The sequence below is a fragment of the Ochrobactrum sp. A-1 genome (assembly GCF_022488005.1).
Taxonomy (GTDB): domain Bacteria; phylum Pseudomonadota; class Alphaproteobacteria; order Rhizobiales; family Rhizobiaceae; genus Brucella.
Window position 1 is genome coordinate 115344 of sequence record NZ_JAKVQC010000009.1, and the last position, 115343, is coordinate 230686.

Sequence of the window (115343 nt, forward strand, 5' to 3'; positions counted from 1 at the left end):
CCGAGCCAAGCAGCAAAGTTCCGGCCGCTCTTGAATGCACGAAGATCGGGAGCAAACGCGAGGATCGCGCCGGCGGTTACGGGGCCGATGCCGGGAACGGTGCAAAGTCGACGCATATCTTCATTCGCCTTGGTAGCTTCTCGAAGCTTCAGCATCAGCCCATCGATCTTCTCGGTCAGCAGCCCGATCTGGTCCAGGTAGAGCTGACCAATCTCTCTGACTCCATCAGGGAGATCATTTGTCTGATCGGCCAGAATACCTACCACCGTAGTGAGATTGGCTGGTCCTTGAGCAACGACGATTCCAAATTCGCCGAGGTGCCCGCGCAACGCATTGATGAGCTGGGTGCGCTGGCGCACGAAGCACTGGTGCGTTCGAAACGCCACCGCACGCGCCTGATGTTCAGCGCTCTTGACCTCGACATAATGCATGTTCGGTCGCCGTGCAGCCTCCGCGATCGCCGCTGCATCGGCTGCGTCATTCTTCTGCCGTTTGACAAACGGCTTCACGTAGATCGGTGGAATTAGCCGTACATTATGGCCACAGCCTTGAGCAAAGCGGCCCCAGAAATGGCTGGTGGCACAGGCCTCCATCGCGACGATACACGGCGACTGCTCGTTCAAAAGTTGCTGTAATCGGGCTCGCGAGAGAAGCCGGTTGAATAGAACCGCCCCGCCGCGATCCGTTCCACAGACTTGGAAGCTCCGCTTCGCGAGGTCGATCGCAAGGATATGCACCTGTGTCATCTGCCTTTCCTCCATGAGCGCCACCATGGCGCTGGGCAGGCATCATACTCCGATGCCGACCGGAGGGGGCATCCACCCCATCAGTTCAGCACGTCAAAAAGCTGTAGTCACTGGAGCAAGCTCTGGCATCGGAAAAAGTGTCGCAATAGCTTTGGGCCAGGCGGGTGCCGATGTGATTGTGAACTACGTTGTTAGTGACGACGACGCGAGTGCAGTGGTCGATCAAATTCGTCAAGCAGGCAGCAAAGCCCTGGCACTAAAAGCAGACGTTTCGCTAGAAGCTGAAGTCGATGTCATGTTCGAACGCGCCATAAGTGAATTTGGCACTGTCGACATCCTCGTGGCCAATGCGGGCCTGCAATGCGACTCTAGTTTTACTCAAATGTCACTTGAGAAGTGGAATAAGGTCCTCGATGTCAATCTAACTGGACAATTTCTTTGCACCCGTGCTGCGACACGCGAGTTTTTTCGGCGTGGCATAATACCCTCCGTTTCCTGTGCAGCGGGTAAAATTATCTGCATGAGCTCAGTACATCAGGCAATACCGTGGGCGGGCCATGCGAATTACGCTACCTCGAAAGGTGGCGTCAAATTAATGATGGAAAGCATAGCGCAGGAACTGGCGCCGAAACATATCCGCGTTAACGCCATCGCGCCTGGCGCTATAAGGACGCAAATTAATTCATCAGCCTGGGAAACGGAAGAAGCTCTGAGAAGATTGCTCACACTGATCCCTTACGGGCGGATCGGCGAACCGGAGGACGTTGCGCGAGCTGCTGTTTGGCTCGCGTCGGACGAATCTGACTATGTCGTTGGGACCACGCTTTTCATCGACGGTGGAATGACGCTTTTTCCTGGATTTTCTACGAATGGTTGATAAAGATGGATACTAGAGACCGCTGCGCTGTTCGTTCTTGTGAAGGTTTTCGGAAATGACAAGCCGGACGCCGTATCTCCGTCCGCCCTTGCTTCCTCACAGACCGCGATCCAACCATTCGCTCAGGCCGGTCCGCCTTTAGGCTTTGTGAAGGCAACATCTCCCCCGACAGCACCCCTCCCCCGACATCGGCTGACAGGCATCCTTTTATTGGGAAATGGCTCTATTTGATCGCTAAGGTAAACATGAGTGTCCTTCGAGGGGGCGATCACGGATTTCGCCCTACCGGTAGAAACTGATAGCACGTTTCAGCGCGTTGTTGTGGACCAGATCGTCGTTCTATTCTGGTCGGATATTCTAGAGGTTTGCTTCCGACATTTGCATCCCTCTGATATGAGCGCTGGCAAATGTCGGAAGCAAAAAGACCGCTAGTTCTGGTCCAGCACTCGCGACAGGCTGAGAGCTGCCAGCGTGCAGATTGCTCCGGATATAAGATATCCGCCGATGAAAATTATTCCGAGGCTGCTGGCGAGGCCGAGTGCCACGAGCGGGGCGAAAGCTGCACCCACAAGCCAGGCGAGGTCTGACGTCAGAGCCGCGCCGGTATAGCGATAATATTGTGTGAAACGGGAAGACACCGCGCCGGACGATTGACCGAATGTCAGCCCCAAAACACCAAAGCCTATCAGAATATAGGCGTCCTGCCCCGCGCTGCCCGCATCGAGAAGGAAAGGCGCGGAAAAGCTGAAGAGAGCGATAATTATTGCGCCGATCATCAATTCGTTACGTCGCCCGATGCGATCAGCAACAAATCCGGACAGGATGATACCGATCAGACCGACCGCAGCACCCGCCACCTGAACCCAGAGGAAGCGTTCAGCGGGCTGGGCGCCCGAGAGAACAACCCAGCTAAGCGGAAAGATCGTTACGAGGTGGAACATCGCAAAGCTTGCCAGCGGCACAAAGGCTCCCAGAACCACATCGATACTATGTTTACTCAGCATTTCAAAAACGGGTCGCGGCTGAAGTTCCTGCGCATCCATTGCTGCGCCGAACTCGCTGCTCGCAACGATGCGGAGGCGCGCAAACAGCGCGACGACGTTAATCGCGAAGGCCACAAAGAATGGATAGCGCCAACCCCATGCAAGAAAATCCGCTTCGCTGAGATTATGTACGAAATAGGCAAAAAGAATGCTTGCCAGTGCGAAGCCGATGGGCGCTCCCAATTGCGGGATCATCGCATACCAGCCACGCTTGCCCACGGGCGCACTCAAGCTCAGGAGAGAAGCCAGACCGTCCCATGCGCCGCCGAGCGCGAAGCCCTGGCCCAGTCTGAACAGGGCGAGCAAAAACACAGCCCAATATCCGATCGTCTCGAACCCCGGCAGAAAGGCGATAGAGGCTGTTGAGCCGCCCAGAATAACCAGAGCGAGCGTGAGTTTTGTTCCTCGCCCGTAATGGCGATCAATCCACATGAAGACGAACGAACCCACAGGTCGCGCAATGAATGCCAGCGAAAAAACCGCGAACGACATCAAGGTTGCCGTTACCGGATCAGGGGCGAACGGGAAAATCAGCTTGGGAAAAACCAGAATGGAACCAAGTCCGTAGACGAAAAAATCGAAAAACTCGGAGGTTCGCCCGATGACAACGCCGATGGCGACATTTCCCGGCGACAAAGGCTTTCCGTCGCTATGGATGCGTCGAGCGTCCTGTTCGAGACCTGATGATGTCGGTGTTGCGGACGAACTCATGAAACTCTCCGAGGGAAATGTATCATGTGCTTTATGATGTCGCACAACGACAAGTTATCAAGGAACAGGTCAAAAAAAAAGCAGATATAGTTGTCTCGTAGTCTGTTGGACTGAACAATTTTCATAAACTGAAAAATGGGTCTTCCCGAAATGCGATTGTGCCTTATCATGATGAAGGAACAGAATGTAGGTCGGGTTAGACATGAACGCATTCTTCAGTTTCACGCGAAAAGCGATCCCAGCCGTGGTTCTTCTGCCGGGGCTGGCTGGCTGCAATATGGTCGTGATGTCGCCATCTGGTGACATTGCAGCGCAGCAGAGAGACCTCATCGTCGTATCGACGATCCTGATGCTGATCATTATCGTGCCGGTTATCTTCCTGACGCTTTTCTTCGCTTGGCGGTACAGGCAGTCGAACAACGCCGCCAGATATGATCCCGAATGGCATCATTCGACAGCGCTGGAAGTGGTTATATGGACCGCTCCTCTGATGATTATCATCGCATTGGGCGCGATCACCTGGGTGAACACACATAAACTCGACCCTTACCGGGCATTGGATCGCATTGATGGCACGCGGCCGGTCGAGGCCGGAACCAAACCCCTGACGGTCGAAGTTGTAGCGCTCGACTGGAAATGGCTGTTCTTTTATCCGGATTACGGTATCGCCACTGTCAACGAGATGGCGGCACCGGTAGATACGCCCATCGACTTCAAGATCACGGCCTCGTCGGTTATGAATTCCTTCTATATTCCGGCACTTGCAGGCATGATTTATGCCATGCCGGGAATGCAGACGCGGCTTCATGCGGTCATCAACAAGGCCGGTGAATATGAAGGATTTTCATCCAACTATAGCGGCGAAGGCTTTTCGCATATGCGCTTCCAGTTTCACGGGCTTGACGCCTCGGGTTTCGACAACTGGATAAGCCAGGTGAAGCAGAATGGAACCGCCCTGAACAGGGATACTTATCTGAAGCTCGAAAAGCCGAGCATCAGGGAGCCGGTTCGTTACTTCGGTGCCGTTGAAAGCGGACTTTTCGAAGCCGTGCTCAATATGTGCGTTCGCCCCGGCCAGATGTGCATGAGTGAAATGATGCACATCGACAGGATGGGCGGCGCGGGCCTTGATAGTCGCGAAAACAAGGCCCGGCTACAGCATGATAATCGTCATAGCGCCGATGCCGCGCAGTCCAGCGCAACTGATATTCAAGCTGTACCCGACGCGCAAAGGGAGCAGGGTCATGACATGCACAATATGCCCTGAAGCACCTTTGTGCCGATGGCGTGGAGCAGGGTTAGCGGCAGTTCTGCGGCCAGGATAAGCCGTAGGGCAAGACCAAAAGATTGAAGAATCTGCAATCGGATAACAGTAACTTCGGGAATGTTCTATCATGATTGGCGGTGACAGTTCCACGAGTATGATCTTCGGGCGCCTCTCCCTGGAAGCGATACCCTATCACGAACCAATCCTCCTGGTGACCTTCATAGTGGTCGCAATTGGGGGTATCGCGGTTGTGGGGTCGATTACCTATTTCAGGCTTTGGGGGTATCTGTGGAACGAATGGTTCACCAGTGTGGACCACAAGAAGATCGGCATCATGTATGTCATTCTCGCATTGATCATGCTTCTGCGTGGTTTTGCCGACGCCATCATGATGCGCATCCAGCAGGCAATAGCGTTCAACGGGTATGAAGGCTATCTGCCGCCGCACCATTACGACCAGATATTCACCGCGCATGGCGTTATCATGATTTTTTTCATGGCCATGCCCTTCGTGACGGGCTTGATGAACTATGTTGTCCCGCTGCAGATAGGTGCGCGGGACGTTTCGTTCCCGTTTCTCAATAATTTCTCGTTCTGGATGACAACCGGCGGCGCCATCATCATCATGATGTCGCTTTTTGTAGGAGAGTTCGCCCGCACTGGCTGGTTAGCCTATCCCCCCTTGTCTGGCATTGACTACAGTCCCGACGTTGGGGTCGATTATTATATATGGGGCCTGCAGGTCGCGGGCGTGGGCACGACGCTTTCTGGTATCAATTTGATAGCCACCATCGTCAAGATGCGAGCTCCGGGCATGTCCTTCATGAAAATGCCGGTCTTCACCTGGACCTCGCTTTGCACCAACGTGCTCATTGTGGCGACATTCCCCATCCTAACTGCAACGCTCGCCCTTCTGTCGCTGGATCGTTATGTGGGGACGAATTTCTTCACCAACGATCTTGGTGGCAATCCGATGATGTATATCAACCTCATCTGGATATGGGGTCACCCGGAAGTCTACATTCTTGTATTGCCGGCTTTCGGCATTTTTTCCGAAGTGGTCGCAACCTTCTGCGGCAAGCGCCTGTTTGGCTATGCGTCGATGGTCTACGCAACCTGCGTCATCATGATCCTGTCCTATATTGTGTGGCTCCACCACTTCTTCACAATGGGGTCTGGCGCTTCGGTCAATGCGTTCTTCGGTATCACGACGATGATCATCTCCATCCCCACCGGGGCGAAGATGTTCAACTGGCTCTTCACAATGTATCGCGGACGTATCCGCTATGAAGTGCCCATGTTATGGACGATCGGCTTCATGGTGACATTCGTGATCGGCGGTATGACGGGTGTGATGCTTGCAATTCCACCGGCCGATTTCGTACTGCACAATTCGCTCTTTCTCATCGCCCATTTTCATAACGTGATTATCGGTGGTGTTGTCTTCGGCCTGATGGCAGGGCTCGTTTACTGGTGGCCGAAGGCATTCGGCTATAAGCTTGATCCTTTCTGGGGAAAGATGAGCTTCTGGTTCTGGCAGATCGGCTTCTTCTTCGCCTTCATGCCGCTGTATGTTCTTGGGCTGAAAGGGGTTACCCGGCGGCTGAGCCAGTTTGAAGATCCTTCCTTGCAGATATGGTTTGTCATTGCGGCCTTCGGCGCTGTCTTGATCGCGCTCGGAATCGCGTCCTTTCTCGTCCAGCTCGTCGTGAGTTATTTGAAGCGGGAGCAATTGCGTGACCTTACCGGTGATCCATGGGGCGGCCGTACGCTTGAATGGTCGACGTCCTCGCCTCCGCCGGAATACAACTTCGCCTTTACGCCCGTGGTTCACGATCTCGACAGCTGGTATGATATGAAAAACCGCGGCCATGAACGACCGCTGACCGGCTTCCGCCCCATTCATATGCCGCGCAATACAGGCGCCGGTGTCATACTGGCCGCACTGAGCGTCGTCCTTGCCTTTGCCCTCATATGGTACATCTGGTGGCTGGCAATCCTGTCCTTTGCCGCTTTGCTGATCGCCGCAATAGGGCACACATTCAACTATCAACGTGACTTCTATATCCCCGCTGAAACAGTTGCGGCGACAGAAGACGCCCGTTCAAAACTTCTCGCTGGATAGGCCCGATGACAGAGATACATCTAGATCAAGCCGAGAAGCCGCAGTTTTATCTGGCGGAAGACCATCATCCGGAAAACAGCACGACGCTGGGCTTCTGGCTCTATCTGATGAGTGACTGCCTGATATTTGCTGTCCTGTTTGCCACCTATGGCGTGCTCGGTCGCAACTATGCGGCAGGACCTTCACCGGCAGATTTATTTGATCTCAATCTGGTTGCAATCAATACGGCAATGCTGCTTCTGTCGTCGATTACATATGGGTTCGCCATGCTGCAGATGCAGCGAGATGAGAAAACTGCAACATTGTTCTGGCTGGCCATTACCGGCATTTTCGGCGCAGCGTTTCTGGCAATCGAGATTTACGAATTCAGTCATCTCATTCATGAAGGCGCAGGACCTGGCCGTTCGGCATTCCTGTCCTCCTTCTTCACCCTCGTCGGCACGCACGGGCTGCACGTTACTTTTGGTATCGTCTGGTTGATTACGCTTATGTTGCAGGTCATGCGCCATGGGCTGATTGTCGAAAATCGCCGACGCCTGATGTGCCTTTCGATGTTTTGGCATTTTCTGGATGTTATCTGGATTGGCGTGTTCTCCTTCGTATATTTATTGGGAGTCCTCGGATGAGCGTAAATAGCCCACACCACGGAACCCAGCCCAGCCACCATCAAGACCCGCATGGATCAGGGGCAGGCGAAGTCCACGCGACTTTCAGCGGCTACATGACAGGCTTTGTCCTGTCGGTCATTCTCACAGCCATTCCGTTTTGGCTTGTCATGGGAGATGTGCTTGCCAGCAGGCAGCTAACCGCAATGCTTGTCATGGGCATAGGGGCTGTCCAGATCGTGGTGCATATGATCTATTTTCTACATATGAGCCCGACGTCGGAGGGGGGCTGGACGCTGATGGCGCTGATATTTACGCTCATCATTGTCGGCATCGCTCTGGCAGGCTCACTTTGGGTCATGCATCATCTCAACGAGAATATGATGCCCGTTACCCATGAAATGATGAAGAACATGCCCTAAACGGCGCTGTCTCGCTAAGTTGCCGCGTCTAGAATGGCCCGCAGCTTTCCATGGGTCGAAATGCCCCGCTCGTATATACGAGGCGAGCGCCTTCTTCAGGTCAGGCCAGAACGCCTCGAAATCGACAATCCGCCCAGTACGCCTTGAGCTGATCGCCAAGGGCGCTCAGACGCTTCAACTGATCATCATGTAAAAGCGACCGCATCAATGTTTGCGGGACGGCAACGGTTGGGGGCGCTAAAGTTTATGTAGAACAAGCTGCCGGCACCTATATGCCGGGCAAATGCTACACTATGACAAAGCTAGCAGTGGGTGTCGGCCGCGAAGGGTTTGGCTGGTATGGCACCGAACGGATCACCGCCAAGCGCGAATGGCCCGACTGGCGTCCACCTGCATCAATGCGGGAACACAGGCCCGACCTGCCCGCTCATATGGCTGGCGGTCCCGATAATCCGCTTGGTGCAAGAGCGCTTTATCGCATCCATGGCTCCAATAAGCCGGAAACCATAGGGACTGCCGCGTCGTCCGGTTGCTTTCGCATAACCAATAGTGATGTGATTGATCTTTACAAGCGCGCCCGGGTTGGCGGTAAAGTGAGAGTTTTCTGACAGAAGCCGACAGATTTCATGAAACTGTCCTCGGGAAGCTAAGGTATTTTCCTAGACACCGGACCCAACAATTGATCTTCCTATTCAACTTGATCGTGATTCACCTCCTTGTAGAGGAGGCGTTGATATGCATGATTTCTTTTGGTTCTCCGATGGGTACCGGATTCGCATCGAGCCTTTGCTACCAACGACGTGCACGGCAAGCCGCGTGTAGATTTACGCTTGGGCTAGTGTACGGATTAACTGTCTACGAAAACAAGATGGCCGGTGAGAAATGAATGTCTCACCGGCCACAACTTTGCTCAATAGGGCTTAGAACTTTACGCTAAGCTTGGCCTTACCCGAGTTCTGATTAAAGCTCGAACCATATTGGCCGGAATATTCAAGACCCAGCGTCGTCTGATTGCCCAGATCAATATCAAGGCCAGCCTTGATAATCGCGGTGTCCTTCGCAATTGGTGCACCGGCCAATTCAAATACCGTTCCGGCATCGAACGAGGCTGCTGTCGTCGGAATGGTATCGCCATAGGCGTGCTGCCAGCCAGCCGTACCGTTAAGCCTTGCATTCATACTGCCGAATACGACTGGAGCAGAAGCCCGAAGACCAATTGTGGTAAACGTGGTTGTCGCCGTTTCTTTTCCAATCCGGAGCGCGGCATTCCCGCCATGTTCATCGAACCGCCCAGTTTGCAGGCGCACCACCGCAACATTTGCAAATGGCTCAATCGCCGTTCCGTTCACATCAAAACGATGCGAGAGTTCGCCGAATGCCTGAAAGGTGTCTGCGCTGTAATCGGCATCAAGACTTTCTGAAAAGCCCGGGAAAGCGACAAGGCGATCAGTTTCGATCTTGTGCCAGCTATAGGCAAGACCTGCCTTGAGCGCAGTCGCGCTCCACTGGGTGCCCCCATAGATACCCAGATGATAGTTGTCACTGTGGCCAGACGAGTTGCGATCATTCACATCGAAACTGGTGCGGCTATAGCCCGCGAGAGCGCCCAGCCTCCAATTCTCGACGACTTCCGCGTCATAGCCTGCAACAAAGCCGCCCGTTGATTGCTTCAGCTTGCCAGCATTTCCATCCGCGCCGGTTTCACTCCACTGGCCAAGTGCCTGTCCCCAGATCGCGGCGCGCGGTGCCGAAACCTGCGATGAAGCCATGTCTGTTGCGACGGATGATGAGGCAGCACTCTGCCCACTACCGCCAAACGCCGCGTCAACGCGTTCCATGACGGCATTGCGAATGATCGAGCTGTCATTGATGATCGCAGTTCGCATCGATGCATGAACTTCACCTGAGAGTGCATTGAATGCGCGACGCGCATTGTCTTCGTTGTCCTGCATGACGACCGTGTCGTAAACAGCATTGCCAGCACCAAGCGCTTCGACAGCGACAGCTACCGACTTCTGATTGCCTGTCTTTGCCGTAGCAGCGAAGTCGATGTCGTTGCGTGCGATGTTGAGGTAGACTGCGTTGGGATCATAGGCCAGGCCAAGATCGACGAAAGGCATGTTCTGGCTCAAATCGCCAAACGTACCCACGATGCCGCCTTCAGCACTTAAAATGGTGTAGCTCTTGCCGGGCATATAGGTGCCGGCGGCTTTTTCTATATAGACCTTCGCGCCACCAAGCGTCGCCGTTCCACTCACATCGATGCGATCGCTTTTACCGGAAGCATCAATTTCCGCAACGTAAGTGGCTCCCGCATCAAAGGCCAGATTGCCATCGACCTTCAGCGTGCCGATAGAATTGCCCGGTGCGATGATACTGCCAGCGCCGGCATAAAGGCCTCCGACTGAACCTGCGCCAGCCAGATATGCGCCGTTTTCAACGCTGGCTGTGCCGACAAGGAATGCACCTGAATGGGATGCATCGCCAATGACCAGCCCACCTTCTTTCACAGTCGTGCCGCCTGTATAGGTGTTGGCACCATTCAGGACCAGAACACCAGTGCCGGACTTCGTGAGACTGCCAGTACCATCAATATTGCCGTCGAAACGGGTATTGGCGGACTGGTCCACGGTCAGAGCTGCCGAGCCGAGGCTCAATGTCCCGCCCTCGCCCATCAGCGACGACATGCTCACATTGAAATTGTTGAGATCGAGCTTGCCACCATTCACCGAGAAGGCCGTATTGTCGACGAATGCCCCGTCCACGCCAGCCTGAAGCACTCCGCCTTCCACCAAGGTTCCGCCCGTGTAGCTGTTTGCCTGGCCCAGAACGAGCGTACCGGCTCCGCGCTTGAGCAGCGCCCCCTCTCCTGTGGCTTGCTGCAGCAGCGTCACGCGGTTGTCTGCATCCGCGATGTCGATCCATCCAAGTCCCTCAAGGGACACGGTGCGATCCAGCGTTTTCATGTCGCTGCCCGTTATACGCAGACCGCCATCAATGAGACGCAGCCGAGCATCGGCATTGCCAAGAGCCGCATCTTCGCTGACGAGGATCGTCCCGCCGTCGGTGACAGCCGTTTCACCGATAAAGGAATGATCGTCGATACAATAGTCCTTGATGGCCTGCTGGAAGCGCGCATCCGTGCTGTCGCAGTTCAGCAATGTCTTCTTTTCGTCAAGCGTCAGATCGGTCAGAATCGGTTTGCCATTGGCATCCGAAATCTGGCCCAGATAGAGATCCCTGCGTTGATTGTTTCGGGTTAGAACAAATTCCTTGTTCTTTTCCGCGAAGCCGTAAGCATTGGCGCCCCAAACGAGACGCGTTTTGCTCGTTTCATTTTCCGAGTAAGTCTGGAGCTGCGGGCCAACCCATCGAAAATCATGCGCAACGGGTTCATGGTCGGAGATCGCTTCCGGCTGACGGCCCGGCCGAGTGACTTTTACGTCCTTGATCACTCCGGTGTAGGGATCATTGGGATCATCCACAATCTCATACCATTTTCCGAATGGCCGCGAGACGAGGAAATGATCGATCTTGGCACGGTCCCAGCTCGCCCAGGTATTGGTTGCGTCCTCGCCTGCCGACGGCCATGTGGTGCTGCCATCGTTGAGATCATGCGGCCTGAAGTCTTCGCGGACCGCATCCGTCTGGAGCAGCATGTACTGCTTCTTGAGCACATTCATCGTAACCGGCGTGTTGTTGGCAACCGCATAGGTTTCGTCTTGCAGCCCGACATTCTTCCCGGCCTTGTAGGCGGCGGAAAGAGCGTCGCCCCATTGCTTCCACGACAGGGTGTCGATGTCCTGTCCGACATATGCTTCCTGAATGACCGAACGCATCGTCTGCTGATCGGCGTTGAGAACATATTGCCGCGTCAGATCGCGATAAAAGGTGTTGCCGTCAGATTGCTGCATCAGTCTGATCTGCGCATCGATGTGATGAAGGCCGCGCTCGGAAACATCCCCCGCATTGAAGTCGCCCATGACCATGATCGGCTGGGTGGCTCCTTTTGCCCATGTGTTGAGGGCTTGGGCTTCATTCACGCGACCGGTCGATCCATCTGCATAATCGAGATGAACCGTGCCGATGAGTGTCTGCGGACGGGAGCCCTGGGCGTCCAGCTGAGTATAGCTGACATAGCGACCTTGCGTATTTCCGCCCAGATTGATCGTGCCGAATTTGCCCGGCAAACGGGAAATGATACCCACATCGCCGACCTGCACATTACCGTAAGTGCCGCGACCCGCAGTTTGAAGGAAATCCGGTATGCGCGTAACATAGGTACTACCGTTGACTTCCTGCATCCCGAGCACGTCGAAATTGGCTGCTGCCATAAAGTCCGCTGTCAATTCCGGGTTCTGTTTGAACTTGTTCCAGATGTTGATCGTCATGACGCGAATGTCATAGCTATCGGCTGCGCGCGCCGGAGCGGCAGCAATTCCTGCGACTGCGACACCGCATAAAAGCTGCGCAGTCAGAGCCAAAAGTTTTCCGTTGCGTTTGGTCGTCCCCGTTACCATCCCTCGGTCCTTTTCCTGGAAGATGCTTCCATTTCATCAATGTGACAGCCGGATTGATCATCCAACTTCAATCGATGCTGAAATGACAGAGTTCAATGTCACTTTTATTACATTTTACTCCCGACCGGGATGCGAGGACTCCAAAACCTGCGGTCCTTAATAGTAAATGTCATTAATATTACATTTTTATTCGCTAATCGATTCACCCAGATATTGCTATTTTAACCCCACGATTTCCTCGCCTCATTCAACCTGGAAATGAGAGATGGATCTGAGTGATCAGGCGCATAAGGACATAACGACAACCATGAGCGAACTTTCCGGTCCCGGTGGCAACAAGAAGGAAATCCGGCAGCAGGCGTTGTTGCAATGGATTGAAAACAGCCATTATGTTTCTCTTGAAGAGATCGCAGAACGGTTCCATGTCACCACTCAGACGGCGCGGCGCGACATTGCGGACCTGGAACATAGGGGCAAAGTCCGGAAACTGCATGGCGGCGTGTCGCAACTGACGCCACTCGATCCCGTGACCTACCGTCAGCGCAGACATGATCGGGCCGACGAGAAGGTGCGAATTGCCGAAGCTGTCGTCGCGCTCATTCCCGATGGCGCCACTGTTTTCCTCGATACCGGCACAACATGCGAAGCGATTGCCAATACCCTTATCAGCAGAGAGCGCCTGCATGTTGTCACATATAGCCTGCGATCAGCAGCCATTATCAGTGAGAAAACAGATTTCACGCTCGCTGTTCCTGGTGGCTTTGTTCGACCCATCGATGGCGGGATGTTTCAGGAAGATACACCGGAATTCATCCGACGCTTCAAGTTCGACTATGCAATCATTTCCGTCAGCGGCGTTGATGATGACGGTGATCTTTGTGACGACGACCATACGGAAGTGGCTGTCGTTTCAGCCGCATTGCGACAAGCGGCACACAAGCTGCTCGCAGTTGACAGCTCAAAATTTGGCAAACGAGCGATGGTCAGACTTGGATCGGTTCACGACATTACGACCGTGATCACCAATGAAATGCCTGCCCCTGCTCTATCAGCCGTTCTGAAAAAAGCCGCCGTTCATATCCATCTTGCTCCCGAACCTGACTGAAAATCAACCATATTCACAACCCGTAACTTTGGTTTGCCCGTCACGGTTTTATAATTGCGACATCCCGGATCAACGCGCTTGAGACAAAAGGAGTTTAAGTCGAGCAGATAGACACCGCAAACCAGCAAGAAAGCGCTATAGTTGGCATATTCTCGGGAAAACGCGGAGGCTCGCCTGCATCTGAACCAAGCCCGCCAATGATCAGAGCAGGAACCGCGACCGAAGGATAATCCTCGAGTGCTTCGCGCAACATGTCGATGCAGCCGACCACCAGGCTGACCCTGCTGCCTGCTGCTAGTCACAGCGCACTCGGAATCGATGAACGCACGTTCACCCACCGACAATGCCTAAAACGGAGTGGCTGCTTTCGACACTTCGGATGGTAGGTCCAACGCTGAAACGAACATGCAAAACTTCGACCGACTACCTCGCAACAATCTTATAATCTATCGCTTTCTTTCAGAAGCCAGGCCGATGTGATCTGTGCGGGCGTTGCGCCTTTCTCATCGGTGAATTTGACGAAAGACGCGGAGATGGTGCAGACGGGACACCGCTTGTCCCGTATTACGCTTGTCGGATGATGTGTTAGCTATCGCTGCCTTCTTCTGAGGCCAATACAACCGTCAATCCATTCCACTTTCTCAACAGACTTCGAGCTTTGTAGATCCGCCAATACGATATCTCGTAGCTCTTGCGGCATGTCTGCAGCCCGTGGATATTGTCCCTGTCGACTTATGTGCATCAGGAGCTGTTCACAGAGCGCCAATATTTCTCCATTCGCATTGAGCAATCTCATGAACACATGCAAACGCTTACAATCAGCATCGATCAGGGTCAGCTCTACCTGCAATGTTTCATCTGCATGGCACTCTTTCAGATAGCCGATACGGCTGTCGAGCGTGTAGAGCGTGGCCTTATTTGCCTCGCGATAGGTAGCATCGATGCCAATTCGATCCATATAAGCGGTCGCCGCATCAGAAAAAACAATGGCATAGGCATAGTCCCCCATATGCCCATTATAGTCGATCCAATTCGATGAGACTGTCGTGCTATAGGTGAATAAAGCGCCGTTCATTCTCACTTCCTCCGTTCAAACCAGGCATAGAACTCTCCGACGATACCTTTACGGAAGAGGATGACGCATGCCATGAAGATGAGGCCAGTGACGATTGTGACTGGGAAGTCGGATGTTGCGAGATAGTTCTGGAGGGCGACGACGAAGGCTGCGCCGACGATGGGTCCGATCAGCGTGCCGATGCCGCCAAGCAGCGTCATCAGGATGACCTCGCCCGACATCTGCCAGCCGACATCGGTCAGCGTTGCAAACTGGAAGACGAGCGCCTTCATGCCGCCTGCAAGGCCCGCAAGGCCAGCCGACATGACGAATGCGGCCAGCTTGTACTGATTGACGGAATAGCCGAGCGATATGGCGCGGCTTTCGTTTTCGCGCACCGATTTCAGGATCATGCCGAAGGGCGAGTTGGTGATGCGCCAGATGGCGAAGACCCCAAGCACGAACACGGCCAGCACGAAGTAATACATGTTCATCTGGTTGTTGAGATCAATGAAGCCGAACAGATATCCGCGCGGCACGCCCTGCAAGCCGTCCTCGCCATGGGTGAAGGCCGCCTGCAGGCAGAAGAAGAAGAACATCTGCGACAGCGCAAGCGTGATCATGGTCGAATAGATGCCCTGACGGCGAATGGCCAGATAGCCGATGACAAGGCCAAGCGCTGCGGCGGCAAGAACGCCGAGGATCAGCCCCACTTCCGGCGTCACGCCCCATTCCTTCACCGTATGCGCGGTGATATAGGCAGCGCCCCCGAAGAAGGCCGCATGGCCGAACGAGAGAATGCCGGTATAGCCAAGCAGAAGATTGAAGGCAGAGGCAAACAGCGCAAAACACAGCATCTTCATCAGGAAGATCGGATAGACCACGAAGGGTGCGGCGGCCAGTGCGATGATGGCGATGACGAGAATGACCGCCGACAGGCTGTTGATCGCAGGCTTGCGGGATGAAGCGGTGCCTTGGCTTGCAGCCGTTGCTTTAAGAGCGGTATCAGCCATATCAGGCCTCCTTCCCGAACAGTCCGGCGGGTCGCACCAGAAGGACGATAGCCATGATAACGAAGATGACGATGCTGGAGGCTTCCGGATAAAAGACCTTGGTGAGCCCTTCTGCCAGCCCCAGCACATAGCCGGTAATGATGGCGCCGAGGATCGATCCCATGCCGCCGACAACCACCACGGCAAAGACCACGATGATGATGTTGGAGCCCATCAGCGGGCTGACCTGATAGATCGGGGCCGCCATGATGCCGGCCACGCCTGCAAGACCCGCACCCAGCGCATAGGTGAAGGTGAGAAGCAGCGGCACATTGATGCCGAAGGCTTTGACCAGTGTCGGGTTTTCGGTGGCGGCGCGCAAATAAGCGCCAAGCTTGGTCTTTTCGATCAGAAGCCAGGTGCCAAGGCAGATGATCAGCGAGGCAACGACCACCCAGGCGCGATAGTTCGGCAGGAACATGAAGCCGAGATTATGCCCGCCCGCAAGCGAGGGCGGCACGGCATAAGGCTGACCGGCAGCGCCATAATAATAGCGGAACGTGCCTTCGATCACGAGGGCAAGGCCGAAGGTGAAGAGCAGGCCATAGAGCGGATCGAGATTGTAGAGCCGCGACAGGGCCACGCGCTCGATGATCGCGCCACCGAGGCCGACGATAAGCGGGGCGAGGATCAGCGCTGGCCAGTAGCCGATGCCAAGCCAGTTCAACAGCAGATAGCCGACAAAGGCACCCAGCATATATTGCGCGCCATGGGCGAAATTAATGATGCGCAGAAGCCCGAAGATGATGGCAAGGCCGAGACTTAGCATGGCATAGAAGGAGCCGTTGATGAGGCCGACCAGCAGCTGCCCGAGAAGTGCCTGCAAAGGTATTCCAAAAATCATTGTCATCGTGTCATACCCCCAGCGCTTCGTTGAGCGCCGCCATGCGGGCGGGCAGTTCGGCGGTGGGGAAGTTTTCCGTCACCACGCCATGATCCATGAGATAAAAGCGGTCGGCGACCTTGGCGGCGAAGCGGAAATTCTGCTCGACCAGCAACACCGTCATGCCACGTTTTTTCAACTCCACCAGCACATCGCCGATGCGCTGCACGATGACGGGCGCAAGACCTTCGGTCGGCTCGTCGAGCAGCAGCACCTTGACCCCGGTGCGCAGGATGCGCGCAATTGCCAGCATCTGCTGTTCGCCACCCGAAAGCTTGGTGCCGGGGCTGTTACGGCGCTCATGCAGATTGGGAAAGAGTTCGTAGATTTCGTCAAGCGACATCGTGCCCTGACTGCCTTTGGCGACGACAGGCGGCAAAAGCAGGTTTTCATGCACGCTGAGCGAGGCGAAGATGCCGCGTTCTTCCGGCACGAAGCCCAGACCCGCATGGGCGATGCGGTGCAAGGGCACGCGCATGATATCCCGACCGTCCAGCGTGATCGTGCCGGTACGCTTGCGGATGATGCCCATGATGGCGCGCAGCGTCGTCGTCTTGCCGACGCCGTTGCGGCCCAGAAGCGTGATGGTTTCGCCCGGCCAGATGTCGAGATCGACGCCATGCAGGGCATGGCTTTCGCCATACCAGGCATTCAGTCCGCGCACGGACAGGAGCGGTTGGCCTTTATTCATGTTCGGTTCCCATATAGGCGGTGCGCACGCGCTCGTCCTTCGAGACGTCGGCATAGCTGCCGGAGGCGAGGATCTCGCCGCGTTGCAGCACCGTGACATGGTGGGCGATATCGGCCACCACCTTGAGATTGTGTTCCACCATCAGCACGGCGCGATCCTTCGCGACATCGGCAATGAGGGCGGCGATGGTGTGGACGTCTTCATGGCCCATGCCGGCCATCGGCTCATCGAGCAGCAGCACTTTCGGATCGAGCGCCAGTGTGGTGGCGATTTCCAGCGCGCGCTTGCGGCCATAGGAGAGATCGGCAGCCAGTGCATGACGGGCATCGGCAAGGCCGACGCGTTCCAGAAGCTCGATGGCTCTCGCGTCCAGCCGGTCCAGCGCCGAGAGCGCACGCCAGAATTGCGTGGCAAGGCCATTCGGGCGCTGCAACGCCACCTTGACGTTTTCCAATACGGTCAGATGCGGGAAGGTGGCCGAAATCTGGAACGAGCGCACCAATCCCATCCGCGCTACTTTGGCCGGATCGGTTTTGGTGATCGTTTCGCCCAGAAGCGTGATCTCGCCGCTTGTCGGCTGCAAAAACTTGGTCAGGAGATTGAACACCGTCGTCTTGCCAGCCCCGTTCGGGCCGATCAGCGCATGAACACGGGCATGTTCCACATCAAGATCGACATTCTTCACCGCGTAAAAGCCGCCAAACGACTTGCCAAGTCCCCGCGCCGACAAAACATGACGCCCAGAACCCTGCCGCGAATTATCCGAACCAGACGGCCCTGCCTCACGCAGAGCCGCATCTATCACAGTCGAAGCTTCCATCCAATCAGCCTCTTACTGCTTTACCAATGGACAGCTGCCCTTATCGAGCGGACGGAACGCTTCGTCGCCCGGAATGGTGCGCAGAACTTTGTAATAGTCCCATGGTCCTTTGGATTCCTCAGGAGATTTGACCTGAACAAGATACATGTCGTGTACCATACGACCGTCTGCACGCAGCTTCGCATTGCGGGCGAAGAAGTCGTTGATATCCATCGTGCGCATCTTGTCGAGCACTACCTTGCCACTGGTGGACTTTGCCGCCTCCGACGCCTTGAGATAATTCATGACAGCCGAATAAACGCCAGCATGAACCATCGTTGGCATTTTGCCGTTCATTCGTTCGCCGAACCGCTTCGACCAGGCGCGGGTTTGATCATCATAATCCCAGTAAAAGCCGGTAGTGAGTGTCAGGCCTTTTGCCGTTTCAAGGCCGACACTATGGACGTCGGAGAGAAACAGCAGCATGCCCGCGATCTTCTGGCCGCCCTGAGTAATGCCATATTCATTGGCTTGCTTGAGAGCCGTCATCGTATCGCCCGACGAGTTGGCAAGAGCGATCACGTCAGCGCCCGATGCTTGCGCCTGAAGCAGGAAAGATGAGAAGTCAGTGGTTTCACGTGGGTGACGAACAGAGCCCACAACTTCACCGCCGCTTGCCTTGACAGCTTCTGTCGTATCCCGTTCCAGGGCATGACCGAAGGTATAGTCAACGGTAATGAAGTACCACTTCTTGCCACCTTCCTGCGTCATCGCGCGACCGGTGCCATTGGCAAGCGAATACGTATCCCAAGTCCACTGCGCCGTCGTTGGCGAGCAGGCTTTGCCCGTCAGGTCCGAGGAACCTGCGGTGGATGCCAGAAAAGCTACGTCCTTGTCGCGCGTGATTTCTTGAACTGCCATGGCGACCGACGATGTCGGCACATCGATAATGGCTTTGACATTCTTCTCGTCAATCCAGCTGCGCGCCAGCGTGGAACCGATATCCGGCTTGTTCTGATGATCGCCGACGATGACTTCGATGGACTCCCCATTCAACTTGCCCCCGAAATCCTCGACGGCCATCTTGGCCGCAACGACTGAGCCTTCGCCAGCAAGATCGAAATTCATGCCGGACATGTCCGTCAGCACACCCAGTCGAACTGGCTCCGCCAAAGCCGGGCTCGCAAGCATCATTGCGGCAAATGCACCCGAAAGCATCATTGATTTCATTGTCATGGTTTTCCTCCTCCCAAATAATAACGGTGTCAGCCCGACTGGCTGTTACTTTCTGCAATCAGCCTCGCCAGATAGAACTGGTCTGCTTCATAGGGCGCAGCCCAATTGGCGCGGTGTTCTTGATCAATGGCCCTCTTGGTCATCCGCAGGGCTAAAGGCGGGCATTCCGCAATTGTCTGCGCGAAGAGTTTTGCAGCTTCGACCGCGCCACCCGCAGGCGCAATCTTGTCGCAAAGCCCCATATTGAGCGCGTCCTGCTCGCCGATCCGCTCATTGGCGAAAAGCGCGCGCTTGGCACGTGTCGGACCGATAAGCGACGACAGGAGGGGCAAACCGCCCCAACCCAGCGTCATGCCCAGACGGACTTCGGGAAACTGAAAGAATGCGCCGTCAGCCATAACGCGAAAATCAGCAGCCAACGCGAGAATGCCGCCGCCACCAACAGCTGGGCCTTCGACCGCTGCGATGGTGATCTGCGGCAACAACCGCCATCGATCACACATGACACCGCCGAGCGACATAGCCGCGTGACGAGAAACGGCGTCCGCATTGTTGCGCCACAGATTATCGTCCTTCAGATCGACACCACCCGAAAAGCGACTTTCGGTGCCAGTAATAATAACGACCTGAACCGTGTCATCCGCCGATAACTCATCCGCCGCTTCTATGAGCGCCTTGATCGCTTCTTCATTGAGAGCATTGGCCTTGCCGCCACGGTCATAGCGCGCCACCGCAATCGGTCCTTCGCGCTGGATATCGACTATGGCCATTTCCATCCTCCCAATTGTTTTCGCTTTGACATACTACCGAGTATGTTGCATATTCCAAATAGGTTTGCAACTGCCCTCTTTTGAGGTTTAGGTGCGGCCCGGGTAGGAGGAATTCAGAATATGACGCCAGACCAGCGTGCGCTCGACCGCAACCATTCCGTGTTGCGATATCTTCTCGATCAATATGCAGCGGAGCGCCCCACAGCACCATTCGTGCATTTTTGGCCATCGACCGAATGGGATTACAAAACGACCCGGGACCGCGTTCGCCAGCGTGCGGCGACATTGAAATCCCACGGCGTGAAACGCGGCGATCACGTCCTTTGTTTTATGGGCAACGGGCCGGACCTACTCACCACCTGGTTCGCCATCAATTACATCGGCGCGGTCTATGTGCCGATCAACACCGCAGCCCTCGGTCGCCCGCTGGAACATATTCTGGATGACGCGGATGCGCCACTGATGGTCGCGCACGCCGATCTGGTAGAACGATTGCAGGAGGTCGCTCCGGGCAAACTGCGTAAAGTCTTGGTGGTCGAAGGTGTCGTAAACCACGCCATCTCTGGCGTGGAAATCCTGCCTTTGACTGACGTAGAAACCGTCAGCGAAACCGAACTCGTTCTCGACACGCCGATTGAGCCATGGGACACGCTTGCCATCATGTACACGTCGGGTACGACGGGCAATGCCAAGGGTGTCGTGACCTCTTATGTGCAGCTTTATACGATGGGGCCAGACGCCTTTGATTGCGTCGATGAAACGGACCGTTGCATGATCTGCAGTCCGATCTTTCATTGCGGTTCCACGCTCTATGTCTATGCAATGCTGGCGCGCGGACTATCGATTGGTATCATGCGCGAGTTCAAAACACAGCACTTCTGGCAAGCAGTGCGGGAAACAAACTCGACCTACTGTCTGTTGCTGGGTGTGATGGCCAGTTTTCTCTTAAAACAGCCGGTTTCATCGGATGATCGCAACCACCCGCTGCGTCGTGCCTTCATCACGCCATTTGGCGAAGACGGTCCATTATTCGCCGAGAGATTTGGCGTGGAGGCATGGACCATCTACAACATGACCGAAATCGCCAGTCCGCTTGTTGCCGGTCCCGGCATTACCCAAAAGGGCATCGCGGGGAAGCCGCGCCCCTGGTATCAGTTGCGTGTCGTCGACGAAAACGACATCGAAGTGCCGGATGGCACAGCTGGTGAACTTGTCATTCGCTCCGACCGTCCATGGGCTTTGATGAAAGGCTATTACAACAATCCGAAAGCCACCGTGGAAGCCATGCGCAATGGCTGGTTTCACACCGGGGACAGCTTTCGCAAGGACGAAAACGGCGTTTATTTCTTCGTTGATCGTCTGAAAGATGTCATTCGGCGACGCGGCGAAAATATCTCGTCTTTCGCGTTGGAGGCCGAAGTCCTTTTTCACGACAGCGTCAAAGAATGCGCGGCTATCGCAGTACCAAGTGAATTGAGCGAAGATGAAGTCCTGATCGCCGTGACGCCGGTGGACGGACAAGAAATTGTCGCCGAAGAGTTGCTGGATTTTCTTGCAGGCCGCCTACCCCGCTTTATGGTGCCGCGCTATGTGCGGATTTTGGAATCTCTTCCGAAGACATCGAGCGGTAAAATCCAGAAGCATATTTTGCGCAGCGAAGGGGTTACCGGAAACACGATCGATCGCGAGCTGAAGGTGAAGCGCGCAAGTTGATTTGCAGAAGCGCGACACCGATAAATCGAAAGAACTGAACACATGGAAAATTTCGTTTTCAACACAACGCCATCCATCGTGCTGCAGACCGGTGGTCTGGCGAAGATCGCCGATATTGCTGGGCACCTGTTGGGCAAGCGCGTTGTGATCGTGACTGACAAGGGATTGCGCAAGCTCGGACTTCTGGACCCTGCAATCAATGCGCTGGAACAGGCAGACATTGCCGTTTCGATCTTTGACGACGTGCAGGCTGATCCGCCAGAAAGCAATGTTCTCGCGTTGAAAGATCACATCCTGGCGCATGAAGCGACAGGCGTCCTCGCCATTGGCGGCGGCTCCTCAATGGATGTTGCAAAGGTTGCAGCCCTGATCGCAAAGAGCGGTGAAACGCTCAACGACATTTACGGCGTCAACATAGCGCACGGTCCGCGTCTCCCGCTTGTTCTGGTGCCGACAACAGCGGGCACCGGGTCAGAAGTCACACCGATTTCGATCATCACCACGGGTACATCGGAAAAGAAGGGCGTCGTTTCTCCGCTCCTGCTGCCGGACATGGCAATCCTCGACGCGGATTTGACCGTGGGTCTGCCAGCAGCGGTAACTGCCGCCACCGGCATCGATGCGATGGTGCACGCCATCGAGGCCTATGCGTCAGCGTCTGCCAACAACAATCCCCTGTCGCGCTCATTGGCACGCAACGCCCTGCAATTGCTTGGCTCCAATATCCGCACAGCGGTCTTTGATGGCCAAAACCGCGATGCACGGGCTGCCATGCTGCTTGGCTCGTTGCTTGCCGGTCAGGCCTTTGCCAATTCTCCGGTGGCTGCGGTTCATGCACTCGCCTATCCAATTGGCGGGCATTTCCATGTTCCGCACGGCCTGTCCAATGCGCTCGTGCTTGCGCATGTATTGCGTTTCAACCTGCCGGAAGCGAGCCATATCTACGCGGAAATTGCAGCGGATGTTTTCCCGGAACTTGGCGCCGTGTCGGCGGAGAAGCGCGCTGAAGCCTTTGTCGAAAAGCTCGCAGATCTCAGCCGTGAGCTTGGCGTACCGCAGACATTGCGTGAGGTGAATATTACCGAAGATGATCTGCCCCTGCTTGCGCGCGACGCCATGAAACAGACCCGCCTTCTGGTCAACAATCCGCGCAAGGTAACCGAGGCCGACGCTCTCGCGATCTATAAGGCCGCATATTGATCAAGCCTCAACTGGGATCAAAAAAAGGCCGGTTAAACCGCCCTCAGACTGCTGACAAACCCCTGGCTCTAACCAGGGGTTTGTGATTCTCATGTCCGTTTTCAAGGGTTACGGCATAGGTTTTCGCTTCGCTTTTTCAGCGCAGAGAGTATTATATGCTGCCTATTGCAGGACGCGGCGGCATTGAGACGACGGTTGATCAGACTCTGATGCGCGGGTTGGATACCGCAGGACCGTGGTTCGTCTCGGGCCTTCCTCTGTCTCACGTTAACGCGTGTTGCCATTTTTCAGGCTCGCAGAATCACAACGAGGGTTGCCCTGACCGGCCGCCGCGCCCAACAATAGGCAGTGTGATGGAAGTAAACTTTTCTCCTTCTTCGTGTTGAGCCGTTCTTTGTCAGGCGGCTTTTGTTGACGTGATAGGAATGGTCGTTGCGATCGCCCAGACGAAAGCAGCAAGCTCACGTGCGATGGCAACGATGACGATATTGGTGGGGCGACCACTGGCTTGCATACGCCGGTATCGCTGGCATAGTCGCACTTGCGCCTTCCAGGCGATTGCCCTGATATTTTCAGGCAACCCCTCGCTTCGCTTCAGAATTTCCAGGCCGACACGCGCGGGTAATCTATAGGTCCATGCGCCTTCGACCAGCATCCGTCGTGCGCGGGTGTTACCCGCCTTGGTAATGGACCCACGCATCACGCTTGCGCCTGTGGAATGCTCCTTGGGAACCAGTCCCAGCCAGGCCATGAACTGACGTGGGTTGCTAAAGCGCCGAAAGTCACCGATCTCCGAGACCAGGGTCAGCGCTGAGATCTGTGCGACACCGCGCAAGGCCTGGATCGCTTCCACCACCGGGTTGAGTGACCAGTCCGGCAAGAACGCCAGCATCTGTTGGGTCAACCGTTCACGCCGTTCCTCGATTTGCTCGATGGCACGAATATATTCTTCCATGGCGATTTGCTGCGCCCGGTGATCGAACCGCTGGGTCGCCAGCCAGTTTCGATGTGCTTTTGTCCAATGAGACCGGCCCTCGAAGACCCGGCCGTGGCGGAGCAAAAATGACAAGAGATGCTGGCGTGCCCGTCGCAAATCAGAGACCGCCGTTTCCCTCGCCCGGCAAAGATCGCGCATGGCCTCATGCGTCTCGTCGGGAACCCAGATGGATGACAGCTCACCGGCGCGCAACAAAGCAGCTAACGCCACCGCATCGCGGCGATCCGTTTTGATCTGAAGCCCCGGACGCGTTGGAATGAGCGACGGTGCGACGACAAGGCATTCGTGGCCGAGACCTGAAAGCTGGCGATACAATCCATAACCCGTCGGGCCGGCCTCGTAGCAAAAGCACAGGCGCCCGTGACGCCCAGCCAGCTTGTCGACAAATTTGCGCACCGCATCAGCGCGGTTGGCGATCTCGCCATAGTAGCGTACCTCCCCCTTGCGGCCCGCTTCAGCAAGGCCAACGGCAATTTTTTCCTTGCTCACATCCAAACCAACGTAAAGTGCAGTATCATCGACCACGGCTCGTCTCCTATGTTTGAGGCTCTGGCTGCAAAGCTAACCCTCGTTGCCAACATATTGCGAGACGAGCCACTATGCAGACCAGGGACATGGGGTCTCACTGGGTCATGTTGAAGAAACCTGCTCCCGAACAGACGGCTCTCGAGATGGTGACGCTCGACAGCCTGGTGCCCAAGGATCATCTGCTTCGCAAGATCGATGCGGTGATAGACTTCTCCTTTATCCATGATCGGGTTGCGGGGCTTTATTGCGCCGACAACGGTCGTCCGCCGCTCGACCCGACCTTGATGTTCAAGGCGCTGTTCATCGGCTACCTGTTCGGCATCCGCTCGGAACGTCAGCTGGCGCGCGAGATCGAGGTGAATGTCGCCTATCGCTGGTTTCTGAGGATGAAGTTGACCGATGGCGTGTTCGATGCCTCGACGCTTTCCCAGAACCGCCGCCGGCGCTTCAACGACACTTCGGTCGCCCAGAACATTTTTGACCATATCGTCGAGCAGACGGTAGATCACGGTCTGGTCGACGGTACGGTTCTCTATACCGACTCGACGCATCTGAAAGCCAATGCCAACAAGGGCAAATACGATCTGGAGATGGTGGCCAAGTCGCGCTCCGACTACTGGGCCGATCTCGACCTGGCGATCGAAGCCGAGCGGGTGTTGCACGGCCAGAAGCCATTGAAGGAAAAGGAGCGCGAAGCCGAGGTCAAGCAGACCAAGGTCAGCCGAACCGATCCCGACAGCGGCTACATGGTACGCGACGGCAAGCCGAAGGGCTTCTTCTATCTGGATCACCGCACGGTGGATGGCCGTCTTGCGATCATCACCGACACCCATGCGACGCCGGCCAACGTGCATGACAGTATCGTCTATCTCGACCGGCTGGACCGCCAGCGTGAGCGGTTCGGCTTCGACGTCGGTGCTGTCGGGCTGGATGCCGGCTATGCGACGGCCGGTATCGCCAAAGGCCTGGAGAACAGGGATATTCTCGTTGTTACCGGCTACCGCAATCCGACCTCACCCAGAGCCGGCATGATGCGTAAGTCGAAGTTCGTCCATGACAGCGAACAGGACGGCTATCGTTGCCCGCAAGGCCAGCTTCTCACCTACGCCACCACCGACCGCAACGGCTACAGGCACTATACATCCGACCCCACCATCTGTGGCGGCTGCCCGCTTCTGGCGTCGTGCACATCCAACAGCAAGGCGGTGCGCACCATCACCCGTCATGTCTGGGCCGATGCCCGCCAGCGCATCGATAGCCATCGCCTCACCACCTGGGGCAAAGCGATCTACAAGCGCCGCAAGGAGACCGTCGAACGTTCCTTCGCCGATGCCAAGCAACTGCATGGCCACCGCTATGCCGCCTCCGAAGTCTCGTGCGCGTCCAATGCCAGTGCCTGCTGGCCGCAGCCGCCCAGAACATCAAGAAGATCGCAATCGCCCTCACCAAGGCCAGCCAACCAAGCCCCACATGAGAAAAGGGGCATCTGAACGGCCTGGTCAAAACAGCCGATCCATCTCGCAGCTCAACACAAAATAAAACCCCGCCAAAAAAATGACGGGGTTTGTCAGCGGTCTGAGGCCGCTTGAAGCGGCCTTTTTTCGTTTCAATCAACAAATCTCAAACAGGCCTGCTGCGCCCATGCCGCCGCCAACGCACATGGTCACAACCACATAACGTCCATTGCGCCGCTTGCCTTCGATGAGGACATGCCCTGTCATACGCGCACCCGACATTCCGTAAGGATGGCCAATCGAAATAGCGCCGCCATTCACGTTGAGCTTCTCATTGTCGATACCAAGCTTATAGCGGCAATAAAGCACCTGTGCTGCGAAGGCCTCGTTCAGCTCCCACAGATCGATATCATCGACCGTCAGGCCATGCTGCTTTAGCAGCTTTGGCACGGCATAAACCGGACCAATGCCCATCTCGTCGGGCTCGCATCCCGCAACGGCCATCCCGCGACAAATACCGAGCGGAGACAGGCCACGCTTTTCCGCTTCCTTCGCTTCCATCAGCACGGACGCGGAAGCACCGTCCGACAGCTGCGAGGCGTTACCTGCGGTAATAAAGCCACCCTGCGATATTGTTTGCCCCCCGGAAAAGACCGGCTTCAACCCGCGCAAGCCTTCCAGTGTGGTTTCGGGGCGATTACCTTCGTCCATGGCCAGCTCAACGGTTTTCGCGGAGACCTCGCCCGTAGCCTTGTCCTTGACAAGCATCGTGGATTGGATCGGGACAATCTCGGCGTTCAGGCGGCCTGCGGCCTGTGCAGCCGCAGTGCGCTGCTGCGATTGCAGCGCATATTCATCCTGCGCCTCGCGCGATATACCATACCGCGCCGAAACGATCTCCGCCGTCTCGATCATGCTCATATAGGTGGCGGGCAGATGCTCCGTCAGCCAGGGATCACGCCAGCGATAGACGTTCATATGCTCGTTCTGCACGAGCGAGATCTGCTCCACGCCACCGCCAATGGCAATCGTCATACCATCGCCGGTGATCTGCTTGGCGGCTGTTGCGATAGCCATCAGCCCCGACGCGCATTGACGATCCATCGACTGGCCAGGAACTGAAACCGGAAGGCCAGCCCGCAACAAGGACGTGCGGGCGATATTCATGTGGGTCGTGCCTTGCTGAAGCGCAGCACCGAGAACCACATCCTCTACTTCCGCGCCATCAATGCCCGCGCGCTTGACGGCAGCGGCAATCGCATGGCCAGCCAGCGCTGGCGCAGTCGTGTCGTTGAAGGCTCCACGATAGGCTTTGCCAATCGGTGTGCGCGCAGTTGATACGATTACAGCTTCTCTCATCAGAGCTCCTCCACTGACGCTGGAACGTAAAGCCTTTCAGCTAATTCTCTCAGTTCCGGGGTCAGCGGAACAGGCCGTCGCGTGTCTCGGTCTACATAGACATGCACATATTCACTTACAGCAGCGGTCAGCTCTTCGCTATCCTTGAAGATGCCAAATCCCCACAGCAGACTGGTATTGCCGATATGCTCGACACGAACCCCGACAACGACATTGTCAGGATAGGAAATCTCGGAGAAATAATTCGTTGAATTGCGTGCAACGATACCAATGGGGCTGGAGCCATTCAGCTCCAGAGCACCAGACGCAATAAGCGACCGGTTCAATGCTGCATCGCAATATTGCATATAGACCACATTGTTGACGTGGCCATAAATGTCCATATCGCTCCAGCGCGTCTGCATCTTGTAGAACTCCCGGTAGCCTGACCGGGGTTCAGCCTTCGGGCGCGCTTTGGAGGCCGTCATTCGATAACCTCATTAGCACGCGACGTCGCGATGATGCGATCCACATGCGCCAAACCAGCGTCAGTCTCGATGAAATTGGTCATGTCGTCAATCTTTGTGAACGCAGCAGCAACGGCTTCCGGTGTCCGCTCGCTTTTCGGCAGATAAACGCCTTCACTTTCCACAATCGCCATACGGGCCACAGTTCCGGCCCCTGCCAGAAGCACTGTGCGGCTTGGCGCCTGTTCGCTGACAAGGAAGAGAGCAGCGGGAACGACATTTTCAGGTGCGAGACGCACCAGCATTTCTTCATCCAGCACGTCACCGGTCATGCGCGTTGCAGCCGTGGGCGCAATTGCATTGACATGGATGTCGTATTTGTCGCCTTCAAAATGCAACACATTCATCAGGCCGACGAGTCCCGCCTTGGCCGCACCATAGTTGGACTGGCCGAAATTCCCATAAACGCCCGACGTGGAAGTCGTCATCAGGATGCGGCCATAGTTCTGGCCTTTCATGATGTCCCACACAGCGCGACTGGCATTGGCCGAGCCAATAAGGTGCACGTCTACCACGGCGCCAAAATCGCACATTTCCATTTTCGCAAAGCTCTTGTCGCGCAAAATCCCGGCATTGTTGATGAGAATATCAATGCGACCGAATTCTTCGACCGTGTGCTTCGCCAGCGCCTGCATGTCTTCGAACTTCGTGACGTTGCCAGCGTCGGCAATGGCGACACCGCCCTTGGATCGAATTTCCGCAACGACCTTTTCGGCTGCCTCCGATGCCCCGCCGGTGCCGTCGCGGCTGCCACCGAAATCGTTCACGACGACCTTTGCGCCGCGCGCTGCCAGTTCGAGGGCATAAGCGCGCCCAAGCCCGCCGCCTGCACCCGTTACAATTACAACACGATTTTCAAAAGAAATGGCCATGTGATCTTCAACCTACTGTCAGTATGAGCCAGTCAGCGGCGAGTGCTGGCTTGGTTTCGTCTTTGATTTCAACAGTCGCTCCAAGGATCTGGAGCTGGCCATTGCCCTTCGGCTGAACAGATTTCGAATTGAACGCACCACGAATGAAAGAACCCACCTTCACCGGCGCGAGAAAGCGGACTTTGTCGAAGCCATAATTGATTTCAACCGTACCCGCGGCAACCTCCGGCAAAACCTCACGACTGAGCTTGGTCAACAGGCCAAGCACGAGAAAACCGTGTGCAATAGTGCCACCAAAAACACTTTCCGTCGCTGCGCGTTCCGGGTCTGTGTGAATGAATTGATGATCATCGATCACGTCCGCAAACCGATCCACAAGCTGTTGATCGATCTTGATCCAGTCCGAGTACAGGAGCTGGCGTTCTGCGTTTGCAATGAGTGCTGACGCAGCAGAATTAGGGCTAATTTCCAAAATTACATCCTCCAGGCGTCGAGAAATGGACTGTAGCCGCATTAATCAACAACATACTGAGTAGTATGCACTTGAACATGGCTTTGTCTAGTGGCATTTTGGCATCGAAATTTGCTAGGCTAGGCTGCCGCTTACCTATGCATAAATCGGAGTAGAAGATGGCTGACAGCCGCCGAAATAACCGAACGGACAGTACCGGAAATGTCTTAATCCTGGAAACCGCCGCTCAGTGCTTCATGGAGCAAGGCTTCGCCACAACAAGCATCGATGATGTGGCGCGCAGGATGGGTTCGACCAAAGGGCGCATTTATCACTACTACTCATCGAAGACGGATTTGTTCTTCGACGTGCATCGTGAAGGTATGGATCGACTGTTCAAGGCTGTCGAACCGGTCATGACGATGAACGGCTCGGGCCTGCACCGACTTGAGGAGATGCTCATGGCGCATGCGCTAGCCATGATGACCAACGTCGCTTTCGAAGCCGTGGTGGTGCAAGGCGTCCATATGCACAAACTGGCGGCAACCACGCCAGATCAACGCCGCACACTCAACGAGCTTATTTCCATCCGACGCCGGTTCGAGGATTTGTTCAAGCAGATAATTCGCGACGGGATCGATGACGGCAGTATTCGGGAGGTCGATGTATCGATAGCTGCCAAAGCCGTACTCGGCGCGATCAACTGGTTGTCCATCTGGTATCAGCCGAGAAGCATTCAAACTGAGAACGACAAAATTGCCTTGGCCAAAGAGATCGTGAATATCCAGATAAATGGGCTTCGTCCATCCAACTAGCTGTGAGCTTTCAAGAGGTTGTCCATTTGGAGCGGATTTAGGAGACTGAAGGGTAGCGTCGCCTTAACATTTGCGGGGGTATTTGCGGACATTAGCCCGACCCGGTGTTGTCACGTTAACTGGGCTGCAGTTGCCTGCCTGACGGTTTGGGCGTAAATTTTGGCGATGCAGACATCAGATATCATCTTCAAGCGTCACCGTTTTCCGCCACAGATCGTTGCTCATGCGGTGTGGCTTTATCTGCGGTTCAACCTTAGTCTGCGTGAAGTTGAAGAAATGCTGCTTGAGCGTGGAATCGACGTATCATACGAGACAGTTCGTCGTTGGATCGCCAAGTTCGGCCCCCAGATCACACGCAACTTGCGGCGGCGTCAGGCGCGCCCCGGCGATGTTTGGTATTTGGACGAAGTGGTCGTCAAATGCGCTGGAGAAAAATTCTGGCTTTGGCGTGCGGTGGATCAACATGGCTCCGTTCTCGAAGAAATCTTGCAGAAGCGGCGTGATAAAAGGGCGGCAAAGCGATTGCTTGTGGCGTTAATGAAGCGCTATGGCTTTGCTCCCAAACGGATCATCACCGATAAGCTCCGCTCCTACGGTGCAGCAAAGGCAGAAGTGGCACCCGGCCTTGACCATTGGTCGCACAAGGGCCTCAATAATCGGGCCGAAAATAGCCATCTGCCGTTTAGGAAACGGGAGCGAACCATGCAAGGTCATCGGTCACCTGGAGCGTTGCAACGGTTCGTCTCCATGCACTCAGCGACCCGCAATTGTTTCTCTGTTCCATCTCGTCGCCGAGCCGCACACACAATTCGCTACCATCGCCTCGAAGCTTTCGATGCATGGAAAATTGCGGCCTGTTTCGCCTGAATATCTACGAGCCCCTGGCCTTTCCGGCCAGAGAAACTTAACGTGACAACACCTCTCAACAACATCCTTGAGCAGGATCACCGGTTTATCAAGCGAATTACCAAACCGATGATGGGCTTTAAGGCGTTTCATTCAGCCGCAGCGACAATCGCGGGCATAGAAGTGGCGCATATGATCCGTAAGAAGCAGTTCGCAAATGACAACCGCTCGCCATTTAAAGTCTTTGCGGAGCTCGCAGCATAATTGCGTCTGAAGATCTGGCCGCTTCTAACATCATGATAAATTTGCGACATAACCCCATCGAGGCGAATGCCGAAACCTGTCGCACCGCGGTAAGCGATGATGCGACTATAGTCGGGGATGAAATTTTGCTCCGGATATTCCGTGGTAATGCGACATTGCAGGGCATGGGTGTTGAGACGGATATTCTCTTGGCGCGGCACGCCTGATTCCGGTGTGCCTATGGCAGGCCCTACGAGAATCTTGATCTGCGCCTGCACGATATCGATGCCGGTCACCTGTTCGGTAACCGTGTGCTCGACCTGAATGCGCGGATTGACCTCGATGGAATAGAACCTTTCACTGTCGGCATCCATGAGGAATTCGACCGTGCCGGCACCGATATAGTAGGTCGCGTGCGCGATTTTCAGCGCATAGTCTGCCAGTTCCTGCCGCTTTGCATCGTCGAGATACGGTGCGGGTGCGCGCTCGACAACCTTCTGGTTACGGCGCTGGATCGAACAGTCCCGTTCAAACAGATGCACGGCATTGCCATGGGTATCGCCCAGTACCTGCACCTCGACGTGGCGGGCGCGCTCGACAAGCTTTTCCAGATAGACTTCGTCCGTGCCGAATGCAGCCTTGGCCTCGCGCTTGGCTTCGGTCACCTCGCGCGCCAGATCAGCCTCTGCGCGAATGACGCGCATACCGCCACCGCCGCCGCCCCAGGACGCCTTCAGCATCAGCGGATAGCCGACCTCTGCCGCAAGCCGTGCAACTTCTTTCATGTCGTCAGGCAAAGGCTCGGTCGCAGGGACAACTGGCACGCCGACCTCGACAGCCAGATTGCGCGCCGCCACCTTGTTCCCGAGACGGCGCATGGTTTCAGGCTTGGGGCCGATAAAGGTGATCCCAGCCTCTGCGCAGGCATCGGCGAATTCGGGGCTTTCGGAAAGCAGACCGTAGCCCGGGTGGATAGCGTAAGCCCCTGACATCTTGGCGATACGGATGACTTCGTTGATCGATAGATAGGCTTCGATAGGCCACAGTTCTTTGCCCAGATGTGGACCACGCCCGACCTGATAGGATTCATCTGCCTTAAAGCGGTGAAGCGCTTATTTGTCTTCTTCTACCCAGTCCACCACAGTCTTGATGCCAAGTTCATTGGCGGCACGGAATATGCGAATGGCAATTTCCGAACGATTAGCAACAAGCAGTTTGTTGATTTGGTTTGGGATTCTTTTTCCTGTGAGAAAGATCCGTTAAAGGCGATTGGATCGTTGAGAGCGAAACAGAATATTCTATCTGTGGAAGAAGAGGTGGCCAGTTCATTTAAGTTGAATTGAACTCGCCACCTCTTCTTTAAGAATTTCGTAGAAGAGTTGTGTCGCGATTGATCGGGGTCTCATTGTCGGCAAAACGATTGCTAAGTTCAAATTGATCTCTGGTTCGATCCTTCGCCATACGATACCCGAGGCCATGTAGTGTGAAGCGCTGTGTCGCAAAATTTTCATCACATTAAAGGCGGCCGTATCTCCGGACGCACTTATGCTGCGAGCTCCGCAAAGAGCTGGAATGGCGAGCGATTATTGTTGGCGAACTGCTTCTTGCGGATCATATGCGCCACTTCGATGCCAGCAATTGTTGCTGAAGCGCTGTGAAACGCCTTGAAGCCCAATGTGTGTTTTGTAATCCGCTTGATGAAGCGATGGTCCTGTTCAAGAATATTGTTGAGATATTTGACCTGAAGAATTTCGATCATTTTACCTGTACCGGTGATTTTCAGGATGTTGTTTACAGCCTGCGCACCAGCCAGATTGGCTCCGCTTTTATCAATGACAATCTTGTGCGGAATACCATTGCTTGCGATGGTTTTCATAAAGAAACGCCTTGCAGCGCCGAAATCTCGGCGCTCAGAGAGCATGAAATCAAGGGTTTGCCCCTCACGATCAACCGCTCGATACAAATACGTCCATTTCCCTTTGACCTTTATATAGGTCTCGTCAACACGCCATGAGCCAAGCGTTGTGCGTTTACGTTTTTGTGCCTGCGCAGCAATCTGCGGCGCGTAACGAACAACCCAACGGTTCAAGGTTGCATGGTCAACCTCGACACCACGTTCAGCCATAATCTCCTGCAGATCGCGATATGAAACTGAATAGCGGACATAGAAGAAAACGGCGTAAAGAATGACACTTTTCGGGAAGTGAGTACCTTTGAAATCCACCGCCATCCGCTTCCACCTCATTCAGTTAAATGCAACGATCCTGACATAGCTCAACAGAACTGAAAAATTTGCGACAAAACCCGGTCGCTCAGACCCGCAATCAATATGCGACCGCTGGCGACCTGGATACGCTGGAGCAGACGGGTTCGTCGCTGGCCTTGTACAATACCCTGTTGATGCTATCGGCTGATGAGGCGCGTGCGACCTTCGACAACCTTTCCGGTGAGGCTTACGCTTCCGCGAAAGGCGTACTGATCAACGACAGCCGGTTTATCCGCAATGCAGCCCTTGGTCGGTTGCAGCAGGCGTTTGGCGGCGCTCCAGCAACCCAGATCAATGCGCTGTCCTATGCCGGATCGCAGAGACATGTATCGGCTTCTGCCTCCGCTATTGATACCGTGGCCCCTGCCAGCATTGCTTCGGCTCAAAATCTCTATACCGCCTGGGGCTATGCCTATGGCGCATGGACGAGACAGGATAGCAATGGCAATGCGGGATCGGTAAAATCATCTGTTGGCGGCTTTGTCACCGGTATCGACGGTACTGTCCTCGACACATGGCGTCTCGGCCTTCTCGCCGGCTACAGCCATTCCAGTTTCGATATGGATGATCGTGCTTCATCGGGCAGCAGCGATAATTACACCCTCGGTGCCTATGCGGGAACCGAATGGACACTTGATAATGGTCATGCCCTGGCATTTCGATCCGGTCTCGCCTATACATGGCATAATATCGACATGAACCGTTCTGTCGCTTTCCCCGGCTTTGCCGACAATTTGACCGGTGATTACGATGCGGGTAGTTTCCAGGTCTTCGGCGAGCTTGGCTATAAAATCCACTATGGCAATGCGCTGTTCGAGCCTTATGCGGGTCTTGCCTATGTTCGTCTAAAGACCGACGGATTTGATGAAAAGGGCCAGACCGCAGCATCGCTATCCGCTCATTCCGGTAAGACAGATACCAGCTTCTCGACACTCGGCCTTCGCGCGTCAACAGAGTTTGTTCTGGGCGGCATCACGGCAACGGCACGGACCGATCTTGGCTGGCGACACGCCTATGGCGACATCACGCCGGTTTCCACCGCGAGCTTCATCGGCTCGGACGCCTTCACAGTCTTCGGGCTTCCGATTGCCGAAAATGCCGCTCTCATAGAAGCAGGGCTTGATTTCAAGCTGACCGAAGACGCCACACTCGGTTTCTCCTATAACGGCCAGTTTGCTTCCGGCGCGAAGCAGAATGGATTCAATGCCAAGCTCAGCGTCAGTTTCTGATTAATATCCAGATCGGGCGTATATGAGGGAATTGTTGCGTCGGGCAAAATGTTGCTACGTGTGGCAATTATATGCATCGAAGCCAACACTCACAGCTATTTGGGTGGTTAGGCGGTCAAAGTCAATTCTAGCTGGGTTGTATCCAACCCGCACCGTAGTAGCCAAGATAGAGAATCATTGCACGAAAAAGCCCGCCACAGCTTATGCCGAACGGGCTCGATCACTCAAATTGAGGTGTGGCGCTCAATGGCAGTGATAAACGCCTGTCTTGTGGTTCGTGTGGCACCCATTCGCATCGGTTCCACCGCCATGGGCGAACGCTGATCCTGTGGTTATTATTACCACAAATATCCCGATTAGAATCTTACGCATAAAAGCCTCCCGTATTGTTAAGTTGCATCGTAATATTATATGCAACCTCGACGAAGGCAATTGTCTGTGATTGATCGCAACAAAAAAAAGCCGAATATCACCGCGCTCAGCAAAAATCAGTTAACGCAATGCCATCCGTCCACCACATCAAGTCCAATAGGATAGATTGACAAACTTAACGCAACAACAACTGCCATCTTGTTCATACGCCAATCCCTGCAGTCAAGAGCATCTCAATTTCTCTCGGCGGCACTGGCCTGGAGAAAAGGTAGCCTTGACCGAGATTACATCCTAGTTTTTTAAGAGTACGGGCTTGTTCATCGGTTTCTATGCCCTCGACGACAACCTTCTTGTGGAGTCTTCGCCCAATCTGCAAGATCGCTTCAATAATGATTGAACCGGAGCCAGTATCATCGAGGCGGCTGACGAAGGATTTGTCGATTTTGATGATGTCGACCGGAACCGTCATAAGATGTGTGAGGGAAGCAAATCCCGTGCCGAAATCATCCAGGGCAACTAACATTCCCCGCTTGCGCAACGCTTCGACCGTCTTGACCACCACGCCCTCCTTGTCCATGAATACCGCCTCGTTCACTTCAAGAACGATGTGATCTAGAGACACGCCGGCTTTGCCTAGGCACCGCACAATTCTCTCTTCAAGATTGCCTCGAAGGAAGTCTGCGGTTGTTATATTTACGCCAACGTGCTTGAAAGGAATTCCTGCATCAAGCCAACCACGAATGTCAGTCGCGACATGCGACAACACACACCCAGTGATCTGATATGAAATTTGTGGGTCGACAAAGGCTGTCGAGAATGCGCTAGCCGGAACGATCCGATTATCCCGTGTTATTATTCGCGCCAACCCCTCCAAGCCTATGATTTCATTCGAATCTAATTCTACGATGGGTTGATAGTGAGCCAATACTCGGTGCTCAGCCAAGGCTCGATCAACTTTACGTAAGGTATTGACGCGATGGGTGATTGATGTCCGTAGCTTCTGATCGAATTCTACAAAGCCACCACGATTTGTTTCCTTGGCGTGACAAAGGGCAAGGTCAGTGTTTTGGCACAGGATATTAGCATCCAATCCATGAACGCCAAAGCGTGCACCGCCTATAGTAATGTTATGCGTGACACTGGTGTCGCCGAATTTCACGATCCCATCGGTTTGGCACAATATTTGGTGGGCCGCATCCTGCAGGGAATCCGACGAGTTGCAACCGTCAATGATAATAGCAAACTCATCGCCTCCCCACCGGCAGGTGAAAAAGCGTTCGTCAACTGAACTAATCCGTCTCGCAACGCTACTTATAAGCATGTCGCCGAAAACATGGCCCATCGTATCGTTGACGCTTTTGAGATCATTTATATCCGCGAACAAAAGGCCAAAGGGAAGTTGCGTCGCAACTCTTTGATGTATTAACTCGTTAAAGTATCGTCGATTAAAAAGTCCAGTCAGTTCGTCATAAGAAATAAGTTGGCGGTTGCGATCCTGTAGTGCCTCATGCTCAATTGCGATTGAGCATACGTGCGTACACGTCTCAACGATTCGCTCCTCGACCTCGCTTGGTCCCCGGATTGCTTTATAGTAGAACGCGAACGTTCCAACCACACGGCCGTCGCGAGTCTTAATTGGACTGGACCAACATGCTTTTAATCCATACGGGAGGGCCAATTTTTTTGAATCTTCCCAGAGTGGATCCGTAGCGATATCGGTGACAACGACAGGCTCCCCCCGAAACGCGGCCGTCCCACAAGACCCTTGGGACGGACCGATAGCCAAACCCTCAAGCGTTGACGAATACTCCGTTGGTAGACTGGGGCCTGCGAGAGGACGCAGTGTTCCGGCCAGATCTACCAACAGGATAGAGCCTGTTACACCGGGCGAAAGGACTTCAACTCGACGGCACAAGAGGTCGCCGACATCTTTAATAGCTGCACCGTAGGCCACGGCTTCCAGAATTTCATTTTGAATACGAAGTAACGCATCACTAAGAACAAAACCCATTTACATCCCTCGTCGCATCCTTCATAAATACTCCCACAATCGAACTTCGCCATCGCAGTTGTAAAGCATAATCTCCGTGGGCGTATCGAACTGGAGCCATTTCAATACTGAGCCCACCGAGCATGATTTGTCGAGGCCTTATTGCATGGTTCAGTGTGAGGTCGCCATTCCCCCGATCCCAGACAACATTTATAATGGGTGGCATCGCCCTAGAGCCGAACTGTCCGACATCAGCGCCTTTGAGACAAAACTGGTTTAATTAAGAAGAGAGGATTTTTGGCTCATCATAGCTTTATCAAAGGACGCAAAGATGAGACAGAAACCCGTTCCCCAAACGTCTTCTGCGGAGAGGACGATCAAAGATATCCGTCGTGCCACGCGTAAACTGTCCGACATCAGCGCCTTTGAGACAAAACTGGTTTAATTAAGAAGAGAGGATTTTTGGCTCATCATAGCTTTATCAAAGGACGCAAAGATGAGACAGAAACCCGTTCCCCAAACGTCTTCTGCGGAGAGGACGATCAAAGATATCCGTCGTGCCACGCGTAAACATTATTCGGCCGAGGATAAAATCCGTATTGTTCTGGAAGGTCTGCGCGGGGAAGACAGCATTGCTGCGATCTGCCGCCGTGAGGGGATCGCCGAGAGCCTTTATTATAGCTGGTCGAAAGAATTCCTCGAGGCAGGCAAGAAGCGTCTTGCAGGCGACACCGCCCGTTCTGCCACCAGCGACGAAGTAAAAGCGCTGCGTCGTGAAAGCCGTGACCTGAAGGAGGCGCTGGCCGACGTCACCCTGGAAAACCGCCTGCTCAAAAAAAGCATGATCGGGGATGGGGGCGACGACGAATGAGATATCCCGCCTCCGAAAAGCATGAGATCATCCGGCTTGTCGAGCAGTCGCATTTGTCAGCCAGGCAGACGCTGGAAAAGCTGGGCATTCCAAGGCCGACCTTCTATCGATGGTATGATCGCTTCCAGACCTACGGTGTCGAGGGGCTGGAAGACCGGACGTCCGCACCTTCGCGGGTGTGGAATCGTATCCCTGACGATATCCGGGATCGCATCATCGCACTGGCGCTCGATCATGCCGACCTGTCACCGCGTGAACTGGCGGTGAAGTTCACTGATACGGAAAGTTATTTTGTATCAGAGGCTTCGGTCTATCGCTTACTCAAGGCTCACGACCTGATCACGTCGCCAGCCTATATTGTCATCAAGGCCAATGACGAGTTCAAGGACAAGACCACGAGGCCGAACGAGATGTGGCAAACCGACTTCACCTACCTGAAGGTCATCGGCTGGGGATGGTTTTACCTATCGACCATCCTCGATGACTACTCCCGCTACATCATCGCCTGGAAGCTGTGCACCAGCATGAAGGTGGATGACGTCACCGATACACTCGATCTTGCATTGGCCGCCTCAGGCTGTGACAAGGTCAAGGTTGAGCACCGGCCGCGTCTGCTGTCGGACAACGGTTCGTGTTACGTCGCCTCCGATCTCGGCGAATGGCTGGAGAAATACAAGATCGACCAGGTTCACGGCGCTCCCGGCCACCCGCAGACGCAAGGGAAAATCGAACGCTGGCACCAGACGCTGAAGAACCGCATCCTGCTTGAAAACTACTTCTTCAAGGAGGACCTCGAAGCCCAGATTGCAGCCTTCGTTGAGCATTACAATCATCGCCGTTACCATGAGAGCCTCGACAATCTCACTCCCGCCGACGTCTACTTCGGACGCGGACAGACCATCCTGCTCGAACGCGAAAGGATCAAACGAGACACGATCAAAAAACGCCGCTTGAACCACCAAGCCAAAGCCGCTTAAATCAAACCCCAAACCGAGCCGGAAACTCCAATCTTCAAAAGCACAAATAGTCTCAAATCATTCGACGACGGACACGCCACAGGAGATCGGCTACCTTCTCAAGCTCTCCGCCGACCTCAAGACTGCGAAGTACACGGGGACCGAGGTTCCGACGCTCAGAGGCAAGGAGATCGCACTGATCTTTGAGAAGGACAGTACCCGCACCCGCGTCGGCTTCGAGGTGGCGGCGCATGATCAGGGTGCGACCGTGACCTATCTGGGCCCGTCCGGAAACCACATGGGCCATAAGGAGACAGTCAAGGACACAGCCCGCGTTCTGGGTCGTGTCTATGATGCGATTGAGTACCGTGGTTTCGGACAGGAGGTCGTGCAGACTCTGGCGCAATGGTCCGGCGTGCCGGTGTACAACGGATTGACTGACGAGTTCCATCCAACCCAGATTCTTGCGGATTTCCTGACTATGCAGGAACATGCCGAAAAGCCATTGCGCGAGGTGGCTTATTGCTTCCTCGGCGATGCGCGCAACAACATGGGTGACAGCCTGCTGATCGGCGGTGCCAAGATGGGCATGGATGTGCGACTTTGCGCACCCCGCACGCTCTGGCCCACGACAGAGATCCAGGACTATGCAAAGGCGGTCGCCAATGACACTGGCGCGCGGATCACTTTGACCGATTCCATCGACGAAGGCGTAAAGGGCGCGGATTTCGTCTATACAGATGTCTGGCTTTCGATGGGCGAAGCCAAGGAGAAGTGGGCCGACCGCATCGCACTGCTAATGCCCTATCAGGTCAACGCCGATGTGATGAAGAAGACCGGCAACCCGCGCACCAGGTTCATGCATTGCTTGCCCGCGTTCCACAACACCGAAACGACGGTCGGCCAACAGATCAAGGACGAGTTCGGCCTCGACTGTATGGAAGTAACCGAGGAGGTCTTTGAAAGCCCGGCCTCAATCGTCTTCGATCAGGCCGAGAACCGGCTGCACACGATCAAGGCGGTTCTGGTCGCCACTCTAGGGGGCTGAGTATGTTAGTCGTGGCTGCACTTGGCGGGAATGCGCTTCTCAGGCGCGGGGAGCCTCTTACTGCGGACAACCAGCGGGCCAATGTCCGCCAGGCCGCGCGTGCGCTGGCCCGCCTCGTCGAGGCGGGGCACCGGCTGGTCATCACGCACGGGAACGGTCCGCAGGTCGGACTACTGGCGCTTCAGGGTGCGGCCTACAAGCCCGACGAAGCCTATCCACTGGATGTACTCGGGGCCGAGACTGGCGGCATGATCGGCTACATGATCGAACAGGAGTTGGAGAACGCACTGGGCCACAGGCGGCCTGTCGCCACGCTCCTGACCCAAGTGATCGTGGACGCGGACGACCCAGCCTTTCATAAGCCCACTAAGTTCATCGGCCCGGTCTATGAGCGCGCCGAAGCCGAGGCTCGCGCCAAGGCCTTCGGCTGGACCATCGCGCCGGATGGCGACAAGTGGCGCCGTGTCGTGCCCTCGCCTATGCCGAAAGAGATCCCCGACATTCGTGTGCTACAGCTCTTGCTGGACCGGGAAGTGATCGTGATCTGCACCGGAGGTGGTGGCATTCCGGTGCTTCGGCAGCGTGATGGATGCATGAGCGGCATCGAGGCGGTGATCGACAAGGACGCCGCCAGTGCGCTACTCGCGCAGCAACTGGATGCCGATGCCCTTCTGCTTTTGACCGATGTGGACGCGGTCTATCGCGATTTCGGCACCCCGACCGAAGCAGCGATCGCCTCGCTGGCCCCCGACGAGGCACGCGTACTCGATCTTCCTGCCGGATCTATGGGACCGAAGATGACGGCTGCGGCAAACTTTGCGGATCAGGGTGGGCTGGCGGGTATCGGCCGGCTTGATCAGGCTGTGGAAATTCTGGAACAGCGCGCTGGCACATGCGTCCGGAATTGACATTGTGGTCTAATCTAAGCTCGACTTTGTACATTATGCAGCGAAGCAAAGTGCCTGCGCCATGCGCTTGATGCGGCCGGGTGGTATTTTAGGTATATCCCGGTTCGACGGGGACTGTCGATAAATCTCGTGCTCCCATAAACCATGCGAACTGCGCCGATGGTGTTGTCACGTTAACTGGGCTACAGTTGCCTGCCTGACGGTTTGGGCGTAAATTTTGGCGATGCAGACATCAGTTATCATCTTCAAGCGTCACCGTTTTCCGCCACAGATTATTGCTCATGCGGTGTGGCTTTATCTGCGGTTCAACCTTAGTCTGCGTGAAGTTGAGGAAATGCTGCTTGAGCGTGGAATCGACGTATCATACGAGACAGTGGTGTTGTCACGTTAAGTTTCTCTGGCCGGAAAGGCCAGGGGCTCGTAGATATTCAGGCGAAACAGGCCGCAATTTTCCATGCATCGAAAGCTTCGAGGCGATGGTAGCGAATTGTGTGTGCGGCTCGGCGACGAGATGGAACAGAGAAACAATTGCGGGTCGCTGAGTGCATGGAGACGAACCGTTGCAACGCTCCAGGTGACCGATGACCTTGCATGGTTCGCTCCCGTTTCCTAAACGGCAGATGGCTATTTTCGGCCCGATTATTGAGGCCCTTGTGCGACCAATGGTCAAGGCCAGGTGCCACTTCTGCCTTTGCTGCACCGTAGGAGCGGAGCTTATCGGTGATGATCCGTTTGGGAGCAAAGCCATAGCGCTTCATTAACGCCACAAGCAATCGCTTTGCCGCCGGCACTGTAACGTTAACTTTGTTGTAAAGCTCAGCGGAGGATAAGATGGCATGCACGACCGTCGCTCCTCGCTTTACCATCGCCACCGCTTTCCGCCTGAGATTATTGCAGAGGCGGTGTGGCTGTATTTCCGGTTTCCGCTGAGCTTTCGCATGGTCGAAGACATGCTGGCATACCGAGGGATTATCGTCACCCACAAGACCGTGCGCGAATGGGCTGAAAAGTTTGGACGAGACTATGCCAATACAATCAGTCGCCGCGTGCCGCGCCTTGGCGACAAATGGCATCTCGATGAGGCTGTCGTGACAATCAACGGCGAACGGCACTTTCTGTGGCGCGCCGTTGATCAGGATGGCTTTGTGCTGGAAGTGCTGGTCCAGAAACGTCGCGATACCAGGGCTGCGAGGCGTTTCATTCGGAAGTTGCTGTCAGGTCAGGGCGCAGTTCCTCGCGTCATGGTCACTGATAAGCTCGGCTCATATGGTGCCGCCAACCGCGAGATCGGCCTCACGGTCTGTGATCATCGCCAGCATAAGGGCTTGAACAATCGGGCCGAGAATTCGCATCAACCCATAAGACGACGAGAACGGGTTATGAAGCGTTTCAAGTCAGCACGACACTTGCAGCGTTTCGCATCCATTCACGACCCGATCTACAATCTTCATCATTTTCCCCGCGACCGCTTCACCTCTGCCATTCACCGCGAACTGCGCCAAACCGCTAACACTGTCTGGCGCGATATCGCTGGCCTGTAATCCGCTTACAAACGGTACATCAAAGTCCAGGATATATCCGTAGGCAGGTTAACGTAACGGTGCCGTCCGGTTTGCTTATTGCGATACTGGGATTTGCGCTGCGTAGCAGCCTTGCCGATGTCTTCTCCGGCATCGCTCTTGGGATTGAAGCGCCTTACAGAATTGGAGACTGGATCTCCATCGACGATGTGACGCGCGGGCGTGTGATGGAAATAGGCTGGCGCACAACAAGCCTTTCAACGCGTGACAGCACCTATGTCATCCTACCCAACAGTCAGATCGCGCGCCAGAAACTGACAAACTACAGCGCCCCAAGGCAGCACTATCGGGCCCATGTTCAGGTACTTCTCAATCATGAAATATCGGTTGCAGATGCCAAGTTGCTTCTAACTCAAGCCGCGGCTGACAGTAATATCATAGCGGAAACACCTCGACCCGATGTGCGCGTGGCAGCCTATGAATCGGACGGGATTCGTTATCATGTGCGCTTCTGGGTCGGAAGCTTCACCGACGATATCGATTGCCGCGACGCCGTATTTACACAGATCGACAAAGCTTTACGTGCCCGCAATTTGCCGCTGCCGCTGACACGACTGCGTCTTGTGCGAAACGGGAACACAGGATTGCAGTAGAAGTTTCACATAGTTCGGCCCTTTAAATCAGAGATTGCGCTGGCACTTGGTCGAACTAATTGTCTTTGGGCTGCAATCGAATTCAATACAGGCAGTTTCGTTTCCAAACAGTCGTTCTCACCTAATGCCGAGATCGAATGGCTGCAAAACTCCAGAGTGGCAAAAAAATCGAGGCTTGGTCTTTGTTGGCGTCTCAATCCTACCGCAATGCACGTAGGGCATTCAGGATCACTGCGATGTCGATCACTTCCTGGGTGAACGCGCCTGCTACGGGTGGCAGAAGTCCAAAAGCTGCGATGATCATGGCAAGTATCGATAGTCCGAGACCGATCAGCACGCTTTGCAGCGCAATTCGCCTGGTACGGTGTGCAGATTGGATGGCCTTAATCAGATTGTCGAGCTTGTCGACGAGTAGCACCACATTGGCACTTTCTGAAGATGCAGCGGCGCCTCGTGCGCCCATCGCCACACCTACTGTCGCCGTCGCCAGTGCTGGCGCGTCATTGACACCGTCGCCAACCATCATGGTTGGGGCTTTCGAAGCTTCCTTGCGTACAATGTCGACTTTTTGTTCCGGGTTTAAATCACCATGCGCCTCATCAATTCCAAGCTTTTGTGCGACGGCATCAACAACATCAGATCGATCACCAGAGGCAAGCACGATGCGGTCAATGCCGACGGCATGGAAGGTTTCCAGCATGAGTGCGGCATCCGGCCTGATCTGGTCGGCAAGCACGATTATTCCTGCCAGTTCGTTGTTAACAGCGACAGCCACCACCGCCGATTCAGCGGGTACACCCTGGCGTAAATCGTAGGGATCGCCATGCTTGATATTGCTCCGAACGTATCGGCTTCCGCCAATTGTTACATGTTGCCCGTCGACCAGACCAGACACGCCCGTTCCGGCGGTCTCGCTCACATTGCTGGGGACGGACAGTACAAGACCACGCCCAAGAGCGTCGTCGACGAGAGCTTTGGCAATGACGTGACCCGACGCCTGATCGAGCGACGCTGCGAGGCGAAGCATGTCTTGTGCTTCCCAGCCATTCGTCACTCTCAGATCGATCACATGCGCTTGGCCAAACGTCAGGGTGCCGGTCTTATCCAGAACGGCTGTCTTGATCTTGGCCAGCGCTTCCAATGCGCCACCACTTTTGATCAATACGCCGAGTTTTGCAGAGCGGGACATGCCAGAAATAATGGCAACCGGTAGTGCCAGTATGAGCGGGCAGGGTGTCGCAACAACGAGGACTGCAAGTGCTCTGATGCGATCGCCAGACAGCCACCATGCGAGCCCCGCGATCAACAGGGTGAGGAGCAGGAACCAAACCGCAAAGCGGTCTGCGATGCGTACGCTTGGCGCTTTGCTTTCCTGCGCCTGACTGACTAACCGCACGATATTGGCATAGGTACTCTCAGCAGCCGGTCTGGTTGCGACGAGATCAAAGGCGTCGCCAAGATTGGTTGAGCCGCTCAGGATTTCGTCCTGCTCGGCCTTTTCTACAGACCTGCTTTCGCCGGTCAGGCTTGATTGGTCGAGAATGGCCGCTCGTGAGGCGAGCATACCGTCTACCGGAACCACCTCTCCGTGGCGAATGAGAACCCGTTCATCCGGCTGGATATCATCGACTGGAACCTCTTCCAGTTTTTCACCAGCATAGCGCATCGCCGTGTGGGCGACACGGCCCAACAGCGCTGTCATCTCCCGACGCGCGCGCCCCTCTGCGTAGCTCTCCAGAAGCTGCCCCCCGGAATACATCAACGCTACAACATTGCCAGCCAGCGGCTCGCCAAAGGCCAGTGCCGCGGCCATCGACAGAGCTGCTACCAGATCGAGTCCAACTTCGCCTTTTTGCAAGCTCGCTACGATGTCAATGGCAAGCGCTACCAGTACCGGAACGGTCGCCGCGAACCAAATACGATCACCCCAGATGCCAAATGCGGAAAACCAAGCGAGCGTTCCCGTTAACAGGCCGACTATCGCAATCGTTACAAGCATGGATCGAAGGGTAAAAATGGCTTGTGGACGAAGAAACTGCAAAGGACGTCCTTTCACGGAGGCGAGTCGAAAGCTTCAATGAACAATAAAGCATCCGCGGAGCATAAGAGGAAGAGAACCTGATGTTGGTCGCCAATATGTTTACTATGCACATTCCCGGTGACCACCGGCTTTTGCCGGCTGGATATTTACCAAGCGTACGCGAAATCCGGATATGCTACTGGACTGGAAAAGATTGAAGTTGTTGCGAAACTATCCTCTTTCTCATCACTACAGTTATCCGGGTCGTACCGGGTCCAAGAATTGCATCGAAGGACGTTATGGTCGACGTTAGACGCACGAAAGGACGCTGACGACCATTCCGGCTTCGCCATGCGCCTTTTGACGTGGAGATTGAGAATGATGTCCTTTGAACGCCCAATTAGAACATTAATTGTTGCACAAAGAACACAGTCGTCCAGTTTTGACGTTTAGCTCGCTTTAATGGAAATTACTTATCGTGCATTCGACGATCGTCGGATAAAAATACAATACTGCATGAGGAGGTGACTGTGAAACCAATTCCGCTTCGCTACCTGGCTGGAGTTATTGTACTGCCGTTGTTTAAAAGTTCAGCCATTTCAGCTTGTGATTATGCAAATAATACTTATAATTGTGCTGGGAAACGGTCTGCAAAGCTAGGTAGCGGAAATGGTGATAACAATCAGACAGTCATCATGCCATCGGGCCAAGGACTAACAGATGGTACTGCTATGCCAAAGACCTCATGAGACAGCATACGGATGGCGATCTGCAAACGTATCGCGTAGACCGCCAAATCAATTCAAACCGCTGGCCTGGTGACGAGACGGCGATTGAACCGATCTAACACGTGACAACTAAGCGGCGAAAACGACCTGATTGCGCCCTTTATTCTTAGCAGCGTATAGAGCTTTATCAGCCCTGCTGAGGGTTTCGGAAAAGGTAGCATTTGCACGACACACAACCACGCCAATAGAAACCGTTACCGGAATTGTAGTAGTGCCAATCTGAAAAGTCTTACTGGCAACGGCTTGACGAACTCTTTCGGCAGAGATTTCCGGTAACATGCTGCCTTTTTCGCCGAATATGACGACAAATTCCTCGCCCCCGGATCGAGCGATAAAGTCTTCTGGGTGCAGAACGTCGACAATACGTTCAGCGATTTCCTGTAACACCTCATCACCAGCCTGATGGCCGTAACCGTCGTTGATGCACTTGAATTCGTCGATATCCAGAATTGCGAGTGCTCGGTTATAACTATCAGCAAGAGCATTTTCCAAACTTGCCTCACCATAAGAAATAAGCGAACGACGATTTGGCAGCTCTGTCAGATGATCTCGTGATGCAGCGTCTTCCCACCGCTTCTTCACCTGGTCGGAACACATCAACAAAAACGAGGTCGTGCCGATGACGGGCATAATGCAAAGAAACATCGGAGTAATTGCATTCATCCAATGTCCGTTATCGGCGACGGTGTTTAGCCCATGGTTGTCATAGAATAAGTAAATGAGCGTGCGCGCCAAGTTCGCGATTGTGACCGTTACATAGATAACTGTCAGCGAAAGGCTGCCACGGGAACGATACTCCGGATTTCTGATATTCTGCATTAATATGATGGCAGATGCACAAGTAATGAAACCCCAGAGTAAGGCAACGATGAAAATTCTTGCACCAATATCGGGTACAACAAAAAGATAATAGGCATAGGGGATCGTACCAATCGCAGGAACAATAAATGCATTCGTATAGACACGAAGGCCATGAAATTTGCGAATACTTGCGTGATACGAACACAGGGCGGTTAATAGTACAGCATTGGCTACTGATGTTGCTAAATTATATGAGATATGGTCTTCGATAGCGAATATAACGCAACCAATCGCTACCAACAGAGTAGCTGCTTGCCATATACGTGCAGCAGGCCGAAGAGACGAAGGGAGATCGGCAAGAACTGCGGTCAGGACACCGCCATTCGCCAGAATAACGAGCGTTACTGTTATATAAACTGACCGCGTGTCCATTATTGCCCCTCGTAGGATTGGCAATCATATGAGGAAACAGATGAAATAACAACGCGAGCATTGTTGCCGAAGAAGCGTATATTGAAATCCATTTATGAAAATTGACTATTCTGCGCGGGTTTCAGCCCCCTTGCATCCGGAGAATTTATACACATTTTCTGGAAGGATCATTTCATCGGTGGCTGGTTCATATCCGTTAAGGAAATTTACCTCGATCCCGCCATAAGCTTTACGGTTGTAGGTTGCGCCCCGTTCTTTCAAATAAAGAACTTGTCGCAGTTGGGCGAAAACTGCCCAAGGTCGAGAATTGACGATTAGCGGCTGGAAGGTTCTGTTGCAAACGTTTCGTCAATGAGCACTGATATAGGTTTCCAGCTTTCTACAAGCTGGGTTAATCGTTGTTCAAAGGCCGCCATTTCGATAAGTCTGTCATCCTTCTGTGTGTTCGATGGTATCTGGCTTATAATCTCAGTCTCCGTAATCTGAAGGAAATGATGGCCGAGCGCGGCATTTAAATAGATCACTCGACCGTGCACCGCTGGGTACTGCATTTCAGTCCAAAACTACTTGAGCGGTTCAATCGCGGGAAGCGCCAAGTTACCCTCAAATGGAATTTGGATGGAACCTACGTCAAGGTCAAAGGCAAATGGATGTATCTGTGCCGTGCGATCGACAGTAATAGTGATACGGTTGAGTTCTATTTCAGCAAGGGTCGTGATCTGAGTGCTGCCAAACGCTTCATTCGCAAGGCTCTAGCTTGCCATGGCAGACCAGAGCGGATCACCATTGATGGCAGTCAAACCAACCGCATTGCTATCCTGCAATGCGATGCAGAAAATAGACTGAAATTGACCGGTAATCCCATCCTGATGCGATCCAGCAAGTATATGAACAACACCATTGAGCAGGATCTGTCCGTCGTCGAATGATTTGAGACTATTTGTGCTTTTGAAGATTGGAGTTTCCGGCTCGGTTTAGGGGTTGATTTAAGCCGCTTTGGCCTGGTGGTTCAAGCGGCGTTTTTTGATCGTGTCTCGTTTGATCCTTTCGCGTTCGAGCAGGATGGTCTGTCCGCGTCCAAAGTAGACGTCGGCGGGAGTGAGATTGTCGTGGCCTACAAGGCCCGGGACGATCGCGAGCGGGAAGCCATTCTGGATCAACTCGTCGGTGAGGCCCAGGAACAGGACATGGACTATTAACGTCCATGAGCAACTATACTGCGCTCCTGGACGCCAATGTGCTGTATGCGATGGCTTGCCCTCCCGAAGACATCGAGTATGATGATCCGTCGTTGAAGGAAGAGGCGTCGATCCGTTGATCAACGGCCGGAAGAACCTCTGCCGGCAACTCGCATTCAGATAATTCCCGGCGCTCGCGCCCAGGTCCATAGAGGTATCACCCATGTATCGCAGCAACGGTAATTTCGAGGCGTATGCCCGCCCGCCTAAGCCGGAAGGCGTCGATGGAAAAAAGGCTTACTTTGTCGGAGCGGGGCTCGCGTCGCTGGCCGGCGCGGCGTTTCTGATACGCGATGCGCAATTATCCGGCGAGAATATCATCATCTTCGAGGAGCTTGCTCTGCCGGGCGGCAGCATGGACGGCATACTCGACGAACATAAGGGTTTCATCGTCCGCGGCGGTCGCGAGATGGAAGCACATTTCGAAACGCTCTGGGATCTGTTCCGCTCCATTCCTTCGCTCGACACGCCGGACGCCTCCGTCCTCGATGAAATGTACTGGCTTCACAAGAAGGATCCGAGCCGAAATCCCTGCCGCGCGACCGAGGGCCGAGGAGATCCAATTCCGCACATGGCCGACCTGACGCTGACGCCGAAGGCCGTCGAGGAGATGCTCAAGCTCGCCCTGACGCCCGAGAGCGCGCTCGACGACAAGCGCATCGACGAATGCTTCGGCGAGGAGTTCTTCGCCTCCAACTTCTGGCTCTACTGGGCCACGATGTTCGCGTTCGAGCCATGGGCGAGCGCCATGGAGATGCGCCGCTACATGCTGCGCTTCGTCCACCACATCGCGACGCTCGCCGATCTCTCCTCGCTGCGCTTCACCCGATACAACCAGTATGAGTCGCTCATCATGCCGCTCGTCGCGTGGCTGGAAGGCAAAGGTGTCCGCTTCCAGTACGACACCCAGGTCGAGAACATCGAGGTCGAAACGGCGGGAGGCAACAAGCTGGCCCGGCGGCTCGTCATGACGGTGGGAGGCGAGCCGAAGACGATCGAGCTCACGGAGAACGACGTGGTGTTCGTCACCAACGGTTCGATCACCGAGTCGTCCACATTCGGCGACAACGACCATCCTGCGCCGATCGAAACCGGCCACGGCGGCGCTTGGACGCTCTGGAAGAATCTCGCGGCGCAGCATCCCGCCTTCGGCCGGCCGGAGAAGTTCTGCGAGGACATCCCGGACGCGAACTGGACGATCTCGGCGACCGTCACCCTGCTGGACGATAAGATCGTTCCCTGGATTGAGAAGATGACCGGCCGCGATCCCCGCGATGGTCGCATCGTCACCGGCGGCCCCTGCAACTTCAAGGACTCGAACTGGCTGTACGGCTATACGATGAGCCGTCAGCCTCACTTCAAGGCGCAGGACGAAAGCCAGAAGCTCGTGGTCTGGCTCTATGGCCTGTTCTCCGACAAGCCCGGTAACTACGTGAAGAAGAAGATCCGCGAGTGTGCGGGCGCCGAGTTGTGCGAGGAGTGGCTTTTTCACATGGGCGTTCCGGTCGAGGACATTCCCGCGCTGGCACGCCGGTCGGCGAGCACGATCCCCTGCAACATGCCCTACATCACGTCCTATTTCATGCCGCGAGCGATGGGCGACCGTCCGCTTGTTGTGCCGGACGGTTCGAAGAATCTGGCCTTCATCGGTAATTTCGCTGAAACCGAGAAGGATACCGTGTTCACCACCGAATATTCGGTGCGCACGGCCATGGAAGCCGTCTACACGCTGTTCAATGTGGATCGCGGCGTGCCGGAGGTCTTCGCCTCGTCGTTTGACGTGCGCGTATTGATGAGCGCGCTGTATTACCTCAACGATCGGAAAAAGCTCGACGAGATCCAGCTACCGTTTGTGGCTCGCCTGCTCGGCAAGGTGGCCATGAAGAAGATTGAGGGCACCTATCTCGAAGAGCTACTGAAGGACGCCAAGCTGGTCTAGGCTCAGGACTCATTGCTTTCCGAGCCAGAATATAACGGCTGCTGCGAGATCTATTGCTGCACGGAACACGACCGGGCAGCGATCATAACGGGTAGCAATTCTTCGCCAGTCTTTCAGTCTGCCAAACATGATTTCGATACGATTACGCCGCTTGTATCGACGTTTGTCATACTTGATAGGCTTCTTACGGTTTTTGCGACCCGGGATGCACGGCTTTATCTCTTTGTCTTTTAACCGTTTTCTGAACCAGTCAGCATCATAGCCTCTATCGGCAAGAAGCCAGTCGACCTTCGGTAACGCCTCGATTAAGGCTGCAGCTCCGGTGTAGTCGCTGATTTGTCCCGCCGTGACGTGTAACCTGATGGGGCGCCCTTGCGCGTCAGTGACGGCATGCAACTTGGTATTCATGCCACCTTTTGTCCGGCCGATCAGTCGTCCATCGCCCCCTTTTTTAACCGTAGGCTTGAAGCCGTGCGGTGAGCTTTCAAATAGGTCGCATCCATCATGACAGTCTTTCCAACCGACGATTTGGAAGACAGACCTTCTAATATCTGAGCAAATATCCCCTTGTGACACCAACGGTTCCAACGATTATAGAGCGTTTTACAAGGCCCGTATTCCCGAGGGGCATCACACCACCGTAACCCATTGCGAAGAATGAAGATAATTCCACTCAAGACACGTCTGTCATCAACGCGTGGTCGTCCATGGCTCTTGGGAAAAAAGGGGCGAAGGCGTGACATCTGTCCTTCGCTCAGCCAGTAAAGATTGCTCATCGTTCAGTCTCCTCAAGCGAAACTGAATCAGCTCTTCATTCTCAAATCAATGGGTCCTGAGCCTAGGATACCGTCGTTTAAGACTATAACAGTCACGGGGATTTCCACTCGGACCATGGTTTCAAGCTCCGCCCAGGAAAGAGCGAAGCCTCGGTCACCTTTATGGTCTTCAACTTTAACGGTGGAACTGCCCATCAACGTGGCTGAAATCATGGCTTGAGAGCGCGGAACAGCTCCAGCAACCCAGCTTTCAATCCAGCGACATCATCGTCTTCCGCGCGCAATGCTATCTCGTTCATTGCCCCGTTGAGCAGCACAGCCAATGCTGTGGGGCCAGACGAGAAGCGGATGGCACCTTCGCTGATGGCCTCCTCCACGCCGATCCTTAGAAGATCAAAAGAAAGCTCGCGATCGAGCGCTTCCCACTGCTCTCGTCCGAGTACACCTGGTGCATCGACAACGAGTATACGGCGGTTTTCGGGTTTAACCATAAAATCGATCCAAGCCGTCGAGCCCTTTTCCAACACCTCAATAGAAGTGACCACATCCCTCGTTGCGATTTGGATCGCCTCTGCCGCCCCGGCGGCAAGGTCGCGGCATACAGCTTCAAACAAGTCTGCTTTATCGCGATAATGATGATAGAGTGCGCCGCGTGTTACTCCCGCCTCGTCTATGATCGCATCCGTGCTGGTCATGGCATAGCCATTGCGGGCAAATAATGTCCGCGCAGCTGCAACCAATCGCCCTCTTGTTTGGATGGTACGCAGTTCGTTTTTGCTCATAATCGCCCTTCTATAAGATATTGACAGACAGTCTGTATGTTTATATGATCATAAACATACCGATAATCTGTTTGTTTAAATCTGGCAAGGAGTCCTATCATGCGATTTTTCGATCGCTACCCGATAATCGTCACCGATAAAAAAGACGAAGCGCGCGACTTCTGGCTTAAGTATCTGCAGTTCGATGTGACTTTCGATAGTCAATGGTTCTGCCTGCTGACTGCAGAAAACAGTACTGCTTCGATTGCTTTCATGACGCCAGATCATCCGTCGTCACCGCCCGGCCCCGAAACCTTCGCCGGAATTGGCCTGTGCTTCGAGATGGAGGTTGGCGATGCTAAGGCCGCTCACGACGAACTGATAGAAAGGGGATTACCCGTTACTTACCCGCTGACTGATGAGCCGTTCGGCCAACGCCGTTTTGGATTTAAAGACCCTTCGGGCCTATGGATTGATATTGTCGAGCAAATCGAACCGCGAGACGACTTCTGGGGCAAATACATGATGTGATCGATGTGCCACCACATTACTTCTATATTGTTCTGCCCTCCTTGCTTGTTGACTTTCCACCCCTTCGAGCACAGCAACACAGCTTGTAGGCCGCGTGATGTTTGTCGTGGTGATACTCGAGCGTCTCTCTGGACATAAAGGGAGCCAACGCGTCATGAGGGTAAGGGAGGTCCGGAAGCGAAAATGTCATCGAAATCTCCTGTCGGTTAAGCTGGTGGTGACTTCAATCAAATCACCAGTGTAGATACTCATATCGTATTTGGCTCTGATCGTATGAGTCGGGCACCTAGGACGTCACCACGATCCAGACAGTAGAAAATATAGCCCAGAAATGGCCATTTCAACTGCGATAGAAAGAAGAACCCTTCCCATCAACGGGGTTTTAATCTTTCACATCTTACTAGAAAGCAAGTGTCTTATTGCGGCGGAGAAGAACACGCATGTATGTCTTTCCAACGGAATTGAGTGGACCTCTTCAAGGGAAGCTGGAACGAATTTGATGTACTTGGCACCTACCTCGGTGGGGCTGTAATTGAAACTGCGGCTTCCGATGTGAACATCTGGAACGTAAAGGATTCCTGCAGGTATAAATCGACAGTGGTGGCGCTATGCCCAAGATAGCCGATCGAAACATCCTGACCTATATCCAACTCGAAATCACCACCTCGAGTTGTCAAAACAAATGCTCCGTCTACTGCCGGCGCCCAGAAAACGCCTCCATCGACAATTCGTTCGATGTGATGGAAGACTGGATAACCGTCATCATTTCCGCCGCTGGCAGCCGTATATGCATCCGCCCCCAACACCACAGCGTATGGACCATTGCAACCGGCCAGACGTAGCACGCTGACTGCCTTTGCAATCACGTCAGGGTAGGACTTGATGTCTGATGGAAGAGTTAGCGCAGCATTGCTGCTGCCCTGTGCCATTCCTTGAATATTCGCGCCTGAAAACCCGGTGTAAACCGCTCTCTCCTCCGCGAAGGCGATACGCTGGGCAGCCTCCTTTACCGGGGACCAGTCTGAATCCTGGGCACCACGATCGACATCATCGATGGCCTCGCGACTAAGTTGAAAAGGAACACGAACTTCCACGAGTGGCTTGACCTCTCGCTGACGGGTCTGGATTCCATCTCCGGGGCTCGCGATTTCCTTAAGATGTCCTGTACCAACAGCCGACAGATCAAACCCGTGAGGGCCCTTCACATCAATGACACGACGTGCGGAGAGATGACGCTTCAATGTCCGCGCAGCTTCTTGCTCAATCTGTTCCCAGGCGCTCGCGGAAATTGGAGCAAGATTTCGATGCAGATTATTCATAACTTTCTCACTCCTTTAATGAACCTATAGATAGCGAACCATCGCTGAGAATAGCCTCTCCATCGGCTCGCGTATCGGATTTTGTGGTTTCGGAAGGCTTTTCAGTCTCGGGAACCGGGACCATTTCAACGGTAACTTCGTCAAGGAAAGTCACTGTGGGAACGAAGAACAGTGAGCCTGTTACCGCACGACTGAAATCGAGAATATGGTCGTAAGTGCCGGGAGGATTGCCGATAAACATATTCTCCAGCATTTTCTCGATACGAGACGGCGAACGGGCGAAACCGATAAAATAGGTCCCGAATTCTCCTTTGCCGACTTCGCCAAAAGGCATGTTGTCACGCACGATCTGAAGCTGCTCTCCGTTCTCTTCAATGTTCGTCAGTACATTGTGAGCGTAAGGTTTCTTCTGCTCATCGCGTTGCTCGATATCAGACAGCTTGTGCCGACCTATTATGTTTTCCTGTTCCTCGACCGGGACCCTGTTCCAGCTATCGAGGTCATGAAGATATTTCTGGACGATCACGTAACTGCAGCCGGAAAACTCAGGATCCTCGTTGCCAATGAGAGTTGCGGCAAGAGCGGCCTGATTGACCGGATTCTCGGTACCGTCGACGAAACCCAGAAGATCGCGGTCGTCGAAAAACTTGAAGCCGTGCACCTCATCGGCAACGGAAACATAACCTGCAAGCCGCGACATGATATGACTTGCCAACTCGAAGCACTGGTCCATGCTGTCTGCCCGGACATGAAACAGAATATCGCCGGGTGTCGATACGGCGGTATGAACGCCGCGTATCTCACGGAATACATGCAACTCCTTCGGCCTCGGTGAACCGAAGAGACGATCCCAGGCCCGCGCTCCAAAACCGGTGACGCAGGAGAGTTGCCCATTCAATCGCCGGAAACCGACACCTCGCACCAAGCTCGAAAGATCAGCGCACAGACCACGCACAATCTTTTCTGCTTCGCTTCCCTTGTTGATCGTTACAATAAGAAAAACTGCAGCCCTTGTCAGTTTTCCGACAACGGACTGCGAAACCGGGAGAGATGAAATATCATCCGTGGCCATGTCTACTCCATCTCAGACAATGAAAGATAAGAAATACCCGCAGGAAAATCGCTTTCCCGCTCTTCTGACAATGCTATAGTCTCCAGACGGTGTTGTCACGTTAAGTTTCTCTGGCCGGAAAGGCCAGGGGCTCGTAGATATTCAGGCGAAACAGGCCGCAATTGTCCGACATCAGGGCCTTTGAGACAAAACTGGTTTAATTAAGAAGAGAGGATTTTCGGCTCATCATAGCTTTATCAAAGGACGCAAAGATGAGACAGAAACCCGTTCCCCAAACGTCTTCTGCGGAGAGGACGATCAAAGATATCCGTCGTGCCACGCGTAAACATTATTCAGCCGAGGATAAAATCCGTAGGTGTTGTCACGTTAAGTTTCTCTGACCGGAAAGGCCCGTGGCTCGTAGATATTCAGGCGAAACAGGCCGCAATTTTCCATGCATCGAAAGCTTCGAGGCGATGGTAGCGAATTGTGTGTGCGGCTCGGCGACGAGATGGAACAGAGAAACAATTGCGGGTCGCTGAGTGCATGGAGACGAACCGTTGCAACGCTCCAGGCGACCGATGACCTTGCATGGTTCGCTCCCGTTTCCTAAACGGCAGATGGCTATTTTCGGCCCGATTATTGAGGCCCTTGTGCGACCAATGGTCAAGGCCGGGCGCCACTTCTGCCTTTGCTGCACCGTAGGAGCGGAGCTTATCGGTGATGATCCGTTTGGGAGCAAAGCCATAGCGCTTCATTAACGCCACGAGCAGTCGCTTTGCCGCCCTTTTATCACGCCGCTTCTGCAAGATTTCTTCGAGAACGGAGCCATGTTGATCCACCGCACGCCAAAGCCAGAATTTTTCTCCAGCGCATTTGACGACCACTTCGTCCAAATACCAAATATCGCCGGGGCGCGCCTGACGCCGCCGCAAGTTGCGTGTGATCTGGGGGCCGAACTTGGCGATCCAACGACGAACTGTCTCGTATGATACGTCGATTCCACGCTCAAGCAGCATTTCCTCAACTTCACGCAGACTAAGGTTGAACCGCAGATAAAGCCACGCCGCATGAGCAATAATCTGTGGCGGAAAACGGTGACGCTTGAAGATGATAACTGATGTCTGCATCGCCAAAATTTACGCCCAAACCGTCAGGCAGGCAACTGTAGCCCAGTTAACGTGACAACACCCGTATAGTTGCTTTCGGACGCTTGTCCAGCTTGATGTAAAGCGCAACTGCTCGCATCCGGTCTTCGTAGGAAAACATGGATTACCTTCATGATAGTCCAAGTTTTCGTCCGCCCCCCGCTCCATCAGTTCGCAGCGGCTATCAACATAGCCTTCAATTCACTCAAAATGCCTCACGATTCCACCCTGTTCCGCCCCGAGCGCTTGGCCTTGTAAAGCGCTCCATCAGCGAACTCTAGCAAGTGGTCTAACGAGAAATGCGGAGACATTGTAGCCACTCCAATACTGATAGTGACCTTCTGTGTATCAACTATGCCTGCGAACTGTCGGTCCTGCACAGCTTTTCTTATGCTCTCCGCCAGCCGTATCGTGCAGACAGGTTCCGCAAGGGAGATGAGAACTGCAAATTCTTCTCCGCCCAATCTCGCGGCCAACGCATTTTTCGAACTCGTGATCTGTCGAATAATTTGGGCAATTTCGATTATAACGGAGTCTCCCACTGAGTGACCATAGCTATCATTTATACTTTTAAAGTGATCGATATCGATTATCATCAAACCTATCGAACTAGTACCCCCACGATCTAGTATTGTATTGGCACGTTCCTTAAATCCTCTTCGGTTGAGAAGTCCAGAAAGGGGATCAATCGAACGTTCTTCCTGAAGAAGAGAGAGCTTATCATTGACAATTACAGCCAAAACGGCAAGCGCGAGCCCGGTCCCCATTATAGCGAGGGTGAATTGCAACACAAACCAGAAAGCGGAGAGGTTGAATCCTGTTTCTGTTGTAGGAGCTCCCTGTATCGTGATGGGCGTACGAATGAAAAACTGAAGCGTAAATGCGAAGAACAGCCAGAACAAAACTTTCTCCGGCACCGGGCCAGATCTTAGTTCGTGTAAATTCCACAGGGTGAAAAGAAAAATGATGCCTAGACAAAAGTTGAGGACATACACTCTGATCAAAAGACTACGATCAATGTAAACGAAGTAGGCGATTCCCCCAGTTATCGAAACCAATGCAATCATGTGAAAAAAAACAGTCAGTCTCTTGCTGCTGCGCTGAAGCAGGCCATCACAGAGTAACAAGGAACTCAGTGTGTAAAGGAAGGCAGAAACAACGGCATTAGGACCGACCCCAGGAGGAATATACAGTATCTGTGACAAGGACCCCAGGCAAAACAGGGAGTTTGATATTGCAAAAAACAGCAGATACCTTCTTTTTCGCTCCGACAGCCAGAATACTAAAAAACATACTGCGAACACAATAAGTATCACAGGAGACATGAATACAAAAGGAGTAGAAGGTAATCTCATAGTATTCTGAAGAAAAAACCCGTTTGAAGTTTTTCAATTAAATTTCACTCTGAGGCAATTGCAATATCAGTCACTTCGAAATGGTGCAAGCGACCACATCCCCGTTTACGCACAATGGAGAATCCACTCCCAGTGTATAAGCCTTTGGTGAGGTTATCTGATTAGGCTGCTTCTCGCAAAAGCGTGACGAAGGCCTCAACAGGCCTCTTAAAGCCAAGATATTTGCGCGGGTTGCATTGAGTTTATAGGCGAAGGCGGTCAGTTGCGCCTGATCTTCCGATAGATTGTCAAGCGATGACGACCCGTCAACGGTGAGATATGGCTAAGAGGGACTTTCAGCTGCTTTAGCTCAATTAGTGTTGATTGCCGCTGAGAAGTGACCCGGTGGGGGTGCGGACGAAAACTTGGACTATCAGGGAGCGACTGTATTGGAAGTCAAGCAGTTTGCAGGGTCTCGGCATTCCATGTTTCATTGTTTCTGATCATTGTATTGATAATGACAAGCACCTTGCTTGAGGGAATGGCCGCCGGGCCTTGATGAGCCCGGCAAAATTCGGCGTCATTTTCATAAATCAGCAGGCTCAACATCCCAGAATTCAACATCCAATGCTGATTTCATCGGTATTTAGATCTGTCCAAGTGCGTCTGCAGGAGGTGCTTTTGAATTATGAAACGTCCCTTTCCCGTTCCGGCGGTACCGGACGACGTATGTTCGCTTCCCACGCCATCCTGAGGTTCGTACCAAGCCTGGAGGCCACCTCGGCGGACAGGACACTTTCAGTCTTCATCTTCTCGATAATCCCGGTGCCCTTGCGAAGTGCAAACAACAATAGAAGCCGGCGCTCTAGCAGACGGGTATGGCCCGGGAACCGGATGCGGAGCCCTTCCAGCACCAGATCAACGGCCTCCAGGCGCCCACGCAAAATGCCGTCCAGAACTTCTGCCATGCGGTCGCCAACAAAGCTGCGCAGTGAACTGTCATTATAGACCAGAAGACGTTCGAGGACGGTCCGGCGGCAGATCATCAGTTCAAAGCGATCAGCGAGCGGACGCGCCAACAGATTGAGCATATTGTAGCGTTCGGCAAGCCAGTTCGCGATCTTGTAGCTAAGGGTTGGTGCAAGTATCCCTCTCGCCGCTCTATTGTAACCGGCTCGGCCGTCTTCACGCGCAGCATCGATCATCAGGCTGGTGTTGCGCATCATAGCGTCGAGGTTGCGGGCTGAGACGACCCCACTGCCGTATTCGGGAATGATTGCATGTTCGCGAGTGGCAAGCGTGACAAGCCCAATCGACAGTCGCTCGCGCTCGGTCAGTGTTTCTTCGATTGTGACAGGACCAGCGGGTGTATCGGCGGACATTTCCCGCAGATATTCCTGCTTGACCGAGGTCGCCACATCCGCCGGAAGCTGGAAGTCAGCAGCTAGATCGCCAATCGCGCTGTCGACCTCAGCCGCCGACAGCAGAACCGCCTGACGTTGGAATGTCTGTTGCTGGGGCGACAGCGCGGTCAGGCCGAGCCGCTCGATCAGCCACCGCAAGGTCAGTCCGTTGACGAAGAGGCTGACGAGGACAAATGCCGCGGCGAGTGCAGCAATAAATTGTCGATCGGCTACCGGCAATGCCTCGTTCTGCGCCAGGCCGAGCGCCAATACCAGCGTCACGGCACCACGCAGGCCGCCCCAAACGATGGCGACTTTATAACCTCGATCGACCGGCCGGGCCATTTTTGCCAGGGCGAGTAACGGGAACATTGCGAACATGACAACGGCACGTGCGACCAGGGCCGCGATCACGATAACAGTGAGAAAAAGAACATCCCGCCAGCCCATCCCGGAGAGAAGCTCCGGCACCTGAACTGCAGCCAGAAAAAAGACTATAGCGCCTGCCAGAACGGCGACCTGGCTCCATATGAGGTGGAGATGCTGCCAATTGCGCGGATGGAGCCGTGTCGGTCCGAAAGCGCCGATCACCAGTCCGGCCGTCACAACAGCGACGACACCGGAGGCATGAAGCAACTGGTCTGATGCGATGTAGAGCGGATAGGGAACGGCAAGCGTCAGGGTCGCCGCTGCGACCGGAAGTCGATCGAGGAGCGGCAGCGCCATTACCACCATACGGCCGACGAGATAACCGAAAACCACACCTCCCCCGAAACCAAAAGCAAGCATACGCCCGACCGTGACAGGTCCGACATTCGTTGGATCTCCATTGATTGCAGTGATCAGGACACCGACAATCGCGATGGCAGCGGCATCATTCAGGAGACTTTCTCCCTCGACAAGACGGTTCAGCCGCGCGGGAACGCCGAGATTGCGAAAGATCGAAATAACCGCTGAAGGATCGGTCGTGGCGACAATCGCGCCGAGCAGCAGGCATAGCGCGAGGCTCTGCCCGCTGACTTCGGCGAGCGACCAACCGATCAGGCCGGTGGCGACGAAAACTGCTACAATCGCCAGAAGCAGGATCGGCGCGGCGTCCGGCGCCATGGACCGGACATCTGCGGTGAGCGCGGCCTGAAAAAGGAGCGGCGGGAGGAATATCCAGAGATAGGCTTCCGCCGGCAAATCGGGCCGAACGATCATGTCGAGGCTTGAACCAATGTCCGGCACGATGCGGGTCAGCGTGGCGTAGCTTGCTCCAACAAAAAGACCGACGATCGCAAGAAGCGAGGATTCTGGCAACCAGCCACGCGCGGCAACGACCTGGATGGCGGCGATGACGGCGAGAAGAAATCCTGCCATGAAAAGACCGTTTGCAACAAGGCTCAATGCCATTTTCTCCTTTCGAACTGCAAAGAAATTCAGCGCCGGGAACGCCGTGGCCGCCCGACGGGCGGGCGGCCACGGGGGTTCACTCCCCGTCGTCTGGCCTGTCCCTGGTGATGGACGGCGCATCGCTAGCGGGAAACGTCTCCAGCAAGGCCTCGTCGAGCAATTCGTCGGCCTGGTGCTTGCGGTCTTCCTCGTTTTTCACGGGCGCCCTCGCCTGTTCCGCATGATTAGCAGGCGTGGCGCCGTTTTCCGACGGCAGTACGGGTACCTGCTCCAGCCGGAAGGAGACCTCGGACTTCTCAGCATCATAGGCGCAAGCCACCCTGTTGCCTTCCTTGATATCACCCTTCAGCATTGCCTTGGCGAGCTTCGTTTCGAGCAGGCTGCGGATCTGCCGGCGAAGCTCGCGCGCACCGTATTCAGGCTGGTATCCCTCGGTTGCCAGATGCTGCACGAGGCTTTCATCAAACACCAGTTCAATATCCTGCCCCTGCGCGAGGCGCGCGACGCGGTTGAGCTGCAGACGGACGATGGCCTCGATCTGCGCCTGATCGAGCGCCTCGAAGATGATGATCTCGTCGATCCGGTTGAGGAACTCTGGACGGAAGTGGCCACGCAACACACCCATGACGCCTTCACGAACATTCTCGGCGGGCTTCGTTGTATAGCCAGGTCGCGAGCGGTTGCCCATGATCACATCAGATGCAAGGTTGCTCGTTGCAATAATCAGCGTGTTCGTGAAATCCACCACACGGCCCTTGCCATCCGTCAGCCGTCCATCGTCGAAGACCTGCAGGAGCACGTTGTAGACATCTGGATGCGCCTTCTCGATTTCGTCGAGAAGGATCACACTATAGGGTCGCCGGCGCACCTTTTCCGTTAGCTGACCGCCCTCGTCATAGCCGACATAGCCGGGAGGTGCGCCAATCAGGCGGGCGACGGCGTGACGCTCCATGTACTCGCTCATGTCGATACGGACGATCGCATCCTCGTCGCCGAACACCACTTCCGCCAGCGCCTTGGCAAGTTCCGTTTTTCCCACTCCGGTTGGACCGAGAAACAGGAAATTGGCGATCGGGCGCTTGCCTTGCTGAAGACCGGCGCGCGCCAGTCTCACCGCGTCGCTGACGGCTCGGATCGCTTCCTCCTGGCCGATCACGCGCTGGTGCAACCGCTGCTCCATGTCGAGAAGCTTCGTCTTCTCCTCCTCCGTCAGATCGTTGACGGGAATGCCGGTGAGGTTCGAGACGATCTCGGCCACATGGTCGGTGGTGACTTCTTCGGTCGACGAGCCTATTTTCTTTTTCCAGGCGTCAGTCGCGTCGGTCAGCGCCTTGTCCTTACCGGCGATCTTCTCTTCGATCGTTTTGGCACGATCGAACTGTTTACGGGAGGAGGCATAGCTCTGTTCACGTTTCAGTTGCGCGATCTCCGCCTCCAGTTCCTGTATGTCGGCGGGGCGCGAAGTGGTCGAAAGGCGAACGCGGGCGGCAGCCTGGTCGATCAGGTCGATCGCCTTGTCAGGCAGGAAACGACCGGTGACATAGCGGTCGGAAAGCTCCGCCGCCGCCACGAAAGCCTCATCCTGGATGTTGACCTTATGGTGCGCTTCGAGCCGATCCCGCAGGCCTCGCAAGATATTGATAGTCTGTTCGACAGTAGGCTCATTGACGAACACCGGCTGGAAGCGGCGTTCGAGGGCCGCGTCCTTCTCAATATATTTTTGGTATTCTTTCAGCGTCGTCGCGCCGATCAGGTTCATTTCGCCGCGCGCCATGGCTGGTTTGAAGGTGTTGGCGATGTCGAGGCCGCCTTCGCCGCCCCCCTGACCCGCACCGACGATGGTGTGGACTTCATCTATAAATAGGACGAGGGATTCGTTATTGACGGCGATCTCGTCCATCACCTGCTTGACGCGTTCCTCAAACTCGCCGCGATATTTGGCGCCAGCGACAAGTGAGTTGACGTTCAACTCGATCAACCGCTTGTCGCGCAGGACCTCGGGTACTTCGCCGTTGAGGATGCGCTGCGCCAGTCCTTCGATGATCGCCGTCTTGCCGACGCCCGGTTCGCCAATCAGCACCGGATTGTTCTTCTTGCGACGTGCGAGCACCTCTATCGTCGTTTCGATTTCCTTCGACCGTCCGATGACCGGATCGAGCTTGCCTTCGCGCGCCATCTTCGTCAGGTCGCGGCTATACTTGTCAAGTTGCGGCGTATTGGTCGGTGATGGGACCTGGCCTTCCTCAGCACCTTTGCCAACCACCTTCACCGATTGCTGGCGTAGTGCATTGGCGGAAATGCCATATTTGGCGAGGAGGTCACCAGCGAAGCTGTCGCGGACTTCCGCAAGGCCAATCAGGATGTGTTCCGGCCCGACATAGGAGTGCCCCAGTTCACGGGAGGCGATGAAGGCCCGGTCGAGCGCGCTTTTGACGCGCGGGGAAACGCCGACCTGCCCCCCGGTCAGCGGTTCGGCACTGCCGCCTGCCGGAAAGTTCGTGTCAATCGCCCCGCGAAGATCGTCCACGGAGATCTTGAACTGCTTCAGCAGCACCTGCACGACATCGCTTTGTGTCAACTCATAAAGCAGATGCTCGGTATCAACCTCCTTCTTGCCGGACTGCACAGCCCGTTCGGCCGCGCGCTGGAGGATCTCCTTCGCCTGTTCGCTGAAATGTTGCTCGAGGTTCACGCCTTCCCGGTCGGCGCGGGATGGCTGGAGCGATCCCTCCCTTCTTCCGGTCTCCGGCCCATTGCCGAACAAGTCGTCAAAGAGACCGCCGCGAAACAACGATTCCAGCGGCGAAAGCGCACGCTGATGACGGTTGAGCTGGGCGTAGTGATAGTCACACACGTTCAGTTGACGCTCATCACCATTTTGGACGACCGTGACTCGTACGCTCGCAGGTCGTGCTTTACAAATATCACACAGGATTTGGGCCATTGGAAATTCTCCTTGGATTTGCGCACGAGGCTCACGAACGACAGCCAGGTTACGCTTCTGCTCTCGGATTCTGAGCTTTTCGGTTCATCGATGATTTCGATCGATCCAGTCCGCAAATCGGACGAGAAAGCCGGAAAGGAATTGGTGGGTATCCTCGTTGGAGAGCTTCCCTTCGTCGTCGAGGAGCCCTGTCACGTGGCCGAGATAGGCTTCCGGCTGCTGCAGGGTCGGCACATTGAGGAAAACCAGCGACTGGCGCAGATGATGGTTGGCGCCGAAAGCGGAAAGCCCACCTGGGGATACGCTGACGACAGCGCCTGGTTTTCCGTCCCAAACGCTCTTGCCATATGGACGGGACCCGACATCGAGCGCGTTCTTGAGCACCGCTGGCACTGACCGATTATATTCGGGTGTCACGAATAGGACGGCATCGTAGGGCTTCACCTTTTCACGGAAAGCGAGCCAGGATTCCGGTGGCGCTCCTTCGTCGTCCAGATCCTGATTGTAGAGAGGCAAATCGCCGATCTCGACGATTTCCAGCGCCAGCGTTTCGGGTGCCAGTGCGGAAAGAGCCTGGGCGATTTTGCGATTGAAGGACGCCTTGCGCAGGCTTCCGACGAATGTTGCGACAGTATATTGCGGCATGACATTTTTCCTTTTTTGTCCAAGGCGAGGTTTTTCAGAATTCCTCGTAATGTGCGGGGTCCTGATCGAAGGTGCGGCCATCCGGCCGGGCCAGCGTGGCGATCGCGCCCATGTCTTCGGCCGAGAGATCGAAATCGAAGATCGACAGGTTTTCGATCTGGCGTTCATCGCTTGCCGATTTCGGCAAGGGAATGGCTTCGAGCTGGATGTGCCAGCGCAGGATGATCTGGGCTACGCTACGACCATGCGTTTGGGCGATAGCCTGAATAAGCGGTTCCTGAAGCAGGTGATTGGCGCGCCCGAGCGGACTCCAGGCCTCCGTGATGATGCCGTGGGCCTTGTCGAAGACGCGCTGTTCGGCCTGGGGAAAATACGGATGCATCTCGATTTGGTTGACAGCCGGTGCAACGCCGGTCTCGCTCATGATCTTTTCCAGATGAGCCGGCAAGAAGTTGCAGACGCCAATCGAACGGGCAAGGCCTCGCCTTCGCGCCTCGATCAGAGCTTGCCAGGCCTCGACATACAGCCCTTTGCTCGGGTTGGGCCAGTGAATGAGATAGAGATCGTAATAGTCGAGTTGTGCCCGATAGAGCGACTCCTCGATGGTGGCGATGGCCTCGTCAAAATGGTGATGGCGCCCCGGGAGTTTTGAAGTCACGCGCAATTGCTCACGGTGAACTCCCGCTTGCCGGATAGCCTCGCCGACGGTGCCCTCGTTCTCATAGTTGAAAGCGGAATCCAGAAGGCGGTATCCATTGCGGATTGCCCTGACGATCCCGGTGACCCCCTCAGCCCCCTTCAGTTTATAGGTACCAAAGCCGAGTCCGGGCAAAGTTGTGTTGTCATTCAAGAGGACATCGGGAACATGACTGTTTCTCATTGTATAATCCGGTGTTGTCACGTTAACTTTGTGCTTTTGAGAAGGTCCCTGAGTTTGGGGTTTTCACGCGATAGCGGCCGCAGTTTTCCAAGTGTCGAATGCTTCGAGGCGATGGTAGCGAATTGTGTGTGCGGCGCGGCGACGAGATGGAACAGAGAAACAGTTGCGGGTCGCTGAGTGCATGGAGACGAACCGTTGCAACGCTCCGGGTGACCGATGACCTTGCATAGTTCGCTCCCGTTTTCGAAACGGCAGATGGCTGTTTTCGGCCCGATTATTGAGGCCCTTGTGCGACCAATGTTCAAGGCCGGGCGCCACGTCCGCTTTTGCTGCCCCGTAGGAGCGCAGCTTATCGGTGATGATCCGTTTGGGAGCAAAGCCATAGCGCTTCATTAACGCCACGAGTAGACGCTTTGCCGCCCTTTTATCACGCCGCTTCTGCAAGATTTCTTCGAGAACGGAGCCATGCTGATCGACTGCACGCCAGAGCCAGAATTTCTCTCCAGCGCATTTGACGACCACTTCGTCCAAATGCCAAATATCGCCGGGGCGCGCCTGACGCCACCGCAAGTTGCGTGTGATCTGGGGTCCGAACTTGGCGATCCAACGACGAACTGTCTCGTATGATACGTCGATTCCACGCTCAAGCAGCATTTCCTCAACTTCACGCAGACTAAGGTTGAACCGCAGATAAAGCCACACCGCATGAGCAATAATCTGTGGCGGAAAACGGTGACGCTTGAAGATGATATCTGATGTCTGCATCGCCAAAATTTACGCCCAACTCGTCAGGCACGCAACTGTAGCCCAGTTAACGTGACAACACCCGCGTCATAGAGAAGCTCCAGCCACCAGGCGACCCGCATCACCCAGGCGCCAAGCGTGCCGCGATCAATGATGACACCGCAGGAGGCCAGCATTTGCGCCTGGCGATTGAGCGGGAGATGCCAGGCAAACTTCGAAACAGCGACATGCGCGGCAAACGCCGTGGTCACCATGCCACCGTCCATCACGCGTGCCGGTGCAGGTTCTTGCACGATGGCACTCTCACAGGCCCGGCATGCATAGCGCGGCCGGATCGTCCGCTTGACCCGGACAATCGCAGGTACGATGTCGAGCGCCTCGCTGACGTCCGTGCCGATGCAATGCAGTTCGAACGAACAGCAGGGGCAAATCTTGCTCTCCGGCTCAATGACCTCTTCATAGCGCGGAAGATGCCTGGGCAAGCGGCCGATATTGCGCGCCGGCATCCGTCGCGCCTGTGTTTTGTCTTCACCGACCGGTGCGGCATCGTCATTGGCTGCAACGGGAATATCGCTTAGATCGCCCAGGTCGAGCGTTGCCTGGGCTGGATCGATGATCGTCATCTTCTCCGATTTCGTCCCGAAGAGCTGGCGCTCAAGGAAGGCAATACGCGCTTTGAGATCGGCATTCTCTTCGTCGAGCGAGAGAATGAGCCGGGTCAATTGCGCAGCATCCTGGGGCAAGGGATCGGGTCGAAACAGCATGATTAACCTTACCATATGAGCCAGAATATTCAAGCAAAAACAATAGGATCAGCCCACTTTTGAGGGCCGCCTCACCGCGTTTCGCTTGACCCGCGTCCAGTCAATGCCAGCTAGCAAAAGCGAGAACTCCTGGGCACTCATCTGCATCGCACCATCGCGGATCGGGGGCCAAACAAACTTTCCGCTCTCCAACCACTTTGTCGCCAGGATCATGCCTGACCCATCCCAGTAAATGCAGCGAAGTCGATCCAGACGCTTGGCGCGGAACACGAACACGTCGCCACAATAGGGATCGGCCGCGAGCGCTGACGCCACCAAAGCCACAAGGCCATTCATGCCGCGCCGGAAGTCGACCGGTTGCGTCGCCACCATGATCTTCACGCCACTCGGCGAAACTCCGATCACCGGCGACCTCGCAAGGCCGTCACCATCGCTTGCGCCAGTTCAGGCGCTACCGGGCCGATAACCGTCATGCGCGCGCCAGCAATCTCGATCTCAATTCGACCCGCGGCAAAGTGGGCGACATCTGACGGCGAGCCTGGAGCCGGCGTTCGATTGCCAACTACCGTCACCGGCACGAACATCGCCTGCTGCGCACTGGACCTCGCAGATCGTTGAGAGGTCAGCCCAGCGTCCCGGCGCCAGACGTTCAGCAAGCCGCGATTGACGCCCCAGCGCCGGGCAACGGCCGAGATGTTAACATCAGGTTCCGCGCTTTCCGCAAGGATCCGCGCCTTCTCCTCGTCAGTCCAATTCCGCCGCTGCCGCCGGCCGGTAATCACCTCGATCCGACGATACTTTCCCTCATGCCTGGCTTCATCCATGTCTTCAAGCATGGCATCAGCGCGATCTCCAATCATCCCGGTCCGCTCCTATCAATGAAGGAGCTTATCTCGCGGCATCATTCACAAAAGAAAAGGTGGGATGTTCGTCGCGCTCACAATGGAACTCATCTCGCATGATTGCCAGTCAACAACGGGCCTTCGCAACCATCCGGTGTTCAATATCGTGTGTGTTAAACGTGGCCCCGCCGCCTCTAAAAAGTGCTGTACAGATATTGGGCAGTAAACAGATCGAGATGCCCGCCACCGACATTCTTGTAGACCGTGATCTGGCGATCATCGCTGCGGCCCGGATGTTTTGACTGACATAGCTCAATCAAATCAGCTTCGATCTGCTCATGCTTGATCAGTCCAGTGGCGAGCGGAATTCCGAGTTCGCCCGAACCATCACAGCAATGGCGCGTATCAACAAATACCCGTCCGGCACGACGGAACACGTCATCATCGGCTTCACGCATGTCCGGCATATAGGCACCGATCAGATCGACATGAGCGCCCTCTTTGAGGAGTTTTCCCTTAACCAGCGGATTGGTCGACATGGTGACACACGATATGATGTCCGCCATCGATACTGTGTTATCGAGATTCTCCACGGCAACGATGTCGACGCCAGCAATGTCAAGTCGGCTGGCAAGTTTTTCCGCCCTGTCGAAGTTGCGGTTCCAGATAAAGACTTGATCGATCGACGGTCGGCTGGCGCAATGAGCCTGCACCACATGGGGCGCTAGCCCCCCGGCACCAACCACCAGCAAGGTACGGGCGTCCTTGCGCGCCAGCAGGCTGGCGCCAAGTGCCGAATCTGCCGCCGTCTTCTTGAAGGTTTCAATGGCGCCATCACAGACCATGAGTGCTTCGCCGGTCTGACCGCTGAACAGCGTTACCGTGCCTTGGATCGAAGGTTGGGCCACAGGAAGTTTGACATTCGCAGGGAAAACACCGACCAGCTTGACGGCAACCGCCTCCCCTTCGAGCCAAGCTACCAGGGACACAAACTGGTTGTCTGCGCTTTTCCGATCCTGAAGCACGGTAGTGTCGCTTTGCGGTCGTTTGCCGCTCGCATGCGCTTGACGCAAGGCTTCGATCAATCCCGGATAATCGAGCGCGGCTTCGGTTTGCTGGGCATTGAGAATTATCATCATTCGTTCCTGTCACGCCACGCGCTTCAAAAAACTTTTAGTACGCGGATGTTGTGGATTGCCCATAACCTTTTTAGGCGGGCCGGATTCAACAATCACGCCACCATCCATGAAAATCAGGTGGTCGGCGACTTCGCGGGCGAAGTTCATTTCATGCGTGACGACAATCATGGTCACGCCATCTTCGGCCAACTGGCGCATCACCGCCAGAACCTCACCGACGAGTTCCGGATCAAGAGCTGATGTGGGTTCATCAAAAAGCATCAGCCGAGGCTGCATGGCCAATGAACGGGCAATCGCCACGCGTTGCTGCTGCCCACCGGAGAGCTGGTCGGGATAATAATTCGCGCGCTCGGTAAGGCCGACTTTTTCCAGCAACTTCATCGCCGCAGCAATGGCCGCCTGACGGCTAATCTTACGCACGATCATAGGCGCCTCGATGATGTTTTCCACCACGGTCTTATGGGGGAAGAGATGGAAGCCCTGGAACACCATGCCCATTTTCTGGCGCTGGCGTGCCAGTTCGTTGAAGGACATCGTATAAAGCCGCTCACCCTGCCAACGCATGCCGATCGGCTCGCCTTCCAGCAACACGGCACCCGAATCCGGCACTTCGAGATAGTTCAGACAGCGCAGCAATGTGCTTTTGCCGGAGCCGGATGGGCCGACAATGCAGGTCACGTCCCCCTTTTCCACCGTTATGTCGATGCCGTCGAGCACCCGGTGATTGCCAAAAGATTTGGTCAGTCTTTCCACCTGCAGCAGTGGCAAGCTCGCGGGCGTTTCATTCATTTTTGATATCCAAGCGCAAATTTGAAGGGCAGCAGTCTGGACAGGAATGACGCGGAACGGGTGATCTGCCGGGATTTCAGGTGGTTCTCGATATGGTGTTCGATGATAGTCAGGGCGGTTGACAGGATGAGATACCAAATCGTAGCCACGATCAGCAGCGGAATGGTCTGATATGTGCGCGAATAAATCATCTGCGCCGAATAGAGCAGATCGGGCAAGGCAAGCACGCTGACCAGCGACGTGAATTTCAGCATTGAAATGGTGTCATTGCCGATCGGCGGAATGATAATACGGATTGCCTGCGGCAGCACGATGCGCTTCATGATCTGAAACCGCGTCATGCCAAGTGTCGCGGCGGCCTCGGTCTGGCCCGGATTGATCGCCTGGATGCCAGCGCGGATGGTTTCGGCGGCATAGGCGCTTTCTGTAAAGGACAGGCCAAGCAGTGCTGCACTCATCGGCGTGATCAGCGTGTTCATGTCCCAGGACCACAATGTCGGCCCGAACGGAATGCCAATGGTCAGATTGGGAACCAGAAGCGCCAGATTGTACCAGAAAATCAGCTGAACCAGGGGTGGAACGCCGCGAAAGAACCATATCCACAGCCAGCTTGCCCATTGCAGCACCGGATTGGCCGAAAGGCGCATCACGGCCAGTATGATGCCGATTGCAAAACCGAAGATCATTGCGGCAAAAGTCAGGAACAGCGTGCGCGCCAAGCCAGCGAGAATGTCGGGATGAAACATGTAGCGCACAACAATGTTCCATTGCAGGTTCTCATTGGTCGCCAGCATATTGACAAAACTCAATGCGATCAGAATGAGCACGGCGCCGGTGATCCATCGAGACGGATGGCGCACGGGTATCGGTTTGACACTATGTATATCCGGCCGGTGCGCGACCGTCTTTGCTGTTCTTGCCATGATTTACTCCAGACTACCGTATCGTGTTTAGCGAAATTCGTATTCGAACTTACCAAACCCGCCGGCCCGTCTTCCGGGCCGGCCCTTGCGTAATGGACCGCGGCTGTATTCGCACCGCCGCCGGCTGACGGGCGTTCTCCTTCAATCGGCCCTGACTATTTTGGCTCCGGATTGTCCTTAGTAACCAGAACCGCCTTTTCCAGGGTGCCGGCGCCATCAACGCCCCACTTTGCCATGATTTCCTTGTAGGAGCCGTCATCGATCATGGACTGGATGGCATCACGGAAAACTGGCCCAAGCGCATCACCCTTGCGCACGCCAATGCCGTTGAAGACCGGATTGCTGACCAGTTCAGATACGCTGAAGCGCCCCGTAATCTTGGCCATATAGTGCATTTTTGCCGATCCGGCCGCCACCATCTCAACACGCCCCGAGGACACAGCCAGTTCGGCGGCGTTCTGGGTGGTGAATTGCTGCAGGTTAATCGGCTTCTCACCGGCGGATTCGCACAATTCCGCGCTCTTTTCCTTCAGATATTGGTAGTCCCAGGCACCTGTCATCACTGCAACGCTATGGCCGCACAGATCTTTTTCCGACTTGATGGAAAAATCCTTGCCTTTCAAGAAGGCATAGGCGGTGCCTTCCTTGCGCTGAGGAATGAAATCAAGCGAATCAAGCCGTTCCGGCGTCACGCCGAAGGAAGAAAATCCGGCGTCAAAACGCTTGCTGGCCAGGCCCGGAATGATGGCGTCGAAACTGGTTGCGGTAAATTCGAATGGTACGCCAATGCGTTCCGATATGGCTTTGGCCATGTCGATGCTCCAGCCTTTCAGGACGCCGTCTTCGACAAACTCGTCCGGTGGCCAGTCATTGAAGGCAGCAATCTTGACGCCCTTCCTGTAATTCTCCGGCACAGCGTCCTGTAGTGCCTTGATCGGTGCGGCATGCACCGAGGTGATGCTGGCGGCCGTGGCCAGCGCCGCCAGCGCTACCATCATGCGCCGGGATGCGGTTTTGCGACGATTGGTCATTTATCTCCCCTTTGATTGGAACTTTATCCCCGTGCGAGGCTCGTCTTCTACTTGCGTTGCTGAAAATGATATGCGAACGTTCTCACAATATAGCCATTGATTGATCGCATCCGTCAAGTTGAAAGTTGAGATCAGGCCCATCATCGCCTATGAAACGGTACAGGTATTGAGCAGCGTGAAACTGCTTGGAAGGAACGCGCAGACATGAGTGAACGACGCGCCGACAAGACGACCATTGCCGATGTGGCGCGCCTGGCCGGCGTCAGCACCGCGACCGCCGGACGTGTATTGGGCGGCTATGGCTATACCAGCGAAGAAATCCGCGACAAGGTGAAGAAATCCGCTGATATGCTGGGCTATCGCCCCAATCTGCTGGCACGCAGTCTTATCACCGGGCGCAGCAAGACCATAGGCGTTGTCGCGGGCGACATGCAAAGCCCGTTTTACGCCAGTATTCTGCGCGGTATTTCCGATGTGGTTCGTGCGCGCGGCTTTGGCTTGATCGTCACCAACAGCGATGAATCGATCGATCGTGAGCTGGAGGCAGTGGATCTTCTGCGCGAAAAGCAGGCCGACGGCATCATCATTGCGCCCTGTGATATTCTCAAGGCGCAGCACTTGCACGATGTCGTTGCCAGCGGCTGTCCGGTGGTTCAGATCGATCGCCGCGTGAAGGGATTGAAGGCGGATTCGGTGACCGTCAATGGCCGCCAGGCCGCCCACGCCGCAGTGACCCAAATGATTCTCGACGGCCATAGTCGGATTGGCGTACTGGCGGAACTCGAGCATGGCCGCTACAAGAATCTCAACGCATTTCTTCACGACCGCCAGCACAAGAAAATCGATATTTCATCGCTTTATCCGAGCTGGCAACGTCTGCTCGGCTATATCGAAGCGCATGAGGAAGCCGGGATCGCCTTTGATCCGAGCCTCGTTGCCCAGGTGGGCAGCTATTCGATCGATATTGCCCGCCAGCACGCCATCGCGTTGCTGACCCGGGAAACCCCGCCTTCAGCGCTGTTTACCACCGATGGATTGATGTCAGCCGGCGCCATGCTGGCAATCAGCGAACTCGATATTTCCATTCCGCAGCAACTGTCCGTGGTCTGCTTCGACGATCTGGACTGGATGTCGTTCTTTACCCCTAAACTGACGGCAATCCGGCAGCCGCTGCTCGAGGTTGGCGAAGCCGCGGCTCGTCTGGTCCTGGAGCGGCTCGATAGCGCCGATCGGGCGCAGCAGGATATCGTGCTGCATGCCGAATGGCAGCCCCGTTGTTCGCTCGCCCGCCATCCCGGTTGATCTGGCCGGTCTTAACCTCAAAAAGACACGCGCAGCGAGCTCAATCCTGCAACTCGGCTATAGGCTCGCCGAGATCAATCGGCGCGGCATGACCTGTACCACCATATTGGCCACATGTCGCCGCAGCAACGCGTGACGCCGCCTGTAGCAATGTTGCGGGCGCCTCGCCTTTCACTAGGCCATAAAGGGTGCGGGCGATGAAACTGTCACCAGCGCCTAACGTGTCAACCGCCACAATCGGTGTTGCTTCGGCATGGAAAACCCCTTGCGCACCGGCAAGAACTGCGCCCTTGGTGCCGCGGGTGATCAGCACCCAATCCGCGCCGCTCTCGCGCAGGCAGGCAATGGTCGCGGTAATCTCGTCCGGCGAAAGCTCACCGCCCGAAACAGCGGCTAGAAAGCATTTCGGGCCGATGCGTCGATAGTGTTCCACGTCGCGACGGGTGGAGAAATCATAGGACAGACGTTGCGGCGCAATGGCATCCAGCCAGCCGTCAAGGCCGCTCGACTGACCGATATGGACGGCATCGAACCGGCGCGCAAACTGAATATCGGCGGCGCTCGGCTCAAACATCGACACTCCGAGATCAAAGCGGATGAAATAGCGATCATTGTTACCGCGATGACCAATGATGCAATAGGCCGTCTTGCCTGTGGCCTCCATGCGCAGATGCGAAGTATCGACGTCCTCGTCGCGCAGTGCGGCCTGAATGACCCTTCCGGCCGCATCTGCGGCAACCACGCCGATATAGGCCGCCTCGGCCCCAAAACGGCTCATATGGATAGCGACATTGACACAGTTACCGCCCGGAAACATTTCCCGACGCGAAATGTAACAATCGACGACATTATCGCCCATCGCCGCGATTTTGATCATTCTTATTTTCCCAATTGACAAGATGTGAGAACGTTCGCACACTAAAGTAGAACTGTCAACGTATCGCGGGGTTGGTACCGGGAAATGTTGCACTGGACCGGAACGGCTGCCGATCGGCACAGCCGGGCTCTTCAAGACGCTGAAAAGAGGAATAGAATGCCCAAACAACTTCCTACCGATATTGCTGAAACCTTGAATACGCTTGCGCAGCGGGATTTTTCGCATGTGTTTCTGGTTGCCTGCGGCGGATCGCTGTCAATCATGCATCCGGGCAAGTATTTTCTGGATCGCCATTCGGGACTGCTGACCTCTGATGTCTATAATGGCGACGAGTTCGTCACACGCGACCCGCGTCGCCTCAACAGCGATGCCATTGTCATTCTGTGCTCCCAGACGGGCACCACCAAGGAAACGGTGCGGGCGGCAGAACATGCCCGTCGCCGGGGCGCCTGCGTGATCTCCCTGACGCTGGATCCGCAATCGCCGCTCGCCGCCGCCGCCGACCACGTGCTGCAATACCAGGCGTCCTACACCACCGGCATTCCGATCGATGGTGCCGACAGCAATTACAGCGTGCTTTACATGTTGCTGGCGGGCATTGTCGATTTACGCGACAAGACCAGCCTGCTGCCCAAACTGCTGGAAAGCCTGCCGGCACTGCAACCGGCCATTGAACGCGGTCAGCAGCATTTTGATGAAACCTTTACCAGATATGCAGAGCGCTATGGCCGCGAAAAAGTCGTGTACACCATGGCTAGCGGTCCGGTTTATGGCGCAGCCTATTCATTCTCCATCTGCGTGCTCATGGAAATGCTGTGGATCAACTCGCAAGCTATCCACGCCAATGAGTTCTTCCATGGCCCATTCGAAGTCGTCGATAAAAATGCCTGCTTCGTCGTCATGATTGGGCTCGATGAAACGCGTGCGCTGGCCGAGCGTGGCCGGGATTTCCTGTACCGTTTCGGCGAGCCGGACAATATGTTGGTGCTGGATGCAGCGAAACTCGATCTCGCTGACATAGATGACACTTTCAAGGGATATTTCGTGCCGTTGATTTTCTTCGATGCTCTTTGGAAATTTGCCTATAAGTTGGCGGCGAAACGTGAACAGGTCATGCTGGACGGTCGCCGCTACATGAAAAAGATCACCGACTACTAACAGCACCCCGGCTCAATCTTCGTTGAAGTTGGGCCGGGACTACTACCGTTCCCGACATTGCCATGGCTGCTCGCTATACGGTGAATGGCCTCCATAATGCGGAGCTCGCCGCTACGATCTTTTCCGACCAACACCGTACGACAATCAATTGCGTTTGCCAGAGATCACTGCATTACCTTTTCAAAACCGCACTATATACCGCTGCGCCGAAATCACTGCCCAAAGATGATATTCAAAACTCTAGATTACTTGAACCGGAACGGCTGTTCCATTGGCGGAGAAGATATGCATGTCCTTCGTCGAAGCTGTAAATCGTAATGTATCTGAGAGCCTAAAATCCGCTTCCTCAGGGGTTTTGATCAGATATTTGGTGTCGGAACCGACCATGTCGATGTAAAGGATTTGCGCCTCGCCCAGATGCTCTACAAGATCCACGGTTCCCGAAAAGAGGGGGCTGCCAGTTTCCTCGCGGGCAATCCTGGTATTCTCGGGTCGAATTCCAACGCTAACTCTATCATTGAGTGCGAAAGTTCCATCACTGGCTTCAAGGGCAAGTTTCGTCCCACAATCAAGATGACAGGTATAACTACGTCCCGAGGTCTCCGATATAGTGCCCGCGAGTATGTTCATGGCTGGAGAACCGATAAACTGCGCAACGAAAAGATTGGCTGGCTTTTTGTAAAGCTCTACTGGTGTTCCAATCTGCTCGATATTGCCATCCTTGAACACAACGATCCGATCCGCCAGTGTCATCGCTTCCACCTGATCGTGGGTCACATAAATCATCGTGACATCGGGCATGCTTTGCTTGAGTTTTGCAAGCTCGATGCGTGTAGCCACCCGCAGGGCTGCATCAAGATTGGACAAGGGTTCGTCAAACAGGAAAACACGCGGGTTTCTGACAATTGCGCGTCCAATCGCAACACGTTGTCTTTGTCCTCCCGAAAGGGCCTTTGGCAAGCGTTGCAGATATTCACTAAGCTGAAGAATTTCGCCGGCTTTCTTGACCCGTTTGTCTATCTCTGCCTTCGTCACGCCGGCAATACGCAGACCGAAAGCCATATTCTCATAGACTGTCATATGAGGATAAAGTGCATATGACTGGAAGACCATCGAAATACCCCGTTTCGACGGAGCGACACTGTTCATACGCTCCCCGGCGATGACAAGATCACCCGACGTTATCGTCTCAAGGCCTGCAATTGAGCGCAACAGGGTTGACTTTCCACAACCGGACGGCCCGACGAAAACGACAAACTCCCCCGATGTAATATCAAGGTCAATGCCATGGAGTACTTCCAGGTTGGCGTAGGATTTACGTATATTCTTCAGCGACAGGTCGGCCATCGTTCCCATTCCTTTTATTCTTGTTTCGCTTGGGTTGTGTTGCTCACGGAGCCAAACTTGCCAGGAACCTCGTTATGGGGCCCGGGACACGGTTGAGGATTTCGGTATCGTTCTTTCTTCGAATAGCCGCGCGGACGATTTTCGCACCCAGATAACGCACAGGTTCGGGCGGAAGCTTGGTGCGGTTTTTGATCCCCACCAAACCACAACTGCTCCATTTATCCACGCGTCCCAGGATCAGGCTTGCAAGGATCCGACCTGCGACAGGCACCTGGGCAATGCCGGTCCCATTGAAACCCAGAGCATAGAAAATATTCGGGTAATGCCTTAAATGATCGAATACCGGTAGATGCTGCGCCGTACAGTCGATCGGACCGCTCCAGTCATGAAGGATCGGCACGTCCTTTAGCTGAGGATATACGCGGTGCAGTTCACGTATATTGTCTGCACCGCCGTCGCCGCTGCGATTAAAACGTTCGTCAATCCGATCATTATAGGCAATTCCACCCGTTCCCCGTCCAAATACGACCTGATCCGACGGCGTGCGCTGATAATAGAGCACGTGTTGCTGCGCATCACAGATCGAAGCACCATCAGTCCAACCGATACGCTTGAGTATATCTCCAGCAGGCGCTGTCGCAACGAGTTGACTGCTCACCACATAAAGATAGGGATGAAGCTCAGGGATCGCGGAAGCCCAAGCATTGACCGTTAAAGCAACTTTGTTGGCAGTCAATGTCCCGTCTTGTGTTTTAAGTTCGGGCCGCTCACCCGGAACGATCTCCAAAACAGGGCTTTTTTCATGAATGACAATCCCGTTGGAAAGCGCAAGTTTGCGAAGGCCAAGAGCAAGCTTGGCAGGCTGGACAGTCCCTGCCCGCTCCTCGACAATACCGGCATATGATGCGCTAGAGCCAGTGCGCCGTTCAATGTCGTGCGCATTCAGTGTCTGGAACGGGTTGAACCCGGATTTCTGACAGATATCCAGTGCTTTCGCCCACGCACCTTCCTGTGCGACAGAACTTGCGGTCCACAGCCAGCCATCAAGACGCAGATCCATGTCAATGGTTCCACAATCTTGCAGCGCTTTCAGCTCATCAATTGCATCGCAGGTTGCCTGACAAAGCATGCGCGCATCTTCGTCGCCCACAAGGTCGCGCAACATATCGATTTCAGCATACCAGCTGTGGACTTGTCCGCCATTACGCCCGGATGCGCCCGAACCGCAAAAATCTGCTTCCAGGATTGTGATACGCGAATTTGGTTCTTGTTCTCGTATCCGCAGTGCCGTCCAAAGCCCGGCATATCCCCCGCCAACGATTGCAATATCGCATTGCTGCTGACCCGTTAAAGGTGCGGTGACCGGATCTGCGCCAATACTTTGCAGCCAGAAGGAACGATCCTGCTTCGCCGCGACAACGGGTGGTCTCATTGTGATAGAGCTCATAGTCAGACCTTCTGCGCTGTTGCAATCACTTCGTGGTATTTGTCGAGCAGCCATTGTGGGATTGACTGCAAGGGCTGGGGAAAGCCCCCCGGGTGCGTGCAGGTTTCAGACGCACTGACAGCAGCCTTTTGCAGCGCCTCTTCTTCAGAGCAACCTTCGAAGAAAAGCGCCACCAGAAATGAGGCGATAAAGCTATCACCAGCTCCACAAGTGTCGACCACGTTCACGGGTACGGAACCTGCGGAATACAATTGGCGTCCATTGTCATAGAAAGAACCGCGTTTGCCGCAGGTAATAACGACCTGTTGAGCTCCAGCCCGTTTGAATTGTGTAATCAATGGTTGAACCGGTTCGTCCGGGTCGTCTGGTCCTGATGCAAAAACCAACGGGACGCCCTCAAGCGTCAGGTCAAAATGCCGGGTAGAGACATCCACACTGAATCTGACACCGTCCTCTACAAGCTGACGCACCAGTTTTTCACTGGAATTGGTCCCAAGATGAGTCCAATCGGATGAGAGCAATGCCTGATATCGCTGCTGATCTGGAATGTAGTTTTCACCAACACCCAGAGATTCAAACAGAAAATGCCGTTCACCGTCATTATCGGTCAAAAGCGTTACAGCTGAATTTCCCTGAATAGTTTCAATATCGCTTGGCACAAGTCCGACATCTTCGATCACACCAAGCATGATCTCTGCTTCCCTGTCGGGTGCCAGTGCGCCGATATACCGGGCACCGACCCCAAGTCGTTTCCACTGCACAGCAACATTAAGGGCATTTCCACCAACAGTAACGACCCCCTTGTTCAGATAAGCATCAAGGCAGTTGTCACCCACAGCAACAAGATGGAGATTTGCGTTCTTCATCATCATTCCGCAGTATCAAAATGAGGGGAAATCGCATCAAGGCAGCGCCGCCAGACTGCAACCGGATCCAGTGCATATGAGCCATTGCCAAATGGCTCGAAGGTCAATGTGCCCCGGAATGAATGATGAGCGATTTCAGTAAGGTAGCCGTCAAGTGGCAAGTTTCCGTCCCCCCACGCCAAATGTCCCGCTGATGTTCCATCGACGACATGAACATGGGCAAGACGTTTGCCAAATCTCGAAAAGTAATCACTGACCTTATCTTCAGCCGCTGCCATGGCAACCAGATCAAGTACCAGATCGACATTTTCCGCATTCAGATCCTGCCAGAGACGTTCAAGATCGGCGGCATTATTGACGATGTTGCTTTCAGTGCGCTGTAGGGGCTCAAGCAAACATCGAAGCCCCAGATTGGCCGCATGTGTCGTAATTCTCTCCAACGACTGAAGCGAATGGTTCCACGCGCGTTCGCGGCTCTCGCACTCAAAACCCCGTCCGGGTGTCAAGAAGAGGTAGCTCGCACCCAGTTCGGCACTGAAATCGGCTGCTCGCAGAAAGCATTCAACACTCTTTTCACGATAAGCTACGTCGCCTGAGGCTATGTTGACCGGATAAAGAACCTGTTCCGGGGTGAAGCAATGCACGCTGATCCCGTTATCATTCAGAATTGACCGGACACCTGAATGCCGTGCACGGTCAGCATGAAACAGATCAAGATGGGGGGCTATTCCCCATAGCTCCATACGTTGAAAGCCCATCAGTCGAAGCTGTTCGACAACCCATTGAAAGGGATAGTGCTGGAACGAAAAGTTGGCACCGATCAACTGTTCACGTTTTAACATTTTCCACCACGCTATTTGCCGATGCCTTCCGCCAGCCCGCGAATGAAGAAACGCTGTGCGGCGAAGAAGACGATCAGGATCGGAAGTGCCGAAAGTGTCATTGCAGCAAAGACAACGGCATAATTAGTTCCGTGTTTTGCCATGATTGATGTAAGGCCGACTGGCAGGGTCTGCACATCCGCACCACTGGTGAAGATCATGGCGAAGAGATATTCATTCCAGGCAAACAGAACGTGCAGGATCACGCAGGAGACGAGTATCGGCTTGCAAAGAGGTAAGGTCACACGCCAGAAAATCTGACCTTCACTTGCCCCGTCCATGACAGCGGCTTCGTCCAGATCGCGCGGAAGACCAAGCATATAGGCGCGAATAAGAAACGTGGTGAACGGGATGCGGAACGCCGTGTAGAGAATGATAAGCGCCCAATAGGTGTTATAGAGACCAAGCTTTTGCATGATCCGCACCAGCGGAATAACCGCAACCGTTGGGCTCAACATCAATCCGCCAAGCACCAGACCCACAAAGAACGGCTTGCCCGGCAGTTTGGATCGCGTCAAGCCATAAGCAGTCCAGGCGCTTACCAGAACCGTACAAACAGCTGAAACCAGCGTGACGATGATGCTCGTTGCAATATAGTTCCTGATGCCCTGGTTCCAGGCTGAGATGTAGTTGTCGAGCGTGAAGCCTGTTGGCAGCGCAAACGGCTCACCAAATATCTCGGAGTTGGCCTTGAACCCATTCAAGGCCATCCACAGCAGCGGATAGATTACAACGATACCAAGACTAATGAGGAAAGTAACCAGACAGACACGCACAAGCGTCTGCACAAAATCCGTGGGTTGCATCTCGCGCGACTGATAGGAGGCGTTGCTCATAGTTCCACCCTCCGCTTTCTAGTATACCAGAGCTGTCCAAAACCGGTCAGCAGCGTGATGATAAAAATCACCGACGCGATCGCAGCGCCATAACCGAAGTCATTTTCAATAAAGCCCTGTTGATAGAGCCAGGTTCCCAACACCTGACTGCTGTTGTTGGGGCCGCCGCCTGTCATAACCATGACTTCGTTGAAGACCTGAAACGCTCCGGTAATCGTAACGATGACCATGAGACCGGTCATTTCGCGTGTCAGTGGAAAGGTTATGTTCCACAGCCGACGCCACATACCTGCGCCGTCCATAGTCGCCGCATCATAAAGTTCGCGCGGGATCTTCTGGATCGCGATGGCAAATAGAAGGGTTGAATAGCCAAAGCCCTGCCACTGGCTCATGGCAATGATTGAGTAGATCGCGGTCTGTTCTTCTCCCAGCCATGCCCGAGACCAAGCGCCAAGTCCCATATGGGTAAAAGCGGAATCCAGCAGGCCTATATCGGGCTGATAAATAAAGTAGAACAGCAGCCCCGTCACCGTGATCGAAATTGCTGATGGTATGAAATAGACAGCGCGCCAGAACCTGCGCCATGTTTCATGTTGCAGGCCTTCAATAATCGCCGCAAGCACGAATGCACCGAACACCTGGAACACGACCGAAATGACGGCATAAAGCATGTTGTTCAAGATCGCCGTCCAGATCACCGGATCGTCTTGCAGACGTCGATAATTATCCAGACCGACAAAGGCAGTTTCGCCAGTAAAAATATCCTGATTTGTCGTGCTGACGATAAAGTTGTCGATGATGGGATAGTAGACAAACCATAGGATTAAAACGAACGCGATCAGAACCCAACGGAACGACAGCAGCTTCGCCAGCAAACCGGACTTGTCGAATTGCGACCCGTCCGGCAGGGGGAAGCCGTTTTTGACAGCCTCCCCTCTATATTCACGCTTCATGACAGTCATCGGCCAATAACATCCTTATCGGGAAGAGGCTGCAGCCTTTTTTACCTTTTCCATGACCTGTTCCGGTGTCATGGATCCACCAATCAGGGCTTGCAGGCCCGAAAGCCAGACAGATGCAACGCGCGGTGGATTGGCCGTATCAAGCCACGGCATCAGATAGGACGAATCCGCGATAACCTTGAGACCTTCAACGACAGACGGGTTCATGCTTTCAGCCGAATATCCGCCAACAGTGGCGCTTGGCTGCCCATAAGGTGGGGCCGACAAAACCTTCCCGTTTTCGGGCGAGGTGATAAACTTCATGAAATCCACAGCCAGCGGAATGTTCTTCGAAGCTGAATTGATCATATAGCCTTCGGGTGCACCTTCGATTGATTTGACATCACCCTTTGCGTCTTTCGCTGCTGGAAGTTTGAAAAAGCCAAAGTCTTCCTTCTTCAGTGCACCATCTGCCGTGCTTTGATCAAACTCGATAATTTCTTGATAGTACATTGCGGATTTGGCGTTGCTGAACTGCTGCAATGCCGAAGCATAGGATGAGCCGTTTGTACCTGCGCCGTCCGAACAATCGTCGATGAGCTTCTTCAGTTGTGTCAGGCTCTCAACATAGCCTGCATCCGAATATTCGGCTGTCTTCGGGTTGAAATCCTTTTCAAGCGTCGCTTGTGGTACATTATAGGCAAGCAACTGTCCGGCAAAATGCACAGCCGGCCAGCCTTCCTTGTTACCGAACGAAATCGGCGTCACACCGGACTTGCGCAGAGCTGCACATGCACTGATCAGTTCATCGAAACTCTTCGGTTCCGCCACACCGGCCTTGTCAAAAAGGGCTTTGTTATAGCCCATGAACTTTGCATCCAGATAAAGCGGAATACCGTATAGTTTGCCATTATACTGGAATGCCCTGACGGCAGCATGGGCGAGCTGTTTTCCCCATGGCGTATCGGGACCAATAATCTTGGTCAGATCGACAGCGCGATTGCCTCGCACAAAATTCTCGCCCCAACTCCCAGTCCAGGTGAAGTAGATATCTGGCAGCGAGTTAGACGCAACCAGGGCCTTGGTTTTCCCCTTCACGCTATCGTCGCTTTCCTGAATAAGCTCGACTTTGACGCCCGGATGAAGCTTCTCATATTCCTTGGCAGCGTTGACGAAGTAGGGGGAAAGCTGCTGAAGGCCGAACTTCGTCAAAATGCTCAACGTGCCAGAATATTCGACGGGAGCATCAGGTTCTGCAACCACGGCGTCACTGGCGAGAGCTGCATTCATGTTGCCAGCCAACAATCCAAACATCAGGAGTGAAGCAAGGCTTGTTGTGCTCATAAGCGTTTTGCATTTCATCTCGAAGTTCCTCTCTTTTAACTATTGTTTCTTTATGTCGTCAGAATGTAGGAACCCGATCCGGCGGAACCGGATCGGGGACGGCTCTTAGTACTCGACACGTTTGTAATAGCGCCGCGTCGTCAACGGGTGGTCGCGCAGCACTTCCAGATGAGCACTCAAACGTTCCAGCATGGTTGCCAGGATGATTGGAGAGATCAGGCTGCGTGTTTTTTGGGAGATGCCTGGAAGGCTGGCAGAAGCGGCATCTAGAATACGAACCTTATCCGTGTAGCGCTTTGCGAAGTTTTCGACCCGGTCCGTCAAAGGACGGCATGCATCCTCTCCCTTGAATATGAACAGGCTGACGCCTGGCTCAACCAGTTCGAGCGTACCGTGGAAGAAGTCGGAAGCATGAACCGGACGCGTGCGGATCCATTGCATTTCTTCGAGAATGCACATGCCGTAATAGTGAGCTTCTGGCCACGCCGTGCCAGCGCCGGTAAAGATATGATACTTCTCGCCCTTTATTTCCTGCGCGAGCGCGGCTGCGCTTTCTTCAAAGTTCTCCTTCACCGAAACCAGTAGTTCCGGCAGGCGCTTCAACTCGGAGACGGTTTCGTCGTATTCTGGAAATTCACCGCGTTCAGCCAGCAGCGCCAGCACGATCAAGAGGGTCTGCAGGTAAAACGATTCCGAAGAAGTGTCGTCTTCTGCAAAATTGGTGAAGTTGTAATTGGCATCAAGGCCCAAGGGTGTATCCTTGTGACCAGTGAGTGACAGCGTTTTCACGCCTTTCTTCTTCAAGAATGCAAGAAGTTGCACGCTTTCCTTTGTCGTCCCGGACAGCGACGGAAGGATTACGAGAGCTTTATCGTCCAACCCGGCGGGCGCCTCTAGAACAACCTGAGCGGAAAACGCTGATGACACCGGGAAAACAGTTGCGTTGCGGGCGATCTCGATTGCGGGCTCGGTCAAAAACTGTACGCCACCAGTTCCCATGAACAAAATGCGCTCTATGCCATCGTCGAGCAGCCTGCGCATCAAAGCGCGCACATCCTCTGCGATTGCGACCGCGCCGCCCTGTATTTTCACAAAGCGATCTTTATCGAAGTTGAGCATTACTACCTTCCCATTTGCGCAGTTAAAAACTCGAGAAAAGCCCGAACCGGTTTTGCGCCTGAAACTCGTTGAGACAATGTGAGATCGATCTCACATATATTTAGCACACAAGATTTTTCCTGTGGCAAGTAGGTTTCAGAATTTTTTTTGCAGGCCCAATATCAAGCTTCGTCGGCTCATCGTCGGCTGACCGAACCTCGGACTATCAGCTTGGTTTCAAAGCTTATTTTCTCCGGCGGTCTCTTTTTGCCTGCTATTGTTTCAAGCAGAAGCCGGCCAGCAGCACGACCTATTTCAGAGACGGGCTGGGCAATGACTGTGATCTGTGGATCGGTAAAAGTCGCCAGATTAAAATCATCAAAACCGATCAGAGAGACATCGTGGGGAATCGATATTCCCATTGCTCTGAATGCTAAAAGCGCTCCCTGCGTCATCAAACTGTCGACGGTAAAAAGTGCCGTTGGAGGCTTTTTTTGACTGAACAGGCGGATAGTTGCATCCACGGCATGCTCAACCGTCGACTGTGCAACGCAGATCAATTTTTCACTGGGTTCGATGCCATGGGCAAGCAACGCAGTCTTATAGCCATTGAACCGCTCGCGTGATGTGAAGATGCGTGCATCATCCTGCAAAAGCGCAATATCACGATGTCCCATTTCGATCAGATATTCAATGGCCTTGCGCGCGCCGCCTTCATTGTCGACCACAACACTGTCGCACTCGACAGCCTGCGCTGCGCGATCAATCAGGACCAGGGGTACGTTTTCGTCTATAAGACGTTGCAGATGCGAACTGTCTTCGGCTGATGTCGGCGCCACGATGAAACCGCGAATGCTCAATGACTGAAGGCTGGCCAGCAGTGATTTTTCCTGATCCAGTTGTTCTTCACTGCTCGCAATGATGAGATTGTGCCCTTCTTCTCGCGCCAGCACTTCAACATCATGGGCTATTTTTGCAAAAAACGGATTCTGTATGTCGCCAAGAACGCAGCCAATAATTGGCAACTGCCCGCTGCGCAGAGCCTGAGCCAACCGATTGCCTCTGTATCCCAGTTTCTCCGCAGCAGCCTGAACCTTCCGCGCCGTTTCATCACCAACATAGCCGTAACTGTTGAGTGCACGAGCAGCTGTGGCGCGCGATACATTCGCCAGTGCCGCCACATCCTTAAGGGTAGCCGATTTCAGAGCCATACCATTTTCACAACTGATGATCCTTGACAGTTGTTATCATCCGCAGAGGCGCAAGAGTAGTACCGTTTATCAAATGATTTGCAGGATGATTGATCGACGATTATTTGCGCTCTGATCTATTGTGCCGTGAAAGGCCGGCATATCAAAACAGCCTTCGTCGTATAGAATGGAACAGGACTGTCAGCCAACCAGGAACTCTCGCGATGCGATGATTGCCAGTCAATAACATCACGAAGACACGCCACGGCCATGAAGTCCGAAGTAGTCCGTTTTCGTAGCGGCGGAAGCGACAGAAGCCGTGGGGGATATACGATATCTATGACCTAATCAGACCCGTAGCCGCGGTTTGTCACGCTTTTGGCCCTGCTCCTTAAACCCGCCATCAACTTGGGGGAGAACGAACGGCATAGATGGAACCCCAATCTGAAATATTCGAGCCGCGCTTTAGACCTACGGCAATATCAATTCTGCTCTGACGCCTGACCTTCGGGGATATAGATCATTCGGCCATCATCAAGCCGATAAGTTATGCCAGCTCGCACACCCTCTCCCTTGCCGATCTTGCCGCTGGCTTCATAGCGCTTGAGTTCCTTGCCTTCCTTTACCGTTATTCGCATGTCGGCTTCGCCGGGATTTTCGATCACCGTCACGCTCTCTGCCGAAAACGGATTTAGCGGATTTCGCGCAATGATGATCATCAATATGCCAATCACCACCAGAAAAAGGTCTATCAGATTGACCACCGACAGGATCGGATCATCAGCGTCGTCATGTTCAAGAAACCGCATCAGTCATGCCCTGCCTGTTTTTCAAACTGACGCAATTCCTGCAACAGCCAACGCCGCCGCACTGTCAAAATGTAGAAGGTGATGCTGGCGCTAATAAGCGCAAGAATGACCGCTGAGAAAGCAACGACCAGATTTTCACCGACCGCAGCACCGTCGTTGGTGTTGTCACGTTAAGTTTCTCTGGCCGGAAAGGCCAGGGGCTCGTAGATATTCAGGCGAAACAGGCCGCAATTTTCCATGCATCGAAAGCTTCGAGGCGATGGTAGCGAATTGTGTGTGCGGCTCGGCGACGAGATGGAACAGAGAAACAATCGCGGGTCGCTGAGTGCATGGAGACGAACCGTTGCAACGCTCCAGGTGACCGATGACCTTGCATGGTTCGCTCCCGTTTCCTAAACGGCAGATGGCTATTTTCGGCCCGATTATTGAGGCCCTTGTGCGACCAATGGTCAAGGCCGGGTGCCACTTCTGCCTTTGCTGCACCGTAGGAGCGGAGCTTATCGGTGATGATCCGTTTGGGAGTAAAGCCATAGCGCTTCATTAACGCCACAAGCAATCGCTTTGCCGCCCTTTTATCACGCCGCTTCTGCAAGATTTCTTCGAGAACGGAGCCATGTTGATCCACCGCACGCCAAAGCCAGAATTTTTCTCCAGCGCATTTGACGACCACTTCGTCCAAATACCAAACATCGCCGGGGCGCGCCTGACGCCGCCGCAAGTTGCGTGTGATCTGGGGGCCGAACTTGGCGATCCAACGACGAACTGTCTCGTATGATACGTCGATTCCACGCTCAAGCAGCATTTCTTCAACTTCACGCAGACTAAGAGCCTGTTCCAAAAAGGGTTGAGCGATTACAGTAGGTTATGATCCAATCGGATTGCTTACATTCGATGGAGATCACAATGGCCTGGACAGTAACCGCTCGCCGCCACTATGTACGTCGCAATTCGCGCTATGCAACTGATTTAACGGATGCGGAATGGTCAGTGATCGAACCGCTGATGCCTTCGCCCAGATACCTTGGTCGCCCTCGCAAAACGGATCTGCGTGAGGTGGTAAACGCGCTTCTTTATATCGCATCATCTGGCGGTGCGTGGCGGCTTCTGCCAACCGATTTCCCACCATTCTCGACGGTACAGAAATACTTCTACCGCTGGCGCGATGAAGGCTTGCTGCGTACCATCAACAACACGCTTGTGATGCTGGCGCGTGAGCAGGCTGACAGGCAGCCCAGTCCAACGGCTGGCGTCATCGACAGCCAGTCAGTTAGAACCACGGAAAGTGGCGGAATACGGGGCTTTGACGCGGCAAAGAAGATTAGCGGACGTAAGCGTCACATTGTCGTTGATACCCTTGGCTTGATGGTTGGTCTGGTGATCCATTCTGCGGGTATTCAGGATCGCGATGGCGCACCGGACGTCTTGAAAACCATACTCAAACGATGGCCGTGGCTGCGACATATCTTTGCTGACGGCGGATATGCAGGCCCCAAGCTCAGAGGCAGGCTGGAAAAGGTCGGAAAGTTTACACTGGAAATCGTCAAGCGCTCCGATCAGGCCAACGGTTTCGAAGCCCTGCCACGCCGATGGGTGGTCGAGCGAACATTTGCATGGCTGGGAAGGTGTCGCAGACTGGCCAAAGACTTCGAGAAAACTATCGCTTCTTCCGAAGCGTGGATATACATCGCAAATATCCGCTTCCTCACACGGCGTATCGCAAGAGCCTGATATCATTACATTCATTATGATTCAGGCTCTAAGGTTGAACCGCAGATAAAGCCACACCGCATGAGCAACGATCTGTGGCGGAAAACGGTGACGCTTGAAGATGATATCTGATGTCTGCATCGCCAAAATTTACGCCCAAACCGTCAGGCAGGCAACTGCAGCCCAGTTAACGTCACAACACCCACGACGGATATCTTTGATCGTCTTCTCCGCAGAAGACGTTTGGGGAACGGCTTTCTGTCTCATCTTTGCGTCCTTTGATAAAGCTATGATGAGCCGAAAATCCTCTCTTCTTAATTAAACCAGTTTTGTCTCAAAGACGCTGATGTCGGACACTCGGTCACCTTTATGGTCTTCAACTTTAACGGTGGAACTGTCCATCAACGTGGCTGAAATCATGGCTTGAGAGCGCGGAACAGCTCCAGCAACCCAGCTTTCAATCCAGCGACATCATCGTCTTCCGCGCGCAATGTTATCTCGTTCATTGCCCCGTTGAGCAGCACAGCCAATGCTGTGGGGCCAGACGAGAAGCGGATGGCACCTTCGCTGATGGCCTCCTCCACGCCGATCCTTAGAAGATCAAAAGAAAGCTCGCGATCGAGCGCTTCCCACTGCTCTCGTCCGAGTACACCTGGTGCATCGACAACGAGTATACGGCGGTTTTCGGGTTTAACCATAAAATCGATCCAAGCCATCGAGCCCTTTTCCAACGCCTCAATAGAAGTGACCACATCCCTCGTTGCGATTTGGATCGCCTCTGCCGCCCCGGCGGCAAGGTCGCGGCATACAGCTTCAAACAAGTCTGCTTTATCGCGATAATGATGATAGAGTGCGCCGCGTGTTACTCCCGCCTCGTCTATGATCGCATCCGTGCTGGTCATGGCATAGCCATTGCGGGCAAATAATGTCCGCGCAGCTGCAACCAATCGCCCTCTTGTTTGGATGGTACGCAGTTCGTTTTTGCTCATAATCGCCCTTCTATAAGATATTGACAGACAGTCTGTATGTTTATATGATCATAAACATACCGATAATCTGTTTGTTTAAATCTGGCAAGGAGTCCTATCATGCGATTTTTCGATCGCTACCCGATAATCGTCACCGATAAAAAAGACGAAGCGCGCGACTTCTGGCTTAAGTATCTGCAGTTCGATGTGACTTTCGATAGTCAATGGTTCTGCCTGCTGACTGCAGAAAACAGTACTGCTTCGATTGCTTTCATGACGCCAGATCATCCGTCGTCACCGCCCGGCCCCGAAACCTTCGCCGGAATTGGCCTGTGCTTCGAGATGGAGGTTGGCGATGCTAAGGCCGCTCACGACGAACTGATAGAAAGGGGATTACCCGTTACTTACCCGCTGACTGATGAGCCGTTCGGCCAACGCCGTTTTGGATTTAAAGACCCTTCGGGCCTATGGATTGATATTGTCGAGCAAATCGAACCGCGAGACGACTTCTGGGGCAAATACATGATGTGATCGATGTGCCACCACATTACTTCTATAGGTGTTGTCACGTTAACTGGGCTACAGTTGCCTGCCTGACGGTTTGGGCGTCAATTTTGGCGATGCAGACATCAGTTATCATCTTCAAGCGTCACCGTTTTCCGCCACAGCTTATTGCTCATGCGGTGTGGCTTTATCTGCGGTTCAACCTTAGGATGAGGACTTGATCAAGTTATTGTCGTAATTGACTGATTCTTTGTGTGCTTGAGTTTCAAGCATGGAGGAGATCATGAACGCTGACCTGTTCTGGCTTTCGGATGCGGCGTGGACGGCACTTGAGCCGCACCTGCCTAGAAACCAGCCCGGCGCACGACGTGTCGATGATCGGCGGGTGATATCGGGTATCTTGCATGTATTAAAGGTCGGCTGCCGCTGGCGTGACGTTCCAGCCGAATATGGTCCGGCAAAGACAGTCTACAATCGTTACCATCGTTGGTCGCAAAGGCGTATCTGGCATCGTATTTTCGAGAAAATGGCAGCATCTGGCCCTGTGCCGGAAGAGCTTTCTATCGACAGCACTCACATCAAGGCACACCGCTCTGCCCAAGGCTCAAAAGGGGGGCGTGGGCACAAGCGATTGGCACGTCGCGTGGCGGAAGAACAAGCAAAATCCATTGTCTGGCCGATGATTGCGGCAGACCGGTCGCCTTCAGCTTAACGCCCGGCAATGTTGCGGACATTAAAATGGCCATCCCGCTACTGACAGTCGCACGTCCCACAAAACGCCTGCTGGCGGACAAAGCCTATGATGCAGACAGTCTGCGGCAGTGGCTGGAAAAGGCAAAGATCAAGGCCGTGATCCCCTCGTCTGCCACACGCAGGACGCCATACCCTCTGGATCGAAAAGCTTATCGACGCAGGAACGTCATTGAGCGCCTCTTCTGTCGCCTCAAGAACTGGCGGCGTATTGCAACAAGATACGACAGGCTGGCTTCAAACTACCTTGCAGCCGTCGCACTTGTCTCAGCCGTAATCGCATGGACCTAAATGAGTCCTCATCCTAGTCTGCGTGAAGTTGAGGAAATGCTGCTTGAGCGTGGAATCGACGTATCATACGAGACAGTTCGTCGTTGGATCGCCAAGTTCGGCCCCCAGATCACACGCAACTTGCGGCGGCGTCAGGCGCGCCCCGGCGATATTTGGTATTTGGACGAAGTGGTCGTCAAATGCACTGGAGAAAAATTCTGGCTTTGGCGTGCGGTGGATCAACATGGCTCCGTTCTCGAAGAAATCTTGCAGAAGCGGCGTGATAAAAGGGCGGCAAAGCGATTGCTTGTGGCGTTAATGAAGCGCTATGGCTTTGCTCCCAAACGGATCATCACCGATAAGCTCCGCTCCTACGGTGCAGCAAAGGCAGAAGTGGCACCCGGCCTTGACCATTGGTCGCACAAGGGCCTCAATAATCGGGCCGAAAATAGCCATCTGCCGTTTAGGAAACGGGAGCGAACCATGCAAGGTCATCGGTCACCTGGAGCGTTGCAACGGTTCGTCTCCATGCACTCAGCGACCCGCGATTGTTTCTCTGTTCCATCTCGTCGCCGAGCCGCACACACAATTCGCTACCATCGCCTCGAAGCTTTCGATGCATGGAAAATTGCGGCCTGTTTCGCCTGAATATCTACGAGCCCCTGGCCTTTCCGGCCAGAGAAACTTAACGTGACAACACCGCCGGGCGCACTACACCGCCTGCGGACTGGGAGCCGACTATGTCGACCAGTTCATCCGCTGAGATGAAGCCCGCCGCGTTCGATAGTCTGGCAACCTTCGCGCCCGGACTGTTTCAGGGACAAAATGTGCTCGTAACCGGCGGCACCTCGGGAATTGGCGCTGCCATCGCCGCCGGCTTCATCCATCTCGGTGCAACGGTGCTTGCAACCGGCGCCACACCGGCCGAGGTCGAAGCAGCCGCTGCTGACGGGTCCGCGATTGCCGGATTGCGCCACGCCGTACTCGACGTCCGGGACGCGGCGGCAGTTCAGAACCTGGTCGGCTCGCTGCCCGGCCTCGACGTCGTGGTGAACTGCGCCGGCATCATTCGCCGCGGCGCCGAACTCGACCCCGAAACCTTCGCGTCCGTCGTCGACATCAACCTTACGGGGACCATGAGGATCTGCGCGGCGGCGCGACCGCTGCTGACGAAGCGCGGTGGGGCAATCGTCAATACGGCATCGATGCTCAGTTTCTTCGGCGGCGGGCTGGCACCCGGCTATTCGGCGTCCAAGGGTGGGGTCGCGCAGCTGACCAAATCGTTGGCGATCGCTTACGCTTCCGACAGCATCCGGGTGAAAGCCGACTGCGTGCCACAGCGCCGTCGACTGCCCCGAAAGCGGATTACACAGTCAATGGAGCGAACTGGAACGCCAACGTTCTGACCGTTCTACGTTTTGTCGGTCTGATCGTGAGCTTTCCCGGGCATATTTGACGCCCCTGCTCCTAATCTCGCGAACCGGCGTACCCGGTCCGCGAGCTGACGTAACCGCACGAACGGCAATACCCCGGCGACCATCATCCCGACGATGGCTTTGCCCGCACAAACCTCTGTTCGTGACCTCAGCGTAGTTCAGGCAGTATATAACTACCGCGATGCAATTCGGGCGAGACAATCAATGGCGATAGATTCCGGTATGGATGACACCATCCACACCGCACCATGCGCGATACATTCCCGGACTGTTGAAGGGCAGGCAGATACTGCCCTTTGCATCCACGGCCACAAGCCCGCCTGAACCGCCGATTTCACCCAGTTCGGTCACGACACCACCTGCCGCATTTTGCAAGTCCTGTCCTGCCCAGCGCATACGTGCATCGATCTCGTGTCCAACAGCCCAACGAATGAAATATTCTCCATGTCCGGTTGCCGAAATGGCCGCAGTGGTATCGTCAGCCCAGGTTCCGGCGCCAATAACGGGACTATCACCGACGCGACCGGGCGTCTTTGCCGTCATGCCGCCTGTGGAGGTCGCTGCCGCGAGGTGACCGAACCGATCGAGCGCCACCGCCCCGACAGTTCCATGCTTGCGAGCAGGATCGCCGTCATCCGGAAGCCCCTCTTTACGACGCTTCATTTCAGCCTTGAGGGCGTTGAGCCGATGTTCGGTACCGAACCATTCCGGAGTTTGTAATTCAAGACCGGCATTTTCACAGAAGCGTTTGGCGCCATCACCGGCCAGAAATACATGCTCGGTCGTTTCCATCACTGCGCGCGCGGCAAGTATCGGGTGGCGTGGACCGCAAATTCCTGAAATCGAGCCGCATTCACGTGTCGATCCATTCATAATGGCCGCATCCATTTCGTGGGTGCTGTCGGTGGTAAAAACCGCGCCACGTCCCGCGTTGAACAACGGGTCATCTTCCAATGCCATAACCGAAGCCGTTACGGCATCGAGCGATGTGCCACCCTCGCGCAGAATATTCAGTCCCGCCTCGAGACAGAAGCGCAGGGCAACATGATAGGCAGCCTCGCGCTCCGGCGTCATGTTGGATTTCAGTATCGTTCCCGCACCGCCATGCAGCGCGATAACCGGCATCGTTTCAGACATTCTGACCTCAATCTGGAAGGAGTTCTGCTTTATTCAATCGCGTCAGCGCAACGCGAAACTCATGGCGGAAAGTGCCGTCATCCAGCCAACCACCTCCGCCATCGTCACACAATCGAACCCCACGGTGACGGCATCAACCCGTGTGGCCGGGGGGAGTATTGCCATTTGATCTGCGAGTGCCGCATTGCTCATCAAGAATTCCGTCTTGTATGGCCCATTCAGCCGGAATGCTTTTTTACTACCAGCTTCGCGGACTGCACGTATCGCCCCCTCCCTCAGCATAGCGCGCGCCCGCTGGACGGATACCTGACGTGCAGCCCGGTGACCGAAAGATTGTTTGACAACGACAAATTCAGCATCCGGGAAAAATCCAATATTTTCGTCCCTCGTGCAATCGTCGCCGGAAACCAGACCAACTGGAACGCCAAGCTCTCCGGCATAAGCACCGTAAATACCCGGCTCCCCGTAAGGCAGGTTGTTGATACGGACTTCCCGGAATGCAAAACCGTTTGTGGTGTGGGCAAGTACCCCACCCTTGCCGGCCATGGAATGATGCCCGACCATAAGGAACAAATCGAATTCAGCCGTCAAACCGCAGGCCATGTTCATCGGCTTGGGCTTGCCTAGAAGCAAATCGGCTGCCGGATGCAGCAGAGATGGCAGAATATTTGTCATTGGCCCGTGAGAGTCGTTGACAAGGATTTCGGTTGCGCCCGCTTCTACCAACCCCTCGACTACGGCGTTGACTTCTTCGGTCATGAGAATGCGCGCTTTCTCATATTCCACATGACCAGCCTGCCCTTGAGCCGGAGCAACAACACCTGCAACTCCCTCAATATCGGCGGAGATATAAACTCGCATAACAACCGCTCCTCAGTCGGATCGTAGCTTCGGATCGAGCGCATCGCGCAAGCCATCGCCAAAAAGATTGAAGCCCAGCACGGTGACAAATATTGCGATGCCGGGGAATAACGTCAAATGATCGGCCACTCCCATATAGGTCCGGCCATCAGCCAGCATGGCGCCCCATTCGGGGCTTGGCGGTTGCGCGCCGAGGCCGATGAAAGATAAGGCAGCAGCGGTCAGAATGGAGGTGCCTATACGCATCGAAAAATAGACAATGACGTTTGGCAGGGTACCAGGCAAGATATGACGAAGCATGATAACGCGATCAGCTACGCCGATCGCCCGCGATGCATCGACATAAACAGTGCGCTTCAACTGCAACGTGGTGCCGCGAGCAAGTCGGGCGAAAACCGGAATAGAGAAGATCGCGACTGCGTAGATCACATTGGTAATGCCGGGTCCGAGCACCGCGATCACAGCGATTGCAAGCAGAATGCCAGGGAAAGCAAGCAGCAGATCGCACAATCGCATGATAACCGAATCCACCCAACCACCGTAAAACCCGGAAACGATACCAAGCGTGACGCCGAAAAGCGCGCCCAGCGTCACCGACAGAAAGCCCACCGCGAGCGAAATGCGCGCACCCCAGATAATGCGGCTGAATATGTCACGCCCATAGGCATCCGTTCCCGCCCAATGCCCGGCACTCGGGCCCTGGAGAACGGCATTATAGTCCGGCGTGCTCGGATCATAAGGTGCAAGCACTGGAGCCAGAATTGCCGCCAGCACCAAAGCAATGATGAAGACAAACGCCACCAGGGCTACCTTCTGCTTTTTGAACCGCCGCCAGAATTCGGCCAATGGTCTGCGCATTTTCTGGGCTGGGTCCACCAATACGGTTGTCGTACTCATTTGTAGCGGATCTCCGGGTTTGCAAAGGCATAAAGAACGTCAACCAGCAGATTGATAAAGATGAACTGTAGTGAGAACAGCAGGATCAATGCCTGAATGACAGGGTAATCCCGATAGGAAACGGAATCGACCAGCAGTCTTCCTACACCTGGCCAGGAGAACACGCTTTCGACCACTATCGATCCACCAAGCAGAAAACCGAATTGCAGACCAACCATTGTGATAATGGGGATCAATGCGTTGCGTAGCGCATGTTTCCATACGACCCTTCGCTCCGGCACGCCTTTGGCGCGTGCTGTGCGAACATAGTCCTCCCGCGCAATTTCAATAAATGCTGAGCGGGTAAAACGCGCCATAACAGCTGCAACCCCCACCCCAAGCGTGAACGAAGGCATCACATAATGCTGCCAAGTACCGTAGCCGCCGGTCGGAAACCAGCCAAGTTTCACCGAGAAAATATTGATTAGCAACAGGCCCAGCCAGAATGGCGGGAATGAAATGCCGGATACCGCTATGATCATTCCAGCGTAGTCAGGCCATTTACCGCGTTTTACAGCAGAAATCACGCCGATCAGCAAACCGAGAAGTGAAGACCAGAGCATTGCAAATACAGTGAGCCAGACTGTAGGCATCAGGCGTTCGCCGATCTCCTCGGTGACCAGTCGTCGCGTCTTAAGCGAAACACCGAAATCGCCGTGAACCGCACGCGTCAAATAGCGTGTGAATTGCTCTGGCAACGGTTTATCCAACCCAAGCGACGAACGAACTGCAGCAATATCTTGCGGGCTGGCGTCGGGGCCCGCTACAAGGCGGGCGGGATCACCTGGCAGCATGTGCACAAAGGCGAAAACGCAAACCATCACGAGCACGATGACAGGTACGGTAGCGACAAGCCGTTTGATGAGATAGGAAAACATAAATTCCCTTTCGGAAAGGTAGCGCCGGCCCCGAAAGGCCAGCGCTCTTTTCACGAGCTGTTAGTCAGCGAATGCCGCTTCTTCGAGCAGGAAACCACGATCCGGAAGCATATAGACGCCGGAAAGTGACTTGGTCTTGGCCGACAGGTTCTGGTTCACACCGAGGAAGATCCAGGGTGCGCCTTCCCAGGCGGCCTTTTGTGCTTCCGCATAGAATTCTGCCCGCTTGGCCGGATCAGCCGTGCTGATTGCACCTTCGATTGCAGCATCGACCTTTGCGTCCTTGAAGTAAGCAACGTTGAACATTGCTGGCGGAAAGCTCTGGCCATAAAGCAGTGGGCGAATACCCCAATCGGCATCGCCCGTCGATGCAGACCAGCCGCCATAATACATCTGTACGGCAGCATCTTCCGGCTTCTCGACAGACCAGATTTTCTGCGCAGCAACGCCAGCCTCAAGCGGCATTACGTTCACTTTCACGTTGATCTGTGCCAGTTGCTGCTGGATGAACTGAACCGCACGTATGGATTCCGTATTGGAGTTTGCCCAGATTTCCGTTTCGAAACCACTCTCCAGGCCTGCTTCCTTCATCAAATCTTTGGCCTTGTCGAGATTGTACTCGTAGTTGCCAACCGGCACATGGAATGCAAGGTTCTTGGGAATGATCGAATCTGCCGGCTCGCAAAGGTCGTTATAGACGATCTTGCAATAGGCTTTTTTGTCTACGGCGTAATTGAGCGCGTGTCGGACGCGAACGTCATCGAAAGGCTTTTTCAGATTATTGAGAGAGACGTACCACTCGACGATAGAAGGGTCTTTATCGACCTCGACATTCGGGTTCTTTTCGGCGACCTGCATCAGTTCAGGAGGGAAAGAAGGGATGAACTGGGCTTCACCCGTCTGGAGCATTGCAAAGCGCGCACCGGATTCCGGCACTGAACGAACCGTCACGCCATCGATCTTGGGAAGCCCTTCTTTCCAGTAGTTGTCATTTTTCACGACTTCAAGCGTATCTGCCGACCAGTTTTTGAACTTGAACGGGCCGGTTCCGACCGGATTGCGTCCGATCTCCTTGCCGTATTTTTCAAGCGCCGCCGGTGAAATGATCATGGCACCTGGATGAGCAAGCGAGGCGATCATCGCGCCAAACGGTTCCTTGAGGATCAATTTGACGGTAGCATCGTCAACAACCTGCACTTCCTTGACCATTGAGACCAGGCTGCGGCGCGAAAGCTTGTTGTCCGGGTTGGCAAGACGTTCGATATTGGCCTTAACTGCTTCAGCATTGAAATCCGTGCCGTCGTGGAACTTGATACCTTTGCGAATCTTGATGGTAAATTCGGTCGCATCGCCATTGGCCTCATAGCTTTCAGCCAGTAGAGGAATGAGCTTCATATCCTTGTCGAAGCCAAAAAGACCCTGATAGATAAGACGAAGCGAGGTCTGCGACAGCGTGTCATTGATGTTCGTTGGATCAAGACCTGTCAGGTTATTTGGTACCGCAACGGTAAGGGATTTCGCCCAGACCGTCGCGCCCGGGAGCATTATCGCGGCGGCCAACGCCGACGACAACAGCAAGTTCTTCAGTTTCATTGTCAACTCCTTCCTAAGATCAATGAAAATCGCCGATGGGATGGCGTGCTACGAAATGGCCAGGCTCCACCTCGATAAGAGGGCTGACGACCGGCATGTCGTCCGGTGAACGCACCGGGCTTGGGATTTCCCCCTCGATAAGCGGGCGACTGCGCTCACGCCGCTGGGGATCGGCAATTGGAACCGCAGAGAGAAGCCGTCGCGTATAGGGATGTTGTGGATTTTCGAAAATCTGGCGCCGCGGACCAATTTCAACGACCTGCCCAAGATACATCACCGCCACACGATGGGATATCCGCTCAACAACCGCCATGTCGTGACTGATGAATATGTAGGAAAGTCCACGTTTTTCCTGCAGTTCCATCATCAGATTAATGACCTGTGCCTGAATGGAGACATCAAGCGCGGCAACCGCCTCGTCGGTAATGAGAATATCGGGATCTCCCGCGAGAGCACGCGCTATACAGATACGCTGACGTTGCCCCCCCGAAAACTGATGCGGATAACGATGCGCATGCTCTGGCTGCAGACCCACGTCCCGAAGCAATTCCACTACACGCTCCTGGATTTCCCCCCCTTTTGCGAGCCCGTGGGTGATTAGCGGCTCCGCAATTGAAAAGCCCACAGTCAGCCGCGGATCGAGGGATGCGAACGGGTCCTGAAAGACGTATTGGATCTTGCGGCGAATGGATTGCTTTTCCGCTCTTCCAAGTTTGAAAATATCCTTGCCATTATAGAAGACCGCTCCGGAAGTGACTTCCTGAAGCATCATTATTGTGCGTCCGGTCGTTGACTTGCCACAACCCGATTCACCGACCAGCGCCAGTGTTTCACCCTGGTGCAAACTGAAACTGACCTGTTCCACAGCATGCACGCGACCAGTGAGTTTCGAGAAGAGCCCGTTCCTGATATCGAACCGCGTCACCAGATCACGCACCTGCAATACCGGCTCAGGTGATTTGATCGTGTCTTGCGGAGGATACTCGGCAAAACTGTCCGAGCCGCTGTCATCGGCTTTCAATAGAGGAAAACGACGCGGAAGGTTTTCACCGTTAAGAGCTCCAAGACGTGGCACTGCGGCAAGCAACGCGCGGGTATAACGGTGTTGCGGCGCAGCAAAAATGGTTTCTGCGGTGCCTTCTTCCACTTTCTCGCCGCCACGCATAACAAGCACCTTGTCTGCAACTTCCGCCACAACGCCCATATCGTGAGTGATGAAGAGTACGGCCATGCCCATCTCTTCCTGCAGCAAACGGATGAGACGCAGAATCTGCGCCTGAATGGTGACGTCCAGAGCCGTGGTTGGCTCATCGGCAATCAGCAGACGCGGTCGGCAAGAAAGAGCCATGGCAATCATGACACGCTGACGCATGCCACCCGACAACTGGTGCGGATGACGGTCAAGTATGCGCCTGGCATCGGGAATACGGACCTTTTCCAACATGTGCAGTGCTTCAGCCCGTGCTTCAGCAGAAGAACACTTCTGATGCAAACGCACCGCTTCGGCAATCTGCTCGCCAACAGTAAAAACCGGGTTGAGAGAGGTCATTGGCTCCTGGAAAATCATCGCTATATCGTTGCCGCGAATACCTTCCATCTCATCAAGCGCAAACCTGGTAAGGTCGTGTGTAACTCCATCGCGGTTGGTAAATTCAATAGCGCCTTCCGTAATCTTGCCGCCACCGAATTCCACAAGACGCATGATCGCAAGAGACGTGACAGATTTACCGGATCCGGATTCACCCACAACTGCCAGCGTTTCACCCGGTTTGATCTCGAACGATAGATTCCTGACCGCACGAAACGTGCCATCATCGCCCTTGAAATCAACACTGACATTTTCAACGCGTACGATCGGTGCGTCTTCGGGGTTACTCGGCTTCACTGTCATCCGTGGTCCTCGATTTGGACTGCGGCTGATCTTCATCCTCCGCATAAAGATAGGGCATGAGAGAGCGCGTTACGGAAACGGCATCCGAGACGCTCTGGTGATGTGCCGTCAGCACGGCAATGATCGCTTCGAAGGCAGCGAGTGCACCAATCGTCGAACTATGCAGAACGGGGTGGCTCGCGGGTACGAATATCTGCTCATGGCTGAGTGAACACAGCGGCGAGGCAGGGCCATCCGTTACGGCAATGCAATGGGCTCCCCGGCCTCGCGCAAGCTTCAGAAAATCAAGGGTCGCCTGTGAGTAGCGTGGCAAGGCCATCGCTATCACAAGATCTCCAGGCCCCAGCCGGAGCACTTTCTGGGCAACACGTTCGAGCCCGCCGGCACCGTTCAGCACGAGCTGTGACCGGGTAAAAAGGATTGATTTATCAGCAAGATATTGCAGCATGTTCGCGCTGACGCCAAAACCGAGAAAGGCAACACGCGGCGCATTCATCATCTGGGCCGCAATGTCCTCCCACACGGTATTCCCGGCTTCCCTCATGACCTGCTGCAAGCATTCTGCAGCACTCTGGAAGGAACCCTCCGCAATCTTTCCAGGCGGGATGTGACGGGCGCGGTCGACATTCTCCACTGGGCGCAGCAATGACTGGTAGCCTTGTACCGCGAATCCTCTGAAATCTGTAAAGCTCCCCAATCCCAGTGCCCGCACGAACCGGGTAATCGTTGCAGATGAGGTAGAGGTTGCTTGTGCAAGCTCCTCTATACCCATCGTCGCGACCGCGAATGGATTGGCGAGCACAAAATCTGCGATCTTTTGCTGGTTTGGGGTGAGACTGCCTCGGCAGGACCCAATCAATGTGGACAGATTCACGTTGTTCCCGTTTACTTTTTATCTTTATGAAAAGTCATTTATCATAATTTTACCGATTTGAAAATAATTTTCACATTAGTTCACAGGGTGTTGTCACGTTAACTGGGCTACAGTTGCCTGCCTGACGGTTTGGGCGTAAATTTTGGCGATGCAGACATCAGTTATCATCTTCAAGCGTCACCGTTTTCCGCCACAGCTTATTGCTCATGCGGTGTGGCTTTATCTGCGGTTCAACCTTAGTCTGCGTGAAGTTGAGGAAATGCTGCTTGAGCGTGGAATCGACGTATCATACGAGACAGTTCGTCGTTGGATCGCCAAGTTCGGCCCCCAGATCACACGCAACTTGCGGCGGCGTCAGGCGCGCCCCGGCGATATTTGGTATTTGGACGAAGTGGTCGTCAAATGCACTGGAGAAAAATTCTGGCTTTGGCGTGCGGTGGATCAACATGGCTCCGTTCTCGAAGAAATCTTGCAGAAGCGGCGTGATAAAAGGGCGGCAAAGCGATTGCTTGTGGCGTTAATGAAGCGCTATGGCTTTGCTCCCAAACGGATCATCACCCATCGGTCACCTGGAGCGTTGCAACGGTTCGTCTCCATGCACTCAGCGACCCGCAATTGTTTCTCTGTTCCATCTCGTCGCCGAGCCGCACACACAATTCGCTACCATCGCCTCGAAGCTTTCGATGCATGGAAAATTGCGGCCTGTTTCGCCTGAATATCTACGAGCCCCTGGCCTTTCCGGCCAGAGAAACTTAACGTGACAACACCCATTTCACAGTCTCCTTTCCAGCTGTTTCGGATTTGCATTATGGCGTCACGACACGAAAGTGGCGAATCTGTCCGACTTTTAAGAACGTATCCGGAACTCAGGTTGGTTTGACCGTGGTTGTCGTTGCTTTTTCGGCCTTGAGAGCTTCGTAGAGGGCGGTTTTCCCTATTTTCACGCGGGCCGCGGCTTCCCGGACGTTCAAACCGGCCGCCAGATGCTGGCGGGCTTTGGCAAGTTTGTCCGGGGTTACGACGACTTGTCGGCCACCGCGTCGGCCGCGTTCCTCTGCGGCTTGCAGACCGGCACGTGTTCGTTCCCGGATCAGATCGCGCTCGAACTGTGCCAGCGCGCCGAACAGGTGGAAGACCAGGCGACCGCCGGATGTCGTGGTGTCGATGTTTTCGGTGATGGATCGGAAGCCGACGCCTTTGGCCTCCAGTTCGGTGATGATCTCGATGAGGTGCTTCATCGACCGGCCGAGGCGGTCGAGCTTCCAGACTGTGAGCGTGTCGCCGTCGCGAACGTAGCGGATCGCCTCAGCCAATCCGGGGCGGTCAGTCTTCACGCCGGATGCCTTATCCTCGAACAGCCTTTCACAACCTGCTTTGCGCAAAGCGTCGAGTTGCAGGGCGGTGTCCTGCTCGCCGGTGGAGACCCTTGCATAGCCGATAGAGGTCATGAGACGTGGTTTGTCCGTTTTTCCGTTGAATTCGGACATTGTCCGATTTGCCGTTTCATGACAAGGTTTGCGGACAAGAACTGTGGATGCCGCGAAACGTTCGTTTGTCGGACACGCATTTTCCGTTTCGCTGCACTCTCCGCGGCGAAACGGGAAGATCAGAGAATGGCGCGAAGAGCATTACTGAGCGAGGCATGGTGGCAACAGGCGACGATCATCCCGGATAACGAAAGGGAGATCGCCAAACATTACACGCTGGATCGATCGGATCTCGACCTGATCATGCGACAGAACAAGGCCTCGAACAGACTGGGCCTCGCCTGTGTTCTGGCCACGCTACGATACCCTGGCCGACCGCTTGCGGATGGCGAGGTCCTGCCGGCTGGCGTCTTACGATTTCTGGCGCGGCAGATCGGCGTCGATCACCATGAGATCGATCGTTATTTCGAGCGCCCACAGACGCGGCGCGAGCATCTGGCCCTGCTTTTCTACAGAATGCAGATGCGTCCGTTTGTGCCTTCGGACGTGCGGGCACTCACAGGCTGGCTGACACCTGCCGCGCAAACCCTGCGCCAGGCCGATGTATTGGCGGATATGGTCGTGGAAGAACTGCGACGCAGGAGAATTCTTTTGCCAGCGCGGCCAGCGCTCGAAGCCATCATTCATGTGGCAATCAGGCGCGGCATTCGTATTGCTCATCGGGCCTTGGCCGGCGGGATCTCAGAAGGCCAAAAGCTCGATCTGGACAAGCTTCTCGATCCGCGTGAGGGGACAAGCGTGACCATTCTTGCCTGGGCGAGAACGCCGGCATTGTCGCCAGCCGCCGTCAACCTCGACAGAATTGCCGAGCGCATTCGTTTTCTCCGGTCTCTGAACCTGCCGACGACGTTGATGGATCGAATTCCGGCCAAGGTCTTTGACGAATTTGCTGCAGAGGGGACGCGAATGAGCGCGCAGCATCTGCGCGACCTTAACACCGAACGCCGACATGCTGTCCTGGCTGCAACAGTGCTCCACCTTTCCCGCCATCTCACCGATTGCGCGATCGACATGTTCAAGAAACTCATGGGCATCCTGACGCGGCGAGCCAATAACCAGGCGGCTGCTCGCGTCACCCGATCCGTTCGGGAAGTGCAGACGCCGTTGAAGGACGTTTCAAAAGTCTGCCATGCGATCATCAAGGCCAGAGAGAAGGGTGAGGACATGGCCAAAGCGCTTGATCTGGTCATCCAATGGCCAGCTTTTGCAACCAGTGTCCAGGCGGTTGATACGCTGATCGCGCCGGATGTTATCGACGGTAAAATCGAAATGCTCCAGCGCTATCCGACGATCAGGAAACTGGCGCCACAGTTTCTCTCCACTCTCGTGTTCCGCGGTCACGCAGTGGCGGCGAACCTCTTGCGGGCGCTATCCGTGGTCGCGGGTCTATATCGTACGGGCAAAAGGACCATACCCGACAAGGCACCGATCTCCTTTGCGCCGAAGGGCTGGATGCCTCTCATACTCAAAGATGGAAAGATTGATCGCAGGGCTTATGAGCTTTGCCTTTTCAGCGAATTGAAGCGCCGGCTCGATGCGGGCGATATCTGGGTGGAAGGAGCCAAACGCTTCCAGTCTTTCGAAAGCTTTCTCATTCCCACGCCGACATTCGAGCTGATGCGTGAGGAAGGAGCGCTTCCAATCGCCGTTGATACCGATGTCGAGACTTATCTTCGCCAACAGCGCCAGCTGCTGAACGATGGACTGGCTGACCTCTCGCGTCTGGCCGCAGCCGGCGAGCTCGACGATGTAGAACTGACCGGGGCGGGGTTTAGCGTCACGCCGCACAAGGCTATGTTTCCGGATATCGCCAAGTCGCTGAAGCTAAAGGTGGAAAGCCGTCTGCCTGCGATCCGCATCACTGACCTTTTGCTCGAGGTTGACGCCCGAACGGAATTTTCGAACGCCTTTACCCATTTGCGCAGCGGTCGGACGGCCGACAACAAGCTTGCGCTCCTCACCGCCATCCTGGCGGACGGCATCAATCTCGGTCTCACGAGAATGGCGGACGTTTCCCCCGGCATTACGATGCGCCAACTCGCCTGGGCGCACGACTGGCATATTCGCGAGGAAGGTTACACGGCCGCGCACGCCATTCTCGTCAACGCCCAGAGGCAATTGCCTCTGGCAAGCTTGTGGGGCGATGGAACAACGTCATCCTCCGATGGCCAGTATTTTCCGGCGGGCGGACACGCCGAGGCGATCGGCGACCTCAACGGCCGCTATGGTCCCAACCCCGGCGCCAAATTCTACCGGTTCACCTCTGACCAGTACGGCGCTTTCTACATCATCGCCATGAATGCCAATGCGAGCGAAGCCATCTATGTCCTCGATGGACTGCTCTATCATGGCAGCGATCTCGCCATCGAAACCCACTATGTCGATACCGGCGGGGTAAGCGATATGAGCTTCGCCCTTTGCCATCTCGTTGGTTTCCAGATTGTGCCTCGGCTGCGCGGTCTCAAGGATCGCAAGCTCTATCTCTTCCCGGGCGACGCGCCTCCCGAAAACCTGGCGCCGCTCGTTGGCGAGCACATCAACGTCGAGCGGATCAAGGCAAACTGGAACGACATCCTGCGGCTGGTCACGACGATCCGTTCCGGGCAGGTTCGGCCTTCGACCCTGTTGGCAAAGCTGTCCGCATTCCCACGCCAGAACGGACTGGCGTTGGCGCTACGCGATCTCGGTCGCATCAATCGGTCCATCTTTCTGCCCCAGTGGTGGCAGAACCCCGAAATGCGCAGGAACGCGACGGCCGGCCTCAACAAGAGCGAATCCCAGAACACCTTGGCCCGCGCACTGTTCTTCAATCGCCTCGGAGAATTGCGCGACCGGACTTTCGAGAGCCAGTTCTACCGAGCATCTGGACTGAACCTGCTAATCAACGCCATCGTCTACTGGAACACACTCTATCTCGAACCGGCGTTCGCCGAGCTCAACCGCGAGGGCATTCCCACGCCGCTTGACATCATCAAACACATTACCCCACTCGGCTGGCAGCACATCAGTCTCACCGGCGATTACATCTGGACCCCAACAGACGGCGTTGATCTCAGGCCATTGCGGCGCGAAACATCTATCCTCGCAGCGTGATCACCATACGTTCTCAAAAGTCGGACAGATCCAACACTTTCGTGTCGTGACGCCAGCAAAGATTGCTGGCGTCCGACCAGTGAATTTGAAGAAGGTTTTCTTGCCGTCATCGAAAACCATTGACGGCTTCAGTTTTGTATCTCCCGTAAATGAATAGTCGATATTGACGTTTGCCTTGTCGATTTTAGAGATATTCGGGTTGGCAGCGCGATATTCAGCCTCTTTGCGCATCGCTGCATTCAAATCCTTCTCGGGGTAAATGAAACGGACGCCAAAGACCTTTTTGCCAGCATCCGGGGCATAGTCGTGCAGCTCCAGAAAATAGATGCGCTTGGTTGTGACAACGTTCATGTTTGTGACGACGTTCTTCGCCGTCGGTTTCACAAACAGAATGTTGCCTTTTTCGGTTGGAGCGACCTGCCAGCTCTCTGTATCGCCGAGTGAAATCGTCTCAAACTTTTCATCCTCATCGAAGATGATCATTGTCGATATGCCATACGTCGCGGAGATTTTGACGACATTGTTTGGCTGGTAGACAACACTGGTAACACGTGAATCGAGCGATCCAGCCCTTGGTGTCTGTACTGCGTGGGCGTGCGAAAGGAGGACGGTGGAGAATGCCGCCGCAATTAGGAAGCGGTTTTTCATCCCTTGCTCCCTTCCGTGACGGTTTCCTGATCACGCCGGTAATTGTAAACTTGGAAGCCGAGGGGATTTTCAAACCGCCATTCGTTTGTGGCGGGTTCGTCCGTGTAGCGATAGCGCACGACACCTATGTAGTGTCTGGTGATGGCATCGGTATCGGACTTTTCAGTGGTTGAGAAACGAACAAGTGCGGTGGAGACATTGGGGAAGGTGACAGACTTCACATTGACAAGCACACGCTTGTTTTTCCCGTAGACCTTCGCCGGATTGTTCGGATTCGCAGCGCTGTATTGCTCTTGCAACTCGCGAGCTGCATCACCTGTCGACAACAGTGCCGCCGTGCCAAAGTTTGTATCGATCGCGTAAGGATCATAGCCTTCACGTGTCCTGATATACCGAACAACGTTGGCTTGGGTGATTGCGCGTGAATCCGTCAGATCTTGTGCTTTTGTCAATCCGCTTTTGGTTTCGATGTAGCCGGTAGCCTTGTCTACGACGACAATCACAGGCTCGAAAGATTTTAGCGGAACCAGCATAACGAGCGCGAGTAATGCGAAAAGCGCGACGAGCCCGAATATGATGGTTAGGAACCATGCCACGGCCTTTGAACGTTTTGCTTTCCTGACAATTTCGTTCTCCCAACGATCACCGTCTTGAAAATAAATTCTCAATGCAGCTTCTTTGGAATCAGTCATGATCTGGCCCTTTACCTCTTATGAACCTGCAGCATCAGCGAGGCAGGCTGTTGCTGCTTATTCGGTTTTGCATTGCTTCTTTCGCGCCCTGGCTTGTAGGGGAAATCGAACCTCCACCGCTGCCGCTTCCAAAACGATTGTAGAGCGACCTTCCGCCGCGATAACTCGCACCGATCCCCTTGAAGCCAGCTCGTGCAATCTGCGTTGGAGCGGTGACACCTGTCATGCCTGCAATTCGTGTCGCGGCTGCGCCAATACCAATGGCAAGACCACCTGCGATGCCCTGAGCAAGGACCTGGATGTTCAACAGCACAAAAGCGCCTGCGAAACAAAGCAGAAGGAAGGCTGAAATATCACTCAGCGTAAGGCGTCGCTCTATAGCGGCAGCGGATACCTTCGTCAGTTCAGGGTCCATTGCGGCGATAAGGAAAGCGGCGACGACAAATACGAATAACGGGATCAGTGCATATAGAAGAACTTGTTGGAACCACGCCTGCCCAAGGCTACGCGATTGTTCAAACAACATGCAGGCGATAAAGATAGGTGCGGTCCCGATCAGGACCCATAGCATCACCTTGGCAAGCACAAGTATTGCGAGAGCAACAGCGATGAAGATTGCCACGCAGGCCATGATGAGAAAGCCCACCATAGAAGGCAAAACTGAAAAATAGCCCGATTGCTCTGCAAACGCCGAAGCCGCCTCGTTTGCAGTCTTCCATATCATAGAAAGTCCATTTGTCGGTTCAGTAATTCCCGTTCCGGTGGCGGTCAGGATGGCGCGACCTACATCTTCAGGAGTATTGTTCAGCCACTTGTAGAAAAAATCGTTGAAATATCCCCAGTTGCTGATCAATGCCAGAATGAAGACCATGCGGAATATGCGTGTAATAATTTCACCCACGCTAATCCGCGAAGTCCCCATTATTACCTGGATACCGTAATATCCAACATAGGCGATGAACATCACCTTGAGCAGCGGCGTGATTTCAGAGCCAATAATATTGTAAGCCTGCGATGAAAAATTCTCGCCGGAACTATCAATTCTCTCCAAAAGATCGCTCAAGAAATCATGCATAGCGGCCCCCGATTATTCCGTTGCTATCGAATTGATCGCAGCAATGGCGGTCGCTGGATCGCCATTAACAAAGGCCATAGGTCCACAGTCTTGCCGAATGTCTTCGGCAAATGACGTGAGATTTGCGGGACGTTTGCAAGGAGCAGTCTTTTCCTTGATCGTTCCGCAGCCGGCAACGGCGGCTGCAATGGCGGCAAAGATAAAACACTTCAGGAAGCTGTTAGCGATGTTAGTTTGCACTGTACGTCAACACCTTCTTGGAATTGGAAATGTCGGTGAGGCGGCGCTGATTATCGGCCTGTAATGACGACACGGCACCGTTCATCACGCCGATCAGTTCATTGATGGTCAATCCTGCTTGGACTTGCAGCTGCGTGTTTTGGTCGATGGAACCTTTAATGTCCTTTGCCTGACCGATACTCTGCCCGGCCTGTTCAAAAGCGCTTCGGCGCGTCGTTACCGCCTGTTGCGAACCATTTACGAGTGCGGCGACACCAAGCACAGTGTTGACCATCTGTTCATAGGACTTGTCTCCGCTAAAGCTGCTATTTGCTTGCCCCGACAGGTTCTTAACGAGCTGAAGCCCGTTGATGAAAGTGGACGCGACCTTGGCGATGTCACCGCCCATGCTGCCAAAATTTGGCACCCCGCCGGACATAAGGCTGTCGAAAGAGGGCATTGATGATACGCTAAAGCCATTCCCGACGGCCAGGTTTTGCATCTGGTTCGCATCGCCGCCGCGATCACCGGTAACGGCCTTCAATGTCTCCTCGACCGTCGTCAGGATTTCCTTGTTTGTCCCGAGGATCTTGTCGGTCGTAACCGAGGTTTGCTTGGCCACTTCATAATTGGCAGCGTCGATGACAGGGACGCCACCTGCAAAAGCCGCCATGGGAGCGAACGATGCTAGAGCCACGGCAATCGCTGACGCCGAAATGATCTGTCGTTTCATTGTTAGTCTCCCTTATTGAGGATCAAGGTTGAGTTTGATGTTCGCCTCGCGTTCACGTTTTTGAACGCAGGCTTTTTCTTCAGCATTCCATTCGAGACCGGTACGGGGATCGCAGACGCCGGTCGTTTCTCGCGGCTTGTCGTCTTTCTTCTTGAACGAAGCCGATTGAGATGCGCCCGAAATGCCACTGGCTGAAACTGCATTGCGGCTGTTGAGCAGGTGGGCAAACGAATTGCTGAGGACAATCACCTGGTTGACCATTTCGAGATTTGTATTTCGAGCGCCAGCGTTGTGATCCCAGCTGTCTTGAATGGTGTCGGACTGCACACCGCCGAGCTGGGTGAGCCATGAGGCGACGTTGGCGGAACTTTCCTGTGTTGCTTGCGTCGTTGCCATCGAAATGATGGTCGAATCCCGCATACTGGAATATGCGGTATCACCGCCACCATAGTTCATGGGCAGGTCTTTTGACCCACCGAACGCCGGTGTCCATTTTTGCGTGATATTCCGGACATACCCCTGCGTTTCTTTGAACGGTGGAATGCCGCCGTATTTTTTAACGTTGCCCGCACCAGCATTGTAGGCGGCAAGAGCGTGGTTAGCGTTGCCGTTATATCGCTTGAGCTGCTGTTTCAGATACCGAGCGCCTCCGCGTAGATTCTGTTCAATATTATGCGGATTTACGCCTAATTCTTTGGCAGTATCCGGCATCAGCTGCGCCAAGCCAATCGCGCCAGCACCTGATCTCGCGCAGGGATTAAAGCGGCTTTCCTGATAAACGAGCCCTAGAAACAGATTTTCGTCTACGCCCTCTTCGCGTGCCACTCGTTTGACCAACCCGGAAATTTCCGGATTGGCTTTGGCGGCTGCAACGGGATCGTCCTTGCGCCCCGGTCGGTAGAGCGCACATGTTACGCTCTTGTTGAGGGAAAACCGGTCTTTGTCCGTCTTCTCGATTTCCGATGTTTTTTGATCCCGTACCGTTCGTTCGGACAAATTAGATCCGTCAATGACAGGAACGCCACCAGCCCACGCCGACAATGGCATGGTTGCTGACGCCAAAAATATGCATAGAGCAGCTTTCTTATGCATCATTCCTCTCCCATCCGCAGAATTCAGCCAACCAGCTTTGAGGCTCATCGCCGTATCGTTCCCGCAGCGCAGCACATTCTTCGACGGTCTCTTTTCGACCCGAGAGCACTTTGACGAGATCAGGCATTTTCGAGAGATCGAGACGGGCAATGACCGAGTCATTCCCGTGCTTGACGAGAAACGTGCGCTTTTCAGGCGGAGTGTTTTTGATGAAATTGAATTCTTTAACGCTCAATCCAAAGCGTTTGATGTAGCTCTCTTCGTCAGCACGCGGGTTCGGGAAATGAATATTCGTGGCCGATTGCTCAATAAGGGTGTGAGAAGCCTTAGCCTTGGCAATATCGGCGGCTGATTGCGTTCCGAAGCCTACAATGCCGTTGAGCTTACGAATGGTTTTCATCTTGTCGATGATGAAATGACTGAACGTTTCATCCATAAGCAGCTGCCAGCCTTCGTCCATGAAGAACATGACAGGATCGCCGTTCAGAAGCTCATCGAGACGATGATAAAGGTACATTAATGCGGGCGTCCGGATATCCTCGTTGCCGAGAATTCTTGTCATATCGAAGCCGAAAACACTGCGTCCCGAGAACGACAGCACGTCATGGTGGGCGTTGAAGAGCCAGGCCTTTTCGCCGTCGATCCAAGGACGCAGCCTTGACGCCAGGTCGTTCGCATCCGCACGCGAACGTCCTACAAGCAAGCCTGACAGGTTTGGCAAGTTGCGCTGCGCTGCAGGCTCTTGCATGATACGGGCAATCGCCCGTTCCAGCGTATCTGCGTCCTCCTGGCTGAAGTCGCGGTGATCGCTTGAACGCAACATTGACTTCAAAAGGCGAAGCAGAAAATCACGATTAGGGCCGGAGTTTTCCAGCTGAAGCGGGTTGAAACCAGTCGGCGTTCCCGGCGAGAGGACTTCGTATGCTCCGCCCATGGCCCGTACGAAGATTTCAGCGCCCCTGTCCTTGTCAAAAAACACAGCCTTCGGCGTTGGAGTAACACGCATTGCCTGAGCCAGCAGGAATGTCAGGGCAACGGTCTTGCCGGAGCCAGTTGGCCCGGTGACCAAAAAATGGCCGATATCACGACGGTGAAAATTGAACCAATACGGGGTTTGCGAGGTGGTTTCGAGTATCGTGATCGGCAAGCCCCAATGCAGATTGTCCGATTGCCCGGTCGCGAAATTATGCATCGATGACAGGCCGGAGAAATTTGCCGATGACAGCATGGCCTTTCGTGCACGATAGCTGTGATTGCCGGGCAATTGCGCCCAGAACGACGCTTCGAGGTTCATATCTTCCCGAAGCCAGTTGATGTTCATATCGGTCAGGCAACTACCGAGTTCGGAAACTGCCTTGCTCAAACCATCAAGGTCGCGAGAGAGGCAAAGCAAAGAGAAATGGTGGATGCCAAAAACAGCCTCCTGGTTCATGAGACTGTTCAGAGCGAAATCGATATCGCTTTCGACCGCGCTGCCGGATTCATCCGACGCGGCAATCTGGCGCTGAAGCCGGGTAATACGCTCTTGCGCAATCGGCTTGTCCGAGATTGTGAAGCTTTGCGTCAGTATAAACTCGTGATTTACCTGCAGCAGACCGTCCAGCATTCCCGGACCGGTGTACGGCGGATATTCCTTTATGGAGAGCATTGCGCCAAAGCGATTGTCTTCATCGACGGCGGCTTGTGTCTGCATTGCTCGCTTGCCGAAATGCAGGCGTGACGCTCCGACGTAATTTCGAATCCCCATCCGCGGCAGTCGCATTTTGCGCGGTACACCGCAGGTCAGGATTGTGTTGATGAATTCGCACGGTTCAGAGTATGGCTCCCCATTGCGATAGGTGATGCCAAGCTCGCGTGCGCCATACTTTTGCAGCTCACGGGTCATGTTGGCGACGAGCTCTTCGAGCTCGGTCACTATTTCCCGCGTTTGCTGATCTCGAACCTCAGCCCCGCCGGATCGCGTGAAAGCACGGCTTACTACGTCGCTGAGACCGAGGGCGCCGCGCATATTGGTTCGCACGATGGAGAGGTAAATTTCGTTGGCGAACATGCGTTTATGACGCAACTGGCTCATATATCGGCTGTTTAGTTGATCGCAAAACGGGTCATCGAAAGCGCCACCAATTTCGGAATCGACCTGTCGGCGAATAACAGTCGACCAGACAGAAAAACGGCTCGATCCAAGCGCTCGAATGATCGTATTCTGAACATTCGAGCGCATGTTGAGTTCGGCTTGATCTTCGGTTTGGAAAAAGAGGCCGTCGAGTTTGATGACCGACAAGAGAGCGCCGTTTTCCAAGCCGATCACTGTATCCGACATATGCCTCAGATATGGGATATGCGAAGCCATAGGCCGCTCATTATGAGCGACCTTGCCAAATCCGAGTTCTTCTCTGACGACTTTCAACATTAGCTAAGGTCCGTACGAATTTGTTCCCCAGAAGGACTTGTTGCGTGTGCGAGGCGTTTTGCGCGCGGTGACTTCAACAACATCGAGAATTTTGTTGTCCCAAGCGCAAAGGGAGAACAGAACCACATAGCTGATCGGGGCCAGGAGCAGGATCCAGAACGACTTGCTGACCAGCCATGCTATGATTGTGATGCCGATAACGACGACTACTGCCATATACGGGACACCCCACATGGTGGGAGATCGGGTTAACCCGATTACCAACGGGGTCAGCTGCGGCTTTACATCCTCGTACTCAGCCATCGCTAGTTTCCAACTGTGCTGATCAGCTCGTCGACGATTGATGGAGCACCGAAAACAAGACCGATCCCGAGGATCACACCGCCAGCAAAAAACCAAGACAGTCGGCCAGCAAATGCGAGAAAGCCCAACGCCATCACGGCGATGATTGCAAACAGGCGACCAATAGGGCCGCTGATGAAATCAACGATAGCTTGAAATACTGTCTGAATGGGCGCGAAGGCACCACCAACGCCGCCTGACTGTGCCAGCGCCAAATCCGCCCCGACAATTTGCGCGGCAGCCACCAAACCAAGGCAGGCTGCCAGCTTTGAAGCGCTGATATGCCAAGCCTTATTCTGTTCGCTGATCATCCTTCTCTCCTTTAAAAATGCATCACGCCACCAACGAAGGTGCCGGTTTTCTTGACTGCAATGACCCCGGATTGAGTTTCGCTCGCCATGACAGGCGAGGATCTCCGACTACCACCAACGAGCTTCTTTTTCGGCGCTGGCATAGTTACGCCAAGCTGGTAATTGACGACCTTTGCGACGTATCCGATGGTTTCCCTGAACGGTGGAACGCCGCCGTACTCATAGATGCGGCCTTCGCCTGCGTTATAAGCGGCGGCAACAAGCAGGGGGTTTTGGAACTCGTCCAAAAGCACCCGGAGATACTTAACGCCGCCTTCAATATTTGACGCCGGATCACAGACGTCGCGGACGTCGAAGCGCTCAGCGGTTCCCGGCATGAGCTGCATCGGCCCGCGTGCGCCTTTGTCTGAATTGCGGGAACGATCGAACTGGCTTTCTGCCCAAGTGATGGCGGTAGCAAACAGAGCATCAACTTGATGTCGGCGAGCGGCCTGTTCGACCAGAGTTTTGATTTCCTCTGGTGTTAGCGGGGAGGGGCCGCATTCGGGAGTGGATACAGCTGCCTGCTTAGACGAAGGCAAATCGCCTAAACGGGTAGATTCATTCTGAAACGAGATAACTGGATTGGTAATATTAGATAGGGAGCCAGTGGCTAAAACAGTGCCGAATAAATTGCCAAAATGGTTATTCGTATTAGTGCCGTTTCCACTTTTATCCTCCGCGGAAACGATGCCATCAGAGCCCACAACAAATTCTTTGCTTTCGCTTGTCCAGCGGCGGTTGAATACGGTCAAGTCCGAGCGTGATCCGGATGCGTTGTGAGTTGCGGCCTCGCCGTCGCCATCTTGCGCGAATGGCGCAATTGCGCCTTTTTCTTCTGCGCAAGTGGCGGCAATCCCGAACGGGATGAACAATGTGGCGCTTAGCAATAGCGCTTTGATTGAAAGCCTCTCCATTCTAGCCCCTTAGCTCCTGTCGCAGACCTCACATGCGCTGTTGAGGTTGCAGCGAAAACCGATTAAGTTCATAATAGCATGATACCGATTTGGCTAAGTGATACATGCTTTTTCGCAAATCATAAACCCCCTATGAACATGGAAAATGAATAAGCAATACGGTAAGGGCTGGAAAATGAAGAGAACCATCGCAATCGCAATGAGCAGTTGTATGTTGGCAACAGCCGCAATCGCCGCGCCTGCAATCAACAAGGATTACATCAAGTCGCTGGCATCGCCGGGTAAGACCGTGCTTGTCATTGAGTATTATGACGGAGACGGAAAAGTTACGGCTCGGAAGGGGTTTGCATCCGCCTCGGGCTATAAGGCAACTTCACCGACCGAATTTCGGGTTGATGATAAGACCCTTCTGAATCTGTACGGGCTAGAAGCCTGCAAAGGCGAAATGGTGAACCGCAAGGATGATTTTGCTGGTTCTTGCTCTGACTACGCCAAGCAGCAGTTGCAGATCATGTTGCAGTCGCCGAAGGTTCTCTTTTGTCGGGCATTTGTAAGTGAAGAGAGCGCGCCCAAACAAAATGTGACGTGCTACGGCTATTACAATTACCCCGGAAGCCTGGACACCGTTGATATGCTCGAAGAGCAAATGCTCTCTCTCGGCGCGCTCCGCATTGCGAAATCGAAAGACGGGAAGCTAGAGCGTCCCGATCTGGAGAAGGCGCAGAAGATCGGAGAAGACGGCTCTTATGGGATGTGGGCCGATCCGCGGGTGAAGGCCCAATGAAGTCAGCCTTAATGTCGCTATGTGTGGTCCTTTTCTCGCCAACGGCTTTTGCCGCGCCGGAGGGATATTTCGACCTCCAGCCGGGCGTTACTTTGGAATCTGGGGATACGTGGGTCTCTGAAGGTCAGCGCTATCGTCTCTATGGTGTTCAGTCATGCCTTCGGGGAACTGCTTTCACTGATACGACCGGAAGAAAGAAGGACTGCGGCGAGGCTTCGCTTGCCGTATTCGCGGCTTATATCAAAGACACCAAACCGGTGTGCGCTCCCGTAGCGCAAACTGCCGATACTTCCTATGTCGTTTGCTACGCGACAATCGGCGGAAATCGCCTCGATTTATCGACGGTGTTGATTACGAGCGGCTATGCCTTTGCCGCGCTGAAGGCTGACGGGCTTCCCTACTATCCAGCATACGCAGTGGCCGAACAGGAAGCTCGTGAGAAGCGGGCAGGCCTCTGGCAATTCGAAGACGTTCAGCATCCTGCCATCCTGTTGAGCAAATCGGCAAACGAACGGACGAGGAATGCCCAACAATGAAATATCTGATCGTAGCAATGTCATTTGCCGTCGCATCGACACCAGCATTCGCAGCTGATGCTATTAAACGCGCGCCAGCTGCCAGCGTATCGGTTCAACCTAGCCAGCCGGTACCGCTTCCAATCTTCAAGGGTCGTGTCGCGGTTATTGATGGTCGGACCCTCTGGTTTCCCACTTATGCCCAACGAGTTCGGCTCGCGGACATTGACGCGTGCGAATTGCCTCAATGGGCGCTTGATCCGAAATGGACGAACAGGGACGTCACGAAAGCACCGCCGCCTGTACCCTGTGGCCCCTTTGCAAAAGCTTGGCTCAAAAGAGCGATCGGGGCGTCCGCCGTCTCCTGCGGTGTCGTCGGCTATGATGCTGAAGGCATGGCGCGAGCGAGATGCACATCGCGGGGACGCGACCTAGCTCTCGAAATGCTTCGTGTGGGTTGGGCGAGGGTGGATTCACCCTACCTCAGCCACCCTCAATATATAGGCTATCAGCGTACCGCCATGTCGGCGCGATATGGCATGTGGGCGACCTATGTTCTGGATATGAATGAGTGGCGGCGCAAGGCCGTCGACAAAACGCTCGATCGTCAGCCTATCGCGGATTTCAACCTACTCGTAGAGCGCAAAAGCGAAATCTCTCCCCCGTTTGCCAACGCGCGCAGAAAACCAAGAAGGACAGACCGATAGTTGTCGGAAATCGCTCATATTGCGCTCAATTTCGCGCGCGATCCTATGGCCTGCTTGTTGCTGGCCATCCTGCTATCGTTTTTGCTTATCATCCCGTCGTCGAAAATCTGGTGGGTCCACGGCATAATCGCGGCCCTATTCCTCACCGTATCGCTGTTTTTCCACGAACAACGGCAAATGTCGTTCGATGCGTTCTTGATCGGCGTCTTTGCCTATCCAGCGGTATGCCGCGATATTCCAAATCAGCTCCTGGTCTATCGCATTGGAATCTAATGGTTTTCCGCGTTCACACTTATCGCACTATGCAGCTACGCGGCCGGAGATCTCATCACACGGTCCCCATTTCACGCCCGAGACATGTTGCCTACCGGGTTGGTTTCAACCGCTACAATATGAGGATGACCTGAAATGAAGCAGTTTCTGTTTGCACTCGCTGGCCTTGGCACTATCGCCGTGATGCCATCCGCTGCAATAGCGCAGGACACGGGAGGGACGCCATCTTGGGGCTGCCAGGTCCTGTTGTGCGCAGCATCATCAAATCCCTCGTGGCATGGTGTCCCTTATTGCGTTCCGCCAATGACCAAGTTGATCAAGGCCATGGCAAAACCGGGTTTCTCATGGCCCATTTGCCATGAAGCTAAGTCTGGCAAACCCGGATATCAGCCTTACGAGGATTGCCCATCTGGATTCAAGGAAGCCAGCAATATGAGTGATCGCGGCGCAAAGCTGTCCAACCGCTGCGAAAAGACAATCAACACCTGCACCAACAAGATCAGGGAACAGAACAAAGAGCTTCAGCAGTACAAGGATGTTCAATATAGAGACATTGGCAACTCGGATCGCGGAAATAGTTGTCGAAAGGTCGTCTCCATTGCCCGTCCAATGCGAAAAGACCCTTACTTTTTCGACATTCCCGATTATCAAGGTTTGAAGGGGCGCTATTGGTTCAATTTGAAACTTTAAGGAGCTCTAATGAATCAGAACGCACTTCTCGCACTGGCAGCAAGCGCCGGCATCGCTGTTGGCGCGGGCGGTACTTGGTTTGTAGTCTCCAACGCTTCGAGCAACGCAACAGCCATTGCAAAAGCCGATATCGTTGCAGCGATCAAGGCCGACCCTACACTTTGTCCCGTTCCCGATGAGCCAGCGGCGAGCGCCAAGCTCGATGTGCCAACTCAAGCTGAAGCATTGCTTGCCGTGAGGAAGCTGGAAGAAAAAAATCCGCTATTGTGGGATAGGAGTGAACTTGAAATGCTTTCCGTCTCACTAGCGAATTGTTGGCCTGTTGACGGTGCCAACGGCATGGTCGAGTGCGTTACCAACGTCAAAAAAAATCCGTCAGCACAAACTATTGCGAGGACGGTTGGATTTGCCAAAGATCAATCATCCGGCAAATGGATTGCGACAGACCGCAAATAGATGAAGCCCGCTAGCGGGCTTCCAAAGCAATCAAATATTCTTATCGACGCTTTTCAAAACTGATGCCATTTCGCCCTGTGCGAGCGTAATCCGCCCGGAGATCAGAGATGCGGCGAGAATAACCAGTTTTCCTATGGCGTCATTCACATCTTGCGGCTCATAATCAACGATCCGGCGCGGATCGTCACCCAGAGACGATAGTTTCAGCAGTCGTTTCGTTGGGCCAGCGTTACATTCTTGAACGCCGTCGCTTTCGTTCTCCCAACTGATCGCATTCCCAATTGCATCCATAATTGCCTCCGAAAGTCATTTTCAGAAGATGGGTGACGCTCATAAGTGCAATTCTCAAAACTGACGCGTAGTTGATAGCAGCATGAAGCACACTCACATGAAGATCGGATGCTTCTTACTGTTCGATGCTCAGTTTCTTGCCTCCATGCACCAATTTCTGACGAAACAGCCATCCCAAAATTAAAATGATAAAAACGTTGATTAAGGTATCTTGCACGCTAGGATACGAAACGAAGTGAAACGCAACGAAATTTGAGCCGGTAAGAGATTGATAAAAAACGGAAAGTTTTTTTTCGTTCCACCGAACGATGGGAGCGATTTCAAGGAA

At 54.4% G+C, this 115343-nt stretch carries 103 protein-coding genes and 14 pseudogenes (2 of these 117 cut by a window edge); 41 read left to right on the top strand and 76 right to left on the bottom strand.

Annotated features, from left to right (window positions below; translation table 11 throughout):
- A protein-coding gene (locus MKS82_RS27860; RefSeq protein ID WP_151616072.1) for an IS110 family transposase crosses the window boundary here: on the bottom strand, window positions 1–746 show its 5' portion. 268 nt of this gene lie to the left of the window's left edge; 746 of the gene's 1014 nt are visible here — the first part of the coding sequence; the start codon lies at window positions 744–746; its stop codon lies beyond the left edge, outside the window.
- A 25-nt stretch (window positions 747–771) separates the two neighbouring features.
- On the opposite strand from MKS82_RS27860, the gene MKS82_RS27865 reads away from it, so the two are divergent.
- The gene (locus MKS82_RS27865) at window positions 772–1623 is read left to right on the top strand and encodes an SDR family oxidoreductase (protein ID WP_240579564.1); all 852 of its coding nucleotides are present in this window, start codon (window positions 772–774) and stop codon (window positions 1621–1623) included.
- 428 nt (window positions 1624–2051) lie between these two features.
- On the opposite strand, the gene MKS82_RS27870 is transcribed toward MKS82_RS27865, so the two are convergent.
- Window positions 2052–3377 carry an MFS transporter gene (locus tag MKS82_RS27870; RefSeq protein WP_061345703.1) on the bottom strand — a complete coding sequence of 442 codons (1326 nt, stop codon included), beginning with the start codon at window positions 3375–3377 and terminating at the stop codon, window positions 2052–2054.
- A 202-nt stretch (window positions 3378–3579) separates the two neighbouring features.
- On the opposite strand from MKS82_RS27870, the gene cyoA reads away from it, so the two are divergent.
- The 5 genes and pseudogenes from cyoA to MKS82_RS27895 all read left to right on the top strand — a co-directional run.
- Window positions 3580–4644, top strand: coding sequence for a ubiquinol oxidase subunit II (cyoA, locus tag MKS82_RS27875; RefSeq protein ID WP_151648949.1), 1065 nt, complete (start codon window positions 3580–3582; stop codon window positions 4642–4644).
- 127 nt (window positions 4645–4771) lie between these two features.
- Window positions 4772–6769, top strand: coding sequence for a cytochrome o ubiquinol oxidase subunit I (gene cyoB / locus MKS82_RS27880; RefSeq protein ID WP_240579565.1), 1998 nt, complete (start codon window positions 4772–4774; stop codon window positions 6767–6769).
- 5 nt (window positions 6770–6774) lie between these two features.
- The gene (gene cyoC / locus MKS82_RS27885) at window positions 6775–7395 is read left to right on the top strand and encodes a cytochrome o ubiquinol oxidase subunit III (RefSeq protein WP_176038488.1); all 621 of its coding nucleotides are present in this window, start codon (window positions 6775–6777) and stop codon (window positions 7393–7395) included.
- Entirely contained in the window at window positions 7392–7796 is a 405-nt protein-coding gene (gene cyoD, locus MKS82_RS27890; RefSeq protein WP_151648956.1) for a cytochrome o ubiquinol oxidase subunit IV, read from the top strand. The genes cyoC and cyoD overlap by 4 nt, the downstream gene beginning before the upstream one ends.
- A gap of 308 nt (window positions 7797–8104) precedes the next feature.
- Window positions 8105–8404 (top strand): annotated as a pseudogene (locus MKS82_RS27895) (L,D-transpeptidase); the annotation flags it as partial.
- Between the two features lie 312 nt (window positions 8405–8716).
- Here MKS82_RS27895 and MKS82_RS27900 read toward each other — a convergent pair.
- The gene (locus MKS82_RS27900; protein ID WP_240579566.1) at window positions 8717–12316 is read right to left on the bottom strand and encodes an autotransporter domain-containing protein; all 3600 of its coding nucleotides are present in this window, start codon (window positions 12314–12316) and stop codon (window positions 8717–8719) included.
- Window positions 12317–12581: 265 nt separating this feature from the next.
- On the opposite strand from MKS82_RS27900, the gene MKS82_RS27905 reads away from it, so the two are divergent.
- A complete protein-coding gene (locus MKS82_RS27905; RefSeq protein WP_125302998.1) occupies window positions 12582–13421 on the top strand; it encodes a DeoR/GlpR family DNA-binding transcription regulator in 840 nt (279 codons plus the stop codon).
- A 589-nt stretch (window positions 13422–14010) separates the two neighbouring features.
- Here MKS82_RS27905 and MKS82_RS27910 read toward each other — a convergent pair.
- Genes MKS82_RS27910 through MKS82_RS27940 form a run of 7 tightly spaced genes read right to left on the bottom strand, consistent with a single transcriptional unit; the run spans window position 14011 to window position 19906 of the window.
- Window positions 14011–14496 (bottom strand): thioesterase family protein, encoded by a 486-nt coding sequence (locus MKS82_RS27910; protein ID WP_151558594.1) that lies wholly within the window; start codon window positions 14494–14496, stop codon window positions 14011–14013.
- Window positions 14497–14498: 2 nt separating this feature from the next.
- Window positions 14499–15488, bottom strand: a complete 990-nt coding sequence (locus tag MKS82_RS27915) for a branched-chain amino acid ABC transporter permease (RefSeq protein ID WP_125303004.1) — start codon at window positions 15486–15488, stop codon at window positions 14499–14501.
- Window position 15489: 1 nt separating this feature from the next.
- Complete coding sequence (locus tag MKS82_RS27920; RefSeq protein WP_240579567.1) at window positions 15490–16377, bottom strand: branched-chain amino acid ABC transporter permease; 888 nt, start codon at window positions 16375–16377, stop codon at window positions 15490–15492.
- A gap of 4 nt (window positions 16378–16381) precedes the next feature.
- Window positions 16382–17101: an ABC transporter ATP-binding protein gene (locus MKS82_RS27925; RefSeq protein WP_240579568.1), complete on the bottom strand. Its 720-nt coding sequence runs from the start codon at window positions 17099–17101 to the stop codon at window positions 16382–16384.
- Entirely contained in the window at window positions 17094–17921 is an 828-nt protein-coding gene (locus tag MKS82_RS27930) for an ABC transporter ATP-binding protein (RefSeq protein WP_240579569.1), read from the bottom strand. Before MKS82_RS27930 ends, MKS82_RS27925 begins: the two co-directional genes overlap by 8 nt.
- Window positions 17922–17933: 12 nt before the next feature.
- Window positions 17934–19136, bottom strand: coding sequence for an ABC transporter substrate-binding protein (locus MKS82_RS27935; protein ID WP_125303013.1), 1203 nt, complete (start codon window positions 19134–19136; stop codon window positions 17934–17936).
- A 29-nt stretch (window positions 19137–19165) separates the two neighbouring features.
- Window positions 19166–19906: an enoyl-CoA hydratase/isomerase family protein gene (locus MKS82_RS27940; protein ID WP_078341174.1), complete on the bottom strand. Its 741-nt coding sequence runs from the start codon at window positions 19904–19906 to the stop codon at window positions 19166–19168.
- 120 nt (window positions 19907–20026) lie between these two features.
- On the opposite strand from MKS82_RS27940, the gene MKS82_RS27945 reads away from it, so the two are divergent.
- Window positions 20027–21619, top strand: coding sequence for an AMP-binding protein (locus MKS82_RS27945; protein ID WP_240579570.1), 1593 nt, complete (start codon window positions 20027–20029; stop codon window positions 21617–21619).
- A 42-nt stretch (window positions 21620–21661) separates the two neighbouring features.
- Complete coding sequence (locus tag MKS82_RS27950) at window positions 21662–22819, top strand: iron-containing alcohol dehydrogenase (protein WP_125303018.1); 1158 nt, start codon at window positions 21662–21664, stop codon at window positions 22817–22819.
- A gap of 397 nt (window positions 22820–23216) precedes the next feature.
- On the opposite strand, the gene MKS82_RS27955 is transcribed toward MKS82_RS27950, so the two are convergent.
- The gene (locus tag MKS82_RS27955; RefSeq protein ID WP_240578566.1) at window positions 23217–24341 is read right to left on the bottom strand and encodes an IS110 family transposase; all 1125 of its coding nucleotides are present in this window, start codon (window positions 24339–24341) and stop codon (window positions 23217–23219) included.
- A 107-nt stretch (window positions 24342–24448) separates the two neighbouring features.
- Between MKS82_RS27955 and MKS82_RS27960 the strand changes: the two genes are divergently transcribed.
- Window positions 24449–25818, top strand: a protein-coding gene (locus MKS82_RS27960) for an IS1182 family transposase (RefSeq protein ID WP_125303020.1) whose coding sequence is annotated in 2 segments (ribosomal slippage) — window positions 24449–25703 and window positions 25703–25818 — 1371 coding nt in all. Because the reading frame shifts where the segments join, the coding sequence is not laid out codon by codon here.
- 136 nt (window positions 25819–25954) lie between these two features.
- Here the strand turns inward: MKS82_RS27960 and MKS82_RS27965 are convergent.
- From MKS82_RS27965 to MKS82_RS27980, 4 genes are read right to left on the bottom strand one after another with little or no spacing between them, the layout of a single operon-like run.
- On the bottom strand, window positions 25955–27157 hold the full coding sequence (locus MKS82_RS27965) for an acetyl-CoA C-acyltransferase (protein WP_125303023.1): 1203 nt from the start codon (window positions 27155–27157) through the stop codon (window positions 25955–25957).
- A complete protein-coding gene (locus tag MKS82_RS27970; RefSeq protein ID WP_125303025.1) occupies window positions 27157–27624 on the bottom strand; it encodes an acyl-CoA thioesterase in 468 nt (155 codons plus the stop codon). Before MKS82_RS27970 ends, MKS82_RS27965 begins: the two co-directional genes overlap by 1 nt.
- Window positions 27621–28535, bottom strand: a complete 915-nt coding sequence (locus MKS82_RS27975; RefSeq protein ID WP_125303028.1) for an SDR family NAD(P)-dependent oxidoreductase — start codon at window positions 28533–28535, stop codon at window positions 27621–27623. Before MKS82_RS27975 ends, MKS82_RS27970 begins: the two co-directional genes overlap by 4 nt.
- Before the next feature lie 7 nt (window positions 28536–28542).
- The gene (locus MKS82_RS27980; protein WP_235824489.1) at window positions 28543–29001 is read right to left on the bottom strand and encodes a MaoC family dehydratase; all 459 of its coding nucleotides are present in this window, start codon (window positions 28999–29001) and stop codon (window positions 28543–28545) included.
- A gap of 164 nt (window positions 29002–29165) precedes the next feature.
- On the opposite strand from MKS82_RS27980, the gene MKS82_RS27985 reads away from it, so the two are divergent.
- The 3 genes and pseudogenes from MKS82_RS27985 to MKS82_RS27995 form a co-directional block, all read left to right on the top strand.
- Entirely contained in the window at window positions 29166–29801 is a 636-nt protein-coding gene (locus MKS82_RS27985; protein WP_125303034.1) for a TetR/AcrR family transcriptional regulator, read from the top strand.
- A 165-nt stretch (window positions 29802–29966) separates the two neighbouring features.
- Window positions 29967–30668, top strand: a complete 702-nt coding sequence (locus tag MKS82_RS27990; RefSeq protein WP_109365644.1) for an IS6 family transposase — start codon at window positions 29967–29969, stop codon at window positions 30666–30668.
- A 54-nt stretch (window positions 30669–30722) separates the two neighbouring features.
- A pseudogene (locus MKS82_RS27995) lies at window positions 30723–30911 on the top strand (DDE-type integrase/transposase/recombinase); the annotation flags it as partial.
- A gap of 53 nt (window positions 30912–30964) precedes the next feature.
- Here the strand turns inward: MKS82_RS27995 and MKS82_RS28000 are convergent.
- Both MKS82_RS28000 and MKS82_RS28005 read right to left on the bottom strand, forming a co-directional pair.
- Window positions 30965–32125: pseudogene (locus tag MKS82_RS28000) on the bottom strand (ATP-binding protein); the annotation flags it as partial.
- A 308-nt stretch (window positions 32126–32433) separates the two neighbouring features.
- On the bottom strand, window positions 32434–33120 hold the full coding sequence (locus MKS82_RS28005; RefSeq protein ID WP_139976359.1) for an IS6 family transposase: 687 nt from the start codon (window positions 33118–33120) through the stop codon (window positions 32434–32436).
- Window positions 33121–33182: 62 nt separating this feature from the next.
- Here MKS82_RS28005 and MKS82_RS28010 point away from each other — a divergent pair, with 62 nt between their 5' ends.
- Window positions 33183–34385 (top strand): autotransporter domain-containing protein, encoded by a 1203-nt coding sequence (locus MKS82_RS28010; RefSeq protein ID WP_240579571.1) that lies wholly within the window; start codon window positions 33183–33185, stop codon window positions 34383–34385.
- A gap of 243 nt (window positions 34386–34628) precedes the next feature.
- Here the strand turns inward: MKS82_RS28010 and MKS82_RS29730 are convergent, their stop codons facing one another.
- Window positions 34629–34757 carry a YHYH domain-containing protein gene (locus tag MKS82_RS29730; RefSeq protein WP_151558913.1) on the bottom strand — a complete coding sequence of 43 codons (129 nt, stop codon included), beginning with the start codon at window positions 34755–34757 and terminating at the stop codon, window positions 34629–34631.
- A gap of 202 nt (window positions 34758–34959) precedes the next feature.
- The gene (locus MKS82_RS28015; protein ID WP_151558911.1) at window positions 34960–36768 is read right to left on the bottom strand and encodes a bifunctional diguanylate cyclase/phosphodiesterase; all 1809 of its coding nucleotides are present in this window, start codon (window positions 36766–36768) and stop codon (window positions 34960–34962) included.
- A gap of 475 nt (window positions 36769–37243) precedes the next feature.
- On the opposite strand from MKS82_RS28015, the gene MKS82_RS28020 reads away from it, so the two are divergent.
- The 4 genes and pseudogenes from MKS82_RS28020 to MKS82_RS28035 all read left to right on the top strand — a co-directional run.
- A protein-coding gene (locus tag MKS82_RS28020; protein ID WP_151616775.1) for an IS3 family transposase occupies window positions 37244–38595 on the top strand; the annotation gives its coding sequence in 2 pieces (ribosomal slippage) (window positions 37244–37580 and window positions 37580–38595; 1353 coding nt in all).
- Window positions 38596–38641: 46 nt separating this feature from the next.
- Window positions 38642–39622, top strand: a complete 981-nt coding sequence (argF, locus tag MKS82_RS28025) for an ornithine carbamoyltransferase (RefSeq protein WP_240579654.1) — start codon at window positions 38642–38644, stop codon at window positions 39620–39622.
- Window positions 39623–39624: 2 nt separating this feature from the next.
- Entirely contained in the window at window positions 39625–40530 is a 906-nt protein-coding gene (gene arcC / locus MKS82_RS28030; protein ID WP_109989838.1) for a carbamate kinase, read from the top strand.
- Between the two features lie 223 nt (window positions 40531–40753).
- Window positions 40754–40906 (top strand): annotated as a pseudogene (locus tag MKS82_RS28035) (IS6 family transposase); the annotation flags it as partial.
- A 52-nt stretch (window positions 40907–40958) separates the two neighbouring features.
- Here the strand turns inward: MKS82_RS28035 and MKS82_RS28040 are convergent.
- A pseudogene (locus tag MKS82_RS28040) lies at window positions 40959–41315 on the bottom strand (DDE-type integrase/transposase/recombinase); the annotation flags it as partial.
- Window positions 41316–41366: 51 nt separating this feature from the next.
- Between MKS82_RS28040 and MKS82_RS28045 the strand changes: the two are divergent.
- Window positions 41367–42071, top strand: coding sequence for an IS6 family transposase (locus tag MKS82_RS28045; protein ID WP_138787541.1), 705 nt, complete (start codon window positions 41367–41369; stop codon window positions 42069–42071).
- Window positions 42072–42130: 59 nt separating this feature from the next.
- Complete coding sequence (locus MKS82_RS28050) at window positions 42131–42703, top strand: mechanosensitive ion channel family protein (protein WP_240579572.1); 573 nt, start codon at window positions 42131–42133, stop codon at window positions 42701–42703.
- Between the two features lie 199 nt (window positions 42704–42902).
- On the opposite strand, the gene MKS82_RS28055 is transcribed toward MKS82_RS28050, so the two are convergent.
- The gene (locus MKS82_RS28055) at window positions 42903–44744 is read right to left on the bottom strand and encodes a heavy metal translocating P-type ATPase (protein ID WP_240579573.1); all 1842 of its coding nucleotides are present in this window, start codon (window positions 44742–44744) and stop codon (window positions 42903–42905) included.
- 509 nt (window positions 44745–45253) lie between these two features.
- Between MKS82_RS28055 and MKS82_RS28060 the strand changes: the two genes are divergently transcribed.
- Entirely contained in the window at window positions 45254–45472 is a 219-nt protein-coding gene (locus MKS82_RS28060) for a hypothetical protein (protein WP_240579574.1), read from the top strand.
- Window positions 45473–45580: 108 nt separating this feature from the next.
- Here the strand turns inward: MKS82_RS28060 and MKS82_RS28065 are convergent, their stop codons facing one another.
- The gene (locus tag MKS82_RS28065; RefSeq protein ID WP_240579575.1) at window positions 45581–46744 is read right to left on the bottom strand and encodes a GGDEF domain-containing protein; all 1164 of its coding nucleotides are present in this window, start codon (window positions 46742–46744) and stop codon (window positions 45581–45583) included.
- 398 nt (window positions 46745–47142) lie between these two features.
- Between MKS82_RS28065 and MKS82_RS28070 the strand changes: the two are divergent.
- Both MKS82_RS28070 and MKS82_RS28075 read left to right on the top strand, forming a co-directional pair.
- A pseudogene (locus MKS82_RS28070) lies at window positions 47143–47655 on the top strand (IS6 family transposase); the annotation flags it as partial.
- A 490-nt stretch (window positions 47656–48145) separates the two neighbouring features.
- Window positions 48146–49921, top strand: a complete 1776-nt coding sequence (locus MKS82_RS28075) for an oleate hydratase (protein ID WP_240579576.1) — start codon at window positions 48146–48148, stop codon at window positions 49919–49921.
- A 9-nt stretch (window positions 49922–49930) separates the two neighbouring features.
- Here MKS82_RS28075 and MKS82_RS28080 read toward each other — a convergent pair.
- From MKS82_RS28080 to MKS82_RS28090, 3 genes and pseudogenes are all read right to left on the bottom strand, one after another.
- A protein-coding gene (locus MKS82_RS28080; protein ID WP_100652673.1) for an IS5 family transposase occupies window positions 49931–50697 on the bottom strand; the annotation gives its coding sequence in 2 pieces (ribosomal slippage) (window positions 49931–50374 and window positions 50377–50697; 765 coding nt in all).
- A 60-nt stretch (window positions 50698–50757) separates the two neighbouring features.
- A pseudogene (locus tag MKS82_RS28085) lies at window positions 50758–50895 on the bottom strand (thiamine pyrophosphate-dependent enzyme); the annotation flags it as partial.
- A gap of 11 nt (window positions 50896–50906) precedes the next feature.
- Window positions 50907–51479 (bottom strand): TetR/AcrR family transcriptional regulator, encoded by a 573-nt coding sequence (locus MKS82_RS28090; RefSeq protein WP_109989943.1) that lies wholly within the window; start codon window positions 51477–51479, stop codon window positions 50907–50909.
- Window positions 51480–51578: 99 nt separating this feature from the next.
- Between MKS82_RS28090 and MKS82_RS28095 the strand changes: the two genes are divergently transcribed.
- Entirely contained in the window at window positions 51579–51989 is a 411-nt protein-coding gene (locus MKS82_RS28095) for a VOC family protein (RefSeq protein ID WP_007881530.1), read from the top strand.
- An 85-nt stretch (window positions 51990–52074) separates the two neighbouring features.
- Here MKS82_RS28095 and MKS82_RS28100 read toward each other — a convergent pair.
- The 18 genes and pseudogenes from MKS82_RS28100 to MKS82_RS28185 form a co-directional block, all read right to left on the bottom strand.
- A pseudogene (locus MKS82_RS28100) lies at window positions 52075–52179 on the bottom strand (superoxide dismutase); the annotation flags it as partial.
- Window positions 52180–52501: 322 nt separating this feature from the next.
- The gene (locus MKS82_RS28105; protein ID WP_240579577.1) at window positions 52502–53308 is read right to left on the bottom strand and encodes a family 1 encapsulin nanocompartment shell protein; all 807 of its coding nucleotides are present in this window, start codon (window positions 53306–53308) and stop codon (window positions 52502–52504) included.
- Between the two features lie 7 nt (window positions 53309–53315).
- Window positions 53316–54380 (bottom strand): Dyp-type peroxidase, encoded by a 1065-nt coding sequence (locus MKS82_RS28110; protein ID WP_109366745.1) that lies wholly within the window; start codon window positions 54378–54380, stop codon window positions 53316–53318.
- Between the two features lie 407 nt (window positions 54381–54787).
- A complete protein-coding gene (locus MKS82_RS28115; RefSeq protein ID WP_038595207.1) occupies window positions 54788–55489 on the bottom strand; it encodes an IS6 family transposase in 702 nt (233 codons plus the stop codon).
- A gap of 233 nt (window positions 55490–55722) precedes the next feature.
- Window positions 55723–56409, bottom strand: coding sequence for a GGDEF domain-containing protein (locus tag MKS82_RS28120; RefSeq protein WP_210205232.1), 687 nt, complete (start codon window positions 56407–56409; stop codon window positions 55723–55725).
- An 888-nt stretch (window positions 56410–57297) separates the two neighbouring features.
- Window positions 57298–57450, bottom strand: coding sequence for a hypothetical protein (locus MKS82_RS28125; protein WP_240579578.1), 153 nt, complete (start codon window positions 57448–57450; stop codon window positions 57298–57300).
- A 77-nt stretch (window positions 57451–57527) separates the two neighbouring features.
- Window positions 57528–59633, bottom strand: a complete 2106-nt coding sequence (locus tag MKS82_RS28130) for a cation:proton antiporter (protein ID WP_240579579.1) — start codon at window positions 59631–59633, stop codon at window positions 57528–57530.
- 82 nt (window positions 59634–59715) lie between these two features.
- Complete coding sequence (locus tag MKS82_RS28135; RefSeq protein ID WP_109989865.1) at window positions 59716–62583, bottom strand: ATP-dependent Clp protease ATP-binding subunit; 2868 nt, start codon at window positions 62581–62583, stop codon at window positions 59716–59718.
- Window positions 62584–62667: 84 nt separating this feature from the next.
- Entirely contained in the window at window positions 62668–63228 is a 561-nt protein-coding gene (locus MKS82_RS28140; RefSeq protein WP_109989864.1) for an NADPH-dependent FMN reductase, read from the bottom strand.
- 34 nt (window positions 63229–63262) lie between these two features.
- Window positions 63263–64108, bottom strand: coding sequence for an aldo/keto reductase (locus tag MKS82_RS28145; RefSeq protein ID WP_109989869.1), 846 nt, complete (start codon window positions 64106–64108; stop codon window positions 63263–63265).
- A gap of 63 nt (window positions 64109–64171) precedes the next feature.
- Complete coding sequence (locus tag MKS82_RS28150; RefSeq protein WP_109989962.1) at window positions 64172–64873, bottom strand: IS6 family transposase; 702 nt, start codon at window positions 64871–64873, stop codon at window positions 64172–64174.
- 62 nt (window positions 64874–64935) lie between these two features.
- Window positions 64936–65616: pseudogene (locus MKS82_RS28155) on the bottom strand (IS66 family transposase zinc-finger binding domain-containing protein); the annotation flags it as partial.
- A gap of 48 nt (window positions 65617–65664) precedes the next feature.
- A complete protein-coding gene (gene tnpB / locus MKS82_RS28160) occupies window positions 65665–66021 on the bottom strand; it encodes an IS66 family insertion sequence element accessory protein TnpB (protein WP_105528926.1) in 357 nt (118 codons plus the stop codon).
- Window positions 66018–66476, bottom strand: coding sequence for an IS66-like element accessory protein TnpA (gene tnpA, locus MKS82_RS28165; RefSeq protein ID WP_240579580.1), 459 nt, complete (start codon window positions 66474–66476; stop codon window positions 66018–66020). Before tnpA ends, tnpB begins: the two co-directional genes overlap by 4 nt.
- Before the next feature lie 176 nt (window positions 66477–66652).
- Window positions 66653–67594 (bottom strand): ornithine cyclodeaminase family protein, encoded by a 942-nt coding sequence (locus MKS82_RS28170; RefSeq protein ID WP_036586996.1) that lies wholly within the window; start codon window positions 67592–67594, stop codon window positions 66653–66655.
- A 12-nt stretch (window positions 67595–67606) separates the two neighbouring features.
- Window positions 67607–68386 (bottom strand): amino acid ABC transporter ATP-binding protein, encoded by a 780-nt coding sequence (locus MKS82_RS28175; protein WP_036586995.1) that lies wholly within the window; start codon window positions 68384–68386, stop codon window positions 67607–67609.
- The gene (locus MKS82_RS28180; protein ID WP_051517825.1) at window positions 68383–69309 is read right to left on the bottom strand and encodes an amino acid ABC transporter permease; all 927 of its coding nucleotides are present in this window, start codon (window positions 69307–69309) and stop codon (window positions 68383–68385) included. The genes MKS82_RS28175 and MKS82_RS28180 overlap by 4 nt, the downstream gene beginning before the upstream one ends.
- A gap of 155 nt (window positions 69310–69464) precedes the next feature.
- Window positions 69465–70340, bottom strand: coding sequence for an ABC transporter substrate-binding protein (locus tag MKS82_RS28185; RefSeq protein ID WP_036586994.1), 876 nt, complete (start codon window positions 70338–70340; stop codon window positions 69465–69467).
- A gap of 204 nt (window positions 70341–70544) precedes the next feature.
- Between MKS82_RS28185 and MKS82_RS28190 the strand changes: the two genes are divergently transcribed.
- The gene (locus tag MKS82_RS28190; protein WP_036586993.1) at window positions 70545–71642 is read left to right on the top strand and encodes a LacI family DNA-binding transcriptional regulator; all 1098 of its coding nucleotides are present in this window, start codon (window positions 70545–70547) and stop codon (window positions 71640–71642) included.
- A gap of 40 nt (window positions 71643–71682) precedes the next feature.
- Here MKS82_RS28190 and MKS82_RS28195 read toward each other — a convergent pair whose 3' ends face one another.
- On the bottom strand, window positions 71683–72744 hold the full coding sequence (locus MKS82_RS28195) for a PfkB family carbohydrate kinase (protein ID WP_276313509.1): 1062 nt from the start codon (window positions 72742–72744) through the stop codon (window positions 71683–71685).
- Here MKS82_RS28195 and MKS82_RS28200 point away from each other — a divergent pair.
- Window positions 72676–73677 (top strand): SIS domain-containing protein, encoded by a 1002-nt coding sequence (locus tag MKS82_RS28200; RefSeq protein ID WP_109989631.1) that lies wholly within the window; start codon window positions 72676–72678, stop codon window positions 73675–73677. The genes MKS82_RS28195 and MKS82_RS28200 overlap by 69 nt on opposite strands.
- Window positions 73678–73917: 240 nt before the next feature.
- Here the strand turns inward: MKS82_RS28200 and MKS82_RS28205 are convergent, their stop codons facing one another.
- The 11 genes from MKS82_RS28205 to MKS82_RS28255 all read right to left on the bottom strand — a co-directional run bounded on the left by MKS82_RS28205 (window position 73918) and on the right by MKS82_RS28255 (window position 85289).
- Entirely contained in the window at window positions 73918–75024 is a 1107-nt protein-coding gene (locus MKS82_RS28205) for an ABC transporter ATP-binding protein (RefSeq protein WP_109989632.1), read from the bottom strand.
- A 43-nt stretch (window positions 75025–75067) separates the two neighbouring features.
- Window positions 75068–76525 carry an NAD(P)/FAD-dependent oxidoreductase gene (locus MKS82_RS28210; protein ID WP_240579582.1) on the bottom strand — a complete coding sequence of 486 codons (1458 nt, stop codon included), beginning with the start codon at window positions 76523–76525 and terminating at the stop codon, window positions 75068–75070.
- Window positions 76474–77343 carry a PfkB family carbohydrate kinase gene (locus MKS82_RS28215; protein ID WP_109989634.1) on the bottom strand — a complete coding sequence of 290 codons (870 nt, stop codon included), beginning with the start codon at window positions 77341–77343 and terminating at the stop codon, window positions 76474–76476. The genes MKS82_RS28210 and MKS82_RS28215 overlap by 52 nt, the downstream gene beginning before the upstream one ends.
- Window positions 77340–78179 (bottom strand): sugar phosphate isomerase/epimerase family protein, encoded by an 840-nt coding sequence (locus tag MKS82_RS28220; protein WP_109989635.1) that lies wholly within the window; start codon window positions 78177–78179, stop codon window positions 77340–77342. The genes MKS82_RS28215 and MKS82_RS28220 overlap by 4 nt, the downstream gene beginning before the upstream one ends.
- A gap of 11 nt (window positions 78180–78190) precedes the next feature.
- On the bottom strand, window positions 78191–79054 hold the full coding sequence (locus MKS82_RS28225; protein ID WP_051517824.1) for a carbohydrate ABC transporter permease: 864 nt from the start codon (window positions 79052–79054) through the stop codon (window positions 78191–78193).
- Complete coding sequence (locus MKS82_RS28230; protein WP_240579583.1) at window positions 79051–80007, bottom strand: carbohydrate ABC transporter permease; 957 nt, start codon at window positions 80005–80007, stop codon at window positions 79051–79053. The genes MKS82_RS28225 and MKS82_RS28230 overlap by 4 nt, the downstream gene beginning before the upstream one ends.
- A gap of 24 nt (window positions 80008–80031) precedes the next feature.
- Window positions 80032–81339 (bottom strand): ABC transporter substrate-binding protein, encoded by a 1308-nt coding sequence (locus tag MKS82_RS28235; RefSeq protein ID WP_235784312.1) that lies wholly within the window; start codon window positions 81337–81339, stop codon window positions 80032–80034.
- Between the two features lie 105 nt (window positions 81340–81444).
- The gene (locus MKS82_RS28240; RefSeq protein WP_036586976.1) at window positions 81445–82458 is read right to left on the bottom strand and encodes an SIS domain-containing protein; all 1014 of its coding nucleotides are present in this window, start codon (window positions 82456–82458) and stop codon (window positions 81445–81447) included.
- A 176-nt stretch (window positions 82459–82634) separates the two neighbouring features.
- Entirely contained in the window at window positions 82635–83648 is a 1014-nt protein-coding gene (locus MKS82_RS28245) for a LacI family DNA-binding transcriptional regulator (RefSeq protein ID WP_109989636.1), read from the bottom strand.
- Window positions 83649–84109: 461 nt separating this feature from the next.
- Window positions 84110–84436, bottom strand: a complete 327-nt coding sequence (locus tag MKS82_RS28250) for a DUF2149 domain-containing protein (RefSeq protein ID WP_109989637.1) — start codon at window positions 84434–84436, stop codon at window positions 84110–84112.
- 211 nt (window positions 84437–84647) lie between these two features.
- On the bottom strand, window positions 84648–85289 hold the full coding sequence (locus tag MKS82_RS28255) for an IS6 family transposase (protein WP_445558110.1): 642 nt from the start codon (window positions 85287–85289) through the stop codon (window positions 84648–84650).
- Window positions 85290–85339: 50 nt separating this feature from the next.
- On the opposite strand from MKS82_RS28255, the gene MKS82_RS28260 reads away from it, so the two are divergent.
- Window positions 85340–86164, top strand: coding sequence for an IS5 family transposase (locus tag MKS82_RS28260; protein ID WP_240579584.1), 825 nt, complete (start codon window positions 85340–85342; stop codon window positions 86162–86164).
- Between the two features lie 30 nt (window positions 86165–86194).
- On the opposite strand, the pseudogene MKS82_RS29735 reads toward MKS82_RS28260, so the two are convergent.
- Both MKS82_RS29735 and MKS82_RS28265 read right to left on the bottom strand, forming a co-directional pair.
- Window positions 86195–86284 (bottom strand): annotated as a pseudogene (locus tag MKS82_RS29735) (IS6 family transposase); the annotation flags it as partial.
- Window positions 86285–86559: 275 nt separating this feature from the next.
- Window positions 86560–87132, bottom strand: a complete 573-nt coding sequence (locus MKS82_RS28265; RefSeq protein WP_240579585.1) for a TetR/AcrR family transcriptional regulator — start codon at window positions 87130–87132, stop codon at window positions 86560–86562.
- Between the two features lie 99 nt (window positions 87133–87231).
- On the opposite strand from MKS82_RS28265, the gene MKS82_RS28270 reads away from it, so the two are divergent.
- The 5 genes and pseudogenes from MKS82_RS28270 (at window position 87232) to MKS82_RS28290 (ending at window position 90041) form a co-directional block, all read left to right on the top strand.
- Window positions 87232–87642: a VOC family protein gene (locus MKS82_RS28270; protein ID WP_007881530.1), complete on the top strand. Its 411-nt coding sequence runs from the start codon at window positions 87232–87234 to the stop codon at window positions 87640–87642.
- A gap of 89 nt (window positions 87643–87731) precedes the next feature.
- Window positions 87732–87830 (top strand): annotated as a pseudogene (locus tag MKS82_RS28275) (IS6 family transposase); the annotation flags it as partial.
- A gap of 68 nt (window positions 87831–87898) precedes the next feature.
- Window positions 87899–88656, top strand: a protein-coding gene (locus MKS82_RS28280) for an IS5 family transposase (RefSeq protein WP_259030678.1) whose coding sequence is annotated in 2 segments (ribosomal slippage) — window positions 87899–88235 and window positions 88235–88656 — 759 coding nt in all. Because the reading frame shifts where the segments join, the coding sequence is not laid out codon by codon here.
- Window positions 88657–88671: 15 nt separating this feature from the next.
- Window positions 88672–89283: pseudogene (locus MKS82_RS28285) on the top strand (IS6 family transposase); the annotation flags it as partial.
- Window positions 89284–89375: 92 nt separating this feature from the next.
- The gene (locus tag MKS82_RS28290) at window positions 89376–90041 is read left to right on the top strand and encodes an SDR family NAD(P)-dependent oxidoreductase (protein ID WP_109989946.1); all 666 of its coding nucleotides are present in this window, start codon (window positions 89376–89378) and stop codon (window positions 90039–90041) included.
- Between the two features lie 231 nt (window positions 90042–90272).
- On the opposite strand, the gene MKS82_RS28295 is transcribed toward MKS82_RS28290, so the two are convergent.
- Genes MKS82_RS28295 through MKS82_RS28325 form a run of 7 tightly spaced genes read right to left on the bottom strand, consistent with a single transcriptional unit; the run spans window position 90273 to window position 98241 of the window.
- Entirely contained in the window at window positions 90273–91208 is a 936-nt protein-coding gene (locus tag MKS82_RS28295; RefSeq protein ID WP_151558737.1) for an isoaspartyl peptidase/L-asparaginase family protein, read from the bottom strand.
- 42 nt (window positions 91209–91250) lie between these two features.
- Window positions 91251–92069, bottom strand: a complete 819-nt coding sequence (locus MKS82_RS28300) for a M55 family metallopeptidase (RefSeq protein WP_240579587.1) — start codon at window positions 92067–92069, stop codon at window positions 91251–91253.
- Window positions 92070–92081: 12 nt separating this feature from the next.
- Window positions 92082–92966 carry an ABC transporter permease subunit gene (locus MKS82_RS28305; RefSeq protein WP_109366499.1) on the bottom strand — a complete coding sequence of 295 codons (885 nt, stop codon included), beginning with the start codon at window positions 92964–92966 and terminating at the stop codon, window positions 92082–92084.
- On the bottom strand, window positions 92963–93883 hold the full coding sequence (gene gsiC, locus MKS82_RS28310; RefSeq protein WP_240579588.1) for a glutathione ABC transporter permease GsiC: 921 nt from the start codon (window positions 93881–93883) through the stop codon (window positions 92963–92965). The genes MKS82_RS28305 and gsiC overlap by 4 nt, the downstream gene beginning before the upstream one ends.
- Before the next feature lie 60 nt (window positions 93884–93943).
- Window positions 93944–95476 carry a glutathione ABC transporter substrate-binding protein gene (locus tag MKS82_RS28315; protein WP_109366500.1) on the bottom strand — a complete coding sequence of 511 codons (1533 nt, stop codon included), beginning with the start codon at window positions 95474–95476 and terminating at the stop codon, window positions 93944–93946.
- Window positions 95477–95495: 19 nt separating this feature from the next.
- Window positions 95496–97367, bottom strand: coding sequence for an ABC transporter ATP-binding protein (locus MKS82_RS28320; protein ID WP_109989920.1), 1872 nt, complete (start codon window positions 97365–97367; stop codon window positions 95496–95498).
- Window positions 97348–98241, bottom strand: coding sequence for a MurR/RpiR family transcriptional regulator (locus tag MKS82_RS28325; protein WP_109366502.1), 894 nt, complete (start codon window positions 98239–98241; stop codon window positions 97348–97350). The genes MKS82_RS28320 and MKS82_RS28325 overlap by 20 nt, the downstream gene beginning before the upstream one ends.
- Before the next feature lie 148 nt (window positions 98242–98389).
- Between MKS82_RS28325 and MKS82_RS28330 the strand changes: the two genes are divergently transcribed.
- Window positions 98390–98956 carry an IS6 family transposase gene (locus MKS82_RS28330; protein ID WP_240579589.1) on the top strand — a complete coding sequence of 189 codons (567 nt, stop codon included), beginning with the start codon at window positions 98390–98392 and terminating at the stop codon, window positions 98954–98956.
- A 151-nt stretch (window positions 98957–99107) separates the two neighbouring features.
- Here MKS82_RS28330 and MKS82_RS28335 read toward each other — a convergent pair whose 3' ends face one another.
- Window positions 99108–99689, bottom strand: a complete 582-nt coding sequence (locus MKS82_RS28335) for a recombinase family protein (protein ID WP_109614887.1) — start codon at window positions 99687–99689, stop codon at window positions 99108–99110.
- 165 nt (window positions 99690–99854) lie between these two features.
- Here MKS82_RS28335 and MKS82_RS28340 point away from each other — a divergent pair, with 165 nt between their 5' ends.
- Window positions 99855–102821 carry a Tn3 family transposase gene (locus MKS82_RS28340; protein WP_109614870.1) on the top strand — a complete coding sequence of 989 codons (2967 nt, stop codon included), beginning with the start codon at window positions 99855–99857 and terminating at the stop codon, window positions 102819–102821.
- Window positions 102822–102875: 54 nt separating this feature from the next.
- Here MKS82_RS28340 and MKS82_RS28345 read toward each other — a convergent pair.
- The 10 genes and pseudogenes from MKS82_RS28345 to MKS82_RS28390 form a co-directional block, all read right to left on the bottom strand.
- A pseudogene (locus MKS82_RS28345) lies at window positions 102876–103469 on the bottom strand (TrbG/VirB9 family P-type conjugative transfer protein); the annotation flags it as partial.
- Window positions 103466–104161 carry a virB8 family protein gene (locus MKS82_RS28350; RefSeq protein ID WP_240579590.1) on the bottom strand — a complete coding sequence of 232 codons (696 nt, stop codon included), beginning with the start codon at window positions 104159–104161 and terminating at the stop codon, window positions 103466–103468. The gene MKS82_RS28350 and the pseudogene MKS82_RS28345, both read right to left, overlap by 4 nt.
- A 34-nt stretch (window positions 104162–104195) precedes the next feature.
- Complete coding sequence (locus MKS82_RS28355) at window positions 104196–105236, bottom strand: type IV secretion system protein (protein WP_240579591.1); 1041 nt, start codon at window positions 105234–105236, stop codon at window positions 104196–104198.
- A 12-nt stretch (window positions 105237–105248) separates the two neighbouring features.
- The gene (locus MKS82_RS28360) at window positions 105249–105464 is read right to left on the bottom strand and encodes a hypothetical protein (RefSeq protein WP_240579655.1); all 216 of its coding nucleotides are present in this window, start codon (window positions 105462–105464) and stop codon (window positions 105249–105251) included.
- A 1-nt stretch (window position 105465) separates the two neighbouring features.
- On the bottom strand, window positions 105466–106188 hold the full coding sequence (locus tag MKS82_RS28365) for a type IV secretion system protein (protein WP_240579592.1): 723 nt from the start codon (window positions 106186–106188) through the stop codon (window positions 105466–105468).
- A 12-nt stretch (window positions 106189–106200) separates the two neighbouring features.
- Window positions 106201–107280 carry a lytic transglycosylase domain-containing protein gene (locus MKS82_RS28370; protein WP_445558111.1) on the bottom strand — a complete coding sequence of 360 codons (1080 nt, stop codon included), beginning with the start codon at window positions 107278–107280 and terminating at the stop codon, window positions 106201–106203.
- Entirely contained in the window at window positions 107273–109690 is a 2418-nt protein-coding gene (locus tag MKS82_RS28375; RefSeq protein WP_240579593.1) for a VirB4 family type IV secretion/conjugal transfer ATPase, read from the bottom strand. The genes MKS82_RS28370 and MKS82_RS28375 overlap by 8 nt, the downstream gene beginning before the upstream one ends.
- 3 nt (window positions 109691–109693) lie before the next feature.
- Complete coding sequence (locus MKS82_RS28380; protein WP_128095088.1) at window positions 109694–109993, bottom strand: type IV secretion system protein VirB3; 300 nt, start codon at window positions 109991–109993, stop codon at window positions 109694–109696.
- 2 nt (window positions 109994–109995) lie between these two features.
- Window positions 109996–110343: a TrbC/VirB2 family protein gene (locus MKS82_RS28385; RefSeq protein WP_140905791.1), complete on the bottom strand. Its 348-nt coding sequence runs from the start codon at window positions 110341–110343 to the stop codon at window positions 109996–109998.
- 11 nt (window positions 110344–110354) lie between these two features.
- On the bottom strand, window positions 110355–111299 hold the full coding sequence (locus MKS82_RS28390) for a transglycosylase SLT domain-containing protein (protein WP_128095090.1): 945 nt from the start codon (window positions 111297–111299) through the stop codon (window positions 110355–110357).
- A 175-nt stretch (window positions 111300–111474) separates the two neighbouring features.
- Here MKS82_RS28390 and MKS82_RS28395 point away from each other — a divergent pair, with 175 nt between their 5' ends.
- From MKS82_RS28395 to MKS82_RS28420, 6 genes are all read left to right on the top strand, one after another.
- Window positions 111475–112083 carry a hypothetical protein gene (locus MKS82_RS28395; protein ID WP_094574644.1) on the top strand — a complete coding sequence of 203 codons (609 nt, stop codon included), beginning with the start codon at window positions 111475–111477 and terminating at the stop codon, window positions 112081–112083.
- Window positions 112080–112619, top strand: coding sequence for a thermonuclease family protein (locus tag MKS82_RS28400; protein ID WP_094574642.1), 540 nt, complete (start codon window positions 112080–112082; stop codon window positions 112617–112619). Before MKS82_RS28395 ends, MKS82_RS28400 begins: the two co-directional genes overlap by 4 nt.
- Window positions 112616–113305, top strand: coding sequence for a thermonuclease family protein (locus MKS82_RS28405; RefSeq protein ID WP_094574640.1), 690 nt, complete (start codon window positions 112616–112618; stop codon window positions 113303–113305). The genes MKS82_RS28400 and MKS82_RS28405 overlap by 4 nt, the downstream gene beginning before the upstream one ends.
- Window positions 113306–113578: a hypothetical protein gene (locus tag MKS82_RS28410; protein WP_235818717.1), complete on the top strand. Its 273-nt coding sequence runs from the start codon at window positions 113306–113308 to the stop codon at window positions 113576–113578. It begins immediately after the preceding gene.
- A gap of 135 nt (window positions 113579–113713) precedes the next feature.
- Window positions 113714–114268, top strand: coding sequence for a hypothetical protein (locus MKS82_RS28415; protein WP_094574638.1), 555 nt, complete (start codon window positions 113714–113716; stop codon window positions 114266–114268).
- Between the two features lie 9 nt (window positions 114269–114277).
- Complete coding sequence (locus tag MKS82_RS28420) at window positions 114278–114724, top strand: hypothetical protein (protein WP_240579594.1); 447 nt, start codon at window positions 114278–114280, stop codon at window positions 114722–114724.
- A gap of 30 nt (window positions 114725–114754) precedes the next feature.
- Here MKS82_RS28420 and MKS82_RS28425 read toward each other — a convergent pair whose 3' ends face one another.
- The gene (locus MKS82_RS28425) at window positions 114755–115015 is read right to left on the bottom strand and encodes a hypothetical protein (protein WP_240579595.1); all 261 of its coding nucleotides are present in this window, start codon (window positions 115013–115015) and stop codon (window positions 114755–114757) included.
- 268 nt (window positions 115016–115283) lie between these two features.
- Here MKS82_RS28425 and MKS82_RS28430 point away from each other — a divergent pair.
- Window positions 115284–115343, top strand: a pseudogene (locus MKS82_RS28430) (RcgA family putative transporter) (it continues 1520 nt past the right edge of the window).

Excerpts from the sequence above, each read along its gene's own strand:
- MKS82_RS27940 (WP_078341174.1), bottom strand. The coding sequence starts at position 19,906 with ATGGCCATAGTCGATATCCAGCGCGAAGGACCGATTGCGGTGGCGCGC.
- MKS82_RS28300 (WP_240579587.1), bottom strand. The coding sequence starts at position 92,069 with ATGCGAGTTTATATCTCCGCCGATATTGAGGGAGTTGCAGGTGTTGTT.
- arcC (WP_109989838.1), top strand. The coding sequence starts at position 39,625 with ATGTTAGTCGTGGCTGCACTTGGCGGGAATGCGCTTCTCAGGCGCGGG.
- MKS82_RS27910 (WP_151558594.1), bottom strand. The coding sequence starts at position 14,496 with ATGAACGGCGCTTTATTCACCTATAGCACGACAGTCTCATCGAATTGG.
- MKS82_RS28190 (WP_036586993.1), top strand. The coding sequence starts at position 70,545 with ATGAGTGAACGACGCGCCGACAAGACGACCATTGCCGATGTGGCGCGC.
- MKS82_RS28180 (WP_051517825.1), bottom strand. The coding sequence starts at position 69,309 with ATGGCAAGAACAGCAAAGACGGTCGCGCACCGGCCGGATATACATAGT.
- MKS82_RS28270 (WP_007881530.1), top strand. The coding sequence starts at position 87,232 with ATGCGATTTTTCGATCGCTACCCGATAATCGTCACCGATAAAAAAGAC.
- MKS82_RS28175 (WP_036586995.1), bottom strand. The coding sequence starts at position 68,386 with ATGAATGAAACGCCCGCGAGCTTGCCACTGCTGCAGGTGGAAAGACTG.
- MKS82_RS28420 (WP_240579594.1), top strand. The coding sequence starts at position 114,278 with ATGAATCAGAACGCACTTCTCGCACTGGCAGCAAGCGCCGGCATCGCT.
- cyoB (WP_240579565.1), top strand. The coding sequence starts at position 4,772 with ATGATTGGCGGTGACAGTTCCACGAGTATGATCTTCGGGCGCCTCTCC.
- MKS82_RS28205 (WP_109989632.1), bottom strand. The coding sequence starts at position 75,024 with ATGGCCGACCTGTCGCTGAAGAATATACGTAAATCCTACGCCAACCTG.
- MKS82_RS28115 (WP_038595207.1), bottom strand. The coding sequence starts at position 55,489 with ATGCAGACATCAGTTATCATCTTCAAGCGTCACCGTTTTCCGCCACAG.
- MKS82_RS28365 (WP_240579592.1), bottom strand. The coding sequence starts at position 106,188 with ATGAAACGACAGATCATTTCGGCGTCAGCGATTGCCGTGGCTCTAGCA.
- MKS82_RS27975 (WP_125303028.1), bottom strand. The coding sequence starts at position 28,535 with ATGGCCATTTCTTTTGAAAATCGTGTTGTAATTGTAACGGGTGCAGGC.
- MKS82_RS28150 (WP_109989962.1), bottom strand. The coding sequence starts at position 64,873 with ATGCAGACATCAGATATCATCTTCAAGCGTCACCGTTTTCCGCCACAG.
- MKS82_RS28215 (WP_109989634.1), bottom strand. The coding sequence starts at position 77,343 with ATGATGATGAAGAACGCAAATCTCCATCTTGTTGCTGTGGGTGACAAC.
- MKS82_RS28415 (WP_094574638.1), top strand. The coding sequence starts at position 113,714 with ATGAAGCAGTTTCTGTTTGCACTCGCTGGCCTTGGCACTATCGCCGTG.
- MKS82_RS28290 (WP_109989946.1), top strand. The coding sequence starts at position 89,376 with ATGTCGACCAGTTCATCCGCTGAGATGAAGCCCGCCGCGTTCGATAGT.
- MKS82_RS28390 (WP_128095090.1), bottom strand. The coding sequence starts at position 111,299 with ATGGAGAGGCTTTCAATCAAAGCGCTATTGCTAAGCGCCACATTGTTC.
- MKS82_RS28075 (WP_240579576.1), top strand. The coding sequence starts at position 48,146 with ATGTATCGCAGCAACGGTAATTTCGAGGCGTATGCCCGCCCGCCTAAG.
- MKS82_RS28090 (WP_109989943.1), bottom strand. The coding sequence starts at position 51,479 with ATGAGCAAAAACGAACTGCGTACCATCCAAACAAGAGGGCGATTGGTT.
- MKS82_RS28170 (WP_036586996.1), bottom strand. The coding sequence starts at position 67,594 with ATGATAATTCTCAATGCCCAGCAAACCGAAGCCGCGCTCGATTATCCG.
- MKS82_RS28405 (WP_094574640.1), top strand. The coding sequence starts at position 112,616 with ATGAAATATCTGATCGTAGCAATGTCATTTGCCGTCGCATCGACACCA.
- MKS82_RS28260 (WP_240579584.1), top strand. The coding sequence starts at position 85,340 with ATGGCCTGGACAGTAACCGCTCGCCGCCACTATGTACGTCGCAATTCG.
- MKS82_RS27970 (WP_125303025.1), bottom strand. The coding sequence starts at position 27,624 with ATGACGGCCTCCAAAGCGCGCCCGAAGGCTGAACCCCGGTCAGGCTAC.
- MKS82_RS28005 (WP_139976359.1), bottom strand. The coding sequence starts at position 33,120 with ATGGCGGTGGATTTCAAAGGTACTCACTTCCCGAAAAGTGTCATTCTT.
- MKS82_RS28330 (WP_240579589.1), top strand. The coding sequence starts at position 98,390 with ATGCAGACATCAGTTATCATCTTCAAGCGTCACCGTTTTCCGCCACAG.
- MKS82_RS28385 (WP_140905791.1), bottom strand. The coding sequence starts at position 110,343 with ATGATCAGCGAACAGAATAAGGCTTGGCATATCAGCGCTTCAAAGCTG.
- MKS82_RS27965 (WP_125303023.1), bottom strand. The coding sequence starts at position 27,157 with ATGAGAGAAGCTGTAATCGTATCAACTGCGCGCACACCGATTGGCAAA.
- cyoD (WP_151648956.1), top strand. The coding sequence starts at position 7,392 with ATGAGCGTAAATAGCCCACACCACGGAACCCAGCCCAGCCACCATCAA.
- MKS82_RS28045 (WP_138787541.1), top strand. The coding sequence starts at position 41,367 with ATGCACGACCGTCGCTCCTCGCTTTACCATCGCCACCGCTTTCCGCCT.
- MKS82_RS27990 (WP_109365644.1), top strand. The coding sequence starts at position 29,967 with ATGCAGACATCAGATATCATCTTCAAGCGTCACCGTTTTCCGCCACAG.
- MKS82_RS28220 (WP_109989635.1), bottom strand. The coding sequence starts at position 78,179 with ATGTTAAAACGTGAACAGTTGATCGGTGCCAACTTTTCGTTCCAGCAC.
- MKS82_RS28305 (WP_109366499.1), bottom strand. The coding sequence starts at position 92,966 with ATGAGTACGACAACCGTATTGGTGGACCCAGCCCAGAAAATGCGCAGA.
- MKS82_RS27920 (WP_240579567.1), bottom strand. The coding sequence starts at position 16,377 with ATGACAATGATTTTTGGAATACCTTTGCAGGCACTTCTCGGGCAGCTG.
- MKS82_RS28355 (WP_240579591.1), bottom strand. The coding sequence starts at position 105,236 with ATGCATGATTTCTTGAGCGATCTTTTGGAGAGAATTGATAGTTCCGGC.
- MKS82_RS27945 (WP_240579570.1), top strand. The coding sequence starts at position 20,027 with ATGACGCCAGACCAGCGTGCGCTCGACCGCAACCATTCCGTGTTGCGA.
- MKS82_RS28145 (WP_109989869.1), bottom strand. The coding sequence starts at position 64,108 with ATGAGAAACAGTCATGTTCCCGATGTCCTCTTGAATGACAACACAACT.
- MKS82_RS28370 (WP_445558111.1), bottom strand. The coding sequence starts at position 107,280 with ATGCATAAGAAAGCTGCTCTATGCATATTTTTGGCGTCAGCAACCATG.
- MKS82_RS27925 (WP_240579568.1), bottom strand. The coding sequence starts at position 17,101 with ATGAATAAAGGCCAACCGCTCCTGTCCGTGCGCGGACTGAATGCCTGG.
- MKS82_RS28245 (WP_109989636.1), bottom strand. The coding sequence starts at position 83,648 with ATGGCTCTGAAATCGGCTACCCTTAAGGATGTGGCGGCACTGGCGAAT.
- MKS82_RS27865 (WP_240579564.1), top strand. The coding sequence starts at position 772 with ATGGCGCTGGGCAGGCATCATACTCCGATGCCGACCGGAGGGGGCATC.
- MKS82_RS28140 (WP_109989864.1), bottom strand. The coding sequence starts at position 63,228 with ATGCCGCAATATACTGTCGCAACATTCGTCGGAAGCCTGCGCAAGGCG.
- MKS82_RS27915 (WP_125303004.1), bottom strand. The coding sequence starts at position 15,488 with ATGGCTGATACCGCTCTTAAAGCAACGGCTGCAAGCCAAGGCACCGCT.
- MKS82_RS28295 (WP_151558737.1), bottom strand. The coding sequence starts at position 91,208 with ATGTCTGAAACGATGCCGGTTATCGCGCTGCATGGCGGTGCGGGAACG.
- cyoA (WP_151648949.1), top strand. The coding sequence starts at position 3,580 with ATGAACGCATTCTTCAGTTTCACGCGAAAAGCGATCCCAGCCGTGGTT.
- MKS82_RS28350 (WP_240579590.1), bottom strand. The coding sequence starts at position 104,161 with ATGACTGATTCCAAAGAAGCTGCATTGAGAATTTATTTTCAAGACGGT.
- MKS82_RS27950 (WP_125303018.1), top strand. The coding sequence starts at position 21,662 with ATGGAAAATTTCGTTTTCAACACAACGCCATCCATCGTGCTGCAGACC.
- MKS82_RS28340 (WP_109614870.1), top strand. The coding sequence starts at position 99,855 with ATGGCGCGAAGAGCATTACTGAGCGAGGCATGGTGGCAACAGGCGACG.
- MKS82_RS27985 (WP_125303034.1), top strand. The coding sequence starts at position 29,166 with ATGGCTGACAGCCGCCGAAATAACCGAACGGACAGTACCGGAAATGTC.
- MKS82_RS27905 (WP_125302998.1), top strand. The coding sequence starts at position 12,582 with ATGGATCTGAGTGATCAGGCGCATAAGGACATAACGACAACCATGAGC.
- MKS82_RS28105 (WP_240579577.1), bottom strand. The coding sequence starts at position 53,308 with ATGAATAATCTGCATCGAAATCTTGCTCCAATTTCCGCGAGCGCCTGG.
- MKS82_RS28335 (WP_109614887.1), bottom strand. The coding sequence starts at position 99,689 with ATGACCTCTATCGGCTATGCAAGGGTCTCCACCGGCGAGCAGGACACC.
- MKS82_RS28230 (WP_240579583.1), bottom strand. The coding sequence starts at position 80,007 with ATGAAGCGTGAATATAGAGGGGAGGCTGTCAAAAACGGCTTCCCCCTG.
- MKS82_RS28110 (WP_109366745.1), bottom strand. The coding sequence starts at position 54,380 with ATGGCCACGGATGATATTTCATCTCTCCCGGTTTCGCAGTCCGTTGTC.
- MKS82_RS28210 (WP_240579582.1), bottom strand. The coding sequence starts at position 76,525 with ATGGCTGCTCGACAAATACCACGAAGTGATTGCAACAGCGCAGAAGGT.
- tnpA (WP_240579580.1), bottom strand. The coding sequence starts at position 66,476 with ATGATTGGAGATCGCGCTGATGCCATGCTTGAAGACATGGATGAAGCC.
- MKS82_RS28235 (WP_235784312.1), bottom strand. The coding sequence starts at position 81,339 with ATGAGCACAACAAGCCTTGCTTCACTCCTGATGTTTGGATTGTTGGCT.
- MKS82_RS28400 (WP_094574642.1), top strand. The coding sequence starts at position 112,080 with ATGAAGTCAGCCTTAATGTCGCTATGTGTGGTCCTTTTCTCGCCAACG.
- MKS82_RS28125 (WP_240579578.1), bottom strand. The coding sequence starts at position 57,450 with ATGTTGAGCCTGCTGATTTATGAAAATGACGCCGAATTTTGCCGGGCT.
- MKS82_RS27930 (WP_240579569.1), bottom strand. The coding sequence starts at position 17,921 with ATGGAAGCTTCGACTGTGATAGATGCGGCTCTGCGTGAGGCAGGGCCG.
- MKS82_RS28015 (WP_151558911.1), bottom strand. The coding sequence starts at position 36,768 with ATGGGTTTTGTTCTTAGTGATGCGTTACTTCGTATTCAAAATGAAATT.
- MKS82_RS28395 (WP_094574644.1), top strand. The coding sequence starts at position 111,475 with ATGAAGAGAACCATCGCAATCGCAATGAGCAGTTGTATGTTGGCAACA.
- MKS82_RS28135 (WP_109989865.1), bottom strand. The coding sequence starts at position 62,583 with ATGGCCCAAATCCTGTGTGATATTTGTAAAGCACGACCTGCGAGCGTA.
- MKS82_RS28065 (WP_240579575.1), bottom strand. The coding sequence starts at position 46,744 with ATGGACACGCGGTCAGTTTATATAACAGTAACGCTCGTTATTCTGGCG.
- MKS82_RS28250 (WP_109989637.1), bottom strand. The coding sequence starts at position 84,436 with ATGCGGTTTCTTGAACATGACGACGCTGATGATCCGATCCTGTCGGTG.
- MKS82_RS27935 (WP_125303013.1), bottom strand. The coding sequence starts at position 19,136 with ATGACAATGAAATCAATGATGCTTTCGGGTGCATTTGCCGCAATGATG.
- MKS82_RS28265 (WP_240579585.1), bottom strand. The coding sequence starts at position 87,132 with ATGAGCAAAAACGAACTGCGTACCATCCAAACAAGAGGGCGATTGGTT.
- MKS82_RS28425 (WP_240579595.1), bottom strand. The coding sequence starts at position 115,015 with ATGGATGCAATTGGGAATGCGATCAGTTGGGAGAACGAAAGCGACGGC.
- MKS82_RS27870 (WP_061345703.1), bottom strand. The coding sequence starts at position 3,377 with ATGAGTTCGTCCGCAACACCGACATCATCAGGTCTCGAACAGGACGCT.
- cyoC (WP_176038488.1), top strand. The coding sequence starts at position 6,775 with ATGACAGAGATACATCTAGATCAAGCCGAGAAGCCGCAGTTTTATCTG.
- MKS82_RS28320 (WP_109989920.1), bottom strand. The coding sequence starts at position 97,367 with ATGACAGTGAAGCCGAGTAACCCCGAAGACGCACCGATCGTACGCGTT.
- MKS82_RS29730 (WP_151558913.1), bottom strand. The coding sequence starts at position 34,757 with ATGCGTAAGATTCTAATCGGGATATTTGTGGTAATAATAACCACAGGA.
- MKS82_RS28380 (WP_128095088.1), bottom strand. The coding sequence starts at position 109,993 with ATGGCTGAGTACGAGGATGTAAAGCCGCAGCTGACCCCGTTGGTAATC.
- MKS82_RS28095 (WP_007881530.1), top strand. The coding sequence starts at position 51,579 with ATGCGATTTTTCGATCGCTACCCGATAATCGTCACCGATAAAAAAGAC.
- MKS82_RS28200 (WP_109989631.1), top strand. The coding sequence starts at position 72,676 with ATGCCCAAACAACTTCCTACCGATATTGCTGAAACCTTGAATACGCTT.
- MKS82_RS28315 (WP_109366500.1), bottom strand. The coding sequence starts at position 95,476 with ATGAAACTGAAGAACTTGCTGTTGTCGTCGGCGTTGGCCGCCGCGATA.
- MKS82_RS28225 (WP_051517824.1), bottom strand. The coding sequence starts at position 79,054 with ATGAGCAACGCCTCCTATCAGTCGCGCGAGATGCAACCCACGGATTTT.
- MKS82_RS28240 (WP_036586976.1), bottom strand. The coding sequence starts at position 82,458 with ATGCTCAACTTCGATAAAGATCGCTTTGTGAAAATACAGGGCGGCGCG.
- MKS82_RS28185 (WP_036586994.1), bottom strand. The coding sequence starts at position 70,340 with ATGACCAATCGTCGCAAAACCGCATCCCGGCGCATGATGGTAGCGCTG.
- gsiC (WP_240579588.1), bottom strand. The coding sequence starts at position 93,883 with ATGTTTTCCTATCTCATCAAACGGCTTGTCGCTACCGTACCTGTCATC.
- MKS82_RS27900 (WP_240579566.1), bottom strand. The coding sequence starts at position 12,316 with ATGGTAACGGGGACGACCAAACGCAACGGAAAACTTTTGGCTCTGACT.
- MKS82_RS28375 (WP_240579593.1), bottom strand. The coding sequence starts at position 109,690 with ATGTTGAAAGTCGTCAGAGAAGAACTCGGATTTGGCAAGGTCGCTCAT.
- MKS82_RS28195 (WP_276313509.1), bottom strand. The coding sequence starts at position 72,744 with ATGCGAAAAATCCCGCTGCGCAAGCGTATTCAAGGTTTCAGCAATATC.